This window comes from Candidatus Omnitrophota bacterium (assembly GCA_028716565.1).
Lineage (GTDB): Bacteria > Omnitrophota > Gorgyraeia > Pluralincolimonadales > Pluralincolimonadaceae > Pluralincolimonas.
On the sequence record JAQUPL010000001.1, the window covers coordinates 344,013 to 459,355 of the forward strand.

112 protein-coding genes and 1 tRNA gene (2 of these 113 cut by a window edge) are annotated in these 115,343 nt (G+C 51.1%); 2 read left to right on the top strand and 111 right to left on the bottom strand.

The annotated features are described in order from the left end of the window. From amrB to def, 58 genes are all read right to left on the bottom strand, one after another. Positions 1-1,043, bottom strand: the 5' portion of a protein-coding gene (amrB, locus tag PHO67_01810) for an AmmeMemoRadiSam system protein B (protein MDD5545882.1). Its footprint begins 388 nt before the window's first position; 1,043 of the gene's 1,431 nt are visible here — the first part of the coding sequence; it begins with the start codon at positions 1,041-1,043; the stop codon falls past the left edge of the window. 35 nt (positions 1,044-1,078) lie between these two features. Continuing rightward, positions 1,079-1,154, bottom strand: a tRNA-Ala gene (locus PHO67_01815). 69 nt (positions 1,155-1,223) lie between these two features. Further along, positions 1,224-1,688: a pyridoxamine 5'-phosphate oxidase family protein gene (locus PHO67_01820; protein MDD5545883.1), complete on the bottom strand. Its 465-nt coding sequence runs from the start codon at positions 1,686-1,688 to the stop codon at positions 1,224-1,226. Further along, on the bottom strand, positions 1,666-2,508 hold the full coding sequence (locus tag PHO67_01825) for a tetratricopeptide repeat protein (protein ID MDD5545884.1): 843 nt from the start codon (positions 2,506-2,508) through the stop codon (positions 1,666-1,668). The genes PHO67_01820 and PHO67_01825 overlap by 23 nt, the downstream gene beginning before the upstream one ends. Positions 2,509-2,512: 4 nt before the next feature. Then, positions 2,513-2,830, bottom strand: a complete 318-nt coding sequence (locus PHO67_01830; GenBank protein MDD5545885.1) for a divalent-cation tolerance protein CutA — start codon at positions 2,828-2,830, stop codon at positions 2,513-2,515. A 5-nt stretch (positions 2,831-2,835) separates the two neighbouring features. Beyond that, on the bottom strand, positions 2,836-3,033 hold the full coding sequence (locus PHO67_01835; protein MDD5545886.1) for a winged helix-turn-helix domain-containing protein: 198 nt from the start codon (positions 3,031-3,033) through the stop codon (positions 2,836-2,838). A 250-nt stretch (positions 3,034-3,283) separates the two neighbouring features. Then, positions 3,284-4,072: an energy transducer TonB gene (locus tag PHO67_01840; protein ID MDD5545887.1), complete on the bottom strand. Its 789-nt coding sequence runs from the start codon at positions 4,070-4,072 to the stop codon at positions 3,284-3,286. Beyond that, a complete protein-coding gene (locus tag PHO67_01845) occupies positions 4,018-4,425 on the bottom strand; it encodes a biopolymer transporter ExbD (protein ID MDD5545888.1) in 408 nt (135 codons plus the stop codon). The genes PHO67_01840 and PHO67_01845 overlap by 55 nt, the downstream gene beginning before the upstream one ends. Beyond that, positions 4,426-5,049, bottom strand: coding sequence for a MotA/TolQ/ExbB proton channel family protein (locus PHO67_01850; GenBank protein MDD5545889.1), 624 nt, complete (start codon positions 5,047-5,049; stop codon positions 4,426-4,428). It abuts the gene before it with no gap. A gap of 1 nt (position 5,050) precedes the next feature. Beyond that, complete coding sequence (locus tag PHO67_01855) at positions 5,051-7,534, bottom strand: tetratricopeptide repeat protein (protein ID MDD5545890.1); 2,484 nt, start codon at positions 7,532-7,534, stop codon at positions 5,051-5,053. Between the two features lie 34 nt (positions 7,535-7,568). Then, on the bottom strand, positions 7,569-10,361 hold the full coding sequence (gene uvrA, locus PHO67_01860; protein ID MDD5545891.1) for an excinuclease ABC subunit UvrA: 2,793 nt from the start codon (positions 10,359-10,361) through the stop codon (positions 7,569-7,571). A 70-nt stretch (positions 10,362-10,431) separates the two neighbouring features. Continuing rightward, positions 10,432-10,659 (bottom strand): hypothetical protein, encoded by a 228-nt coding sequence (locus PHO67_01865; GenBank protein MDD5545892.1) that lies wholly within the window; start codon positions 10,657-10,659, stop codon positions 10,432-10,434. A gap of 100 nt (positions 10,660-10,759) precedes the next feature. Then, on the bottom strand, positions 10,760-11,569 hold the full coding sequence (locus PHO67_01870; GenBank protein MDD5545893.1) for an aspartate dehydrogenase: 810 nt from the start codon (positions 11,567-11,569) through the stop codon (positions 10,760-10,762). A 7-nt stretch (positions 11,570-11,576) separates the two neighbouring features. Continuing rightward, positions 11,577-12,551 (bottom strand): quinolinate synthase NadA, encoded by a 975-nt coding sequence (gene nadA / locus PHO67_01875; GenBank protein ID MDD5545894.1) that lies wholly within the window; start codon positions 12,549-12,551, stop codon positions 11,577-11,579. Between the two features lie 4 nt (positions 12,552-12,555). Beyond that, on the bottom strand, positions 12,556-12,909 hold the full coding sequence (locus PHO67_01880) for an aspartate 1-decarboxylase (GenBank protein MDD5545895.1): 354 nt from the start codon (positions 12,907-12,909) through the stop codon (positions 12,556-12,558). Further along, positions 12,910-13,752, bottom strand: a complete 843-nt coding sequence (panC, locus tag PHO67_01885) for a pantoate--beta-alanine ligase (protein MDD5545896.1) — start codon at positions 13,750-13,752, stop codon at positions 12,910-12,912. Next, positions 13,727-14,176, bottom strand: a complete 450-nt coding sequence (gene folK, locus PHO67_01890) for a 2-amino-4-hydroxy-6-hydroxymethyldihydropteridine diphosphokinase (GenBank protein MDD5545897.1) — start codon at positions 14,174-14,176, stop codon at positions 13,727-13,729. Before folK ends, panC begins: the two co-directional genes overlap by 26 nt. 2 nt (positions 14,177-14,178) lie before the next feature. After that, positions 14,179-15,348 (bottom strand): LL-diaminopimelate aminotransferase, encoded by a 1,170-nt coding sequence (locus tag PHO67_01895; protein ID MDD5545898.1) that lies wholly within the window; start codon positions 15,346-15,348, stop codon positions 14,179-14,181. Then, positions 15,345-16,076, bottom strand: coding sequence for a 4-hydroxy-tetrahydrodipicolinate reductase (gene dapB / locus PHO67_01900; protein ID MDD5545899.1), 732 nt, complete (start codon positions 16,074-16,076; stop codon positions 15,345-15,347). The genes PHO67_01895 and dapB overlap by 4 nt, the downstream gene beginning before the upstream one ends. A gap of 4 nt (positions 16,077-16,080) precedes the next feature. Continuing rightward, the gene (gene dapA, locus PHO67_01905; protein ID MDD5545900.1) at positions 16,081-16,950 is read right to left on the bottom strand and encodes a 4-hydroxy-tetrahydrodipicolinate synthase; all 870 of its coding nucleotides are present in this window, start codon (positions 16,948-16,950) and stop codon (positions 16,081-16,083) included. A 16-nt stretch (positions 16,951-16,966) separates the two neighbouring features. Next, entirely contained in the window at positions 16,967-17,785 is an 819-nt protein-coding gene (gene dapF / locus PHO67_01910; protein ID MDD5545901.1) for a diaminopimelate epimerase, read from the bottom strand. 13 nt (positions 17,786-17,798) lie between these two features. Beyond that, positions 17,799-19,058 carry a diaminopimelate decarboxylase gene (lysA, locus tag PHO67_01915; protein MDD5545902.1) on the bottom strand — a complete coding sequence of 420 codons (1,260 nt, stop codon included), beginning with the start codon at positions 19,056-19,058 and terminating at the stop codon, positions 17,799-17,801. Then, on the bottom strand, positions 19,058-20,377 hold the full coding sequence (gene argH / locus PHO67_01920) for an argininosuccinate lyase (protein MDD5545903.1): 1,320 nt from the start codon (positions 20,375-20,377) through the stop codon (positions 19,058-19,060). The genes lysA and argH overlap by 1 nt, the downstream gene beginning before the upstream one ends. Next, the gene (locus tag PHO67_01925; GenBank protein ID MDD5545904.1) at positions 20,374-21,558 is read right to left on the bottom strand and encodes an argininosuccinate synthase; all 1,185 of its coding nucleotides are present in this window, start codon (positions 21,556-21,558) and stop codon (positions 20,374-20,376) included. Before PHO67_01925 ends, argH begins: the two co-directional genes overlap by 4 nt. A 7-nt stretch (positions 21,559-21,565) precedes the next feature. After that, positions 21,566-22,486: an ornithine carbamoyltransferase gene (gene argF / locus PHO67_01930; protein ID MDD5545905.1), complete on the bottom strand. Its 921-nt coding sequence runs from the start codon at positions 22,484-22,486 to the stop codon at positions 21,566-21,568. After that, positions 22,476-23,672, bottom strand: coding sequence for an aspartate aminotransferase family protein (locus PHO67_01935; GenBank protein ID MDD5545906.1), 1,197 nt, complete (start codon positions 23,670-23,672; stop codon positions 22,476-22,478). Before PHO67_01935 ends, argF begins: the two co-directional genes overlap by 11 nt. Continuing rightward, entirely contained in the window at positions 23,669-24,526 is an 858-nt protein-coding gene (gene argB / locus PHO67_01940) for an acetylglutamate kinase (GenBank protein ID MDD5545907.1), read from the bottom strand. The genes PHO67_01935 and argB overlap by 4 nt, the downstream gene beginning before the upstream one ends. Next, entirely contained in the window at positions 24,510-25,715 is a 1,206-nt protein-coding gene (argJ, locus tag PHO67_01945) for a bifunctional glutamate N-acetyltransferase/amino-acid acetyltransferase ArgJ (protein ID MDD5545908.1), read from the bottom strand. Before argJ ends, argB begins: the two co-directional genes overlap by 17 nt. Then, positions 25,706-26,734, bottom strand: a complete 1,029-nt coding sequence (gene argC / locus PHO67_01950; protein MDD5545909.1) for an N-acetyl-gamma-glutamyl-phosphate reductase — start codon at positions 26,732-26,734, stop codon at positions 25,706-25,708. Before argC ends, argJ begins: the two co-directional genes overlap by 10 nt. Before the next feature lie 175 nt (positions 26,735-26,909). Beyond that, the gene (rpsI, locus tag PHO67_01955) at positions 26,910-27,305 is read right to left on the bottom strand and encodes a 30S ribosomal protein S9 (protein ID MDD5545910.1); all 396 of its coding nucleotides are present in this window, start codon (positions 27,303-27,305) and stop codon (positions 26,910-26,912) included. 12 nt (positions 27,306-27,317) lie between these two features. After that, positions 27,318-27,737 (bottom strand): 50S ribosomal protein L13, encoded by a 420-nt coding sequence (gene rplM, locus PHO67_01960; GenBank protein MDD5545911.1) that lies wholly within the window; start codon positions 27,735-27,737, stop codon positions 27,318-27,320. A 75-nt stretch (positions 27,738-27,812) separates the two neighbouring features. Further along, positions 27,813-29,369, bottom strand: a complete 1,557-nt coding sequence (locus PHO67_01965; GenBank protein ID MDD5545912.1) for a sodium-dependent transporter — start codon at positions 29,367-29,369, stop codon at positions 27,813-27,815. After that, a complete protein-coding gene (gene truA / locus PHO67_01970; GenBank protein ID MDD5545913.1) occupies positions 29,369-30,103 on the bottom strand; it encodes a tRNA pseudouridine(38-40) synthase TruA in 735 nt (244 codons plus the stop codon). Before truA ends, PHO67_01965 begins: the two co-directional genes overlap by 1 nt. Next, on the bottom strand, positions 30,079-31,110 hold the full coding sequence (locus tag PHO67_01975) for an aspartate-semialdehyde dehydrogenase (protein ID MDD5545914.1): 1,032 nt from the start codon (positions 31,108-31,110) through the stop codon (positions 30,079-30,081). The genes truA and PHO67_01975 overlap by 25 nt, the downstream gene beginning before the upstream one ends. Before the next feature lie 11 nt (positions 31,111-31,121). Further along, positions 31,122-32,177, bottom strand: a complete 1,056-nt coding sequence (locus PHO67_01980; GenBank protein MDD5545915.1) for a 3-isopropylmalate dehydrogenase — start codon at positions 32,175-32,177, stop codon at positions 31,122-31,124. Continuing rightward, positions 32,174-32,662, bottom strand: coding sequence for a 3-isopropylmalate dehydratase small subunit (locus PHO67_01985; GenBank protein ID MDD5545916.1), 489 nt, complete (start codon positions 32,660-32,662; stop codon positions 32,174-32,176). Before PHO67_01985 ends, PHO67_01980 begins: the two co-directional genes overlap by 4 nt. Then, the gene (leuC, locus tag PHO67_01990) at positions 32,659-33,930 is read right to left on the bottom strand and encodes a 3-isopropylmalate dehydratase large subunit (protein ID MDD5545917.1); all 1,272 of its coding nucleotides are present in this window, start codon (positions 33,928-33,930) and stop codon (positions 32,659-32,661) included. Before leuC ends, PHO67_01985 begins: the two co-directional genes overlap by 4 nt. Beyond that, on the bottom strand, positions 33,931-34,380 hold the full coding sequence (locus PHO67_01995) for an N-acetyltransferase (protein ID MDD5545918.1): 450 nt from the start codon (positions 34,378-34,380) through the stop codon (positions 33,931-33,933). Position 34,381: 1 nt separating this feature from the next. Beyond that, positions 34,382-35,197: a thiazole synthase gene (locus tag PHO67_02000; GenBank protein ID MDD5545919.1), complete on the bottom strand. Its 816-nt coding sequence runs from the start codon at positions 35,195-35,197 to the stop codon at positions 34,382-34,384. Continuing rightward, positions 35,166-35,849, bottom strand: coding sequence for an endonuclease III (locus PHO67_02005; GenBank protein MDD5545920.1), 684 nt, complete (start codon positions 35,847-35,849; stop codon positions 35,166-35,168). The genes PHO67_02000 and PHO67_02005 overlap by 32 nt, the downstream gene beginning before the upstream one ends. Beyond that, on the bottom strand, positions 35,850-37,076 hold the full coding sequence (gene glgC / locus PHO67_02010) for a glucose-1-phosphate adenylyltransferase (GenBank protein MDD5545921.1): 1,227 nt from the start codon (positions 37,074-37,076) through the stop codon (positions 35,850-35,852). 1 nt (position 37,077) lies between these two features. Next, a complete protein-coding gene (locus tag PHO67_02015) occupies positions 37,078-37,713 on the bottom strand; it encodes a MarC family protein (GenBank protein ID MDD5545922.1) in 636 nt (211 codons plus the stop codon). Between the two features lie 123 nt (positions 37,714-37,836). Further along, positions 37,837-38,454, bottom strand: coding sequence for a cohesin domain-containing protein (locus PHO67_02020; protein ID MDD5545923.1), 618 nt, complete (start codon positions 38,452-38,454; stop codon positions 37,837-37,839). A gap of 17 nt (positions 38,455-38,471) precedes the next feature. Beyond that, on the bottom strand, positions 38,472-42,446 hold the full coding sequence (locus PHO67_02025) for a S8 family serine peptidase (GenBank protein ID MDD5545924.1): 3,975 nt from the start codon (positions 42,444-42,446) through the stop codon (positions 38,472-38,474). A 127-nt stretch (positions 42,447-42,573) separates the two neighbouring features. Further along, complete coding sequence (locus tag PHO67_02030; protein MDD5545925.1) at positions 42,574-43,554, bottom strand: ATP-binding cassette domain-containing protein; 981 nt, start codon at positions 43,552-43,554, stop codon at positions 42,574-42,576. A 1-nt stretch (position 43,555) separates the two neighbouring features. Beyond that, the gene (locus PHO67_02035; GenBank protein ID MDD5545926.1) at positions 43,556-44,353 is read right to left on the bottom strand and encodes an ABC transporter ATP-binding protein; all 798 of its coding nucleotides are present in this window, start codon (positions 44,351-44,353) and stop codon (positions 43,556-43,558) included. Further along, positions 44,350-45,162: an ABC transporter permease gene (locus PHO67_02040; GenBank protein ID MDD5545927.1), complete on the bottom strand. Its 813-nt coding sequence runs from the start codon at positions 45,160-45,162 to the stop codon at positions 44,350-44,352. The genes PHO67_02035 and PHO67_02040 overlap by 4 nt, the downstream gene beginning before the upstream one ends. Then, entirely contained in the window at positions 45,159-46,139 is a 981-nt protein-coding gene (locus tag PHO67_02045) for an ABC transporter permease (protein MDD5545928.1), read from the bottom strand. Before PHO67_02045 ends, PHO67_02040 begins: the two co-directional genes overlap by 4 nt. Continuing rightward, the gene (locus PHO67_02050; protein MDD5545929.1) at positions 46,133-47,719 is read right to left on the bottom strand and encodes a peptide-binding protein; all 1,587 of its coding nucleotides are present in this window, start codon (positions 47,717-47,719) and stop codon (positions 46,133-46,135) included. Before PHO67_02050 ends, PHO67_02045 begins: the two co-directional genes overlap by 7 nt. 15 nt (positions 47,720-47,734) lie before the next feature. Further along, the gene (secG, locus tag PHO67_02055; GenBank protein MDD5545930.1) at positions 47,735-48,094 is read right to left on the bottom strand and encodes a preprotein translocase subunit SecG; all 360 of its coding nucleotides are present in this window, start codon (positions 48,092-48,094) and stop codon (positions 47,735-47,737) included. Between the two features lie 96 nt (positions 48,095-48,190). Further along, complete coding sequence (tpiA, locus tag PHO67_02060; protein MDD5545931.1) at positions 48,191-48,949, bottom strand: triose-phosphate isomerase; 759 nt, start codon at positions 48,947-48,949, stop codon at positions 48,191-48,193. 113 nt (positions 48,950-49,062) lie between these two features. After that, positions 49,063-50,274 carry a phosphoglycerate kinase gene (locus PHO67_02065; GenBank protein MDD5545932.1) on the bottom strand — a complete coding sequence of 404 codons (1,212 nt, stop codon included), beginning with the start codon at positions 50,272-50,274 and terminating at the stop codon, positions 49,063-49,065. Between the two features lie 3 nt (positions 50,275-50,277). Then, the gene (gap, locus tag PHO67_02070) at positions 50,278-51,330 is read right to left on the bottom strand and encodes a type I glyceraldehyde-3-phosphate dehydrogenase (GenBank protein MDD5545933.1); all 1,053 of its coding nucleotides are present in this window, start codon (positions 51,328-51,330) and stop codon (positions 50,278-50,280) included. A gap of 28 nt (positions 51,331-51,358) precedes the next feature. Next, positions 51,359-52,354 carry a galactose-1-phosphate uridylyltransferase gene (galT, locus tag PHO67_02075; GenBank protein MDD5545934.1) on the bottom strand — a complete coding sequence of 332 codons (996 nt, stop codon included), beginning with the start codon at positions 52,352-52,354 and terminating at the stop codon, positions 51,359-51,361. A 3-nt stretch (positions 52,355-52,357) separates the two neighbouring features. Further along, positions 52,358-53,389, bottom strand: a complete 1,032-nt coding sequence (locus tag PHO67_02080; protein ID MDD5545935.1) for a galactose-1-phosphate uridylyltransferase — start codon at positions 53,387-53,389, stop codon at positions 52,358-52,360. Beyond that, positions 53,390-54,709 carry a CBS domain-containing protein gene (locus PHO67_02085; GenBank protein ID MDD5545936.1) on the bottom strand — a complete coding sequence of 440 codons (1,320 nt, stop codon included), beginning with the start codon at positions 54,707-54,709 and terminating at the stop codon, positions 53,390-53,392. A gap of 55 nt (positions 54,710-54,764) precedes the next feature. Continuing rightward, positions 54,765-55,700 (bottom strand): methionyl-tRNA formyltransferase, encoded by a 936-nt coding sequence (gene fmt, locus PHO67_02090; GenBank protein MDD5545937.1) that lies wholly within the window; start codon positions 55,698-55,700, stop codon positions 54,765-54,767. Continuing rightward, positions 55,697-56,191: a peptide deformylase gene (def, locus tag PHO67_02095; GenBank protein ID MDD5545938.1), complete on the bottom strand. Its 495-nt coding sequence runs from the start codon at positions 56,189-56,191 to the stop codon at positions 55,697-55,699. The genes fmt and def overlap by 4 nt, the downstream gene beginning before the upstream one ends. Positions 56,192-56,288: 97 nt before the next feature. Here def and PHO67_02100 point away from each other — a divergent pair, with 97 nt between their 5' ends. Next, positions 56,289-56,894: a tetratricopeptide repeat protein gene (locus PHO67_02100; protein MDD5545939.1), complete on the top strand. Its 606-nt coding sequence runs from the start codon at positions 56,289-56,291 to the stop codon at positions 56,892-56,894. Between the two features lie 3 nt (positions 56,895-56,897). Here the strand turns inward: PHO67_02100 and priA are convergent, their stop codons facing one another. The 18 genes from priA to PHO67_02190 form a co-directional block, all read right to left on the bottom strand. Continuing rightward, positions 56,898-58,982, bottom strand: a complete 2,085-nt coding sequence (priA, locus tag PHO67_02105) for a primosomal protein N' (GenBank protein ID MDD5545940.1) — start codon at positions 58,980-58,982, stop codon at positions 56,898-56,900. Then, the gene (locus PHO67_02110; protein ID MDD5545941.1) at positions 58,934-59,686 is read right to left on the bottom strand and encodes a uracil-DNA glycosylase; all 753 of its coding nucleotides are present in this window, start codon (positions 59,684-59,686) and stop codon (positions 58,934-58,936) included. The genes priA and PHO67_02110 overlap by 49 nt, the downstream gene beginning before the upstream one ends. A 42-nt stretch (positions 59,687-59,728) precedes the next feature. Continuing rightward, positions 59,729-60,877 carry a glycosyltransferase gene (locus PHO67_02115; GenBank protein MDD5545942.1) on the bottom strand — a complete coding sequence of 383 codons (1,149 nt, stop codon included), beginning with the start codon at positions 60,875-60,877 and terminating at the stop codon, positions 59,729-59,731. Beyond that, on the bottom strand, positions 60,874-61,452 hold the full coding sequence (locus PHO67_02120; GenBank protein MDD5545943.1) for an HAD family hydrolase: 579 nt from the start codon (positions 61,450-61,452) through the stop codon (positions 60,874-60,876). Before PHO67_02120 ends, PHO67_02115 begins: the two co-directional genes overlap by 4 nt. After that, positions 61,433-62,215: a glycosyltransferase family 2 protein gene (locus PHO67_02125; GenBank protein ID MDD5545944.1), complete on the bottom strand. Its 783-nt coding sequence runs from the start codon at positions 62,213-62,215 to the stop codon at positions 61,433-61,435. Before PHO67_02125 ends, PHO67_02120 begins: the two co-directional genes overlap by 20 nt. A gap of 3 nt (positions 62,216-62,218) precedes the next feature. Continuing rightward, positions 62,219-63,247 (bottom strand): glycosyltransferase family 2 protein, encoded by a 1,029-nt coding sequence (locus tag PHO67_02130; GenBank protein MDD5545945.1) that lies wholly within the window; start codon positions 63,245-63,247, stop codon positions 62,219-62,221. Beyond that, complete coding sequence (locus PHO67_02135; GenBank protein ID MDD5545946.1) at positions 63,238-64,074, bottom strand: glycosyltransferase; 837 nt, start codon at positions 64,072-64,074, stop codon at positions 63,238-63,240. Before PHO67_02135 ends, PHO67_02130 begins: the two co-directional genes overlap by 10 nt. Beyond that, positions 64,071-65,156: a glycosyltransferase family 9 protein gene (locus PHO67_02140; protein ID MDD5545947.1), complete on the bottom strand. Its 1,086-nt coding sequence runs from the start codon at positions 65,154-65,156 to the stop codon at positions 64,071-64,073. The genes PHO67_02135 and PHO67_02140 overlap by 4 nt, the downstream gene beginning before the upstream one ends. Then, positions 65,141-66,151, bottom strand: a complete 1,011-nt coding sequence (locus PHO67_02145) for a glycosyltransferase family 9 protein (protein MDD5545948.1) — start codon at positions 66,149-66,151, stop codon at positions 65,141-65,143. Before PHO67_02145 ends, PHO67_02140 begins: the two co-directional genes overlap by 16 nt. A gap of 7 nt (positions 66,152-66,158) precedes the next feature. Next, a complete protein-coding gene (locus PHO67_02150; GenBank protein ID MDD5545949.1) occupies positions 66,159-67,622 on the bottom strand; it encodes an O-antigen ligase family protein in 1,464 nt (487 codons plus the stop codon). Further along, the gene (locus PHO67_02155) at positions 67,619-69,409 is read right to left on the bottom strand and encodes a hypothetical protein (GenBank protein MDD5545950.1); all 1,791 of its coding nucleotides are present in this window, start codon (positions 69,407-69,409) and stop codon (positions 67,619-67,621) included. The genes PHO67_02150 and PHO67_02155 overlap by 4 nt, the downstream gene beginning before the upstream one ends. A 2-nt stretch (positions 69,410-69,411) precedes the next feature. After that, on the bottom strand, positions 69,412-70,377 hold the full coding sequence (locus PHO67_02160; GenBank protein MDD5545951.1) for a GDP-mannose 4,6-dehydratase: 966 nt from the start codon (positions 70,375-70,377) through the stop codon (positions 69,412-69,414). Between the two features lie 61 nt (positions 70,378-70,438). Beyond that, on the bottom strand, positions 70,439-71,617 hold the full coding sequence (locus PHO67_02165; protein ID MDD5545952.1) for a glycosyltransferase family 4 protein: 1,179 nt from the start codon (positions 71,615-71,617) through the stop codon (positions 70,439-70,441). Next, positions 71,614-71,964, bottom strand: coding sequence for a hypothetical protein (locus tag PHO67_02170; protein ID MDD5545953.1), 351 nt, complete (start codon positions 71,962-71,964; stop codon positions 71,614-71,616). The genes PHO67_02165 and PHO67_02170 overlap by 4 nt, the downstream gene beginning before the upstream one ends. Continuing rightward, positions 71,961-72,491 carry a DUF4330 domain-containing protein gene (locus tag PHO67_02175; protein ID MDD5545954.1) on the bottom strand — a complete coding sequence of 177 codons (531 nt, stop codon included), beginning with the start codon at positions 72,489-72,491 and terminating at the stop codon, positions 71,961-71,963. The genes PHO67_02170 and PHO67_02175 overlap by 4 nt, the downstream gene beginning before the upstream one ends. 28 nt (positions 72,492-72,519) lie before the next feature. Continuing rightward, positions 72,520-74,394 (bottom strand): ElyC/SanA/YdcF family protein, encoded by a 1,875-nt coding sequence (locus tag PHO67_02180; protein ID MDD5545955.1) that lies wholly within the window; start codon positions 74,392-74,394, stop codon positions 72,520-72,522. Next, positions 74,391-75,215, bottom strand: coding sequence for a class I SAM-dependent methyltransferase (locus tag PHO67_02185; protein MDD5545956.1), 825 nt, complete (start codon positions 75,213-75,215; stop codon positions 74,391-74,393). Before PHO67_02185 ends, PHO67_02180 begins: the two co-directional genes overlap by 4 nt. Before the next feature lie 2 nt (positions 75,216-75,217). After that, positions 75,218-76,717 carry a radical SAM protein gene (locus PHO67_02190; protein ID MDD5545957.1) on the bottom strand — a complete coding sequence of 500 codons (1,500 nt, stop codon included), beginning with the start codon at positions 76,715-76,717 and terminating at the stop codon, positions 75,218-75,220. Between the two features lie 96 nt (positions 76,718-76,813). Between PHO67_02190 and PHO67_02195 the strand changes: the two genes are divergently transcribed. After that, the gene (locus PHO67_02195; GenBank protein MDD5545958.1) at positions 76,814-77,944 is read left to right on the top strand and encodes a glycosyltransferase family 4 protein; all 1,131 of its coding nucleotides are present in this window, start codon (positions 76,814-76,816) and stop codon (positions 77,942-77,944) included. On the opposite strand, the gene PHO67_02200 is transcribed toward PHO67_02195, so the two are convergent. The 35 genes in view from PHO67_02200 to PHO67_02370 are tightly spaced (at most 19 nt apart) and all read right to left on the bottom strand, a layout consistent with a single transcriptional unit that may run on beyond the window. Continuing rightward, a complete protein-coding gene (locus PHO67_02200) occupies positions 77,941-78,654 on the bottom strand; it encodes a hypothetical protein (GenBank protein MDD5545959.1) in 714 nt (237 codons plus the stop codon). The genes PHO67_02195 and PHO67_02200 overlap by 4 nt on opposite strands. Next, positions 78,651-80,552 (bottom strand): asparagine synthase (glutamine-hydrolyzing), encoded by a 1,902-nt coding sequence (gene asnB, locus PHO67_02205; protein ID MDD5545960.1) that lies wholly within the window; start codon positions 80,550-80,552, stop codon positions 78,651-78,653. Before asnB ends, PHO67_02200 begins: the two co-directional genes overlap by 4 nt. Beyond that, positions 80,552-81,643 carry a glycosyltransferase family 4 protein gene (locus PHO67_02210; protein MDD5545961.1) on the bottom strand — a complete coding sequence of 364 codons (1,092 nt, stop codon included), beginning with the start codon at positions 81,641-81,643 and terminating at the stop codon, positions 80,552-80,554. The genes asnB and PHO67_02210 overlap by 1 nt, the downstream gene beginning before the upstream one ends. A gap of 1 nt (position 81,644) precedes the next feature. Beyond that, entirely contained in the window at positions 81,645-82,841 is a 1,197-nt protein-coding gene (locus PHO67_02215; protein ID MDD5545962.1) for a glycosyltransferase, read from the bottom strand. Then, positions 82,838-84,265 carry a glycosyltransferase family 39 protein gene (locus PHO67_02220; protein ID MDD5545963.1) on the bottom strand — a complete coding sequence of 476 codons (1,428 nt, stop codon included), beginning with the start codon at positions 84,263-84,265 and terminating at the stop codon, positions 82,838-82,840. Before PHO67_02220 ends, PHO67_02215 begins: the two co-directional genes overlap by 4 nt. Further along, the gene (locus tag PHO67_02225; GenBank protein ID MDD5545964.1) at positions 84,262-85,218 is read right to left on the bottom strand and encodes a methyltransferase domain-containing protein; all 957 of its coding nucleotides are present in this window, start codon (positions 85,216-85,218) and stop codon (positions 84,262-84,264) included. Before PHO67_02225 ends, PHO67_02220 begins: the two co-directional genes overlap by 4 nt. Continuing rightward, entirely contained in the window at positions 85,219-86,511 is a 1,293-nt protein-coding gene (locus PHO67_02230) for a glycosyltransferase family 39 protein (GenBank protein ID MDD5545965.1), read from the bottom strand. It abuts the gene before it with no gap. Continuing rightward, positions 86,508-87,899, bottom strand: coding sequence for a radical SAM protein (locus PHO67_02235; GenBank protein MDD5545966.1), 1,392 nt, complete (start codon positions 87,897-87,899; stop codon positions 86,508-86,510). Before PHO67_02235 ends, PHO67_02230 begins: the two co-directional genes overlap by 4 nt. Before the next feature lie 4 nt (positions 87,900-87,903). Beyond that, positions 87,904-89,361 carry a radical SAM protein gene (locus tag PHO67_02240; GenBank protein MDD5545967.1) on the bottom strand — a complete coding sequence of 486 codons (1,458 nt, stop codon included), beginning with the start codon at positions 89,359-89,361 and terminating at the stop codon, positions 87,904-87,906. Further along, complete coding sequence (locus PHO67_02245; protein ID MDD5545968.1) at positions 89,358-90,059, bottom strand: class I SAM-dependent methyltransferase; 702 nt, start codon at positions 90,057-90,059, stop codon at positions 89,358-89,360. Before PHO67_02245 ends, PHO67_02240 begins: the two co-directional genes overlap by 4 nt. Further along, positions 90,060-90,755 (bottom strand): glycosyltransferase family 2 protein, encoded by a 696-nt coding sequence (locus PHO67_02250; protein ID MDD5545969.1) that lies wholly within the window; start codon positions 90,753-90,755, stop codon positions 90,060-90,062. Between the two features lies 1 nt (position 90,756). Continuing rightward, on the bottom strand, positions 90,757-91,932 hold the full coding sequence (locus PHO67_02255; protein ID MDD5545970.1) for a glycosyltransferase family 4 protein: 1,176 nt from the start codon (positions 91,930-91,932) through the stop codon (positions 90,757-90,759). Beyond that, on the bottom strand, positions 91,932-92,864 hold the full coding sequence (locus PHO67_02260) for a GDP-mannose 4,6-dehydratase (GenBank protein MDD5545971.1): 933 nt from the start codon (positions 92,862-92,864) through the stop codon (positions 91,932-91,934). The genes PHO67_02255 and PHO67_02260 overlap by 1 nt, the downstream gene beginning before the upstream one ends. Then, on the bottom strand, positions 92,861-93,829 hold the full coding sequence (locus PHO67_02265; GenBank protein ID MDD5545972.1) for a glycosyltransferase: 969 nt from the start codon (positions 93,827-93,829) through the stop codon (positions 92,861-92,863). The genes PHO67_02260 and PHO67_02265 overlap by 4 nt, the downstream gene beginning before the upstream one ends. 1 nt (position 93,830) lies before the next feature. Further along, positions 93,831-94,754: an SDR family oxidoreductase gene (locus PHO67_02270; protein MDD5545973.1), complete on the bottom strand. Its 924-nt coding sequence runs from the start codon at positions 94,752-94,754 to the stop codon at positions 93,831-93,833. Further along, the gene (locus PHO67_02275) at positions 94,741-96,468 is read right to left on the bottom strand and encodes a hypothetical protein (GenBank protein MDD5545974.1); all 1,728 of its coding nucleotides are present in this window, start codon (positions 96,466-96,468) and stop codon (positions 94,741-94,743) included. Before PHO67_02275 ends, PHO67_02270 begins: the two co-directional genes overlap by 14 nt. A gap of 6 nt (positions 96,469-96,474) precedes the next feature. Then, a complete protein-coding gene (locus PHO67_02280; GenBank protein MDD5545975.1) occupies positions 96,475-97,116 on the bottom strand; it encodes an HAD family hydrolase in 642 nt (213 codons plus the stop codon). Further along, positions 97,109-97,774, bottom strand: coding sequence for a cyclase family protein (locus PHO67_02285; protein ID MDD5545976.1), 666 nt, complete (start codon positions 97,772-97,774; stop codon positions 97,109-97,111). Before PHO67_02285 ends, PHO67_02280 begins: the two co-directional genes overlap by 8 nt. After that, on the bottom strand, positions 97,771-98,688 hold the full coding sequence (locus PHO67_02290; GenBank protein ID MDD5545977.1) for an NAD(P)-dependent oxidoreductase: 918 nt from the start codon (positions 98,686-98,688) through the stop codon (positions 97,771-97,773). Before PHO67_02290 ends, PHO67_02285 begins: the two co-directional genes overlap by 4 nt. Further along, positions 98,685-99,608 carry a phosphoglycerate dehydrogenase gene (locus tag PHO67_02295; GenBank protein MDD5545978.1) on the bottom strand — a complete coding sequence of 308 codons (924 nt, stop codon included), beginning with the start codon at positions 99,606-99,608 and terminating at the stop codon, positions 98,685-98,687. The genes PHO67_02290 and PHO67_02295 overlap by 4 nt, the downstream gene beginning before the upstream one ends. A gap of 10 nt (positions 99,609-99,618) precedes the next feature. Further along, positions 99,619-101,112 carry a radical SAM protein gene (locus PHO67_02300; GenBank protein ID MDD5545979.1) on the bottom strand — a complete coding sequence of 498 codons (1,494 nt, stop codon included), beginning with the start codon at positions 101,110-101,112 and terminating at the stop codon, positions 99,619-99,621. Further along, positions 101,109-101,924: a hypothetical protein gene (locus PHO67_02305; GenBank protein ID MDD5545980.1), complete on the bottom strand. Its 816-nt coding sequence runs from the start codon at positions 101,922-101,924 to the stop codon at positions 101,109-101,111. Before PHO67_02305 ends, PHO67_02300 begins: the two co-directional genes overlap by 4 nt. A 10-nt stretch (positions 101,925-101,934) precedes the next feature. Then, entirely contained in the window at positions 101,935-102,552 is a 618-nt protein-coding gene (locus PHO67_02310) for a DapH/DapD/GlmU-related protein (protein MDD5545981.1), read from the bottom strand. Further along, positions 102,549-103,541: a class I SAM-dependent methyltransferase gene (locus PHO67_02315; GenBank protein MDD5545982.1), complete on the bottom strand. Its 993-nt coding sequence runs from the start codon at positions 103,539-103,541 to the stop codon at positions 102,549-102,551. The genes PHO67_02310 and PHO67_02315 overlap by 4 nt, the downstream gene beginning before the upstream one ends. A gap of 10 nt (positions 103,542-103,551) precedes the next feature. Continuing rightward, positions 103,552-104,319: a 3-deoxy-manno-octulosonate cytidylyltransferase gene (gene kdsB / locus PHO67_02320; protein MDD5545983.1), complete on the bottom strand. Its 768-nt coding sequence runs from the start codon at positions 104,317-104,319 to the stop codon at positions 103,552-103,554. A 14-nt stretch (positions 104,320-104,333) separates the two neighbouring features. Beyond that, positions 104,334-105,089, bottom strand: coding sequence for an aldolase/citrate lyase family protein (locus PHO67_02325; protein MDD5545984.1), 756 nt, complete (start codon positions 105,087-105,089; stop codon positions 104,334-104,336). Beyond that, entirely contained in the window at positions 105,082-106,908 is a 1,827-nt protein-coding gene (locus PHO67_02330) for an ABC transporter ATP-binding protein (GenBank protein MDD5545985.1), read from the bottom strand. The genes PHO67_02325 and PHO67_02330 overlap by 8 nt, the downstream gene beginning before the upstream one ends. 19 nt (positions 106,909-106,927) lie before the next feature. Further along, positions 106,928-108,790, bottom strand: coding sequence for a hypothetical protein (locus PHO67_02335; protein ID MDD5545986.1), 1,863 nt, complete (start codon positions 108,788-108,790; stop codon positions 106,928-106,930). Next, positions 108,787-110,118 (bottom strand): amidase, encoded by a 1,332-nt coding sequence (locus PHO67_02340; protein MDD5545987.1) that lies wholly within the window; start codon positions 110,116-110,118, stop codon positions 108,787-108,789. Before PHO67_02340 ends, PHO67_02335 begins: the two co-directional genes overlap by 4 nt. Positions 110,119-110,135: 17 nt before the next feature. Then, positions 110,136-111,287 (bottom strand): N-acetyl sugar amidotransferase, encoded by a 1,152-nt coding sequence (locus PHO67_02345; protein MDD5545988.1) that lies wholly within the window; start codon positions 111,285-111,287, stop codon positions 110,136-110,138. 6 nt (positions 111,288-111,293) lie between these two features. Continuing rightward, the gene (locus PHO67_02350; GenBank protein MDD5545989.1) at positions 111,294-111,851 is read right to left on the bottom strand and encodes a GNAT family protein; all 558 of its coding nucleotides are present in this window, start codon (positions 111,849-111,851) and stop codon (positions 111,294-111,296) included. Then, positions 111,848-113,170 carry a DegT/DnrJ/EryC1/StrS family aminotransferase gene (locus PHO67_02355; GenBank protein ID MDD5545990.1) on the bottom strand — a complete coding sequence of 441 codons (1,323 nt, stop codon included), beginning with the start codon at positions 113,168-113,170 and terminating at the stop codon, positions 111,848-111,850. Before PHO67_02355 ends, PHO67_02350 begins: the two co-directional genes overlap by 4 nt. Next, positions 113,167-114,300 (bottom strand): hypothetical protein, encoded by a 1,134-nt coding sequence (locus tag PHO67_02360; protein MDD5545991.1) that lies wholly within the window; start codon positions 114,298-114,300, stop codon positions 113,167-113,169. The genes PHO67_02355 and PHO67_02360 overlap by 4 nt, the downstream gene beginning before the upstream one ends. A gap of 7 nt (positions 114,301-114,307) precedes the next feature. Next, positions 114,308-115,270 (bottom strand): Gfo/Idh/MocA family oxidoreductase, encoded by a 963-nt coding sequence (locus PHO67_02365; GenBank protein MDD5545992.1) that lies wholly within the window; start codon positions 115,268-115,270, stop codon positions 114,308-114,310. Between the two features lies 1 nt (position 115,271). After that, positions 115,272-115,343, bottom strand: the final stretch of a protein-coding gene (locus tag PHO67_02370; protein MDD5545993.1) for a hypothetical protein. The gene runs 702 nt beyond the window's last position; only the last 72 of its 774 coding nucleotides appear in the window; its start codon lies beyond the right edge, outside the window; the stop codon is at positions 115,272-115,274.

A 115,343-nucleotide genomic window follows, 5' to 3' on the forward strand; every position in this document is an offset into this window, starting at 1 on the left:
AGCTCACCCTTCTTGTGTAAAGTCACGAACGCCCCTTCCTGGGCGAGCAGGCCGGGATCGGTCTCTTTGAATTCCGGTATCTTGCCGTTCCTGACGGATGACTCGACGGTCTTCCGCGCTATATCCAGTAGTTCTTTCTTTTGCCCGGAGTTCAACATGCCTCCCTCCTCTTTATATTTATAAATGACCGCGCTGGCGTAACCGACTACCCGGCTTTTGTCCCCGGCCGTATCGCCGGAATTGGCGTATTTAAGGATCTGGACCTTATCTGCGCCGAGGGCCTTGCCCGCGATCATAGCGGTTACTACCGGACCTGAGCCGCAAAGTTCGCACTCGCGGGCCGATGCCGATTCGGCGAAACGGGCCGCGTCAAAATTGAGCAGTTCGGATAATGTGACCCGGTCCTTAGCTATAGCGTCGTCATATTTGAGGTAATGCGAAAGGTCTGTGCTCGCCACTATAAGGACCTTCCTGCCTCTCTCCTTTATCACCTTAACAAGGCCTCTTGCGAGCTTGTTGCACGTGGCATAATCGGGCCGCCCCATCAACAGGACAACTATCTTGAAATCTTTCAACGACATCTGGAGGAACGGGATCTCAACCTCGGCCGAATGTTCTTCCTCGAATGCCCGGGGATTTTTGCGCAATGTATCTTTTTCAACCCTGGCCAATCTCCCGGTAAATTCAAGGTCTATAGGGAGATCGCCAAGCGGCGTACGGTAAAGGTCCTTCTCGAGATAGGCTACGCCGTCGAAGAGGGTAAAGTGGCTTATCCCTATTATCACGACGGTGTCATATTTTCTTCCGGATATGGCCTTATAGCCGTAAGCGGCGACCGGGCCGGAATATATATAACCGGCGTGGGGCGAAATGAGGGCTATTATATCGCCGTTGACGGCCTCGGGTTTTGCATCATTAAGATATTTATTGATCTGGCCTGCGAGCAATACCGATTCGGCGGGATAGAACGAGCCGGCGACCACCGGCTTCTGGATGTCCGCATCCTTAGAGAAGACCGGCGAGGAGAGTGACAATAAGGCCACTAAGAAAAAGAGTTTTTTTCGCATAGCCTTTCAAATGGTGGAGCTGGGGGGGATCGAACCCCCGACCTCTTGAGTGCGATTCAAGCGCTCTCCCAGCTGAGCTACAGCCCCGATGCCGACAAAAAATGACCCGGCCAGAATGGATATTATAACAAATTAAGGGGAATTAGTATAGGCAATCTATAATTTTTCCCTTTTCAGTTCTCCGCTTGACCTGATCTCGACCACTTCGCTTATTTTTACCTTGAAAACGACCACCTTGTTCGGGAAAGCCGCTTCGAAATTCGTATGGCCCTCCCCCCGCAGGACGCCCTCGACTATACGCCTGGATGAAAGGCTTAGCCCTTTTTTCTGGAATTCGTCCACGAACTTATCGTATGATGCGCCGGTCGAGAGTATTTCCACCGGCCCGTTTATCTGGTAACCTGTCAGGCTGTCCCTGTCGGTAACGGCAAGCGATACCTTCGGGTTCACCACGAGATTCTGGAATGTCCTTCCGATGACATAATCTATCATGTATATATGGTCATTCTCGACCTTCAGGAAAAGTTTCGGGGCGACGTTCGGGTTCCCCTCCAGGTCGCAGGTGGCAACGGCGATGAAGTCGTCGTCCTTTAATATCTCATTTATTTTCTTTGCTATCATCGGCTTTCTTCTTTTCGGCCTCGAGCGTTCGTATGGTCACCTCGGCGTCTTTGGCTATCTCTTTGTCCTGTGAAATATCCAGCTCGATGGCTTTTTTATAAGCCGTGATGGCCTCGTCGATGCGCTTGAGGTCCTCGAGCGCGACCCCTTTATTTATATACGCCTTGGCGTAATCCGGCTTCAGCTCGATGGCCTTATTCAGGTCCGGGAGTGCAAGGTCGCACTGGTTCTTGTAGACACGTGCCATTCCCCTGTTGAAATACAGGACGTACGAAGTGGGATCGGCCGCAATAGCCTTATCGAAATCCGCTATGGCCTTGTTGAACTGCCCCTTATATTCGAGAAGGACCCCGCGGTTCTGGTACGCCTCGGTGTATTCGGGGCTGACGTCTATCGACTCGGAGAAATTGGATATCGCCTTGTCGAGGTTGCCCTGCGACATATAAGCGATCCCCTTGCTTATGAAAGCATACCCGTAATTAGGGTTCTCTTTTATGGCCTTGTTATACATCGCAATGGCTTCGTCCCATTTTTTCTGCGTAGCCAATTTTTTGCCCTGGAAGACGAGTATGGCCGTCTCCCTCTTCGCTTTTTGTTTCAAAACGTCATCGATGGCGTGCATCTCCAGCCTGGCATAGGGATATACCGAATCGTCGCCCAGTGATTTTTGGAATTCCGCCCTGGCTTCTTCAAGATTTCCCTGAGACGCCAGCTCAATTCCCTTGAAATAAGCGTCGCCGGCGGCCGAACCGGCGCGGCAAAGAGAAGGAAAAACCGCAAATACGGCGATCAACATTGCCAAAAAGGTCTTTTTTGTCATGTATTTATCTCCTGGTCGATTCTTCTATCCAGCGCATATAACCCGTGCTTCCTTTTGTAAGAGGCAGGGCCGTTATCTCCGGGCATTCGTATGAATGCAAACTCTTCACGGCCTTCTCGACCCGGGAAAAGAGGTTCTCCCTGGTCTTCGCTATTAAAAGGTATTCCTCAGACGCCTCTATCCTGCCCTTCCATGCATATATCGACCTGATAGAGGGTACAATATTGACGCACGCGGCCAATTTTTTCTCCACAAGGGCACGCGCGATCAGCCCGGCTTCTTTTTTTGAGCCGGCAGTGACCAGGATAGCTATCTTCTTCAACCCGCTTACCTGCGAAGAAAGATCTTGTAGTCCTTCTCGCCCTCAAGGACCACGTGCCCTTCCCTGGCGAGCCAACCCAGGCTCATAAGAATGACATCGCGCGGTTTATCTATCCCCGCGCATAACTGGGAGAGGCTCACCTCGCCGTGCTCGTCAAGGTAATGCCATATCTCACCGGCCGTGATTCCAATTTCGGTTATCATCCCTTTACCTCCTTTTCTTGATTCGCAATCTGTTTCTTGTTATAACTTCCGCATCTCGGGCATACCGATATATCCGAATGCCTGCTGTCTATATAAAAAAATGTGCAAACTGAGCAGTGCCACACGTTCCTGTCCGAGGCTGAACGGTTAGGCAGGGTTTTCACCCTTTCGAAAAAAGCCCAATAAATGATAAGGACCCCTACGCAGACGGTTAAATACAATGCCGCCGCCCACGACAACTCGATAGTTATCATCTCGTCTCAGCTTTATTGAGCGAAAAATTCAATCTTACGGTCCCCCATTGCTCTTCCTTGGGGCCCGCGGCCTTAAGCGGCGCGAACTGCCATTCCTTTAGATATCGCATGGCGATTATATCCACCGTCGGATGGCCGGACGAAGACAACCTCTCTACCGCCCCGACCCTGCCTTCCGGAGATACCAGGAATTTCAATTTTACAGAAAATTTGTTCCCAAGCCTGTCGAGATCAACACCCAAGCTCTCGTCCCACCGGAGGTTGGTTGGAAGCTCCGGTTTGTAAATGACCTCCCTGAACCTCGCCGGCCCCTCTATCTCCGACGGGTAGGTCTTGTACGCGACCTTTATCTCGTCAAAGGGTTTTTCAGGGACCTGTTTCGCGTATAACGCCGCGCCGGCCGGAGACTTTTCTTCCATCTCCTTGAGCACATCGAGATCGGAGACGCTCTCCAGTCTCCCGCTCCCGCCCGGAATCGCACTATCCCCGGCCATCAACGGGCTGACCGCGAGGTCCCGCAACCGCACGATGCCTGTGTCAGCGGCGTCCCGGGCCTGGCCCGGCGCCGGAAAGACCGGCCCCTCTTCCAGGATAGAACCTATAAAAGAAACGGCCGATCCCGGCCTGTTCATCGGGGCAGGCGCCGAAACGGATATCCTTACCGAAGAAAGCCAAAATAAATGCAAAGCCAGCGAGGCGGCAAGCGCCAGCGCGAAGATATGCCTGCCTGTTATCTCACCTGTGTCGTAGCTATGTTGACCTGCCGTATTCCCGCTTTCCTGCATATATCCCAGACCTCCACTACGCGATCCAGCGAAGTGCCCTTATCGGCCTTTATCAGGATCGAATCTTTTTTGGGCAGCGCCTCTATCCTTGAGGCGAGTTCCTGGGGCGAGACCGCGTCGCTCCCCAGGTATAATACCTTTTCCCTGGTAATAGTTATGACCTCGGCCCTCGGCCCGGCCGTCTCGGAGGTAACCGCATTCGGCAGGCTTACCTTGATACCCGCCTGGGTCTGCGCCGAATAGCTCCATGTCAGGAGGAAAAACACAAGAAGAAGCAATACGCAATTGGCGAGCGGCACCGCCTCGATGAACCGGCTGTCTATGGCTTTCAACCGCGAGAAATTGAACCTCATCTATTCCGCCTTCTTTTCGGAGAGTATGTTAACGAGGTCAGTCGCGCCTATCTCCATCTCGCGTATTATATAATTTATCCTGTTTACAAAATAATTATACGCCGTGACCGCCGGAATAGCAATAAGTAAACCCGCGACCATGGCTATGAGCGCCTGCCATATTCCCCCGGATATGTCCGCCGGCGTAACAGGGCTTAAAGCCGCGGCCTTGACCTGTATCTTCTGGAATATCTCCGCCAGCCCTATGGCGGTCCCCAGAAAACCCAGCAACGGGCTTATCTGCGCGATGGTGCCGAGCACGCCGATATTCTTCTCAAGCTTAGGTATCTCGTGGAGTGCTGCGTCTTCTATCGCCTCCTTGACCTCCTGCCTCGTCCTGTCGTATTTCAGTATGCCGGCCTTAAGGACCCTGGGGAGAGGGCCCGGGGACTTGTCGCACATCTCGATCGCCTCATCGGCGCGGTTCCTCTTGAGAGAATAGGAGATCTCTCCCATGAATTTTCTCGTATTTATCTTTATCCTCTGCACATAGATGAACCTCTCGATGAAAACGGCGAAAGCGATGACCGAACACAGGAGGATCGGCACCATCATCGGGCCGCCCCTTATTATCCATTCCATCATATTATTTTACCTCCCCGGTTTTTTCTGGGACGTTATTTTCCATCCAGTCAAGCCTTTCCCTTGCGTATTTCGCCTCTTGCAGCTTAGTGCCGGAAAGCTCCTCATAGATCTTCCTCGCGTCTTTCCACCTGCCCTTGTTCTCGAAGAGCGTGGCGGCCCGCAGCCCGGCCCTGCCGGACCATTTCGTCAACTCAGGATAAAGATATTTGACTTTAAGGAATTCGGCGATGGCCTGGTCCGCGTCACCCGCCTCCTCGTAGCACTCCCCGATCAAAAATTGGGTCTCGGCATTGAAATTACTCTGCGCCTCGGTTATAGCGAGGCGGTACCTTTCTATCGCCGCGTTATACAATTTCCTTTGCTTGAAGATATCCCCTATCTTCTTGTCCGCGACCTTCTCGAACTGGGTCCCGGGATATTTTTCGGTTATGCCCTTAAGCTCTTTTACGGCGTCATCGGCGCGCCCGCTCTCGGCGAGGATATCCCCCACCTTTATCGTGCTCTCCATCGCCGCCTTTGAGGAAGGATACGCCTCTATTATGTGCTCGAATTTCCGCGTAGCCCCTTCGACGTCGCCGGTCTTATAAAGTATGAGGGCGAGCCAATATTCCGCCTCGGCCGATGAGCCGCCCGGAGGCGACTTGGCGGCCAGGGCGTCAAAATACGCCTTAGCCTTGGTGAATTGGCCCTTATTGTAATAATATTGCCCCTCCCACATCCTGACATCGTCGCTTATATCTGAGTTGGGGTATTTCGCAAGGTAGTCGTCGAATTGAGACAGCGCGTCCTTCTCCTTGCCCCACTGGTAATAACACCAGCCTATCTCGTAAAAACTGAGCCGGGCGTGATCGGAAGCGGGATTCTCTTTGATGATCTTGCTGAACGCCGATATCGCCTCCCCGTATTTCGCCATGTTAAAGAGGCAATTCGCCTGCTGGAAGAGGACCTCGGTTATGTCCTGGCCTTTCGGATATGCCGCGATAAATTTCTGGAAAGCCTCGTTCGCGGATTTGAAATCCCCGTTCCGGAAATACGAAAGGCCGAGATGCTGGAATGCGTCTTCCCTGAGCCTCGAATTGGGAAAGTTGCCAAGCAGGCTCTGGAAAGCCAGGACCGCGCCGTCATAATCGCCGGCCCGGAACATCGTTATCCCAAGCTGGTACTGGGCGTAATCGCAGATGAGGGAATCCCTGTAATCCTTCAGTATCTCGTCGTAAGACCGCTTCGCCTTCTCGTAATCTTTAAGGTCAAGGGCCGTGTCGCCTATGAGGGATATCGCGCTGGCCTTCAGGTTCCTGTCACGGGACAGCTTCACGACCTCCTCGAAATCCTGGACCGCCTTCTGCGGGTCTTTGAGCCGCAGGAGCGTCCAACCGAGGTTATAATAGAATTGCGGCAGGAGCGCCGAGGCCGGGAACTTCAACAGGGCCTCTTCGTAGATTTCCTTTGCCTCCGCATACTTCTCGAGGTTATAAAGGCAGTCCCCTTTCCACAAATAAGCGTCGCCCAACACCGCGGAATTCTGGAATTTCATTATCAGCTCGTCATAACTTGCCGCGGCATTTGGATAATCCTTCATGGAAGTGTAACATTGCCCCGTGCCGAATATGGCCGAGTCGGTCAACGGGCTCTCCGGATAACTGCCGCGGAAGGCCAAAAAAGCACCTAGCGCGGACTTATAGTCCGACGCCTTGAAATACGCCCAGGCTTTTCCGTATAACGCGAAAGGAGCCCATGCGGCCGAGGGGGTTATCTCAAGGGCCTTGGCGTAGTCTTTCGCCGAGGCCGCGTAGTCCTTCAATGAGTAATCGATCTCTCCCAAAAGATAATACGCCTCCGGTAATTTCTTCGAGACGGGGAATTCTTTCAAAAAATCCTCAAGCTGTTTCTTTGCGTCAACGGTCTTTCCGCCCATGAAGACTGACTCCGCTATCTTATATTTCGCGTCGGCGGCAAGGCTGTTGTTGGGGAATTTTTTTAAAAAGGCGCCGAAAGACTCGACCGCGGTTTCGTATTGTTTCAGGTTGTAATAGCACCATCCTTTCGAATAATAGGCGAACGGAATGTATTTGGATGCGGGGAACGAATCTATCACTTTCTGGTATTGGCCAAGGGCCTGCTTGAAATCCCTGCTCCGGAAATAGACCTCGGCGGACCAGTATGCCGCCTCGTCGTAAAAGCGTTGCGCCGAAGCGGATGAGGCCACCAGGTCGAACTCGTTGAGCGCCTGCGCGTTCTTGCCCAGCATAAGGTATGACCTGCCGAGGACGAGATGCGCCTCATCCCTGTATCCGCTTTGCGGATAATTGGCAAGGAATCGCTCCATCTGCTCCATGGAGATGTCGTAAAACTGGTCCTCAAAAGCCTTTTGGGCAAGGACGAAATCGTCCTTCGCAGGATCTGTCCGCCCCGCATCGGCCGGGAAGGCGGCAGGCGACATAACCGTCAGGAATATAAGGGAATAAAGAAAGGATTTGATCCGCATGGCAACCTTAATATAACAGAAAGAAACTGTTTCTTCAACCTTTTTGGGACAATAACTTACCCAGGTAACTGCCCGTATACGACTTCCTGTTCTTCGCGACATCTTCGGGGCTGCCCGCGGCGACAACTTCCCCTCCTTCATCGCCGCCCTCAGGGCCGAGATCAATTATATAATCAGAGGTCTTGACCACATCAAGGTTATGCTCTATGACCAAGACCGTATTTCCCTGGTCTGTAAGGGCATGCAGCACTTTTAGAAGTTTATCGACATCTGCGAAATGCAGGCCGGTCGTGGGCTCATCCAGGATATATAGAGTCCTTCCTGTGGAGCGTTTAGAGAGCTCAGTAGCGAGCTTCACCCTCTGCGCCTCGCCTCCTGAGAGCGTCGTCGCGGACTGCCCAAGCTCCACATAGCCCAGGCCTACATCGTTTAGGACCTGCAGCTTCTCCCTTATCCTCGGGATATTCGCGAATAACGGCAGGGCGTCCTCGACCGTCATTTTAAGGACGTCGTTTATTGAATGCCCTTTGTAAAGGACCTCGAGAGTCTGCTGGTTGAACCTCGCTCCCTTGCATACCTCGCATGTGACATAGACATCCGGCAGGAAATGCATCTCGACTTTTATCACACCGTCGCCCTGGCAGGCCTCGCACCTGCCGCCCTTGACGTTAAAACTGAACCTGCCCGGCCTGTAGCCCCTTATCTTCGCCTCAGGCAATCTGCTGAAGAGGTCGCGGATCGGGGAGAACATTCCCGTATAAGTCGCGGGGTTCGAACGCGGCGTACGGCCGATAGGCGACTGGTCGATGACTATGACCTTGTCTATATTTTCGGCCCCTGTTATCCTGTCGAAATCCCCGGGTTTCTCTTTAGCCCTGTAAAACTTTTGCGCGAGCGACCTGTAGAGTATCTCGTCTATCAGGGTGGATTTGCCTGAGCCGGACACCCCGGTGACGCATACGAACACCCCGAGCGGGATAGTGACGTCTATATCCTTCAGGTTATGTTCGCGCGCTCCTTTTATCTCAAGGGATTTCCTTCCCTTGAGATCCCTCCTGGCAAGCTTCGGCTCGATCTTAAGTTCCTTTTTCAGGTATTTCGCGGTAAGGGAATCCTTGCATTTCATGAACTCTTCGAGCGGCCCGGCGCAGACGACCTTTCCGCCGTGCTTCCCCGCGCCCGGCCCGAGGTCGACGATGTAATCGGCGCTCCTTATGGTCGCCTCATCATGCTCCACGACTATAAGGGTGTTGCCTAAGTCCCTTAGAGCCTTGAGGCTTTCGAGTAATTTTGTGTTATCGCGTTGGTGGAGGCCTATAGACGGCTCATCGAGGACATAGACGACGCCGACCAGGCCTGAGCCAATCTGCGTAGCGAGCCGTATCCGCTGGGATTCGCCGCCCGAGAGCGTTCCGCTGGCCCTGTCCAGGGTAAGGTAATCAAGCCCGACGTCGGCCATGAACTTGAGCCTCGAGAGGATCTCCTTCAGCGACTGGCGGGCTATCATCGCCTCTTTTTCGCTGAGGTCGAGGCCCGTGAAGAACCCCCTCGCCTCTTTTACCGACAACGCGGTCACTTCATTTATCGGTTTGCCGCCGATCTTGAACGCGAGCGATTCCGGCCTGAGCCTCGCGCCGGCGCATTTGGGGCACGGCAGGACAGACATATATTTATTTATCTCTTCCTTCAGGAATCCGGATTCTGTCTCGCGGAAGAGCCTCTCGAGCTGAGGGATGACTCCCTCGAACTTCCTGCCCCATACCTCGATATCCGCTCCATAAAGTATTATCTTCCGGATCTCCTTATTTAATTTGTCGAAAGGCGTGTCGAGATCGAAATGGTAACGGTCCGCGACCTCCCTTAAAACACCGCGGTAATACAACAGGTAGCCCCGACCGCCGCGCTTCCAGGCCTCGATCGATTCCATGACAGGCTTGGATCTATCGGGTATCACGAGGTCTGCGTCTATCTCGAGTTTCGTGCCGAGGCCGTTGCAGACCGGGCAGGCCCCGTACGGGGAATTGAACGAGAATGATCGCGGTGACGGCTCCTCATAGCTTATACCGCAATCGACGCACGCGTAGAGCTCGCTCATGAACCGGTCCTTCCTGCCGTCGTTGACTATTAGTACGCCGCTTCCTGCCTTGAGCGCCGTCTCTATCGAATCTGCGAGCCTCCTTTTGGAGTCGGGCTTGACCTCCAGCCTGTCGACGACGATCTCGATCGAATGTTTCTTATCCTTGTCTAACTTTATCTCATTCTCCAGCTCCGCGATCCTGCCGTCGACCCTTACGCGGGTATAACCGTCCTTTTTTATCTCCTTAAAAAGTTCCTTATATTCCCCTTTCCTCCCCGCTATCTTCGGCGCCAGTATGCTGATCTGCGTCCCGGCAGGCATCTTCAGGACCTGGTCGACTATCTCCTGTGACGACTGCCTCGCTATCTTCTTCCCGCAGTTATAACAGTAAGCCGTGCCTATGCGCGCGAACAGGACCCTTAAATAATCGTATATCTCAGTGGTGGTGCCTACGGTGGAACGGGGATTTGAGCCGGCGGTCTTCTGCTCTATCGATATCGCGGGAGACATCCCCTCGATGTTGTCGCAATCCGGTTTTTGCAATTGTTCCAGGAATTGCCGGGCATACGCAGACAGGCTGTCGATATACCTCCTCTGTCCTTCGGCATAGATGGTATCGAAGGCGAGCGAGGATTTACCGGAGCCCGAGAGCCCGGTAAATACTATGAGCTTGTTCCTGGGTAATTTCAGGGAGACATTCTTGAGGTTGTGGACCCTCGCCCCCTGTATATGTATATATCCTTTATCCATATCCATCCCAAATAGAGAGGCGGAGCAGTAGACTGCTCCGCCGTCTAATACGATCCGTAATTAAAGAAGCTTACCTACCGCCTCTCTTCATCTTCGCCTTAGATACATCACCCTGTTTGTCGATGAAGTAGAGATAACCCTTCTCTCTCTTGACTTTGAGTTTGACGACCTTCTTGGGCGCGCCGCCTTTTTTGCCGCCTCTCGCCATCTTCGCCATCGAGACATCACCCTGTTTGTCAAGGTAGTAGAGGTAACCCTTCTGTCTCTTGATGCCTGCTTTAGCTACTTTCTGAGCCATGTGCTCACCTCCCTTCTTAAATGAACCCATGGTTTATGCCGTATATGAGCATAAACCATATGGCCGAATTTAATCCCGCCTCAGGCGGGATTTATTCCATTTATGTCCCTATCTTGACCTTCCCCAGGATACCGTCCAGCGTAGCCATGGCCGAAAGGACCGCCATGTAACTGGTCTTCGGGTTGCCCGGCGAAGGGACGTTCTCTGTCCTGGCGGTAAGCCTTCCGAACGCGCCTTCTGCCTCTATCTCGTGTATGTTCCTTTTTATCGACGGGGAAGCGATTATCTTGACCCTCGTCTTGCCCGGGCCGATGCCGCACAGGCTTAATGTCGCCGCGACGTTTATGTTCGCGGGAAAACCTTCCATCGCCTTGAACGCGTCGCCCTCAAAAAGCACCTTATCCGTCTTTATCTTCCCCAGGTCTATATTATGTTTGACCACATACGGAGCGCCCCTGAACCCCTCGGGCGGCTTCCTGGTGGTAAGCGTGACCTTTTTTATCCCGGATAACTTCGAGGCCTTGAGCCCGTCAAGCCCGCATATTGCACCGCTCGGTAAATATATATGCGATTTTTTCTTTTCCGCGAGCTTGAAGAGCGCCTTATAACTTTTAAGCAGGCCGCCGGTGCTCATCACCATGACATCCCTTCCGGCTTTTACCGACCGGCTCGCTATATCGCCCGAAATTTTGGCGGAGGCAGCCTCGATGACGAGGTCCACGGAACTTATCAAACCCTGTACCGATGCGACCCTGGGCCTTGCTTTCAACCCGGCGGAAAGGCTTTTTGCCTTCTTATAATCCGCATCAGAAAGAACGGTGACTCTCGCCCTGCCTCTTAATTTGCCGTCAATATGCGCGGCTATCCTCGAACCGATCGTGCCGCAGCCTATTATGCCGACTTTTACCATGGTTATTTCAATATCCCGCCGCCGCCGAGAGCGGCTTCTCGCCGGATACCCCAAGCATCCTGTCAAGCGACTGCTTCGCCTTCGCCTTGACATCCTCCGGCACCTCGACTTTATAGACCATATTCTCCAGGGAATGCGCGAGCCAGCCGAGCGTGGTGAGTTTCATGCTCGGGCAGATAAGGTGCGAGGTCGCGAGGAAGAACTCCTTGCCCGGGTTCTCCTTCTTCAGCCGGTAGAGCATCCCCGATTCGGTGCCTATGATAAATCTCTTCGACTTGGACCCTTTTATATATTTGAACATCCCGCCGGTCGAGCATATGTGGTCGGCCAGGGCCAGGACATCGGGTTCGCATTCCGGGTGGGCTATAAATTCCGCGTCAGGGTAATTCTTCCTCACTTCCAATATATCTTCTTCCTGGACCCTTATATGCGTCGGGCAGAATCCCTTCCAAAGGATTATCTCCTTGTCCCGCACCTGGCTCTGGACATACTGGCCCAGGTTCCTGTCCGGGATGAATATTACGCGTTTAAACTCTTTAAGGGATTTGACTATCTCTATCGCGTTCGAGGAGGTGCAGCAGATATCGCTCTCGGCCTTTACCCGCGCCGAGGAATTTACGTAGCAGACTACAGCCGCGTCGGGATATTGCGCCTTCAGGGCGCGGACCTTCTCGGCCGTTATCATATCGGCCATCGGGCATCCCGCCTCGATGACCGGAAGGAGCACTGTCTTGTCGGGATTGAGTATAGCGGCGGTCTCGGCCATGAACGTGACGCCGCAGAAGACTATGACCTTGGCGTCTGTCCTGACCGCTGCCTGGCTGAGCGCCAGCGAATCTCCCGTGATATCGGCCAGCTCCTGGACCTCGTCGCGCTGGTAATTATGCGCGATTATGACGGCGTTGCGCAGTTTCTTTAGCTGGAGGATCTTATCTTTTAGTTGTTCGTTATAAGTAGCTTCTGGGTTAGAGGGGTTCTCGATCACTTTAGGCTTTCTTTATCCTGTTCTTGGCGTCGACAAATACTATTTTAGGTTTGATCTTGCGGACTTCCGATTCGTCCGCCTGGCAATATGATATTATTATGACGGTGTCTCCCTTGTGCGCCCAGCGCGCGGCAGCCCCGTTCATGCAGATCGTACCGCTTCCGGTTTTTCCGGCTAGTGTGTAGGTCTCGACGCGCGAACCGTTGTTCAGGTTGACTATCTGGACGCGTTCGCCGGGGAGCATATCCGCGGCCTTCAGTAGTTTCCCGTCTATAGTGATGGAGCCGGTGTACTTAAGATTCGCCTCGGTCACGGTCGCGCCGTGTATCTTCGACTTTAACATCGTCCTTAACATTTACGTTTTTACCTCTATGTTGTCTATCAACCGTGTTGAGCCTATCCACACTGCCACTACTACCAGGACCTTGCCCTTGATCTTTTTCACGTCTTTCAGGTCATCCGGGTTTACTATCGAAATGTAATCGATCTTGTCCCCGGCAGCCGAAATCATCTTCCTTATCTCGGACTTTATCTTCGCGGCATCCCTACTGCCTGATTTTATCAAATCCCCCGCCAGTTGTAAAGCACGATATACCGTCGGGGCGGCCCTCCTCCCGTCGGGAGAAAGGTAGGCGTTGCGCGATGACATCGCCAATCCGTCCCTTTCCCTGACCGTAGGCATGACTTTTATCCTTATCCCCATATTCAGGTCTTCGGCCATCTGCTTTACCACGATAGCCTGCTGCGCGTCCTTCTGTCCGAAGTAAGCCGTATCCGGCCTGACGATATTAAAAAGCTTTGCGACGATTGTAGCCACCCCGCGGAAATGCGCAGGCCTGGACTTCCCGCAGAGATTCCCTGTAAGCCCCTCGACATTCACATACGTCGAATATCCCTTCGGGTACATCGCCTTCACCGCCGGATAAAAGATATGATCTACACCTTCTTTTTTACAAAGAGCTGCGTCTTTCCGCAGATCGCGGGGATATTCCTTATAATCCTCGTTCGGCCCGAACTGCGCCGGGTTCACGAAGATGCTCACTACGACCGTCTTATTCTCTTTGCGGGCGCGCCTGATAAGCGAAAGGTGCCCCTCGTGGAGAAAGCCCATCGTAGGGACGAAACCGACGGGCCTGCCTTTCTGTCTGTCGCGTTTGAGTTCTTTATTCAGTTTATTTATCGAGCGGATTATTTTCATGTTCACTTTCGCTGAACTTAGAGGCCACGTCAGGAGCTATCTCTGCAAGCGGCTCTAACATAAAACGCCTCAAATGAAGCTGAGGGTGGGGTATCACAAGGTCCGGCTCATTCATTACGATATCACCGTACAGGAGAATATCCAGGTCGATCTCCCTGGGGCCCCATTTTACTCTTGACGGCGTCCTTCCTACCTTCTTTTCCGTCAGTTTAAGGAGCGCGAGCAACTCGTGAGGCGTAAGATGTGTTTGGATCTCCGCGGCGCCGTCGAGGAACTTATCCTGCGGCGGGCCGCCGACAGGATCGGTCTCGTATAGCTTTGAGACCTTTATCACCTCAACCATCCTTGAATCCCTGAGCTCTTCTATCGCTTTTCCTATATTCCCGCGCCTATCGCCCAGGTTAGAGCCAAGCGCGATGAACACCCTTACTTTAGGAATTTCTTTATCCTCTGGACCGCGGTCTTTATCCTGTCCTTGGAAACGGTGAGGGCCATCCTTATATAACCTTCCCCGTACCTGCCGAACCCGTTGCCGGGCGTAACGATGATATCGGCCTTCTCGAGCAAAGCCTTTGCCAGCGAGGAGGAGTTATAGCCCGGAAGGTTCTTTGCCCAGACATAGAACGACGCCTTCGGCTTGGGAACTTTCCAGCCCAGGGAATTCAGGCCGTTCACCAGCGCGTCGCGGCGTTCCTTGTATGTCTTATTGGCTCTCGCTACCGGTCCCTGCGGTCCTTCGAGCGCGGCGATCCCGGCCAGTTGCACCGCCTGGAATATTCCCGAATCGATGTTCGATTTCACCTTCGCGAGCCCCTGGATGGCTTTCTTGTTCCCGCAAGCCCATCCTATCCTCCAGCCCGTCATATTGTATGTCTTCGAGAGCGAGTGGAATTCGACTGCCCTGTCCTTGGCGCCGACCATCTGGAGAATGCTCATCGGGCGGTATTTGTCGTAACAGACCTCCGAATACGCCGCGTCTGAACAGATGAGGATATTGTTCCTGTGCGCGAAATCTAGAGCTTTCTTGTAGAATTCTTCGTCAGCGACCGCGCCGGTCGGGTTATTCGGATAATTGACGAACATCATCTTAGCCTTATTCGATACGGACGGGTCTATCCTATCCAAGTCCGGCAGGAAATCGTTCTCTGCCAGTAACGGCATAAGGTAAGGCATGCCGCCTGCAAATATCGTCCCGTTCTTGTAAGGCGGGTAGCACGGGTCAGGCACAAGCACGTAGTCGCCCGGATTTATGAAAGCGAGCGGCATATGAGCTATCCCCTCTTTCGAGCCGATAAGCGGCAACACCTCGGCATCAGGGTCAAGTTCGACCTTGAACCTCTTCTTATACCATTTCGCTATCGCATGCCTGAGCTGCGGCATCCCTGAATCCAGCGCATAATGGTGGTTATCCGGCTCGAGCGAGGCCTCGTGAAGTGCTTTTATTATATGGCCGGGCGTCGGCAGGTCAGGGTCACCGATGCCCAGATCGATTATATCCCTGCCCTTGGCTTTCGCCTGCCTCTTCGCCTTGTCTATCTCCGCGAAAAGATACGGTGGAAGTTTTGCTAATCTTTCGGAAAATTCAAACTCGCTCATTTGATGTCTCCTAATACATCCTGCATGTCGTATAATCCCGGTTTTTTTCCGGCGATGAATTTCGCGGCGGCCAAAGCGCCCTTAGCTAATATATCGCGAGTCTTAGCGCTGTGCGAAAGCTCGATCGTGTCATAAGGGCTTTCGAACGTTACTTTGTGGTCGCCGACTATTTCGCCCTCGCGTATCGACTTTATGTCCGAGACCTCGCGGTTGGACGCCTCCTTGACTATCTGGGCAAGTTTCTTCGCAGTCCCTGACGGCGCGTCCTTCTTGTGTATATGGTGCGCCTCGACAATCGTCACGCCGTAATCCTTCGATAATTTCGCCGCGGCGTCCCTAACCAGACGGAAGAGAATGTTCACGCCTATCGACATATTCGGCGAGAAGACGACGGGTATCTTCTTGGCGGCTTCCCTGATCTTATTTACCTGCTCATCGGTAAATCCCGTAGTGCCGATAACAAGAGCCTTTTTATATTTTACGGCGGCGGCAAGATGCTCCATCGTAGCTTCGGGAACGGTAAAATCCATCAGGACATCGGCGGCCTTTATATCATCGAGCTGGTCCGAGACCTCGCCGTACGCGAACTTCGAGCCGACAGACGGGTGCCCTTTCGCTTCTAGCCCGAGGATGACCCTCATCCCGCTCTCTTTCGGGGCCAACCCGGCGATCCTTGCGCCCATCTTTCCTGCGTACCCGCAAACAGCGACTTTTATCAATTCGGTCATTATTTTACAAGCCGTATTTTTTCAGAGCCTCGGCGAGTTTCGCGAGGTTCTCTTCCGACATATGGCACAACGGCAGGCGGAGTTCCGGCTCTATCATACCCATCAGTTCCATCGCCGTCTTTACCGGTATCGGATTCGTCTCGATGAACATGGCTTTCACAAGCGGCAACAACTTATAATGAAGTTCCTGGGCCTTTTTTATGTCACCCTTCTTGAAGGAAGCCACCAGGTCGGCCACATCCCGCGGCACGATATTTGCCACGACCGATATTACGCCCACCCCGCCGATAGCTAGGATAGGCAGCGTAAGCGCGTCGTCGCCTGAGATTATCGCGAAGTTAGGCCCGCAGAGGTAACGTATCTTCGAGATCTGCTCGAGGTTCCCGCTCGATTCCTTCACACCCACTATATTCTTTATCTGCGCCAGTTTCTGGAACGTCTCCGGCTCGATATTTACCGCTGTGCGCGACTGGATATTGTAAGGGATGATCGGTATCTTTACCGAATCCGCGACCGCCTTGTAATGCATATAGAGCCCGCGCTGTGTCGGCTTGTTGTAATAAGGCGACAATAACAGCGCCGCGTCCGCGCCTGCCTTTTCGGCATACTTCGTCAGCTCGATCGCCTCAGCCGTGCAATTCGATCCCGTCCCTGCGATTATAGCGATCCTTTTCTTCGCCGCCTCTATCACCACCTCTATCACGCGGTTGTGCTCCTCGTGCGTCAACGTCGCGGACTCGCCGGTCGTCCCGCACGGCACTATGCCCGAGGTCCCGTTCTTTATATGGAACTCTACAAGCTCGCGTAATTTTGCTTCGTCAACTTTCCCGTTCTTGAAGGGTGTCACAAGCGCAACTATCGAACCTTCGAACATCCTTACTCCCTCCTAATTATTTGTAAAGATACTTGCCTAAAAATACTTCCCGTGCGCCGCCTTCCAGATAGACGTCGGTAAAATCATCACCGCTCCTCTTGAAATATATTTTAAGACTGTCCCCGCCTTTTGTAAGGCAGGTAACAGGGCTCTTAAAATTCTTCACAACCGCCGATATGATCGCGGAGGCCGTGACGCCGGTCCCGCAGGCGAGCGTCTCGCCCTCAACACCGCGCTCGTATGTACGCACTTTAATAGGTCCGTTCCTTCCACCGACTTCAACAAAATCCACGTTCGTGCCTCGCGGCGCAAAAGTGCAATGGTAACGCACCTCTTTGCCTGTTGTCTTTACGTTATGGCCCTCAAGATGGTCCACGAAAATGACCGCGTGCGGCACACCGGTGTTCACAAAATTAACGTTATACCCGCCGTCGCTTAAAGCGAGGTTGATATCGAGTTTCAAGCCGCTGGGATCCGACATCTTCAGTTTTACTATCGCGCCCTTGACCTCGGCTTCGATCACTCCGGCGAGCGTCTCGAAATCCATCCTCTTTCCGGCTATCTTGTTTCCTACAGCGAATAACGCCGCGCAGCGCGCGCCGTTGCCGCACATCTCGGCCTCGCTGCCGTCGGAATTTATTATGCGCATCCTGAAATCGGCCTTTTTCGAGCGCTCGAGAGCGATAAGCCCGTCGCCTCCGGCCCCGTAATTCCTGTCGCAGATCTCCCTGGCGAAGGAATACAGTTTCGCGCCGGGTATAAGCGCTTTGCGGTTATCGATGACGACAAAGTCGTTTCCGCTGGCGACCATCTTGACGAATGCTATATTTTTCATGGATAGGTTTGGCTCACTTAAGTTCTTTGGGGATATTCTCGCCTTTTACGAGGTCTTCGTATTTTTCCCTCTCTCGCACCACGTAGAACCTTCCGCGCAGGACCATCACCTCGGCGACGCGCGGCCTCGAGTTGTAATTGCTGGACATGGTAAACCCATAAGCGCCCGCTCCCATCACGGCTATCAATTCGCCGGGCTGGAACTCGGGCAGCCTCCTGTCCCTGGCCAGGACATCCCCGCTCTCGCAGATCGGGCCTACAACATCGGCCAGTATCTTCCTGCGCGCCGGCCGCCTTATCACCGGGATGATCTCATGATAGGCGTCATAGAGCGACGGGCGGATAAGGTCGTTCATCGCCGCGTCGGATATGATGAAATTCTTTGAGCGGGTCTTCTTGACATACGTCACTTTCGCTACCAGTATACCGCTGTTGCCGGCGATAAACCTGCCCGGCTCGAGTATGAGCCGGACGTTTATCCTGCGTATAAGCGATACCACGGACTTAGCGAAACGCGCGGCGGTCTGCGGCTTTTCCTTGTTGTAGATTATCCCGAGACCGCCTCCTATATTAAGCCAGTCGACCCTCGCGCCTTTCCTCCTAATATTCCCGATCAATGTGCCGGTCTTGTTTATTGCCTTGCGGAACGGCTCGGCCTCGGTTATCTGCGAGCCGATGTGTATGTGTATCCCGCGCAGGCGGACGTTCGGGTATTTCGAGGCCTTCAGGAACGTTCCCTCGACGGTCGTGAAATCCAGGCCGAACTTGTTCTCAGCTTTCCCAGTCGTGATGAATTTGTGCGTATGCGGGTCGATATCCGGGTTGGCGCGCAGGGTGCAGTCCACCACTCTGCCGAGCCTCTTGGCGGTCTTGTTTATCTGCGCCAATTCAGGCAGAGATTCGATATTAAAGAATAATATGCCCGACCTTATCGCGTCCTCTATTTCGCGTGCGGTCTTGCCGACGCTCGCGTAGACGATCTTCTTCGGGTCGCATCCGACCTTCAGCGCCTTGTACAACTCGCCTCCGGATACGACATCGAGCCCTGCGCCGGCTTTTACAAGCGCCATGACGACAGCGAGGTTCGAGTTCGCCTTCATCGAAAAGCAGATGAGCGGATTAAGCTCCGAGAAAGCGTCGCGCAGTTTCCTGTAATGGTCTATGAGCGTCTTGTGGCTGTAGAGATAGAAAGGCGTCCCTACGGCGGCGGCTATGCCGCCTATCCCCACATCCTCACAGAAGAGCTCATCGCCCTTATATTTGAATTCGTGCATTATCTTCCTTTTTTCCTTGATGCAACCGACACCTTCGGGTCCAATAATTTAAAGGCGTCCTTCTCGAATTTATCCGAAAACTTCTTGAGTTCTTTAAGAGCGAGACCGGATATCCTCTCTTTCTTTTCGAGAGTCGCCGTTACTAATTTGCCGATCACCGAATGCGCCTGTCTCGAATCCAGCCCCTTAGCGACCAGGTACTCGGCCAGGTCTGTCGCGTAAAGCGACTCGTCCAAAAGCGCCCTGTCAATATTCGCCTTGTTTACTTTTATGCCTTTCATCAGCTCGGCATAAATAGACAGCACCTTCGATATCTTCTCGACCGAATCGAAGAGCGGCTGCTTGTCCCACTGCATATCCCTGTTATATGTCAAAGGCAACCCCTTCATCATCGTCAGGACCGAGAATAAATTCCCGTATATACTGCCGGAGATGCCCCTGGCCAGCTCGAGGAAATCCGGGTTGACCTTTTGCGGCATTATGCTAGAGCCGGTGCAGAACTGCTGGTCTATCTCGACGAACCCAAACTCAGGCGTAGCCCAGAGTATGAGGTCCGAAGCGAGCCTCGAGAGGTGCATCGATACCAGCGATATAGCCTCAAGAAGTTCGGCGACAAAATCCCTGTCGGATACCGCGTCCATCGTGTTTTCGCAGAGCGACGCAAAACCCAGCTCTTTGGCGACATATTTCCTGTCGATCTTAAGCGAAGTCCCGGCCAACGCGCATGCGCCAAGCGGCATGAAGTCCGCCGCATGATAGGCGTAATGGAGCTTCCTCTTGTCCCTTGCCAGCATCCATACATATGCCTCAATGTGGTCGGACAAAAGCACCGGCTGCGCGTGCTGCGTATGCGTCAGGCCCGGCACTATCACGTCCTTGTTCTTCTTCGCGAAACCGAGCAAGGATTCCTGCAAACTCGAAACCAAGCCGTATAATTCCTGGGCCTTATCCTTGCAATACATCCTCGTATCCAACGCGACCTGGTCGTTCCTCGACCGTGCGGTATGCAGCTTGAGCGCCGGCTTGCCTATCTTCTTCTCCAGGGCATTCTGGATATTTGTATGGATATCCTCAGCCGTAAAGTCGTATACGAACCTGCCCGCATCGATCTCTTTAGATATCGCGGTAAGCCCTTTTACTATCGCGGCGGCGTCTTTCTTCGGGATTATCCCGCATTTCCCGAGCATCTTCGCGTGGGCGATAGAGCCGAGGACGTCGTACTCTGCCAGCCTGTAGTCAAAATACATGCTGCACGAAAAATCCTCGAACTCAGGGTCCTGCGACTTCTTGAACCTTCCGCCCCAAAGTTTCTTTTTCATTTTTTATGCGATCCTTTATAAGGCAATCCCCATATCTGGACGAAACCTTTCGCCAGCGACTGGTCGAACTTATCGCCCTGCTCGTATGTCGCCAGCTCTTTCTTGTAAAGCGAGTCCGGAGATTTCCTGCCGACGACTATACAATGGCCTTTATGCAGTTTCACCTTCACCGTGCCGTTGACAGACTTCTGCGTCTCGTCGACGAATTTATCGAGCGCCTCCTTGAGCGGCGTATACCAGAGCCCGAAATAAGTAAGCTCCGCGTATTTGAGCGCGACAGTTTCCTTGAAATGCAGCGTCTCCCTGTCAAGGACAAGGGCTTCGAGCGCCTTATGCGCGTTAAAAAGCGTCCATGCCGCAGGCGCCTCGTATATCTCCCTCGACTTTATGCCGACGAGCCTGTTCTCGATCATATCGCTCCTGCCTACGCCGGCGTCGCCGGCCATCTTCGACAGTTTCAATATCAGGCCTACGCCGTCCATGCCATTTCCGTTGAGCTTGACAGGCAAACCGCCCTTGAATTCTATCTCCGCATAGACGGGCTCCGCCGCCGCCTTATCTACTCCCTTTGTAAGTTGATATATATCTTCGTCAGGCGCGTAATAAGGATCTTCCAGCTTCCCACTTTCAATCGATATTCCCCATAGATTAAGATCAATCGAGTACGGCTTTTTCTTGGTCGTATCAATGGGAATATTATTCTTCTTTGCATATTCTATCTCTTCGGCCCTTGTCTTTAACTCCCACTCCCTGACAGGCGCCAGTATTTTCAAATTAGGATCAAGCGATCCTATCGTGACCTCAAACCTTACCTGGTCATTGCCTTTACCCGTACAGCCGTGCGCGACATATGCGGCCTTCTCTTTATGGGCCGTCTCTACGAGTCCCTTGGCGATTATCGGCCTCGACAGCGCCGTCGCAAGCAGGTATCCGCCTTCGTATACCGCCCCGGCTTTAAGCGACTTGAATACGAAGTCCTTCACGAACTCCTTCTTCAGGTCCTCGACAACGACCTTTACGGCGCCGGTAGCCAATGCCCTCTTCTTATAGACCTCAAAGTCAGACTCCTGGCCTACGTCAGCCATATAAGCGATGACGTCGTAACCCTTCTTCGACAGCCACTTTATTATGACCGAAGTATCGAGTCCGCCTGAATACGCAAGCACTACTTTCTTGTTCATATCATCCTCACTTTAAAAGTAAAAGTAATATCGCCTTTTCGACATGCAGTCTATTCTCCGCCTGATCAAATACAACCGAATGCGGGCTCTCCAGAGACTCGTCAGAGATCTCCTCGCCCCTGTGCGCGGGCAGACAGTGCATGATAATATAATCTTTCTTAGCCTTCGAACAAAGTTTCTCATTTATCTGAAAACCCTTAAATGCCTTTAACCTCTCCGCCTTTTCCTTCTCCTGTCCCATACTAGTCCAGACATCCGTATATATCACGTCTGCTCCGGCAACCGCCATCTCCGGGTCGGTGCAGATAACGACCTTCGAGCCAGTGACTCCGGCGAAATCCTCGGCTATCTTCACAACCTCTTTGTCCGCCTCGTAACCCTTTGGTGTAGCCACGGCGATATCCGCACCTACCCGGGCCGCGGCCATAAGAAGCGAGTTGCAGACGTTATTGCCGTCGCCTACGAACGCTATCTTTACTCCCTTCACCCTGCTTTTCTTCTCCTTGACCGTAAAAATGTCAGCGAGAGCCTGGCACGGGTGCGAGAAATCCGAAAGTCCGTTTATGACCGGGACCGTCGAATATTCCGCCAGTTCGATTATGTCGCCGTGCTTAAATGTCCTGGCCACTATGCCGTCAAGGTATCTCGAGAGCGTCCGCGCGACATCCTTTATGGCTTCCCTTTCGCCGAGCTTTACTTCATCGGGCGCGAGAAATATTGCGGTTCCGCCTAACTGGGCCATCGCGGCCGCAAAAGATACCTTCGTCCTTAAAGAGGGCTTCTGGAATACCAACCCCAGGGTCTTCCCCTTCAGCGGCTCGTCTTTGGATATCTTTCCCTCGCCCTTCAATTTAGCGGCCAGGGCGAATATCTCCTCGATATCCGAGATCGAAAGGTCCTTTATCGTTATCAGGTCTTTAGCCTTCAACTGTTACTCCCTTCATGACTTCCTGCAGTATCGCGACAGCCCCGTCTATATCCGCGTTCTTGACCACCAGCGGCGGCATTATCCTCAATACCTTCTTCTGCGTGCAATTTATGAGAAGGCCCTTCTCGACGCATTTGTCTATTATCTGCTTCCCTTCTATCTCAAGCTCGACCGCCTGCATCAGGCCTTTGCCCCTTACTACCTTTACGAACGGGAAATCCTTCTTTAAAAGCGAAAGCCTGTTATGGAGATACCTGCCCCTCCTTACGGCCTTCTCAACAAGGTTGCCTTCCTCTATCGCCTCGAATACCGCGAGCGCGGCTGCGCACGCGAGCGGGCTGCCTCCGAATGTCGAGGCATGCGTCCCGGGCTGCAGCACATCGGAGATCTCTCTCTTGGCGACCATCGCGCCTATCGGGAACCCGCCGCCGAGCGACTTGGCCAGCGTCATGATATCGGGCGTCACATTGTAATGCTGGTAGCAGAACATCTTCCCTGTCCTGGCTATCCCGGTCTGGACCTCGTCGAATACGAGGAGTATCTTCTTCTCTTCGCAGACTTTCTTCAATCCCGCGATGAACTCTTCGGACGCGACGTTTATCCCGCCCTCGCCCTGTATCGGCTCGAGCATTATCGCCGCGGTCTTGTCGGTTATCTTCGACTTGACCGATTCCAGGTCGTTGAACTTCGCGTATACGAAACCGCCGGGCAGCGGCGCGAACCCCTCCTGGTATTTCGGCTGCGCCGTCGCCGTTATCGCCGCCAGCGTCCTGCCGTGGAAGGATTCCTCCATAGTTATTATCTCATATTTTCCCGACGGATACCCTACTTTTCTCGCCAGTTTGATGGCGCCTTCTACCGCCTCGGCGCCGCTGTTACAGAAGAATACCTTACCGTCGAATGAATTTTCAATTATCTTCTTCGCCAGTTTCCCCTGCAGTTCGTTGTAATAGTTGTTCGGCACGTGGATTATCTTCCCAACCTGCTCCTTTATCGCCTTGACCACCTTCGGGTGGCAATGGCCGAGCCCTGACACGGCCCATCCCGGGAAAAAATCCAGGAACTCTTTGCCCTCTATGTCATATGCCTTTATGCCTTTGCCTTTTACCATCACAAGCGGTGACTTGGCGTAAGTCGGCATCACGTATTCGTAATACAGTTGCACAACTTCTTCTGTCTTCGTCATTTTATTATCTCCGTTCCTATTCCTTTGTCGGTAAATACCTCAAGTAATATCGCGTGGCTCAGTCTACCGTCGATAATATGCGTCTTGTTCACGCCTTTCTTCAGCGCGTCGACCACTGCCTTTACCTTGGGGATCATCCCGCCCCGTATCACTCCCCTTTCGATCAATTCTTCGGCTTCCTTCCTTTTTAATGTCGGGATAAGGGTATTCTCGTCCGACTCATCCCTCAATATCCCGTTGGTATCGGTTATCAAAACAAATTTTTCCGCCTTAAGCGCCGCGGCTATGTCGCAGGCCGCGAGGTCGGCGTTGATGTTATAGGCCTTCCCGTCTTTGCCGGCAGCTACCGGGGTTATGACCGGTATAGCCCCGGCCTTGAGCGCGTCCTTTATAGGCTTTGTGTTTACCGATACGATCTTGCCCAGGAAGCCCATATACTTGCCCTTATGCTTTAATGTCACGGCCTTTATTATCTTGTCCTTTTTGCCGGAGAGCGCCTTGACCTTTCCGCCAAGCTCCTCTATATGTTTCGCTATCTCCTTGTTCGTCGCCTCGAGCGTATCGTCGACTATCTTCATCGTCTTCGAGTCGGTGACCCTGAACCCGTCTACGAATTTCGCGACTATTCCGGCTTCCTTCATCTTTTCGGTGATCCTCGGCCCGCCGCCGTGTATGATGACCGGCTTTATCCCGACCAGGCTCATGAAGATTATGTCCTGGAAGATGCCGGAGATGACTTCCCTGTTTTCCATCATGCTGCCGCCGGCCTTTATGACGACCGTCTTGCCCCTGAACTTCCTTATGTAAGGCAGCGCCTCTATGAGGACGTCGGCCTTTTTAATTATATCTTGCATTTATTTTAATATACCCTTCCGTAAGGTCGCATGTCCACGCCGTCGCCGAATGCTTTCCCGAGTTAAGGTCGACCGTTATCGCCGCTTCTTTCTTCTTAAGCGACTTCTGCGCCTTCGGCCTTAATCCGAAATTGGCGTTCCCGCCGCTGACTATCTTTATGCCGTTCAGGTAAATATCCAGCTTCGACTCGTTAAGTTTCACTCCCGAGGCCCCGGCCGATGAAGCGATCCTCCCGGTATTCGGGTCCTCGCCTGCGATAGCCGTCTTGACCAGGTTCGAATTGGCTATCTCTTTCGCCATCTTCTTCGCGTCGGCCTTGCTCTTCGCTCCCTTGACCTGCACCTCTATGAATTTGCTCGCGCCTTCCCCGTCCTTGGCTATCTCCTTGGCCAGATAGACCATGACGTATTTCAGCGCTTCACAGAATATTTTATGGCCCTTGCTACCGTTCTTTATCTTCGCGTTCGCGGCGAGTCCGTTAGCCATTATAAAAACGGCGTCGTTCGTGCTCATATCGCCGTCGACCGTCACCATATTCAATGAATCCTCTACCGCGTCTTTCAAGGAACTCTTTAATGCTTTAACATCTATATCCGCGTCTGTCGTGATGAAGCAGAGCAAAGTCGCCATGTTCGGGCATATCATTCCCGAACCTTTGGCTATCCCGCCTATCTTCACGGTCTTGCCGCCTATCTTCACGGCGACCGCTATCCTCTTCGGGATGAGGTCGGTCGTCATTATCGCCTTGGCTGCGGAAAGCTCGCCCTCCTTGCACAGGCCTTTCACCAGGGCCGGCACAGACGCCTCGATCTTTTCTACCGCGAGCGGTTTTCCGATTATCCCGGTCGACGCGACGAGCACATCCTGCGCGCCTATCCAGGTATTCGCCGAAACCGCCTCAGCCATCCGGACCGCCCACTTCATCCCGTTCTTCCCGTTAAGGCAGTTGGCGTTCCCGCTGTTAGCTATTATAGCCTGCGCCCGGCCGTCCTTTAAATTCCCGGCGGAAAGTATTACCGGCGCGGCCTTTACCGTATTCTTCGTGAATACGCCTGCCGCGCGGGCCGGGACATTTGAATAAATTAAGGCCAGGTCGAGCTTCTTCTTTTTTATCCCGCTTTTCACGCCCGAGGCGAGAAACCCCTCGGGAGCGGTGACAGACCCTTTTACGATCTTCATCAGATCAATCCTGCCGTTTCATCAAATCCCATCATCAAATTCATGTTCTGGACCGCCTGCGACGCGGCGCCTTTCCAGAGGTTATCTATAGCCGTGACAACGATCGCCCTCTTCCCCGTCACCTTTATGCCGATATCGCAAAAGTTCGTGCTGTATACATTCTTCGTCTCGGGGAATACGCCCTCATCCAGTATCCTCACAAACGGCGCGTCCTTATAGAACCGCTTATAAAGCGCCAGCAGGTCGGCAGTACCCGTCTCTTCCTTCAGCGTGAAATATATCGTCGAGAGTATCCCCTTGTTCATCGGCACGAGATGCGGCGTGAAAGTGACCCCTATCTTTGAGCCGGCCGTGCCCGAAAGCTCCTGGTCTATCTCCGGCATATGCTGGTGCTGGTTTATCTTGTATGCCTTGAAGTTCTCGTTTAATTCCGCGAAATTAAGCGCCAGGGAGGCCGTCCTTCCCGCTCCTGTAACGCCGGATTTCGCGTCGATGATGATCTGGTCCGTATCAACGAAGCCCTTGCTGACCAGCGGCGCGCATCCGAGTATCGAGCCGGTCGGGTAACATCCCGGGTTCGCTATGAATTTCGATCTCGCAATCTCTTTCTTGTACAGTTCCGGCAAACCGTATACCGCATCCTTAAGCAGCGCCGCGCTCGTGTGTTTCGCTCCGTACCATTTCTCATATACGCCTGCGTCTTTTAGCCTGTAGTCCGCGCTCAGGTCGACGACCTTCTTTCCTGCCTTCAAAAAATCAGGGACGAAGAGCATCGAAACCTTATGCGGAAGAGCCAAAAATATCAGGTCTGCCGCCTTCAATATGGCCGGAACGTCGACATTGCCGCATACAAGGTCAAGCCGGCCTTTGAATAGCGGGAATATCTCCGATATCTTCTCGGCCTTCTCAACCTTGCCGCTTACCGAAGTTATCGCTACCTCCGGATGGACCAGCAGTATCTTTATCAGCTCGCAGCCGGCATAACCGGTCGCGCCGACCACCGCTACATTAAGTTTTTCTTTTGACATTTTTATGCCCTTTCGTAAATTGATGCTTTCGCACATACTCAAGCATCAACCCTGCGCAAATCACTATATTTAAACTATGTATAAGTGCACGGATTGATTATAAAATAAAAACGCCTATTCCGTCAAGCAGTTTCCCGTCGGAATAGGCGTAATTTTGCCTTATGTAAATAAGGTGCTAACGTTTAGTCCACTGGAAATGGCTGCGGGCTCCTTTTTGTCCGTACTTTTTACGTTCCTTCATGCGCGGATCGCGGGTCAAAAGGCCTTTGCCGCGGAGAACGGAACGGTAAGTAGAATCCGCCTTGAGCAAGGCGCGGGCTATGCCCAGACGCACAGCGCCTGCCTGGCTTGCCACGCCGCCGCCTGCAACATTCACAAAAATGTCGTATTTTGCCGCGGTCTGTGTCACTTCAAGCGGTTCTTTAAGGATCCCCCTAAGCGTCTCCCTCGGAAAATAATCATCGAGAGTCCTTTTGTTGACGACGAACTGGCCTGAGCCGGATTTTAATATGACCCTGGCCGTAGACTCTTTCCTTCTTCCTGTACCTAGAAATAATGCCTGCGCTTGCATTTCGCTCCTGTATTATACCTTTAAAAGTTCGGGTTTCTGGGCCGCCATGTTATGTTCTTTGCCCGCGAATACTTTCAATTTGCCCAACGCGCTCTTTCCGACCTTGTTCTTCGGCAGCATGCCTTTTACCGCGTGGGTAATGACGTATTCCGGCTTCCTCACCAGCAGGTCCCCCAACATCTCGGACCTCCTCCCGTTCGGATAACCTGAATACCAGTCATATTCTTTTGCGCTCAATTTATTCCCGGTCACTTTTATCTTTGCGGCGTTCACAACGACTACGCCGTCTCCGGTATTTAGGTCCCTGCGGTACGTGGGCTTATTTTTGCCCGAAAGTACGCGCGCGACCGCCACGGCGACCCTTCCCAGGATCTTGCCGTCGGCATCGACTAAAAACCATTTTTCGGCTGTTTTGACTTCCTTTTTTACCATCTTAGGCCTTCCTTGGCTTGGTTAACATCAAGAAGTAAAAATTATAACATAATACGAGGGAATGTCAAGGGAAAATTAATCCAATCCGCCCTTCTTTCTGCGCCACGCGATCTTTACCGCTATCGCGAGACCTGCCAGCACAGCCGCTAGCATAAGCCTAGTCCCAAGGACATAGGGCTTATTCTCAGGGCTTACGTTCTTCATAAGCAGCATATCCATACCGGATTGCACGAAATACCAGCCGAGGATGATCAGCAAAAATACCGGGGTCACGTATCTCATTATAAATTTGTATATTCGCGGGATGCGCAGTTCGGCGCCGTGATGCATCTCCTCCCACGCCTTATCTATGCCGAATACCCATGTGAACAGGATCGTCTCGATAGTCGCGAACAGGACAAGGCAGAAAGTACCTCCCCAGAAGTCGAGCTCGTCCAGGACTCCCCTGCTTAAGAAGAATATAGCCGGCTGGCAGAGTACGAAAGCTACCGCTCCTAATATCGTTACGGCCTTCTTCCTTGTCAGGTTGAATTCATCCTCCATGAACGCAACTGTCGGCTGGGCAAGCGATACCGACGAAGTGATTCCGCCCAGAAATAGCATCAGGAACCAGATGAAACCGAAGAATGCGCCGAATGAGACTTTCTGGAATATTAAAGGCATCGTCACGAACCCGAGATTAAAAGAGCCGCTCTTCGCCACATCCTGCGCGCCTATCGGGCCGAAGAAAACGAACGCCGCGGTGATCACTATGCTTCCCCCGAGGATGACCTCGGCGAACTCGTTCGTGCTCACTGCGGTCAATCCCGACAGAGTAACATCATTGGTCTTCTTTAAGTAGCTCGCATAGGTAAGGATAACGCCTATGCCGACGCTCAACGTGAAGAATATCTGTCCGGCGGCCTCGAGCCAAACCTTAGGGTCCTTGAGAGCCGAAAAATTGGGGTTCCATAGGAAACCCATGCCGTTAAACGAACTCCAGGCAGGCGTAGCCGGGTTCGGCGCGCCTAAGCTTATTACCCTCACCGCGAGCAGGACGCCGCACATGAGCAGCGCAGGCATCGCCCATTTGCAGACTTTTTCTATCCCTCCCTTTATTCCGTAATAGATTACCGTAATGTTTAAGAAGAAAGTTATCACAAAAAATATGTAAGATGTCTTAAGGGAATCGAAGAACTGGTTCTTCTCCAGGCCCTGGTAAGCGCCGAGAAAGGATTGCATTTGCGCCTGCCCCTCGGCGCCCGCGTATTTCCCTGTGAGGGCAAAATAACTGTAGGCGAGGGTCCACGACTCGATGTAGGTGTAATATATCAATATGACTAGCGGGCCGAATATCCCTATTATGCCGAAATATTTGATGAAACGGTTCTTCTTGAGCAACGAATGGAATATGCCGGGCGCCGTGCCGTGCTCGAACCCTCCGCCGTAACGGCCGAGCGACCACTCTATCCACATCAGCGGTATGCCTAATAACAGGAGCGCCACGAAATACGGTATCATGAAAGCGCCGCCGCCGTTGCTGGCCGCTTTTACCGGGAACCTGAGGAAATTCCCCAGGCCGACCGCAGAGCCTGCGACAGCCATAATTATCCCTAATTTCGATCCCCACGCCTGCCTGGCCTTGCCCGCCATCAGTATTTGACCTCCATAAGGCACAACCCCTTTGCCGGGGCTGTCTCGCCGGCAAGTTTCCTATCCTTTGCTTTAAGGATACGGGCCATGCTCCCCGGCGGAAGCCTTCCGCGGCCGATATCTATCAACGTCCCGGCGATATTCCTTACCATATTGTACAAAAATCCGTCTGCCTCGACATCAATAACTATCGCTTCTCCCTTCTTTTTTATATCGAGCTTATTTATCGTGCGGACCGAGGAGCGTTCAACCCTGTCCGCGGCCTGGAACGATTTAAAATCATGTTTTCCCGCGAGAGTCTTAGCTTCTTTTTTCATCAATGCGACATTAAGCTTATAAGGAAGGTATACGGTAAAATTCCCGGAGATCGCGGACCGGGATGAGCCGTTCATTATCGTGTAGCGGTATAGTTTAGACTTCGCGTCGAACCTTGAATTGAATTCAGGCGGGACTTCTTTTGCTTCCTTTATCGCTATATCCTTGGGCAGGACGCTGTTGAGCGCCCTCTGCAGCTTGCAGGGCGGGATCTTCGACCCGGTCTTAAAATTCGCGAACAGGCTTAACGCGTGGACGCCGGAGTCGGTCCTCCCGCAAGAGATAAGCCGCGCCTTACGGCCTGTTATCCGTTTAAGCGCGGCTTCTATGGTATCCTGTATACTTTTAGCGTTCTTTTGCGACTGCCAACCGGCGTAATCCGTGCCGTCGTATTCTATTTTGAGTAGGATATTACGCATTCGGCGATCTGGACCGCGTTTGTAGCGGCGCCCTTGCGCAGGTTATCAGCGACGACCCACAGCCACAGCCCGTTCCTTACGAAATAATCGGAGCGGATGCGGCCTACAAAGGTCTCATCCCTTCCCTCCGCATCCTTGGGCATGGGATAAAGGCCCTTTTTTGGGTCATCCTCGACAATGATCCCCGGAGAACTCGAAAGGAGAGCCCTGACCTTATCCGGGCTTATCGGTTTTCCGGTTTCTATATATATGGACTCGGAATGGCCGGTCCTTACCGGGACCCTCACGGTGGTCGCGGAGATCTTTATCCTGCCGGCATGCATTATTTTATGGGTCTCGTTGACCAGCTTCCACTCCTCGTTGGTGTAATCGCATTCGGCAAAACTGCCTATGTGCGGAAAGACGTTATAAGCTAACTGCTGCGGCATCGAACGCTCCACGTCCACGTGGATATTCTCATATCCTGCCGAAGAGATCGCTGCTGCCTCCGCTTTGAGCTGTTCAACGGCACTCTTGCCTGCGCCTGATGACGCTTGCAAAGTAGTGACGATTATCCTCTTTATCCCGACTTTTTTATGGATCGGGTTAAGCGCTACGACCATCTGGATAGTCGAGCAGTTCGGGTTCGCGATTATTCCCTTGTGCTTTTTGACGTCGGCGGCGTTCACTTCCGGGACGACGAGCGGGACTTTCGGGTCCATGCGAAAATCAGCGCCGTTATCTATGACGACGCATCCCCTCTTTACCGCCTCCGAAGCATATGTGACTGCCGCGCCCTTTTCGCCTTCGGTGCCGGCAAAAAGCGCTATATCCATCCCGTCAAATGCCTCGGGCGAGATCGCCTGGACGGAATATTTCTCCCCGTCAACATTTATTTCCCTGGCGCTTCGCGCCAAGACCCGAAGGTCTCCTACCGGGAAATTCCGCTGGCGCAACACGCGCAGCATCTCTATCCCTACGACACCTACTCCAACGACGACTACATTATATTTATTTTTTCTTTTCATTCCTTTGACCCTTATATCATTCCGGCGACCATATCGCCGACTTCGCTCGTCGAATAACCCATTTTACCGGCCGCGAGCGACTTAAATTTCGTGTTCACGACCTTTATGACCGCGTCCTCTATCGCCTTTCCGGCTTTCTCCTCGCCGAGGTTTTCGAGCATCATCCCGCCGGCGCAGATAGCGGCCAGGGGGTTGATCACATTCTGGCCCGTGTACTTCGGGGCCGAGCCGCCTATCGGTTCGAACATCGATACGCCTTTCGGGTTGATGTTCCCGCCGGCCGCAATACCCATTCCGCCCTGTATCATAGCGCCGAGATCGGTTATGATATCGCCGAAGAGGTTGTCTGTCACTATGACGTCGAACCATTCCGGATTCTTGACGAACCACATCGTAGTCGCGTCGACATGCGCGTAATCTGTCTTGACCCCGGGAAACTCTTTCGCGACCTCGTTGAACGTCCTCTGCCACAGATCCCAAGCGTAAGTCAGGACGTTCGTCTTGCCGCAAAGCGTGAGTTTATTTTTCTTGTTGCGCTTCTTGCATAACTCGAAAGCGTAACGGATACAGCGCTCGACGCCCTTGCGGGTGTTATAAGAGATCTGTATAGCCACCTCTTCGTCAGACCCTTTCTTCTGGAACTCGCCCATCCCCTTGTAGAGGCCTTCCGAATTCTCGCGCACGACGACAAAATCTATATCTTCAGGTTTCTTATCCTTGAGCGGGCAGTATGCCGAGTTATAGAGTTTTACCGGGCGGAGGTTTATATACTGGTCGAGCGAAAACCGCAATTTAAGCAGGACCTGCTGTTCGAGGATGCCTGGTTTTACATCAGGATGCCCGACAGCGCCGAGATAGATCCCGTTATATTTTTTGAGCTCCTCGATGTCCTTTTCATCGACGGTCTTTCCCGTCCTTAAGTAGCGCTCGCCGCTGAAATCGAATATCTTCGACTCATATTTGAAGCCGAACTTATCGCTCGCGGCTTTTAAGACCTTAAGACCTTCATTTATTACTTCCGGCCCTGTCCCGTCTCCGGGTATGACCGCTATCCTGTAATTACTCATTTTTTCTTGACCACCCATTTCATGAGCCCGCCCGCTTCGATAAGCTCCTGCATGAACGCGGGCATGGGCTTTGCCTGGTACTTCTTGTTTTTTGTGAGGTTCCTTATAAACCCTGTCGAGGCGTCGGCTTCCACTTCGTCGCCTTCTTCTATTGATTTTGCTGCCTCCGGGCACTCGAATATCGGGAGGCCTATGTTTATGCTGTTCCTGTAGAATATCCTCGCGAAGCTGTCCGCGATGACGCATGAGATACCGCATCCTTTTATCGCGAGCGGCGCGTGCTCGCGGCTCGAACCGCAGCCGAAGTTCTTACCGCCGACGATTATATCTCCGGAAGAGATCTTCTTCGAAAATCCCGGGATTATACCGTCCATGCAATTCTCACCGAGCACCTTCGGGTCAACCGAAACAAGGCACTTCGCCGGGATTATCTCATCGGTGTTTATGTCGTTCCCGAATTTCCAGGCCTTCCCTTTGAGTATCATATTACTTCCTCCGGATGCGCGATCCTGCCTTTTATCGCGCTAGCCGCTGCTACAGCCGGGTTCGAGAGATAGACCTCTGATTTCAAGTGCCCCATTCTCCCTACGAAGTTGCGGTTCGTCGTCGCGATAGAGCGCTCGCCCGCGGCCAATATCCCCATATGGCCGCCTAAACACGGCCCGCATGTGGGAGTGGAAACAGCGCATCCCGATCTCACGAATATCTCGAGCAATCCCTCGTCCATCGCCTGTAAATATACCGCCTGCGTCGCCGGGAAGATTATGCATCGCACGTCTTTATGGACCTTCTTTCCCTTCAAGACCTTCGCGGCCATCCTCAAGTCACTGATGCGGCCGTTCGTGCACGAGCCGATTACCGACTGGTCGATCCTGACGTTCTTGACCTGGCTTACAGGCTTCGCGTTAGACGGCAACGGCGGCAAGGATACCATCGGCTCGAGTTTCGAGGCATCATATTCCTTTACCTCGCTATATTGCGCGTCCTTATCGCTCTTGTATATTTTCCATTTCTTCTTGGATTTCCGGGTAGTTTCTTTCACGTATTTCAATGTAGTTTCATCGGCCGCGATGATGCCGTTCTTGCCGCCGGCCTCGATGGCCATATTGCACATCGCGAAACGGTCGTCCATCGGGAGGCGCTCGATCGCGGCGCCTGTGAATTCCATCGCCCTATACAAAGCGCCGTCTACGCCGATATCGCCGATCGTATAGAGTATGAGGTCCTTGCCTCCTACCCATTTGTTGAGTTTTCCGCTGTAGATAAATTTTATCGATTCCGGCACCTTGAACCAGATCCTGCCCCTTATGAATACTGCGGCGAGGTCTGTCGAGCCGACGCCTGTCGAGAACGCGCCGACAGCGCCGTAGGTGCAGGTATGCGAATCCGCGCCGATTATGAGGTCGCCGGGAACAGTCAAGCCCTCTTCCGGGAGGAGCGCATGCTCGATCCCCATACAACCGATCTCATAATAATATTTGATGCTGTGTTTATTCGCGAACTCCCTTAAAACTTTAAGCTGCTCGGCGGACTTAATATCCTTTGCCGGAGAGAAGTGGTCCGGGACAAGCGCTATCTTCTTATTATCGAAGACCTTGCCCGCGCCGGCCTTCTCAAACTCCGATATCGCTATAGGCGCGGTGATGTCGTTGCCGAGGCAGAGGTCGACCTTGCAGTCGATCAAATCGCCGGGCGATATCGACTTCTTGTCCGCATGCGCCATCAATATCTTTTCTGTTATCGTGTATCCCATTTACAACTCCTTGATATACGCTATTTCATCGCACTTCGCGAACTTCGCGCAGATGCTGCAATCTGTCCATATCTTCTGCGGCAGCTTCTTCTTCTCGGTCGGCATAAATCCGAATCTCTTGAAGAAATCGGATTTCTGCGTAAGCACGAAGACGCTCTTTATCCCCATATCCTGCGCTTCTTTCAGGCATGACTTCACCAGCCCGGTACCGACCCCTGATTTCACGTGTCCGGCATCGACCGCCAAAGACCTTATCTCTGCCAATTTATTCGAGAAAATATGCAGCGCGCCGCAACCTATCAGGGCGCTGCCCTTCTCATATACCCAGAAATCCCTTATGTTCTCGGCTATCTCGCTCTCGGCGCGTGGAAGCATCATGTTCTTGCCGGCATAATAGCCGATAAGCTCATGTATACGCGCTACGTCTTTTACCTGCGCCTTCCTTACCATATTATTTTATTATCCCTGTAATCGGGCTCGACGGCGAAGCATATTGCTTCATCGCTATCCTTCCCGACAAATATGCTAACCTCCCCGCTTCGGTCGCCAGTCTCATCGCGCGGGCCATCCCAACAGGGTCTTTTGCCCCTGCGATGCCGGTATTCATAAGCACGCCGTCGACACCTAATTCCATAGCTACCGCCACATCCGAGGCCGTGCCTACTCCGGCGTCGACTATCACCGGCACTTTGACCGCTTCCTGGATGAATGTTATGTTAATTGGGTTCAATATCCCCATACCCGAACCGATCGGAGAAGCCAGGGGCATGACGCACGCCGCGCCCGCGTCCGCGAGCTTCTTCGCCATGATAGGGTCGTCGTTCGTGTACGGCATGACGGTGAAACCTTCTTTGACGAGGACTTTAGTCGCCGCGAGCAGCGCTTCCGTGTCCGGAAAGAGCGTCTTTTCATCACCTATGACCTCGAGTTTCACCAGCTCGGACAGGCCCATACCTCGGGCAATGCGCGCTATCCTTATAGCGTCCTCCGCCGTGTAGCAGCCTGCCGTGTTAGGCAATATAGTATATTTATTTCTGTCGATATAGTCAAGCATGCCCCTTTCCTGTTTACCTCCTGAAAGGGGTAGAGTTTCTTTCTTCGCGCCGGCATCGCCCAGGTCAAGCCGCCTTATCGCGACGGTGACTATTTCGGCGCCGGATGCCTCAAGCGCTTTTTTCATTACATCGAAATTAGCGTACTTGCCGGTGCCGACGAGCAGCCGAGACTTAAACTCCCTATTTCCTATTATTAACGCCTTCTCTTCCATGCTTTTCTCCGTAATATTTACACATCTGCTTAAGGTTGCACACCGGGCATTTCGGGTCCCGCGCCGTGCATACCTGCCTGCCGTGCATTATCAGGTGCACGTGGAATTCCTTTATCGCGTCCGCTGGTGTTTCCGCGGTCAGGTATTCCTGCGCCTTCTCCGGCGTCATCTTTCCGCCTATAAGCCCGAGGCGCTTTGTCACCCTGAATATATGCGTATCTACCGGCATAACCGGCTTATTAAACCCGAAGAGCAGGACTATCGCGGCCGTCTTCGGCCCCACGCCCTTTATTGACCTTAAGAATCCGTATCCTGCCTCTATATCAAGCCGGCCCAAAAAATCCAGCTCCAGCGAGCCCCGCTGCATAAATATCACGTCTAAGGCATATTTGATGCGGGACGCCTTGATATTTGAAAGCCCGGCGATCTTTATCTCGCGCCTTATGGCCGGGACGTCAGCCTTCCTTAATCTCTCCCAGCTCCTGAAACGCTTTTTGAGGTTGTCGAACGCCCGAAAGGAAGTTACATCAGAGGTGTTCTGCGAGAGGATCGTCTTGACGAGCAGGCCTACCGCGTCTTTCTCTCTCCTGAACCTGAGCCTTCCGAAACGGCGGCGCAAAAGCCTGATCACAGCCGGTATATCGCGCCGCATCTATCTTTCTATGACCGTGCTCTTGGCTACAACGACCAACCCGGACTCGGTCACCGTAAATCTCTTCTTATCTTCCCCGAGATCGTATCCGATCTCTGTCCCCTGCGGGACTTTAACATCTTTATCTATTATCGCGCGCCTTATCCTGGCGTTGCGGCCGATATCCACGCCTTCCATCACTATCGAATCGGTGACGCTGGCGTAGCTGTTTACCCTCACGTTCGGCGAGAGTATAGAGCGGTCGACCTTGCCGCCGGATATTATGCATCCGTTCGAGACCATCGAATCTATCGCCACGCCGATGCGCGCGCCGTCGTCGCCTCCGGCGAAAACGAACTTGGCCGGCGGGTATTTCTCCATATAGGTGCGGATCGGCCATTCCTTGTCATAAAGGTTGAAGATCGGCGTCACGCCGACAAGGTCCATATTCGCCTCGTAATAAGCGTCGAGCGTCCCTATATCGCGCCAGTATTGCGCCTCTTTCTTGTTCTCGTCCTTAAAATTATAAGCAAAGACCTTCTCCTTCCTCGCGACCATCCCGGGGAGGATATTCTTGCCAAAATCGTGTTTGCTCGCCGGGTCGTGCGAGTCCGCGTTAAGCACCTCTTTTAGCACATCTGTCTTGAAGACGTATATGCCCATCGACGCGTAGATATGGGCCGGGTCGCCGGGGATCGTCTTAGGGGTCTTCGGCTTCTCCTCGAAACCGAGTATCCTCTCGTTGCGGTCGACTTCGAGCACCCCGAAATGCTGCGAATCCTTCTTATCTATCTCGACTACCGCGACGGTGCAGTCAGCGCTTTTCGCTATATGATAGTCGATCATCTCCGCATAATTCATCTTATAGATATGGTCGCCGGCGAGTATCAGTACATATTCCGGCTTCTCGGTCTCGATGAAATAAAGGTTCTGGTATATCGAATCGGCCGTGCCCATGTACCACGTATCGCCGGTCCTCATCTGCGCAGGAACGATATCTATATATTCGCCGAGTTCGGCGTCGAATATGTTCCAGCCGAGACGCAAATGCCTTATGAGCGAATTGCATTTATACTGCAAGAGGACGTGGATCTGGCGTATTCCCGAGTTTATGCAGTTCGAGAGAGTGACGTCGATGATCCTGTATATCCCGCCGAATGGGACGGCCGGTTTGGTCCTGTCCCTCGTCAGGGGGATGAGCCTCTCGCCCTTCCCTCCCGCCATTATGAATGCTATTACGTTCTTCATATTATTTTTTCGCCGCCGGGTTGAAAAAGACCGATACGACGATCTCCAGTATCCCCATCCTTATCATCATTACCGCTATCGCCGCGAGGAAGATATCCGACACCTTCGCGAGCGCCCTGGAACCGCCTTTGCCGAGGACCTTTATAAAATAATCGGCTTTCCAGAGGACAAGCCACATTATAAGCATATTCAGTATTATTGAAACTACCGTCGGTACCAAACCGTAGGCCTCCCTCATGACCAGCACCGTCGTGAGCACGGCCGGACCGGTTATAAGCGGAGTCCCGAGCGGGAACACGCCGACATCCGTAGTCGGATGTGCCCTTTTATCCTCTCCCGGGAGCAAAAGATGTATCGAAAGGACTAAAAGTAAAATGCCGCCGGCGATCCTGAAATCCGGAACCTGGACATTCATCAGCCGCAATAATATGTTGCCGAAGAACATGAACAGGACCGCTATTATGCTCGCCACTATTATGCTGTTTAATATCACCTTCTGGCGGTCTTTCGGCTTCATCCCCTCAGTAAGGGAAAAATAAAGCGGCAGGTTCCCGAACGAGTTTACCGCCATGAATATCGGGATAAACGTCATGATATACGGCGCTATCGGCGCCAGGGCTTTAAATATAGGACCCATGTTGATTTTCCTTTCGTGTCCCTATTATATTAAAAAGGCGGGCAAAAAGCAACCCTCCTTTTGCGATAAAAGGAGGGTTTTATTTTATTAGAATCGGCCGCAGGCGCGGCCCCTTTAACTTTTTTATTTATTCTTCTTCCTAAAAGCCATGCCGATCAAGCCGCCGGCCAACAGTAACAAACTCGCCGGTTCAGGCACAACGTTAACAGACGCCCCGCTTACCCCGCCCAATATGTTACTAGCGTCGGTATCGGTAACATAGGTATCATCCAGGCCGCCTGTTCCGGTCACAAGATAATTTATAGGGGTATTCAGGACAGGCGCCTTGGCCAGGAAAGTGACCTGCGCAAATGTGCCGTTGCCGGTTACCGTAGTAGAAAAGCTTCCCTCCCCGTAGCTTATCCTTCCCGTGCCGTTGTCTGCGGAGTTCTGGCCGTGGAAGTCCCAGTTAAATGCGCCGTGATACGGGCCGTCCAGTACGTTTGTGCCGGAAGTTATCCAGTTTCCGGAGTCCGAATCAACAACTTCCAGGTAATTCTGGTCAAACGAGAACCAGACATTCAGGAAAGTCATCTGTTGCGAAGAAGGGTTAGAGACGCCCATATTGACCGTAAACTGGCTGCCTGCGCTTATATCCTGCGCGGACGGATCAAGCGAAAGATAAACGGCGGCCTTTGCTGTTGGGGCAAGGAATAAGGCCAAGATAAGAGCTGTTATCATTGTCAATAGTTTGATGCGCATGCGCATGTTCTCCTTTTTTACTGTGCTCCTGATATACCGTAGTTGGACTTCAGTATAGAGAAATCGGTCCCGTCTATCTGGTTATTGCCGTTAAAGTCTGCCCTTGTGTCCCATTTGGCGTCGCCGGGCTTGGTGCCGTAGGCGGCGCGCAATATGGCGAAGTCCACGCCGGAAACGACGTTGTTGTTGTCGCAGTCTCCGCCCAAAAGATTAAAATTGATATTGGGAGTAACCCGTCCTTGCTGGACAATAACATCAGCTTGCTTGGCTTTGAGGAAAATAGAGCCCTTGGCAGTCAGATCATAGGTACCGGGTTTAATATCATTAAGGGTGTAGCTGCCATCTGTGGCGGTCAATAACTGGTACGTCGCCAGGAGATTCGTTTGACCCGGATTTCTTAATTCAAAAGTGATGACGTCTGAATGATTATTACGCGATTGTAAAGCGACTTTTCCGGAAATTCCTCCCCGCGCAATTGGATAACAGGCCGTATGTTGAGCGTTACGGCCTACCATAGGCCAGTCCGCCTTGGATTCGTCGTATGGCGCGGGAAGATCCCAGACGTAGACATTAGTGCCGATCGTGCCAAGATATCTTCCGTGAGCTATTATTTCCACATCACCGTCTTTATCAAGGTCCGCTATTACCGGAACTGAAAAATAATCAACGTCGGTCTGCTTAGGATATCCGGCGGCGAAAGTCCCGTCGTGATTAAAGACGTATAGATAAGAACGGCTGAAATAACTATCGTATGCAGCCGTTATTACTTCGTTGTTTCCGTCACCGTCCACATCAGCCACCGCTGCTCCCGAAAGCCAGGCAGGGTTATTAAATCCGAATGTCCTGGGCCAACCCGGCACATTCGAACCATCGCCGCGCCAGGCATAAATAGTATCGTTACTTCCAAGCAATATTATCTCGGGCATCTTATCGTTGTCTAAGTCGCCGAGGCAGGGCATCTTGCAGATATTGGTCCCGATATTTTTGGACACCAACACGGCGCCTGCGCCATTAAATACAAAAAGTCCCGTTCGCGAACTTACGATCACTTCTAATTTTCCATCGCCGTTTATATCGCCAAGCACAGGTTGATATAATGTGCCGTCGATATCAATCGGCCAACCGGCGACAGGCGTCCCGTCATGATGCCAGGCATAAATACTTCCGTAGACCTCCGTTCCGTAAGTTGTACTCTCCGCGGCAACTATTTCAACATTACCATCACCGTCAATATCTCCTACCGCGACAGCCGTAGCATTTTGGTTATTACTTAAACTCACCGGCCAGCCGGTTACCTTTGTGCCGTCATGATGCCAGGCGTGCACTTTCCAATTTTCCCCCCCGATTAAGATCTCTAAATCTCCGTCGCCGTCTATATCGGCGGCAACGGGCGCATCGGAAATATAGTTGATCTCATATCCGTAACCGGCCCATCCTTTAGGCCAATTGCCCGCGAACAATGTGCCGTCATGATGTAAGACAAAAAGTTTTTCATCTTGATTAGCAACGTTAGTACCAATGATTATTTCTAGATCTCCGTCGCCGTCTAAATCCGCCAAAGCAGGGGTCAAAGCCTGCTGGCCTATGTAAACCGGCCATCCCGGTAATAGCGTTCCGTCATAACGCCAGATATAAATATTTCCTTCATATGAACCCGTTACTACTTCCAGCTTCCCGTCATTATCGACATCGCCCGCGACAATACTGGCATTATAACTTGCTCCGCCGTACATGGTCTTCTGAGGCCATCCTTTCTGATAGGAATTATCTATAGATAGATAAATCCTGCTTTCTCTCGTACTCGAATTTTTGTCATAGCTTATCAATTTTATCGTCCAGAAATCACTCGGTAGACCGCTGCAGTCCCAGGTGGCTAAGACGCCGTCTATTACCTGCCCGCCCGTAAGCGTAATCCCTGTTGCCTGCCAGTTGGCGGGATTTTGGCCTTGACCGGCCCAGATCTCATACCGATCAAAGTTGTTCCCTGCCGCGGTTCCTGTTATGGTAATGTTTTTACTAAATAACCCCTCTTCTTTCGGTCCCCTTATTCTGGCAAATAAGTAGGACTGGCTATCTGAATTAAGCGCTTTAAAAGCATTGACCCTTCCGAAACCGGTATATTTGTCCCATCCCGCGGCGCCAAGGTCATCCGCGCATATATATACTTTCTTGATCACTTCATCATTTGCTAATGACGGGTTTTGGGCTAGTATAAGAGCGACTATGCCGGTCACGTGCGGTGTGGCCATAGACGTCCCGTCATAGCTATTGTAACCGTTATTCAAAACAGAACTGTAAATATTGACTCCGGGCGCCGCTATATCGACTTCCTGCCCAAAAGTGGAGAAAGAAGCGCGCGCATCGTTATGGTCCGTGGCTGCCACCGAAAGGACATTGTCATAAGCCGCGGGATAAAGCGGGGTATCGTCACCCGAATTCCCGGCAGCTGCTACGATCACACAGTTCTTGCTAAAGGCATAATCTACGGCATCTTTCAGGATGGTTGAATATTCGTTGCCGCCTAGGCTTAAATTAATCACGTCGGCACCGTTGTCTGCCGCGTAGATAATGCCATTCGCCACGTCGGAATCATAACCCCTCCCGGCATTACTCAATACCTTTACCGCCATTATCCTGCTGTTCCATGAAACGCCTGCTATCCCTGTCGCGTTATTTGTGGCTGCCGAAGCTATACCCGAGACATGCGAACCGTGCCCGTTGTCATCCTTGGGGTCCTTATCCGCATTATAGAAATCCCAGCCTTTAACGTCATCGATAAGGCCATTACCGTCGTCATCTACGCCGTTATCCGGAATCTCATCCGGGTTGCTCCAGATATTTCCGGCCAGGTCCTGATGGGTATAATCCACGCCTGTATCGACTACGGCGACCACCACATTGCTTCCCGTAGATATATCCCATGCTTCAGGCGCATCGATATCGGCATCCGGAGTCCCGGATGTTTGGCCCGTATTATTTAACGACCACTGAACCCCAAAAGAAACATCGTTAGGATATGTATTACAGGTCTTAATTACATAATTCGGCTCGGCGTATTCTACGTTGGGGTCCTGCCTATACATCGCGATTGCTTTAAACACATTGGTTTCTTTACCGATCTTTAACTTATATATATTATTCAGATCAGGCAATAAGGCCGTCCGTATGTGCGCTTTGGCTTTCTTCAATGCCTTAGGCCTGCCCTTAAAGATCTTATCCATCGATGTTACCTTTAATTTCTTATGCAAGGTATCTATAGAAGGAAGACCTGTAACGGCTATCTTATCCGAAGAGATTGTACGCCGTATCGCAAGGCCCTTCTTGAATTTAACGATCAGTTCATCCGGTGCAAAGTCGATCGTTTTACGGCCGTAGTCATCAACTATAAAGTGGCCTGCGGGATATTCCTGCAGGCCGGGATTATGGCCGGTCGCTTGCGCAGTAGCCGCTATGTTACCGGCAAAGTCGCTTGATATATTGGCGGATGCTATATTTCCGATAACCTGGTTATCGGCAGAGGCCGGGTCCGCTTCTATACCCTTCCCATCAGCAGAGGATGAGACATTGCGGACTAAGATATTATTATTGGCGCTTATTAAAGATATGCCCGAAGCGGTGGCGCTTTTACAGGTAAGGCCTTCTACCCTGACATAATTGGCGCCGTCTAATTTGACCGCGGGGCCTTCCGCGCTTACTATAACTTCCCCGTTGGCGTGAAAGACGATATATTGTTCAGCGGTACCTGAATTGGTTATTGTTACGGTTTCATTATATGTGCCGGGCTGGATCTCGGCCGTATCTCCGGCCTTGAGGGTATCGGCTGCCTTTTGGATGGTTTCCCAGGCGCCGGAAGGAGTATTATCCGTCCCCGGGTTGGAGTCATTTCCGTCGGGCCGGACATAAAAAATACCGGCGAACGCCGGCATGGTGGTGGCGTATAATAATATTATTACAACGATAGCCCGTAAAACCCGTGGGCAATTAATAAACACAGACCTCTTCCTTTGCTCCCCCACCTCACCCGAATGTATTAGGGAATAGTCTACTTTCGAATGTGAAATTTGTCAATATAACTGTTTTGTTATTTTATAGGATTTTTTTGCGGTATTTTCTAATTAACTATATCCTTAATAAAGCACGCGCCCTTGGAGGGCAGGCGACGAAATGCCCCGGCTTAACCTCATCTAGGGTAGGCTCTTCTACCTTGCACCGGGGTTCGGCGTACGGGCAGCGGGGATGGAATTTGCAGCCGGCGGGCGGGCATAAAGGAGACGGAAGTTCCCCTTTTACTATCATCTTTTTCTTCTTGCGCTCCGGCCCTATAGAGATCGCCGAGAATAGCGCCTCGGTGTAAGGATGTACCGGGAACGAGTAAAGCTCATCGGTAGAGGCGTATTCAAAGGCCTTGCCCAGGTACATTACCAGGACCGAATCGGATATTGATTCTATGACCCTCAGGTCGTGCGAGATCAAGAGATATGATAGGCCCAATTCCTTCTGGAGACCCGTCAGTAATTTCAATATCTGCGCCTGTATCGAGAGGTCGAGTGATGAAACCGGCTCGTCGCAGACAATAAGTTTGGGACCTGTCGCGAGCGCCCGCGCTATACCTATCCTCTGGCGCTCCCCGCCGCTGAACTGGTGGGGATAACGTTTCGCGTGGTCGGCCCGCAATCCGACCTTCGAAAGCAGTTCCAGGACTTTTGAGCGGCGCGCTTTGGCATCGCCGATTCCGTGGACCAGTAGCGGCTCGCTTAAGATCTCGCCAATTTTCATCCTCGGGTTCAACGAATTATACGGGTCCTGGAAGACGACTTGCAATCTTTTCCTTAACGGCCGCATCCTGTCCTGCGAGAAGCCGGTTATCTCCTGCCCATCGAATGATATCTTCCCGGCTGTAGGGCTAAGGAGATTAAGTATTATCCTGGCCAGCGTCGTCTTTCCGCAGCCCGATTCACCAACCAAGCCGAGCGTCTTCCTTGCTTCGACATCGAATGATATCCCGTCGACGGCCTTGACCTCGCCTACGATATGGCGGGCAAATCCCCTAGCGACCGGGAAATATTTTTTTACGTCTTTGACAGAAAGGATAGGCTGCACTCTATCTCCTGCTCATCTTCGGGATGCAATCTATTAGTTTCTTCGTGTAAGGATGCGACGGCTTCTTGTATATCATGTCGGTATCGCCGTATTCGACGATCTTCCCCTCCTGCATTACCGCGGTCTTCTCCGCGACCTGCGCGACTATCGAAAGGTCGTGTGTTATCAGGAGGACCGTGAGTTTAAGATCCTCCCGTAATTTTTCAAGGAGTTCGAGGATCTGCGCCTGGATAGTCACGTCGAGCGCGGTCGTCGGTTCGTCGGCGATCAAAAGTTTCGGCCTGCATGATATCGCCATTGCTATCATCACCCTCTGCTTCATACCGCCTGATAGCTGGTGCGGATAAGAGAACATTACCTCCTTCGGCGATGGCATCCCGACATCTTTTAGCAGGCCGACGGCGGTATCGAATGCCTCGTTCTCCTTCGATCTCTGGTGGAGCCGTATCGTCTCGATAAGCTGGTCGCCTATGGTAAAGACCGGGTTAAGGGACGTCGCCGGGTCCTGGAATACATAGGAGACCTTCGCCCCTCTTATGATCCTGAGCTGTTCTTCCGATAATTTAAATATCTCGCGGCCGTCGAATAATATCTCGCCCTTCTTTATCTCTGCCGATTCCGGCAGGAGCCTCGTCACGGAAAGCGCGGTCACGGATTTTCCGGAACCTGATTCCCCGACGAGGCCGAGGATCTCGCCTTCATAGACTTTCAGGTCCGCGCCCCTGACCGCCTCGATAGTCTTCCCGCCCTGCCTGAAATTGACATATAGATTCTTTATCTCTAAGAGCGGCTCGTTCATTGTCCTTTTCTATGAGGGTTGAAATGTTCACGCAACCCCTCCCCTAAAAGGTTATAGCCCAATACGGTGACTAATATGGCGAATCCGGGAAAGACGGTTATCCACCAGGCAATGCCCAGGGTCGATTTCGCCTCAGTGAGGATATTTCCCCAGCTCGGTGTTGGCGGCTGGACGCCGAGGCCGAGGAAACTCAACCCCGATTCTATAAGGATCGCCCCCGCTACACCTAACACGACGTTGACTAAAACAGGGCCCATGCCGTTAGGGATCAGATGGCGAACTATGATACGAAAGTCGCTGGCTCCCGTAGCGCGGGCCGCTTCGACGAATTCCCGTTCTTTCAAACTCAAAATTTCGGCCCTTATCAACCGGGCCGCACCCATCCAACCGGTCAATCCTATAACAACCATAATGCTGAAAATGCTCGGACCCATTATTGCGATCACTGTCAGTATCAAAAAAAGCGTGGGGAAACATAACATAACATCGATAAATCTTGAGACCACGCTATCTATCCAGCCGCCGTAATAACCTGCGAGTGAACCCAGTATCAACCCTATTATTACGGCTATCCCGACTGCGACAAAACCCACAGAGAGCGATATCCGCCCTCCGTAGGCCATACGCGCGAAGAGGTCGCGGCCGAGGGAGTCAGTCCCCATCGGGTGTTCGTGTGAAGGTGGCAAGAGTGCCTTCTCGAGATCTATCCCGTTCGGGTCATAGCGGCTCACCTGAGGAGCGAATATCGCGAGGAACCCCATTACGCAGACTATGATGATGCCTGCCGCGGTAAGTTTGTTTATCCTCATCGCTTCTCCCCCACGCGGATACGCGGGTCGACGCAGGCGTACATCACGTCGGCCAGGAGGTTACCGAGTAGAGTAAGGATAGCGCCCACGAAGAGTATCCCCATTATCACCGGGTAATCGCGCGCCATGACCGAATCGAAGAAGAGTTTTCCCATCCCCGGGATGGCGTAGATAGATTCGAATATGACGCTGCCACCTATCAACCCCGGAACCGAAAGCCCGATAATCGTCACTATCGGCAGGAGGGCATTCTTGAGCGCGTGTTTGTAAATTACCTCTTTCTCGGAAAGCCCCTTCGCCCGCGCCGTCCTTATGAAATCCTTATGCATGACCTCGAGCATGCTGGTCCGCATATAACGGGATATGCCGGCTAGGCCGCCGAAGGCCGAGACGAAGACAGGCAGGATAAGATGGCGCGAAACGTCCGCTATCTTCTGGAAGAAATTAAGCTCCTCGAAGTCGAAGGATTTTATGCCGGAGATCGGCAGCCATCCGAGTTGGACGCCGAATAAGCTCATCGCCAGGAGCGCCAGCCAGAAGGTAGGTGTCGCGAAACCGATAAAAACAAATACTGTCGAACTCTTATCGAAAAGGGAATTTTCTTTTACCGCACTCATTATACCGATCGGCACGGCGATCAGAAATATCAGGAACAGCGACAATAGTTCTATTGTTATCGTGATGGGTATGCGTTCACCGATCTTGATGAGTACCGGCCTTTCGTCGGTAAAGGATTTTCCGAAATCGAATACGGCAAGCCTCTTTATCCATTGCAAGTATTGGACGTGTACGGGTTTGTCGAGGCCGTAGAGCCTGTCGAGCTTCTCCCGCGCCTCGAGCGTTATCTTCGGCGACATCTCGGCCTGAAGGCGGGTAGGTTTTCCAGGCGAGAGGTGTATTAGGAAAAAAGTGATTACCGTTATACCGAACAGGACCGGTATTAAGCCGACAAGCCGCCTTAAAATGTAGTTTACCATCTGGTATATCTCTGCTCTTCTTTAGGTACGTACCATTTTATGAAATTATAACCGATACCCAATGGCGCCGGAGCTATCCCCTTGAATCTCGCGTGGACCATAGGCAAGGCGTCAGGCACGAATAAAAATATGCAGGGATGGTCGTCGAATATCAACCGGTGTATCTTATTATATATCTCTTTTCTCTTCTCTTCGTCAAACTCGCGGCGGCCTGCCTCGAGAAGGGCGTCGACTTCCTTGTTCTCGTACCCGATAAAGTTGAACTCACCCGGCCTCTGCTTGGAAGAATGCCAGATATCATAGCAATCCGGGTCGCGTGAAAGATTCCATCCCATGATGACCGCGTTAAATCTATGTTTGTCTATGAACTCTGACAAAAAGGTAGCCCACTCTATTATCCTTATCTCAACATCTATCCCTATCTCCTTTAATCTCCTCTGGATTATCTCGGCGCAGATCTGGCGCGTATCGTTCCCCATATTCGTTAATATGATGAATTTAAACTTATCGCCGTCCTTATCGAGCCAGCCGTCACTGTCGTGGTCCTCCCAGCCCGCTTCTTTTAACAACTCTTTGGCTTTCTTGGGGTTATACGGGACGGATTTCACATCCACATTATATGCCCACGACTCGGGCGGGAACGGCCCGGTCGAGACCCTGCCTAATCCTAAAAGCACACCTTTTATTATCTCATCTTTATCGATTGCGTAATCGAGCGCGAGCCTGACGCGGCAGTCCGCGAAAAGCGGGTCCTTCATATTAAAACCAAGGTAAGTATAACCGAACGAGGGATATTTGTATTTCCTGTAATATTTTTTGAAGAACGGCGTGTCTGTCTGGCGCGTGTACTGTAGCGGGGTCAGACCGACCTCATCTACGCCCTGCGTCTGCAATTCGAGGAAAGTGGTCGCCTGGTCAGGGATTATCCTGTAGATATACCTGTTTATATAAGGGCGGCCTTCGTAGTAATCCGGGTTCGAGACGAGGACTATCTTCTCGCCTGTTTTCCATTCTTTGAATTTATAGGAACCCGTTCCTATGGGATTGCGGGAGAATTTCGTATTGCTCAAGTCTTCCTTCTCGAGGATATGTTTGGGCATTATCCACATCCCCCAGCTGGATAATCCGGGAGAGAACGGTTCTTTATAAGTCACCTTTACGGTATGGTCGTCGAGGACCTCAAGGGATTTAATCCGCTCAAAATCCCCGCTGTACGGGGTCTTTACGTTTGGGTCTATTAGCTTTTGGTAGGTGAATTCCACGTCGCGGGCGGTAAATGGCTGGCCATCATGCCATCTCACGTTCTTGCGCAGGTGGAAGATGATGACGAGGCCGCCTTCCTTTATTTCCCACCTCTCGGCGAGCTCGCCTTCGAGATTAAGGTCCTTGTCGTAGCGCACTAGACCGTTAAAGACAAGACCGCATATCTCGGCTGAGGCAGAATCCGACGCGAGTATAGGGACAAGAGTGGAAGCGTCACCGATAGAGGCGGTGATGATGGCGTCGCCGTAATCGGCCGCCAAAACTGTCCCCTGTGCCAGCAAAAAAAATACCGCAAGAAGCGGTATTTTTTTTAACATATATCTCCCCCTGTTTTACTTATTAGGAGCCTGTTGTCCGGTCGTGCCGGCCGGAGGCAGGTTCGTCTGGGGCGCCTCGCCCGCTGCCTTAGCCGGGGCCTTCTTTTCTTCCTTCGTGACTTCCCTCTCGACTATTGAGCCGGACCTTTCGGTGCTCATCAGCGCCAGGGTCATAGAGGTCACCAGGAAGAGAACAGCGCAAGCGGCAGTCGCCTTCGTAAGGAAAGACGACGCCTTGGTCCCCAGCATAGACTGGAGGCCGCCGCTCCCGCCGAACGTCTCGGATATCCCGCCGCCCTTACCCGCCTGTAGCAGTATGACCATTATCAGGACTAAACACGCGATCACATGCAAAGTTATCAAGAACGCGAACATCTTATTTCTACTCCTTTTTAAATGAGGCCATGGTTTACATCGCTTGCGCGATGTAAACCATTAGGCCGAATTAAATCCCCCACAGGGGAACTAAATTCATTTTTTACCTTGTCTTACTATTTCGGCGAAGTCCTTTACCTTAAGGCTCGCCCCTCCGACCAGCGCCCCGTCGATATCAGGCCCGGCCATAATACTCTTTGTGTTATCGGGTTTTACGCTCCCGCCGTATTGTATCCTCACTTTTGAGGAGACATCCTCGCCGTAAGCTTTCTTGAGCAGCTCGCGGATATATTTATGGACTTCCTGCGCCTGTTCCGGCGTAGCGGTCCTTCCGGTCCCGATCGCCCAGACAGGTTCATAGGCAATGACTATTTTGGCGACATCCTCTTTAGGGAGGCCTGCTAACCCGCCTTCTACATGGTTCTTTACCACATCAAAAGTCTTTCCGGAATCACGCTCTTCGAGGCGCTCGCCCACGCACATTATCGGCGTAAGGCCGTGCTTTAAAGCGGCTTTAACCTTCTTGTTAACCGTCTCATTAGTCTCGTGGAAATACGTCCTGCGCTCAGAATGCCCGATTATGCAGAATTTACAGCCGAGGTCAGTGAGCATCTTAGGAGCTACTTCACCGGTGTAGGCGCCTTCCTCTTCCCAGTAGATATCCTGCGCGCCGTATCCGATGTTCGAGCCATTGAGCGCTTCTGCGACTTTAGATATCGAGGTAAAAGGCGGACAGACCACCACCTCTACCGCGGTCTCGTCTTTTAATTCATTCTTAAGACCGTTGACGAGCTCAAGCGCCTCGCCTGAGGTCTTGTACATCTTCCAGTTGCCTGCGATTATAGGTTTTCTCATTATATCCTTTCAACCAATAACCTTTATGAGGGCGGGTCCTGCCTGCCGAGCACCTCGTCCCTTTTGCTTCGTGCAAAAGGGCCAAGGGCTCCGTCGGCAGTCACCCGCTGACATTACTTATCAGTTAAAGCTTTAATACCCGGTAAAACCTTTCCTTCCAGGTACTCGAGGGAAGCTCCCCCGCCCGTGGATATATGCGTCATCTTGTCTTCAAGCTTGAACTTCGCTATCGCGGCAGCCGTATCGCCGCCGCCGATTATCGATATCACCTTGCTCCCGCCGCAGCATGAACATCCTCCGGAAAGGCAGGCGATATATTTCGCGACCTCTTCGGTTCCCTTGGAGAATTTATCCATCTCGAATACGCCGAGCGGGCCGTTCCATACGATGGTCCTGGCGCTCTTTAAGACGTTCTTAAACACCTCTACGGTCTTAGGACCCACATCCAATCCCATCCATCCGTCAGGGATCTGGTCGCCTACGACTTTGGTGTTCGCGTTCGCGTCGAATTTATCGGCGATGATATTATCGACCGGCAGGACGATATTGACTTTCTTCTGTTTGGCTTTCTCGAGAAGCAATTTCGCGATATCTATCTTGTCCTTCTCGACCTTAGAGGCGCCTATCGATTTGCCCTGCGCCGCATAAAAAGTATAAGCCATCCCGCCGCCGATGAGTATTGAATCTGCCTTGTCCAGGAGGTTCTCGATGACGCCTATCTTGTCCGAGACCTTCGCGCCGCCGAGTATCGTCACAAACGGCTTGGCCGGGTTCATGACCTTATCTTCGAGATATTCGATCTCTTTTTCAAGAAGGAAACCCGCAGCCGACTTCAGGTATTTCGTCACGCCCTCTGTCGATGCGTGCGCGCGGTGCGCGGTCCCGAAAGCGTCATTTACGAATACGTCTCCGAGGCTCGCGAGCTCTTTAGCGAAATTCGCGTCGTTGGCTTCTTCCTCTGCGTGGAAACGCAGGTTCTCGAGGAGGATGCACTCGCCCGGTTTCATGGCATCTGCCATCGCCTTGACGTCGGGCCCGACGCAGTCTTTCGCCATCTTCACCGGCTTGCCTAGCAATTGGCTAAGCTTCGCGGCGCACGGGGCGAGGCTGTACTTAGCTATGACCTTGCCGTCCGGCCTGCCGAGATGGCTCATCAGGATAAGTTTTGCCCCTTTGTCGAGCGCGTATTTTATCGTCGGCAAAGTCGCCCTTATCCTCGTGTCATCGGTTATATTGAGCTTGTCGTCTAGCGGGACATTAAAGTCGACGCGCATCAATACGCGCTTCCCTTTAAGGTCCAGGTCTTTTATTGTCAGCTTGTTCATATTTTAAAGGCCTTTCTTCACGATATATTCGCAGAGGTCTACGACCCTGTTCGAATATCCCCATTCGTTGTCATACCACGAAAGGACCTTTACGAAATCGTCTCCGATGACCTTGGTGCTCTTCGCGTCAATGATAGAGCTCAAGGAGCAATGGTTGAAATCGACCGATACGACCGGGTCTTCGGTATAGCCGAGGATCCCCTTCAACTTGCCTTCAGCAGCTTCTTTTAATACGGCATTTATCTCTTCGGCCGTAACTTTCTTGCCGAGTGTCGCGGTAAGGTCGACTACCGACACGTTGGCGCACGGCACCCTCATCGAGAAACCGTCAAGCTTGCCTTTAAGTTCCGGAATGACCAGCGAAAGGGCCTTCGCTGCGCCGGTCGACGTCGGTATCATCGATAACGCGGCCGCGCGAGACCTGCGCAGGTCTGAATGCGCCTGGTCCTGGAGTTTCTGGTCATTGGTATAAGCGTGTATCGTTGTCATCAGGCCTTTGACTATCCCGTATTTGTCGTTCAATACTTTTGCCAGCGGGGCGAGGCAATTCGTCGTGCACGAAGCGTTCGAAATGACATTATGGTTCTTCGGGTCGTATTTGTCCTCGTTCACGCCCATGACTATAGTTATGTCCTCGTCCTGGGCAGGAGCGGAAATAATGACTTTTTTCGCGCCGCCTTTGGTGATGTGGTTCTCGGCTCCCTTGACTTCCTTGCCCTTCTTATTGACGCCGTCCTTCTTGATCGTGAAAAGGCCGGTCGATTCTATGACGATCTCCACGCCGAGGTCTTTCCAGGGAAGTTCCGAAGGGTCTCTCTTTGCAAGGACTTTGATTATTTTTCCGTCGACAGATATCGTATCCTCGGACGCGGCCTTTACTTCACCGGGGAACCTGCCGTGGACAGAATCATATTTTAAGAGATATGCGTTGGTTTTCGCGTCGGTTATATCGTTTACCGCGACCAGTTCAAGGTCTTTGCTCTTTTTTTCGAGTATTGCCCTGGCTACAAGACGGCCTATCCTTCCGAAACCGTTGATACCAACTTTCACAGCCATTTCAACTTCCTCCTTTTTCTTTTGTTTTTTACAGGGATACTTCCCTTAAAGCCCAGGCGGCTACCTCGGGCGGGGTCTGGTTCAGGTAGAAACCCGTGCCCCACTCGAATCCAGCCGTCCTTCCCAACCTGGGCATGACTTCGATATGCCAGTGGTAATCCGCTCTTTCGCGGGAATCTATGGGAGAAGTATGTATTATAAAATTATATGAGGGATCTTTCAAGGCCAATTTCATGCGCACGAGCGTCTCCTTTAGTATCCGCGCGAGGTCTGTGATCTCTTCTTTCTGGATGTAGCTGAACTCGGCGCTGTGGAGCTTCGGGAATATGGAAAATTCGAACGGGAACCTCGATACGAAAGGCGCGAACGCGATGAAGCCCTTGTTCTCGGCTATGACCCGCTCCCTGTCTTCGAGTTCCTGGTTCACCATATCGCAGAATACGCATCTCTCCCTATACTCATAATATCTCTCCGCCCAACGGATCTCCTCGACCACGCGCTTCGGGATGATGGGCAGCGCGATCAGTTGCGAATGGGGGTGTTCCAGCGACGCGCCGGCCGATACCCCGTAATTCTTGAATATCAGGATATACTTGAACCTCTTGTCACCTTTTAGGTCGAGACACCTGTTACGGCACGCCCATATTACCTTCTCTATATCACTGTCCAGCATATCGGCGAGTTCCTTGTTATGGTCGGGATTCTCGATGATGACCTCGTGCGCGCCGATGCCGTTCATCATGTCATACATCCCGATGCCGATCCTGTCGAGGTTGCCCTCTACCCTCAAGGCGGGGAATTTATTCGGGATGACGCGCACCTGCCAGCCCGGCGCGTTAGGTTTGCTGCCTTCACGGGCCGCGTAGATCTCCGGCGGGGTCATGCTCTCGTTTCCGGGACAGAACGGGCAGACGCCGCCCCTCTTGACATGGGTCTCGACCTCGTAGTCGGAGGGGTTCTTGACCTTGTCAATCTCTATTATAACCCACCTGCCTGTTATCGGGTCCCTGCGTAATTCAGCCATTTGTCATTCTATCCCGCTTAGGTATTTGGCCGCGTCTTCAGGCGGGGTGGGGTTAATATAGAACCCGCTGCCCCACTCGAAACCTGCGACCCTTGTAAGCCTCGGCATTATCTCGAGGTGCCAGTGGAAATCGTCGTCTATCGTCCTCCAGTATCCGGCCTTGGGTACGCGGAACGGCGCGGTATGGAGTATTATATTATACGCCGGATCGACGAGAGCTTTCTTCAATTTCGTGAGCACGAGCTTGAGCGTCCTCGCCAAATCCGCCCTCTTGTCGACAGAAAGATGCGCGAAATCCGCGCTGTGTTTCTTAGGAAGGATCCACGTTTCGAACGGGAACCTCGACGCGAAAGGCGCGAACGCAACGAAACCGTCCACGTCGGCCACGATCCGCTTTCCGGTGTCCAACTCCTGCTTTATGACATCACAGAATATACAGCGTTCCTTGTATTCAAAGTACTGGCGCGCGCCGACCAGTTCATCCTTAAGGCGTATCGGGTTTACGGGCATTGCTATCAGCTGCGAATGGGCGTGCCTTATCCTTCCAGAGCCCGCCGCGAGGCCGTAATTTTTAAAGAGGAGGGCGTATTTCAAACGCGGGTCCCTGCCGAGGTCGGTGATGCGCTCTATGTACGCGGTTATTGAATCGGTAATCTGCTGCTCGGGCAGGTCTGCCATATTGTAGATGTGCTGCGGGGTCTCGACGATTATCTCGTGGGCGCCGATGCCGTTTACCACGTCATACATTCCCCTCCCGTGCCTTTCGACCTTGCCTTCCACCTTAAGGACCGGCGAGACTGAGGGAACGACCCTGACTTTCCATCCGGGCGTACACGGTTTTGTGCCGGGGTTGCGGATCGCAAAGATCTCCGGCTGAGGCGTCTGGTCTTCCTTCCCCTCGCAGAACGGGCAGGGAGGTTCGGCCATCTTCTCCTCGGATACGGAATGAGGCACAAAATCGGTGGGCCGGCGCGCCCTTTCGGTCGCAACTATCACCCACCTTCCGATTATAGGGTCTTTTCTGAATTCAGGCATCTATTCGCGCTTTCCGTTTTCCATCATAAGCTTTATCAGGTCATGCAGCGATATTACGCCCTGCACGGCGTTGTTCTCGTCCTGTATGACCAGGAACTCCGCGCCAGCAGCTTTCATCTTCTCCAGCGCGTCCTTAAGCGGTACGCCCGATTTCACGACTATCGCGGGCCGCTTCAGGAAGCTGTTTACCGGCATCTCGAGCCCCTTCATGACCGTATCTGACGTGACGACGGCCTGGAGGTTCTTGAGCGAGTTGACCCTGTTGCGTATATATGTATAAAATTCCGAAGATAGAGTCCTATTGAAACTTATGAACATCGGGAAATACGGCTTCTTGTCTATGAAATTAAGGTGGCTCTGGAGCGCGCACTGCCCGATCTGCCTGTCTATCGAAAGGAAATACCTCAAAGAGCTGTCCGGCATTATGTCGTCGAGTTCTTCCGGAACCGCGGCCATGTAAGTTATCTCGAGGACTTCATCCATCGAGACGTTCAGGCCCGGCCAATTTTTCGAAATGTAATAGCCCAGCTCGTCGTCCTGGTCCTTATACAGGTGAACGTATTTTTCCAGAGTATCGATCGCGTCGGCCAGGAATATCCCGAGCGCCACGTTCTTGTTATATACCATTCCCGCGGCAACGAGTGCCCCGTCATCCGACTGGCCCGGCCCGATCTTATGCCTTATATAAAGGTATCTTATCTTGTCAGGCGCGACCTTCTGGAGGTCAGCTTCGGCGATGATAAGGCCCGCTCTTTTGAACGCCTCTATCGAACCGGCGTGTTCACGGTGGGCGAGCAATTCACCGTCGAGATTCATCTTATCCATCACATCGAGATTTATCGGATAACACTTGCCATAACCGATCGTTATCCCAAATTTCTCTTCTGCCGCCGCACGCGGGCCAGGATCATCCCTGAGGCCGCCGATATATATGCCCCTGAGGACGTCATGGGCGTTCACTTCGATATCCTTGAGGTCAGGTACGCCGATGAACGGTTCGCCTTTGCCGTTAACGAGGCGCGTCCTCGGTTTCCCCTTGATAGTATCCTCAACGAACCCGGTGATGTCGTCTATGAGCATCTGGCGCCTGGTCTTGACCTTGTTCGGGTCGAACTTAAGCGCGCGGACGATATCGTCGATGGTCGTGTTGACGTAAAAGCTCTTCTGGAAGGCTCCCGCGCCGTTGTGGGACCTTCCTTCGAGTGACTGGATGAAAAGCAGTTCCGCTATCTCATCGGTAGTGTTTAGCTCTTCGGTCTCTTTGAGATGTTGGAAATCACGTCGTATTAATTCGCTGGGCGCAACTTTGTTGTTTATCATAGAAATTTTTGGAAATTCAAAGGAATATTATATCATATGCGGGAGGGAATTCAAGTCAATTAACGAAGCTGTCGCCGACTGAAACCTTGTTCCCGAGAACGTAATCCTTGGCCTTCATACGTTTGCCGCCCTCGGGCTGCAGCTCTTTTATCCTGAGGAAGCCGCTGCCGCAAGCTACGGTTATTCCGCCGCTGTCGAGCGCGGCTATCCTGCCGGGCGACTGGCCTTTTTGCGCCGGCAGGTCCGAGGGCTCTGTGGCCCATATCTTTATTATCCTGCCGTTAAGGCTGGAAAACGCCCCGGGCCAGCCGTAAAAAGCCCTGACCTTATTATGAACCTCGGAAGCCGGCTTATCCCAGACTATCCTGCCGTCCTCTTTCTTCAACTTAGGGGTGAGACTGGCTTCGGATTCATCCTGTTTTATAAATTGCGCTTTCCGCTCCTCTATGGAATCCACCGCCCTGACAAGCAGGTTAGCGCCAAGATTCGAGAGTTTTTCGGAGAGCGTCTCGGCATTATCGGAATCGAGGATATCCGCGTCTTTTTGCGTTATTATCTCGCCGGCATCCATCTTTCCGCTCAACTTGAAAACGGTGACGCCGGTCTTCTCTTCGCCGTTCAATATCGCCCAGTTTATCGGCGAGGCTCCCCTGTATTTCGGGAGCAGGGAAGCGTGGAGGCCTATTGAATAAATCTTCGGCAAAGAGAGTATCTCGCCCGGGAGTATCTTCCCATACGCGATGACGACGAAGAGGTCCGCCTTGTATTTTTTGAGTTCGTCCAGGGCGCGGGCGGAAGAGATGTCGTCTATCGAGGTAACGGGTATGTCCAGGGAATCCGCTTTTATCTTTACGAGAGACGGGGCCGGTTTCAGGTTCCTGCCCTTCGGCCTGTCAGGTTTGGTGACAACGGCCGCGATATCGTGGAATTTGCTCAATTTCACGAGGCTCGGGACCGCGAATCCGGACGTGCCGAAGAAGACTATCGTCATTTGAGCTCTTTTTTGAGTTTGCGTTTCGCCATGAAACGCTTGACAGGGCTGAGCCTGTCGATGAAGAGAATGCCGTCCAGGTGGTCTATCTCATGCTGGCATATCCTGGCTAAAAGGCCTCTCGCCTCAAAACAGACGGGCTTTCCCTTTATATCAACCCCTTCGACCCGGACATAGGTGCTGCGGCTGACCGGCCCGTTTATCCCGGGCAGGCTCAGGCAGCCCTCCTCTTTTTTCTCGCTTCCGCGCTTTTTTACTATGACAGGGTTAATGAGCGCGTCGGCCCGCCACTCATCGCAAGACGGGTTGAAGACGATGATCCTTTTAGATACCCCTACCTGCGTGGCCGCGAGACCCACCCCTTCGGAGAGCTTCATCGTCTCGATCATATCCTCGATAAGGCTCCTCTCGCGCTCGGTCACGGTTTTGACCGGCTGGGCCTTCTTCTTGAGGACAGGATCCGGATATTTGCGTACTTGTAAGATGGACATGGCACTATTCTACTATAAACCCACGAAAAAACCAAATCCAAAAAAAAGTTGACCTCTCCGCCCCGATGCTCTATAATCAGGTAAAAGGAGCACAAGCATGGACGAAGCGGATTTAGCTAATCTTCCGAAACAGGTAAGCGATTATTATCAAAAAGGCCTTGAGGCCGTCAAAAGAGAAAATTTCGGTTACGCTATAGAGCTCTTCAGTTCCGCGCTCGCCTTAAAACAGGATTTCGCGGAGGCGCGCTTCTACCTCTGGCTCTCCCTTTGGGAGCAGCAAAGGCATCATCCGAATATAATTAAATTGGTCACCGGAAAAATATTCGGGTTTATCAGTATGATGGGCGGGATGTCGCTCCAAAAAGCGGGCAAGACGTGGGAGGCGATCTATCAGTTCGAGAAGGCAATGAAGGCGGACCCGGGAAATTCCGCGATCCTGAACGCTATAGCCGATTGCTTCCTGAGCGAGGGGCAGACCTTAAACGCCATAAAGATATTGGAAGGCGTCCCGATGATAAATAACAAAGATTCCAAGACACTTAAGAAACTGGCGGGGCTTTACAAGGGCATGGAGAATTATGAAAAGGCGCGCGCTTTCTATAAGGCGGCCCTTCAGGCCAACCCAGGCGATATGGACGCCGAACACGGCATAAAAGAGCTCGACGCCATAAAGACCCTCATCAAGGGCTCGTTCGACCAGTAGACATCACAATCCCATCGGGTCTACATCTACCGTAATAATCAGGCCCGACTTCCCTTTCAGGTTATCCAGGGCTTTGTCTATAAATCCGCAGATCACCGCAGGGTCTTGCCCTTTAAGCAGCAGGTTCCACCTGAATTGCCCTTTTATCTTCGATATGAATTCCGGCGCCGGCCCTACCATCTCCACCGGCTTTCCCTTAGCTTCGCTAAGGACTTCGCCGGCGATGAAAAGGTTCAGGACAGCCCCGAGGTCCTGCGCGGCCTTTATCACCCTCTCTTCCTTCTTTCCCCTCAGCTTTATCTCGACGATATGCGTGAACGGAGGATAATTCAGCTCTTTGCGAAATTTTATCTCCTCGTTGAAAAATCCGACATAATCGTGCTCGATGCTCTTTTCTATCGCGTAATGGTTGGGAGAGAATGTCTGGACGATCACCCTGCCGGGTTCTGATCCTCTGCCCGCGCGGCCCGCGACCTGCGTCAGGAGGTTGAATGTCCTCTCGCCGGCCCTGAAATCCGGCAGGTTGAGAGCCGTATCCGCCGAGACGACCCCGACTAGCGTCACCCGCGGGAAGTCGTGGCCCTTGGCTATCATCTGGGTCCCTACAAGAATATCTATTTTATGTTTCTTGAATTCCGAGAGTATCTGGCGGTGGGAGCCCCTCTTTACCGTCGCGTCGGTATCCATCCTGGCTATCCTGGCGGCAGGAAAAAGCCTGGCCGCCTCGCTCTCGATCTTTTGCGTGCCGATGCCGAAATACCTGATATCCCCGCTCTTGCATTTGGGGCATTTTTCCGGCGGGCCGGCCTGATAGTTACAGTAATGGCAATTAAGCTTCTTTGTGTCGAAATGATATGTCATCGAGACGTTGCAGTATTTGCAGGTCACCACATAGCCGCACTTCTTGCAGTTTATGAAGGTCGAGAAACCCCTCCTGTTCATAAAGAGCATCACCTGGCCGTGCCTGTTCAGGACCTGAGATATGGCGTGCTCAAGCGCGCGGGAGAATATCTTCGGCTCCCTGGAATCGATAAGCTCCTGGCGCATGTCTATTATATCGACCTTCGGCAGGGCCCTCTTCTCTATGCGCTCGGTAATCTTCAGTAATTTGTATTCGCCTGACGCCGCCTTCTGGAAACTTTCAAGGGACGGGGTGGCGCTGCCAAGGATGACCGCGGCGCCCGCGGACCTGGCGCGTTCTATCGCGACGTCCCTGGCGTTATATCTCGGCGCATCGTCCTGTTTATAGGACGTCTCGTGTTCTTCATCTATCACTATCAGGCCGAGGTTTTTGACCGGCGCGAATATGGCTGATCGCGCGCCCACCGCGATCTTCGCGGTCCCTTCCTTAAGTTTTTTCCATTCTAAAAATCTTTCGCTCCCAAGAAGCCTGCTGTGCAGGACCGCCACGATACTCCCGAACCTCGACTTGAAACGTTCGACCGCCTGGGGCGTAAGTGAGATCTCCGGCACCAATACTATTGCGGACCTCCCTAATCTGAGCGCCGATTCGATCGACTGCATATAGACCTCGGTCTTGCCGCTGCCTGTGATGCCGTGCAGAAGGTAGACGTCGTTTTTGCCTTTCGATATGGATTCCCTGATGGATCTCAGAGCGGCGTCCTGCTCGTGCGTGGGCTTGAAATTCCCGGTGGGCTCGTATTCCTCTTCGACCAAGGGATGGCGGGGCTTTGTCTTTATCTTCCCTTTCTTCAGCGGGCCGGGAAGCGCGGCCTCTATAGCCTCTCCCCACGACGAGTGGTAATAACCGGCGATCCACTTCGTAAGCGCCAGAAGCTCGGCGCTGATCACCGAGCTCTCCTCGTCTATTACCGAGAGGATCTCCTTTATACCTTCCAAACGGGGCTTATCGACAAGATCTGTGACATAACCTACGATCCGCCTCGGGCCGAAAGGGACCCAAACACGCTTGCCGATCTCCACTTTTTCTTTCAGGGAGGCGGGAACCCTGTAGTGGAACGGCTTCCTGACGGGAAGGCCCACCGCTACTTCAACGAACTCTTTTGCCTGCGGATTCGTCAATCCTGCTCCGAAAGGATCTTCATTATCTTCTTTAGGTCCTGCCATACTTCTTTCTTGGCGGAAGGATTCCTTAAAAGGTATGCGGGATGATAAGTGGGGATAAGCGTGACGCCGTTAAATTCGAACTCTTTACCCCTGATCTTTGTTATGAAGACCTCGGTGCCCAGGAGCGCCTCAGTGGCATGTTTCCCGAGGCAGCAGATGACCTTAGGCGAGATTATCCCGACTTGCCTGAGAAGGTAATCCTTGCATGCGGCAACTTCTTCCGGCAGGGGCGCCCTGTTGTTAGGAGGCCGGCATTTTATGACGTTGCAGATATAGACGTCTTGGCGCCTGAGGCCCATCGCCTCTATCATCTTCGTTAAAAGCTGGCCTGCGCGGCCGACAAACGGGACCCCCTGAATATCTTCATCTCCGCCCGGCGCCTCTCCTACAAATACCAGCCGGGCTTCGGGATCCCCGTCTGAAAATACGTAATTCTTCTTGGTCTTATAAAGCGGGCAGCGCCGGCATGAGAATACTTCTCTTTTTACCGGATCGAGTAACCCGGATTTCTTAGAATTCGATGCGGCGTTTCTCGGCCGGGCAGGCGTGATGATATCGGCGGTACCTGCGGCTTTTTCGGCCTCTATATAGGACCTCAGGTCCCGGGCGATGCCGGCAAGTTCTTCACGAGTTTTGCTGGCGATGCCGGCAAGTTCTTCACGAGCTTTGCTGGCGATGCCGGCAAGTTCTTTCTTATTTGTCATAGCCGATGGTCAGTTCTTTACGAGTGTTGACATCGCCGATGGTCAGTTCTTTACGAGTGTTGACCATTTCTTCTCGATAGTCTCCAGCACAAGCAGGACTATATCGCTCGCTGAGGACGGCTTGCCCAGTTGTTTCGCCTTCGCCCTCATCGTATCGAGGGTATCTTTTGACCTGTAAAGGGCCTCAAGCTTGTCAAGGGTCTCTCCGATGGTCTTGACTCCTACGCCCACCCCGTGCTTTTCCAGGAACATAAGGTTGCTCTCTTCCTGTCCCGGGATATAGGTATTGACTATGACAGGCACGCCCTTGACCATTGCCTCGGAAATGCTCAGGCCGCCGGGTTTGGATATCATTACGTCGGAGGCATCCATCAATTCGTTCACGTTATCCACAAAACCGTAAGGTTTGATAAATACTTTTGATTTTTTAGCGATATTCTCTATTTCCTTAAGAAGCCCTTCGTTGTTGCCGCATACTACGATGAGCTGGAACGGCTCTGATGTCCCGGCGATAGTCTCGACCATCTCCGGTATCGGGCCGACGCCGAGCCCGCCCCCGATTATGAGGACGGTAAATAACCCCTCTTTCAGGCCGAGCTTCTTGATCGCCTCGCCTCGCTCCAGCTTCTTCGTGAATTTCTCCTGGACCGGGATGCCGAGCACCCTTATCTTTTCGGCCTGTATGCCTTTGCTCACAAGCTCGTTCTTGGTGTATTCGGCCGCAGCGACATAGATGTCCACCTGGGACGATATCCAGAAATCATGCACGCCGTAATCCGTGACGCACGTGATGAGTTTGCCGTCATAGAGTTTCGACATTTTAAGGTTGGATACTATGTCCGTCGCCAGGAAATGCGTAGCGACTATACAATCCGGCTTCTCTTTCCTTATGAAGGAGTAGAGTTTATGCCCGTTTACGAAATTCATCATGCGCCTTACTGTCCTTATAAGCGGCCGCAGCGGCTTGAAATCGGTAAAATAGAACGAGAATGTCCAGAGGAAAGGCGCCTTCGAGACCATGAAGTTATATCCCCAGACATAGGTAAACCTGAACAGCCGGTTCGCGTATTCCAGGGAATCTACTACCCTGACATCGTGGCCTGTGTTGGCCTTATCGAAGGCGTCTTTTATCGCCAGGGCGGCGCTCTTGTGCCCGGCCCCGGCCTGGGCATGGATGATGAATACCTTCATATATTTCTCCTATCATTCTTTAATATGAATTCCGCGGCTTCCAAAAGGTCCCGTTTAATAAAGTCCGGCTTTGCCTCCCAGCCGTCATCCTTCCTCGACCTTACCTTACCGGACAACACCAAAAGGGTCCTGCATCCTATCGCCTTCCCGGCCTGGACATCCCTGATATTGTCGCCTACAAAAAAAGTCTTCTTGAAATCTATCGGGCCCCTCTTCAGCGCCTTCTTAAAAAGGCCCGCCTTGGGTTTCCGGCAGCCGCAGTTATCCTCGGTCCGGTGCGGGCAGTAATAGGCCCCTGTTATTTTCCCACCGGCCTTTTCCGCTTCCCTCGCCATGTTAACAGTTATACGTTTAAGGTCCCGTATCGAGAAATACTTTTTTGCGATCCCCGCCTGGTTGGAGATTATGTATATCGAATACCCGGCGTCCGTAAGCATCTTTATGGCGCGTTTCGCTCCCGGCAGGAACTTGAAATCCTTCCACTTGGTCACATATTGGAATTTCAGATGTTCTGGGTCCTTGTTTATGACCCCGTCCCTGTCGAGGAATATTACTTTATTTTGCTTTTTGGCCACGAGCCAGCTCCCTGTATTTGGCGTAACTTAACAACTGGTAAAGACCGCCGTTCACCGCCACCATCAGGCCGATGACGCCGTCGCGATACCCTTTGTTGCCGACATAACTCCTGAAGAACCTGTCCAGGGTGCGCCACAAAGCCGTCTGCAGAGGCATCTTCTTCCCCGTAGAAAACCACTTCTCCGCTTCTTTTGAAGTCTGGCCGTTCAGCGAATCGATAAGTTCCGCGAAATTCTCGTAGGAATAATGTATTATATCGCCGTTGAGCCGGCCGCACTTTCCGTCGTAGAAGACGCGCGGGTGCACGGCCGCCTCTTCGTATTTAAACCTTCCCTTCCTGAAGAACCTGTCCTTATGCGCCGGATACCAGCCGCCCCATTTCACCCAGTGATCGCCGATATAATTGCGCATCGGCACGGCAAAAACAACATACTCGTTAAGCTTCTTATCCGCGTCCTCTTTGACTACGCGGGCGATCTCTTCCTTCAATTCGGGGCTTACGATCTCGTCGGCATCCAGGCTGAAGACCCATCCGTTCTTCGCCTGGGAGTAGGCATAATTCCTGTGGACGCCTTCTATGTCCATCTTCCTCTCAAATATCCTGTCCGTGTAGCGGCGGGCGATCTCGACTGTCCTGTCCGTGCTCATATCGTCCACGATCACGATATCGTCGGCCCATGCAACGCTCTCGAGGCAGGATGCGATCCTCTTCTCCTCATTCTTTACTATTACGACCACCGAAACCGGTATCTTCTGCTCCATAGTTTAAATTTCCCTTATCTCCGCGCCGCGGAAGAACCGGTAACCCGCGAGCGCGCCGCGCAGCACGGGGTCTCCGGTATATATCCTGTCGAACCTCTTTTTCCTTATAATGATATTCCAAAATGATTTCAACTTAAAGAAGTTTTTAGGGGAATCGTTCATAAGGTCAAGATGTTTTGGGAGGGAGCTGAGGTCGACGCCTTTTCCCGCGAAGAGCCAGACCCTGTTATGTCCGACTAGTTCCTCTCTTATCTCCTGCGCGGCCTTTTCCATGGAAACGGCTTCTCTCTCCGTCACGATAAAGGCGACGCGAAGTATCCTGCCCCATCGCTTCTCGAATATCCGCGCGCTCCTGTCGAACGTATCATCCTTGTCTTTTAGGAATTTCCCGGACTTGCCCTCCTCGTGGTACACGTAGCATCCGTTCGCCATTACGCATTTAAACCCCGCGGCCTGCGCCCTGCGGCTGTAATCCGTATCTTCGAAATAGGCGTAACCGAATTTGTCGTCGAGAAATCCGATCTTTTCTATCACTTCCCGCTTAATGAGCATGCAGAAGCCGACACAGGCGTTCATCTCGATCCATTCCCCGGAGTGTTCCACGAATCCCCTCGAAAATTCCTCCAGCGTGGTGTCTTTTCCGAAACGCAGCCCGAAGTTATTGGAAGAAGGGTTGACCATGCCTACCGACGGGTCGCTCCCGGCCACCCTTATCATCTCATCCAGCCAGCCTTCGGTCGCTATTATATCATTGTTAAGCAGGCAAACGTACGGGGCGCGGGATCTCTCCATCCCCTTGTTCATGCCCCGCGGAAAACCTTCATTGAGGCGGTTAAAGATCACCTCCACGCGGACGTTCGGCCCGTCCTTGATCTCTGACAGGAACTCGCGGATCCCTTTTTCTGTCGACCCGTTATCGACAACTATCAGGCGCGAAGCGACGCCGGTGCAGCGCATCAACGATTCCACGCACCGTTTCAGGATAGCGAGGTTGTTCCAGCTTAAAAGTACAAGGTCGCACCTTATTTCCATCCGCACGCCTCCAGCATTTTCTTCAGGCTGGCTTCATAGGTATACTGGCCCACCGCAAGCGCCCGGCCCACCCCGGCGATCTTTGCCCTATCTTCGTCATGGGAAAGATAATATTCCGTCTTCCTCAATAATTCCCCGGCGCTGCCGTATGTCACGAGGTTCTTTCCGTCCTCGAATAGTTCGTTAAAGCCGCTGTCATCCCTCAACCTGTTCGTAATGAGCAGCGCTCCGCACGAAAGCACTTCGAACATCCTCATGTTTATATCATCATTGATCGAATAATTGAACCCTATCTTCGCGCTGCTGTAGATGTTAGACATGAAGCGCGAATCCGCCCTGCCGATATAACTCTCCGGGTATCCCCGCGCGAGGAGCTTAAGGAGCTCTCCTCTTAAACTCTTTTTGCCTTCCGTCCCGACAAAAGCGATGTCGAGGTTGCGGTCGATCTTCAGGTCTTTATGTATCTCCGGGTCGCAGGCGATGTGGACCCACTCGGCGTCGATACCGGCATCTCTTTTCAGTTTTTTCACCCCGGACTTTTGTGCGCAAAAAACAAAACCGTAATGGCCGGCCTGTTCTTTTATCTTCCTGTACGGCTTCTCGAGATGGGTGTCTATTGCGTAAAAGGCGGAAGGCTTGAGGTGGCCCGGTATGTCGTATTTATAATCGCCATGGTCGATGCGCAGGTAAAGGTCGTATCCGGCCGGGATATTGCTGTTGCTCGTCCAGAAATGGTCGAATTCTATGCTCATTTTCGCCGCGGCGCGCTCAAAATAACGCCCTATCGTGTCTTCTCTCTCCTTGTTAAAGATCAGCGCGAGTTTCATCTGGCCGCCAATGCCTCCGTTGCCGCCTTAAAAACGGCTTCGGCACTTATTCCCGAAATGCACTTCCTGTCGCCGCACTCTTTCATCCTGAAATCCCTGTAACAGGGGCGGCATGCGATATCCTCTTTGACGACTTTATGCCTCGCTGAGGGCGGGTACTGCCCGTACACATTCTCATCGACCGGCCCGAATATCCCCACCGTCCTCGCGCCGGCAGCCACGGCAAGATGCAAAGGACCTCCGTCATTGGCGATGACAAGGTCACACAAGGCCATCAGCGCCGCAGATTGCAGGAGCGTTGTCTTGCCGCAAGCCATCACAGCCGGATTCCTCATGGCTTTCGCCGTCTTTTCGCATATTCCGGCCTCGGCCTCGCTCCCCATTATGATCACCTTCGCGCCCCGTTCTTCTATAAGGCGGTCCGCTACTCCGGCAAAACCCTCGCTTCGCCAATGTTTTATCGCCGCTTCCCTGCCCCAGCTCGCGCCTCCTGCCGGTGCGATACCGACAAGCAACTCTCTTTCTTTAATCCCGTTTGTTCTGAGGAAACCGCGCGCCCACTCTTTATCTCCCTGCGAAAGGTATAGGCTTATCCCTTTTTGCGCCGGCTCAACTCCCATAAACCGCAAAAGCCCCAGATAATATTCTATTACATGCTTATCGTGATAACCGTCTATAGTTATCTTCCTGGTCAGGCAGCTGCCCCTGTTCTTGTAATCGAATCCTATCCTTTCCTTTATACCCGAGAGAAAACATAGGAACCAATATTCCCTGCTCAGCGAAAGGTCTATGGCCGCATCAAATTTTTTCTCCCTTATATCTTTCGCCAAGGCAAAGAATCTTTTGAAATATCCGGCCTTCGATCGCTTCCAGAGCGCCCTCAGTTCGTCTTTTTCGTAGACGAAGACCCATTTTATCTTCGGGTTAGCCCTCAGCAAGGGCTCTGTGCGGCGGTTACAGAGGAAGCCTATCCCGGAGCCTTCGGTCCGCGCGCTTAGCGCCTCAATGAGAGGCGTCGTAAAAAGCACGTCTCCTATGCCGAAAGGATTGATGATAAGTATATTTTTTAGGGCTTTTTGCATAATTTCCCGCTCACCGCTTCAAATACGTTGTCAACCGTGATATCTGTGACCTTTCGTCTCCCGACGACGATATGCCCCGCTGCGGCGGGACTTTGCCCCTGGCCGTAAGGCCCCCACCTTTTTGATGACCCGCCCGAGCGCGCCTCTCCAAAAAGGGCGATCACCGGCGTTCCCATCGCAGAGGCAATATGCACCGGCCCCGAATCGCACGATATCAGGAGAGCCGACCTTTTTAAAAGGGCGCCGGATTCCTTGAGCGCCAGCTTTCCGGTAAGGTCGGTGACTTCATTACGCATCTTCGATTTTACTTCGGCGGCGGCGCTGCGCTCATCTTCTCCGCCGACCAAAACGGCTTTTATCCGGAACGCGTCGATCATCTTATCGCAGACTTGGGCGAATCTTTCGGCCGGCCATAATTTTTCCGGGTTGCTTGTGCCCGGATGGACGGCTGCGAAACCGCCTCCGGTGATGCCGTTCCGCGCTAATATTTCCGCCGCGGCGCGTTCATCCGTCTCTGCCAAAGGAAAACAGAGTTTTTTGCTTAAGATCACGGCACCTGCGGCCTTCGCAAGGTCGAGGTTATATTCGACCTCGTGTTTCTCGCAAAGGTATTTTTTGTCTTCGATCGAACGCGTAAGCAGGAACCCGAGTTTCCTGTCGTAACCTACCCTTACGGGTATCCCTGCGAGAAAGGCGGCGACATTAAAAAACTTGCTCGGATTGAAGATGACGACCATATCGAACCCCGACACCCTCAGGAAGCGGATAAATCTCAAGCGCTTTGCAAACGAATCGAGATCGGGAACGGGATCGAGCTTGACGATGGAATCGAAGCAGGGATTCCCCTCGACCACAGGCGAAGAAGAAGGTTTTACCAGGAGCGTAATTTTGGCGCCGGGGAAACTCTCTCGTACCGAGCCGAACGCCGGGGTAGTAAGCAACAACTCTCCAATCCTGTCCGTCCTGACGAGAAGTATCCTGCGGGGCTTTAACAAATTGGACCTACTCAGGCTGAACCCTTGCGACCGCGAGTCCGCACATCGACCAAAAAAGGACCGCCAGCGGAAGGGAATAGAGGTTGGTATCGACGAAACTATTGACGAGGGTAGCTATTATACATGCGACCGCACCTATTGCGGCAGCTTTCAAGAACTTATCGGAAGTACCCGTAAATTTTGAGATGCCCCGGATAAAAACACTCACGCAGAACCACAAAAAGACCAGAAGGCCTATTATCCCTGTCTCGGCGGCTATCTGGAGGAAACAATTATGGGCATAAACGATCCATTCATAACTAGCGGGTTTATATTTCTCGAATACGCTCATGAATGTATTTAACCCATGGCCGAATAAAGGCCTGTCTAAAAACATCTTCCAGCCTGTCTTCCATATTAAAAATCTGTCCATCGAAGAGAGGTCGCTCCCTAATTTAGATAAGGAGCCCAACTGGGCCTTGATATCCGGAGGCGCGATCAACGCAGTTAATGAGACCAGTAAAGCCACTATTATGAGCGCGGCAACGAGACGTTTCCAGCCGGTAAAGATAAGAAGAAATAAAAACCCGGCAACGAATCCCAGCCATGCGCCTCTCGCGAAAGTAAGCAGCAAACAGGCCGCAAGGACCAGGGATATCACTAAAAGCCCGATTTTTTTCTTCCAATTCATCACGCTAAAGGCAATGAGCGCAAGCGGCAAAGGCAACATTGTCGCTACATAAGTGCCGAAATCATTCGGGGCTTTGAACGCCGCGGTTATTTTCATGTCAGCGAACATGGGGAACTTCCGGAAAAGGTCATAGCCGGCCAATCTCTGGTATATGCCGTCTATTCCGGAAAAAAAGGCGGCGATTAAAAAAGAAGAAACAAGATTAAAGACCCTCCTCGGCGTGTTAATTACATCCGCCATTATCAGGAATATCAGAAGATATTCCATGGTCTTGAAGAGGAACGCTTCGGCGCTCATCCCAAGCCGCTGGCTTGTGAAGGCAGAGGTTATCAGGCTTACGGCCATAAAGGATAAGGTTGATGCCTTAAGGCTGAACCCATGATTTGACCTTGCGACCGCCAGGGCTACTATAAAAAAAAGTATGTTCAGGAATATGGCAAATAGGGTTATCGGGAGGAAGACCCCGGTCACGAACAGGTCTCCTTCAATATCAAAATGGTGAGAGATGACCGCCAGGGAGATCATGATCGATGAATATACGAGGAGGACCGCCAGGATACCCACAGGAACGAGGATCTTCAATACATCGTAAGTCGATGCGGGGGGGACAAATGATTTCATCTTCCCTAGCGTCCATTCCCATGCTTTGAGGCCGTTTTTATAAAGCCAGATCATTATCGACAATGTGGCAAAGACCTCGACCACGCTCTTGGAGGTGGGAATGAAGAAGACGAGGGTATAAAGCATATACTCGACGACCTTGTCGCAGGCCGCATAGAGTCTTTGCCTGTCGGCACTCATCTCAGGTATATCCCGCTTACTTGATGGTACTGCGCTCCGCTCTCCCTGCAGATCGCCTCTATATCCTCTTTTGTCTTGTTATCCGCTGAAGGTATGGCGATGATCACCTCGTCTATCGAGTGTACCTCAACCAACCGCGGGATATCGGACCTTACTCCTAATACCGAGACTCCCTGGATCCTCCTGCCCTGCTTCGACGGATCGTCGTCTACAAATCCCACCGGCCAGTAATTAAAGGCCTTGTTCTTGCGCACCTCGCGAAGGAAGGCATCGCCGGTATCCCCCGCTCCGAAGATCAATATCTTCTTCCCTTTCGCGTCCAGCGAAACGAATATCTGCTCCTTGAAGAGCCTGAAGGCGACCCTTACCGCGGACATGAGGATCAGCAGGATCATTGCGTCCAGCAGGAATATCATCCTTGAGAAACCCTCGAACCTGAACGCTACCACAAGCGCAGTAGCCGAAACCACGGTTCCCAGTATAACGCCTTTGACTATATTCAATATCTCGTTGAGCCCTATATATCTCCAGATATTCCCGTAAACGCCGGTGATCGAAAAAGCAAGCAGGTTTACCACTATCATTATCGGGAGTGATTTCGCTATCAGTTTAAAATTAAAGGGATCTATTACGCCGTCATAGCGGATTATATAACTGGAAAAATAAGCGATACAGATCAGACAGAGGTCGCATACTACCTCGAAAATGACCCTCTTATATTTTATCAGGGCGTCGATAAGCTCGGACTGGTTCTTGTAATATGAAACGCTGCGAGGCAATGTAGCGGCGGTTGCATCCTCTTCCCTGCGGGTCATCTTATTGAGGAACACGCCTAGCGAGAAGACTACTATGAGGAGCAGCGTCACTACCGTAATGCTTACATATGCCTTCATATACAAAGAAGCGTAGGCCGCAAGCCCGAAGAGGAGCGATATTAAATACAGGACCGTGACCGCTTTCCTTTCGTGCCAACCGAGAAAAACCATCCTGTGGGAGGTGTGGTCTTTCCCTCCCTTTGCTACCGACCTCCCGTCTATCGTCCTGGTCACCGTGACGAAGATCGTATCGAAGATCGGGACCGCGAGCGCCAATACGGGTATAAGCAAGACGAGAAATAGGTGCGAGGCTTCTTTCCATGTCCCCATGACCGTGATCGAGGCTAGGGTAAAACCCAGGAACATCGCGCCGCAATCTCCCATAAATATCTTAGCCGGATAGAAATTATGCGGCAGGAAGCCAAGGGCCGCGCCACTCAGTATAAGCGCGAACATGGCCATTTCATGATTATTGAGCGCCAGAGCGCAGGCGAAAACAGTGAGCGAAGCGATCGCGGCAACTCCTGACGATAAGCCATCCATATTATCGAGCAGGTTAAAGGAATTGGTTATTCCGACGATCCACAGTATAGTCAACGGTATGGCCAACGCCGAAGGTATTATATTTATCGAGACCCCCGAAATGACGGTCAGGGAAGCGCAAACTATCTGCCCGACAAGCTTGGACTGAGGGGTCAACCCCTTTAGGTCATCCGCTACTCCGAGCAAAAATATGGAGGTGCCTCCGATAAGAAGCCCAAACCCTCCCTTTAGGTCCCTGAGATAAACCAGATAGGTTAATATGAACGCGGCATATATCGCCACTCCGCCCATAATCGGTATGACGTTCTTGTGCCACCTGTCCTCTTTTGGCCTGGCCACAATACCCGCGCGGCCGGCAATCGCTTTTACCAGCGGTGTAAGGAGGAAACTGATCAAAAATGCCGTCAAAAACAAGTACAAGAATTTCAAGTCTAAGCCTTTTCCTTTGTATACATAACAACGTCTTCGATGATAGTCTTTAGATCCGCGGTGGGCTTGAACCCTATCAGGTCGCGTATCTTCGTCGTGTCAGGTACCCTCCTCTCCATGTCCTCGAAGCCCTCCTCATAGGCCTTTTCGTAAGGTATGCGGACTACCTTTGAGCGGCTGCCTGTTATCTCTATGACCTTTTGGGCAAGCCCTTCGATCGTGATCTCTTCCTGGCTCCCGATATTGAAGACCTGCCCGTAGGCTTTTTGGTTTTCAATGACTTTCGGAAGGGCATTCACAACGTCTTTTACGTGCAGGAAACACCTTGATTGTTTCCCGGAACCGTAAACGGTTATATCCCTATTCTCGAGAGCCTGTTTCACGAACCTCGGGACTACCATACCGTATGCCCCCGACTGGCGGGGCCCTACGGTATTAAAAAGCCTGACGATCGTGGCCGGGACGTTCTTCTCTTTCCAATATACGTAGGCAAGCATCTCGTCCACCGCCTTGGCGGTCGAATAGCTCCATCTCGATTTAAGGGGCGAACCGAGTATCCTGTCCTGGTCCTCCTTCAGCGGCCCCTGCGTATTCTTACCGTAAATCTCGGACGTGGACGTAATGAGGACCTTTTTATGATAGCGATACGCCATCTCCAGGACGGTCTCGCTTCCTTTGATATTCGTCGTAAGGGATTCGAGGGGATGATTTACGATAAGCTCGACCCCGACTGCGGCCGCGAGATGGAATATGGCGTCGCAGCGTTCGGCCAGCTTGTCCACGAGGGATTGATTAAGGATCGTCCCCACAACAAGCTGGAAAGAGGGATTGCTCTCGAGATGTTTCACGTTTTCTATCTTCCCGGTAGAAAGATCGTCAAGGACGGTCACCTTGTGTCCCTCTCCTACCAGCTTGTCCGACAGATGGGAGCCGATAAAACCGGCCCCTCCCGTGATCAGGTAATTCACGAATTTATCTCCTTTTGTAAGACTCTATTATAAGTTATCTGATACGATTTTGCAATATGCCTCAATCCCTTTGGCGAAGCGCCTCTTCGTAAAGGGCTTTCATATCCTTCACAAGGCGCTCTTTGGAATATTTCTGCAGGACTTTCCGGCGGCCGTTCCTGCCGAATTCGTCCCGTTTTTCAGGATCCACGGCCAGCTCAAGGAGGCGTTTTGCGAAACCCGCGGCATCTCCCGAAGCGACGAGACAGCCATTTATCCCGTCATCCACTACATCCTTCACGCCGCCCACATCGGTCGATACGACAGGCCTGCCGGCAGCGAGCGCCTCTATCAAAGCTACGGGAGTGCCTTCATTAAACGATGTCAGGGCGATGATATCCAGGTCCGCATATACATCGGCCATCTCCTCTTTCCATCCGTGAAAGACGATCTTCTCGCGGATCCCTGACTTCTCCGCATATCCTTCAAGCCCTGCTCTCTCTTCCCCGTCACCGATCACGATGCACTTTATATCCCGTCCGCCTGCCTTATCAAATAATTTCTTGCAGGCATCCAAAAACATCCTGTGGTTCTTGACCGGAACGAGCCTTCCGATTATCCCTATCAGGACGCAGTCATTGCCGATACCCAGCTCATTCCTGAGCTTCCCTTCCCTCGACCCGATCGAAGATAACACATCCAACTCCAGGCCTAAGGGCACTACTTTTACTTTTTCATCGCCGGTTATCTTATATTTTTTAATTATCTCTTTTTTCTGCGTCTCGCTGACTACCACTATATATTTGGAAAAAAAAGCCAGGGATCTCTCTATGAAAAGAAAGACACCGGCAGAGAAACTATTGAAATAACTCTCAAATATATGCCCGTGGAAAGTGTGTATCCTGACCGGGATCCCCGCCAAAATTGCCGCGGCCCTTCCCAATGCACCGGCCTTGGCTGTATGGGTATGCACTATATCCGGCCTCTCCCGCCGCATGATCAAGTACATCTTCCATAGCGCTATGAGATCGTTTACCGGATCGATCCTTCGCCCCAATTCCGGGATGATAAGCGGTTCTACGCCTTTTCCCCTGGCCAAATAGCCCATATCCTTTTCATCGATACCGACCCTGCCCGTAACCAGGATAGACCTGTAATATTCGTCATTTAAGGCTTGCGTCAAGAGGATGGTGTGAATGGCCGGGCCGCCTACATTCAGGCGGGCGATGATCCTGAGGACCTTCAGTTTTTTTGGGGTCATTTAAAAATTTTACTTAAAATAAAACTGTTCTTCTTGATCTCCTGCCAGCCGGTTTCGCAGGAAAATCCGCCCAGGCATAAAATTAAGACTGCGCTTTTTATTATCATATCAAGTAAACTCATTTCCTTGTGAAGCGCTAAATCCAAAAAAATATTCACCATGACCGCCGTAAATATAAAAATAGACGCCGATCTGACCGCTTTATTGAAAAAGCCTTGTTTGATCCTTGATAACAAGACCGCTGTTTTGCTGTTTTTTATTAAATCCCCGATGATCGACCGCGATTCACCGTAGAAACCGGACAGCCACGCCGCGACCTTGCTTTCCTCTGTCACTCTTTGGTTCATTTATTCCCTTTTTTCTCCGCTAAGTGCGCATTGTCAAAATCTATTATCACGCCCTGGAAATTATAACTATCAGTACTTAATACTACACTATTACCTATTTTCACGGCGTAATTGTTAAAAAATAAAACCCCTCTCTCTTCCGTGCAATTTACATCAAATAAACACACGACATCCCTGCCGCTCGGGTTCGGGACTAAAAAATAATCGTTGTTCCTCAGGTTGAACTGGTTTATAGTGATGATCTCCGAAGGTACGTTGCTGATGATCTTCTTTAAGACCCCTATCGTATTGCCTTCGTTATCCTTGACTATATCCCCTTCGCGGAAAAAACCCGCTAATTCGGGCATGACACTGGCGCATTTGATCTTTATAGAGATTTTTTTATAATCTTTAACAGCCCATTTATGCGTCAATGCCTTATTCCCTAAATAAAATACCGGCGTAAGGCCCAGCAAGAACAGGATCACCAGAAAATCAATAAGGTTGATCCTGCCGAATATTTTCCCTTTCTCATCGATAAACTTCATTTTCCTTCTCCTTTGTTTGGCATCCTGTTTAAATATAACCGTTCAACCAATAATAAAAGATGGCCAGATATTCACGGAATATGCCCTCTATCTGCGCAAAGCTGATCTGCTTCCAACTCCCCCCGGCATAAAAATCATCCGTCCTGTGCTTATAAAATGAATTTTTTTTCACCGGGGTATAGGCCACTTCCAGCCCCTTGCCGGTCTTTTTAAATACAAGCGAGACCCGCCGCATATGATACGGGGAGCTTACCACGAGGATCTTGTTCCATCCCTTATTTTTCAATATCTCCTCTGAAAATACGACATTTTGATAAGTGCTCATCGCCTTGTCTTCCAGGATGATCGCATCTTCGGGCACTCCCAGTGAAACGGCGATGACTTTCATCATGACAGGCTCTTTGAAAATATACATATATCCCGAAGAAAAAATGATATTCTTAGCGAAACCAGCCTTATATAGCTCGACCGCGTATTCGGTCCTTTCCAGGTAACCTTGGCCTACCTTCCCCGATTCGCCTACGCCCCCGGCAAATACCACAATTGCGTCAGCCTTGCGCGGAACATCGGTTATCTTGAGCGGCCCCGCCAAAAACCAGACAAGCGGGGTGTAAAAGATGATGAGGTAAATAAACGCTACGGCTACGGCGAGGCGCGCCAGGCGCTTTTGCGCCTTCCGGTAAAAGGCGAGCAGGTTCTCTTTCCAGCCGGCCTCGTTCCGGGCCATCTTTTCTTCAACGGCTCCCTCTATAAGCCGGCTCATCTCCTCGATCCGGTTCTTCCAGCTGTTCTTTTGGGCATAGGCGACCCGCTTCTCTATCATACTGCTGTCATCTTCGCCCAAGGCCTTATCGATACAGGCGCTGAACTCTTCCTTATTTTCCGCTATATAAATTATGTTCCCGTATGTTTTTTTCACATGCCTGAGCTCGGGCAGGCCCGTAGAAACGACGCTTTTGCCCAACGCCAGATACTCGTTCAGCTTTGCCGGATAGATGCATTCGGTGAACTCGTTTATGAGATACGGTATGACCGCCACATCAAAATTATTCACGTAATTCGGCAACTCGTCGTGGGATTTCTGCCCCAGGAAATATATGTTTTTCAGCCGCGCAAGCTCCCCGACGTCCATCTGCAAAGGCCCTACAAACACAAAGGAATATTCAGGGTGCGACTCGGCCAGGTATTTGATCAACTCCTTGTCCAGCCACTTCCTCACCCCGCCCGAAAAGCCGATCACCGGCCTCCTGATGCCCTTCATGTCTACGGGCAAATCAGCCGCGCCCGTCTTACCCCTGTCGAATTTATCTATATTTACGGTGAACGGGAATTTATAGACCATTTCGTTAAACTGCGAGCAGTACGAGTAAAGCTTGTCCGCCGTAACGAATACCAGGTCGCTCATCCCAATGACCTTTTTCTCGTATTGCTCTACTTTTTTCGCCGTAGATGAGACCAGCTTAAGGTTATCAAGGCAGTAGTATATTAGTAATTTCCTGTCGATCCCGTTGATAAGGTCAAGGGTAAGGGCGGTGGGCAGAAAAACCCAGATTATGGGGTTTGTGAAATTTAGCGCCTTCATCCATTTTTTCAGGACGGATAAGATCATTATCCTGTTGATCCATCGGGCAGGCCTGAAATACGGGAAAGGCACGACCAGCGGCGAAAGGATATAGAGATTCGCGGATTCCTTTCTCACTCCTTTTACTCCCCTGAACCAGTTCTTGAACCTCTTTTTTATGCGCGAGATGTCCCTCACTCCCGGCATCCGCACCCCGGTGTTCTCTATGAAAAACACCTTATTGCCGTTCTTGGCCAAAGTCAGCATTATCTCTTGATGCCCCTGCCAGATGAAATCCCAGTCTATGCTGGATATGCAGATAATATTTTCGTTTTTGATCATTTGCTCTTATGCCCCCAGCAAACCCAACCGGCCGTATCCTTCATTCTCGAAATTTTTGTCCCTGTAAACCCGGCTTCCTCCAAAAGGCCCAGTAATTCAGACCTGCCAAACCTATGCTCGATGGGCGCGCCGAATCTATCGTAAAGGTCGCCCCTCAACGAGAATGGCCCCTTTCCAAAATTAAAAGGGACATTCTCGGCTATCTTTTCCGTTGTTTTAAACATTCCCAATATTTTTGAAGGGACGGTAAAAAATAAATAAATGACCGGCGAAAGCGCATAACACAATAAATAAAGGACCCTCTTGGGAACCCTTGTCGTGAGCATCCTTAGAAGGTTGATCAATTTGATGGCCATATATTTAAAAAAATTCTCGGAATGGTCTTCATAGAGATACAGGAAAATAGGCGCGTCTTTCTTTAAAATCCGCGCGATCTCGGCCAAGCCTTTCTTAGGTTCCGGGGTATGGTGCAAAACGCCGAATGAATAGGCGAAATCGAATATCCCGCCGTTTAAAGGGATCTCTAAAGCGGAACCCTTGATAATCTCAACATTATTAAGCCCGGCTGTGATCTTTTTTTCCGTAAATACCCCGTCCGAAATATCCATGCTGACTATCCGGACAGAGGGATTGTCCCTTGCCATGATGAAACTGTCAAAACCGCAGCCTGAGCCCACATCTATGCCGATCTCCCCCCTTACTATCGGCTCATCTATTACGTCCTGCATCCTGTCAAAATGCCATTTTTCTACCGGCTTTAAGACATTCGGCCTTGTCCATAGAAACCCGTAAGTCCTCCCCGTTATTCCGGACTTATCCATCTTTAGGCGGTAAGGTAGGGTTCCAGTAATTTTGTCACAGGACCCAGATCCCTGCTATCATAATACCGGTCAACCATTTCGTTTATATCTTTCTTGTTTACTTTCTCTTCCAGGGCCAGGAAAGAGATATACATTGCCAAACGGTTAATAAAAGAAACGTCGTTGTCCCTCCCGTCGATATTTACTTTATAATATTGCACGCCTTCGGGCGGTTTATAAAAATCATCTGTATCGGCTTCTGTGATGAACCCGCGCTCCAGGGCCATATTGGTTATTTCTGTCTTTGGAAAATATTTTAAAGAAAACAGGTTAAGGTAGAACGGCTGGGGCAGCTCCAGGATAAGCTTGATGCTTTCAAGCGAATCTTCGAATGTTTCGAACGGGTTATCGAAAATGAAGTCGTATTTCACATTTATGCCGTATTCCTTGAATACTTCCGCCTGTTTCAGGACTTTTTCATTCGGGTAAAACCTTTTGAAGATATCCCTCCTTATCCTCTCGGACCCCGATTGTACTCCGAGCCAGACCCCGTTCAGCATTGCTCCCTTCAACGCTTTTGCCGTCTCCCTTGAGCATGTCCCGGGATAGAAAAAACAGTAAAAAGGCAGGGCAACCTCTTTCAGATACTTGCCGCAAAATTCCTCCAACCATGCCTTGTCCGGGATAAAGACTTCATCCAGGAAATCTATCCTTTCTATTTTCGGGAATCTCGCCTTGATCTCGGACAGTTCCGACAGCACGTGGCTGACGCTCCTGTGCCTCGTCTTAGACCAGTCCCGGTGATAGACCTTGTTTGCCATGTATTCATTGGAGCAATATGTGCATTTATAGGGGCAACCCCTGCTGGCCATGATGCCGTACCGGACATTATTCACAAAAGGCTCTCCCGGGATCAAACTGCCGTCTTCGATGGAATATACGGTCTCATCATTAAAAACCGGTACGGGATTGTTGTTTAGGTCCTTAACCAGAGGCCGCACGCCATTTTTTACCGTAGCCCCGGCTTTATTGACCCATAAATTCTGCAAATGGTCGATCGGCCGGCCGTTGAACAAGCTGTCAACGACCTCGGATATGGTTTCGTCTCCCTCGCCGATACATAACGCATCGCAATATTGTATGGTATGCTCGGGGTTAAGGGATGCCTGCCAGCCCCCTATTATAATGGTAAAATCGCCGAGGCCGCGGATCTTGCTATATATTTTCTTATAAAGCTCAAAGTTCGATGATACCAGGCTGAATGCTATTACATCGGGTTTATAATCTACGACGAAATCCGCAAAGATCTGTAATTCAGTATCTGTCAATTCATTCGGTTCGTGTAAAAACGACTTTTTCAGGTACTCTTGTCCTCTCTGGTTCCTTATGGGGAATTTCTTGATAAAGACCATCCGGGCATCGTAACCTTTATGGTAGACGATCGAATGCAACAGCCTTATATTCAAGGCCTCATCGTTAAACAGCGAGGCGAACAGGACGCGGAATTGTTTTTTATCTTTCATATCCATCTTCGACGTATATGTTCCGTTTTATCTACTTTTGTGATAAAATGTTTCCATTAACAGAATAAATTAACAAGACTTAGACTAGGTATACTGATGAAGATATTATTTATTGCAGAGCCTTTGACCTCACATACCCAAAAGTGGCTGCGTTTTTTGGGCGAAGCGGGACATCAAATTTATGTGTTATCTTATCATAACAGGTATGCCAATACAATTAAAAATGTCTCTGAAATAGCCCATTTTGAGCCCGTCAATAAGAACCCTTTCATTTTCTTAAAATACCTCCTCGAACTTAAAAAGATCGCAAAAAGAATAAAGCCGGATGCGCTGACATGCCACTATGCCCTTGGAACGCCAGGCTTATTAGCGGCGCTCTCCAGTTTCCATCCCCAAATGATAACTATTTTGGGGGGCATAGACATATACGGCCATAGATCTACGAATTGGCTAAGATATTTAATACATAATAAACTAATGGCGAAATTTATCTTCAAAACAAGCGATATGATAATCGTCGGCTGTAAAGACCACAAACAACATTTGCTTGAAAACGGCGTACCCGGCGAAAAAATAGTCGTTATCATGGGCGATATCGGCTTAGGCGTTGACTTAAAGATGTTCAATAACAGGTACGATACCACACAGATAAAAAGAGACCTGGATCTAACGGGTAAATTCGTGGTTTTTTGCCCCAGAAGGCTGGTTGCCTATACCAATGTGGAGCTGCTGGTAAAGTCGATCCCGTTATTAAAGGACAAAATACCCAATATCGTTTTAATGTTGCATACTTATGTCGCAGACGCCAAATATCTGGACTATATCAAAGAGCTTACCCGTAAGACCGGGATTGAAAACAATGTGGTCTTCACGGAAGAAAGGGCTTATGAAGAAATGCCCCTTCTTTATTGCGCCTCGGATTGTACCGTATCTATCTCCTCTTTCGACGGCACGCCCTCAAGCATAGCAGAATCGATGGCCTGCAGAATCCCGGTAATAGCCTATGATATCACTTCTATCCGCGAATGGATAAAAGACGGCCAAAGCGGGATACTCATCAAAAAACTGGATCCGGAAGAGCTATCTAATGCCATTCTCAAGATCTATTCCGATAAAAAGGAGACGGAAAAAATCATTGAAAATGCGGCAAACTTTGTAGAGAAAAATCTGGACATGGAAAAATGCAAAAAAACTCTCCTGGATATATACCAAAAGATAAAGGCCTAATCCTCGGCAACCGGTTTTTTCATGAAATACATAAATCTCCTAAGCGGAGATTGGATCGCGCCCCTGCTTAGCCTCCATTTCTGAAAGTTTATAGAATCCAAATTTTTGAAAAATTTTTCATAGTTACCGGGGATATCTCTTTTAATGCCGCTGACGGCTTTCCAGTCTCCCCCGGATAAGTCTGAAATGCCGGCTATCTGGCCTTTTTTGTTCACGAAATAGACGCCGTTATAGACGTCAAAAACGGCCCACGTACCCCTTAAGTTCACGAACGACAAAGGTTTCCTCCCCTCCCCCGTTTCTGAATATACGTCATAAAAGAAGGAATTGACGTTTGCGTAGTTACAGAGGGTGGTAAAAACGTCCTGGAACTGGTCGTCGACCGCGTATCCCCTTATAATGATATGCCAGACATGATCGTCTATTATGGGTAATTCCTTCGGATTGTCCTTTAAGTTTGCGCGTGTCCATTCAAATATCTTCATCGCCTTATCTTCGTCGCTTTTGGCGCCCGAGACTATCTTCTTCGCCAGGACCCCATAATTATAATGCCTGTCAAAGAAATCCAGTAATTTAAGATATAAAGGCAGCTTGACGGCATGGACTTTATAATTTACTCCCTGCAGGGTCGTGACCTCCAGGTTAAGGAGGAGCGCCGTTACGGCCAAAGCGGCGATACAGCCCAGCAACCCGTATCTGTATTTTTTCATATCGCGGTATCCATGAATTTTTTATGCCACAATTCGAGCATCAAGATCGCCCATAACTGGAATGCGTAATCTTTTTTCCCGGAGGTATGGTCTTCGACCATCCTCTTTATCGCGCCGGGTTTAAAATACCCCCTTTTAAGAGAGGGCGCGGAAAGCACCGTGTCGCATAAGAAACCCTTGAGTTCCCCCCTGAACCATTGCCCGACCGGCATTCCGAACCCCATCTTTCTCCTGCGGATATTCTCTTCCGGAAGCAGCCCTTTGACGGCCTTTCGCAGGATGTATTTCTTTGTGCCCCGCCTGATCTTAAAATCGGAAGGCAGCTTTGCGGCAAACTCGATGAGTTTATGGTCGAGGAACGGAGACCTCGCTTCGAGGGAGTTAGCCATACTGGCTATATCAACCTTGACCAGCAGGTCATCGGGCAGGTACGTCGAGGTATCGGCCAAAAGAAGGCGGTCCAGCAGATCCGGTTTGCCGGGGCGATTTAAGTAAGGTTCCAGGATAGCTAAAGGACCGGATGAACGGGTCTCTTTTAAAAACTCGTCCGAATACAACTCATCCGGGCGGACCTCCCCCAGGATACCGGCCCACCTTAGGTACCTCTCTCCCGCCGGCAGCCCCGCGCTGCCTAAAAATCTCTTTAACCGCCTGAGCGTATCTTTTTGATTGACAGAATCGGGAAGGATGCCCGCTAACCCGCTTATCATGTTTCTTAAGTATATGGGTAATTTTTGCAGGTTTTCCGAGATCAGCATTGCCTGGTATCTCTCGTACCCTCCGAATGCCTCGTCGCCGCCGTCGCCGTTCAAGGCTACCGTCACGAATCGCCTTGTCTCCCGGCAGACGTAATAAGTAGGTATACAGGAGGAGTCGGCATAAGGTTCCCCGTACCTTTCTACCAACAAAGGAAGGATCTCAAGCGCGTTCGGTTTCACGATAAACTCGTGATGTTCCGTCGCGAATTTTCCCGCGACCATCCTTGCGTATTTAAGCTCGTTGTAATCGGATTCCTCAAAACCTATTGAAAAAGTCTTTACTTTAGCGCCGGATACCTGGCTCATCAGGCCTACTACCGCGCTTGAGTCGATTCCTCCGCTTAAGAAAGCCCCCAAAGGCACATCGCTGTATAACCTGATTTTTACCGCTTCTTTGAGCAATCTTAAGACTTCCTCCGAGGCTTCTTCTTCCGAAATATTTATTTTGCCGGAATAATCAACCTGCCAGTACCGTTCCAGGCGGATATTTCCGTCTTTCAATGTCAAGGTATGCGCCGCCGGAAGCTTAAAGACGCCGTTATAGATCGTGAACGGGGCCGGCACATAACCGAAATTCATATAATAATCAACCGCCTTGAGATTTATACTTTTATTGATTAAGCCGCTTGCCAAAATTGATGAAAATTCAGACGCAAAACAAAAAATATTCCCCGATCGGCAATAGAGAAGCGGCTTTTTCCCTACCCTGTCTCTCCCCAAAAAAAGGTTTTTCTTTTTTTCATCCCATACCGCAAATGCAAACATGCCGCGGAGATGCCTTACGCACTCCTCTCCGTAAGTTTCGTAAAGATGTACCATGACCTCGGTGTCTGAATCAGACTTGAATATATGCCCTCTCATTTTCAGTTCATCTTTTAGATCTTTGTAATTATATATCTCTCCGTTAAAGACCAGCTGGACCGACCCGTCCTCATTGCTCATTGGCTGGTGGCCTGCCTGGGACAGATCAATGATGCTTAGTCTCCTATGGCCCAGGGCTACGGAAGGAATCCCGTTGTTCAGATAAATACCCCCGTCATCCGGGCCCCTGTGCCTCAATTCCCTGCACATATCCTTTATCGTCTTTTCTCCCGCAATACCGCTCCCTATATGATCGACGATCCCGCAAACACCGCACATTATATTTGACCCTGCCTGTTTTTCTTATAAGCTTCTTTTAAAACAGCTATAAATTTAGGCGCATTTACCTTAACCGAGTATCTTTCTTCCACCGTCTTTTTCGCTTCAATCCCCATTCTCTTCCTAAGCCCGGAGTCTTCGATCAATAGGGTGAGTTTTTTTAGCCATTGATCTTCGTCAGAAGCCAAGAAACCGTTAACCCCGTCCGCTATTATCTCCTTGTTCATGCCCACCGGAGAGCATACAGAAGGTATTGCCATGCTCATGTACAGGATAGCCTTGAACCCGCATTTTCCTCTTGTCCATTCGTTATCCGGCATGGGCATTATCCCTATATCAAACGTCCTCAATTGGCCTAATTCTTCTTCAAGCGACCATGGCACGCAGATCACGCCCGGAATTTTACCGTTATCGAGATCCCCTCCGACTATCTTAAATTCGATATTGGGAAAGCGCTCCGATAACTTCGCAAATACGCCCGTCATCGGTTTTAAGAAATCCATCGTTGTGACGCTGCCTATCCAGCCAACGACCACTTTTTCCCGGATGTCCCCGGCGGCCGGATAATACTTATCCAGATCGACGGGAGTAGGTATCACGGAAACACACCGGTTATGGCGCAGCGCAAATTCGGCCAGATAGTCGTTTCCTGCTATCACGTAGTCGCTAAGTTCCACTATCTTGGCTATTTTCTGCGGTTTTTTGTATTTTTCTATAAAATTATTCTGAGGGCTGGTAAAAGGCAGGAATATTGCGTCATCAAAATCGAATATTACCGGTTTTCTGACAAAACTCACAACCGATTCGAAGAAACAGCTGCCGAGCGGAAAAGCCTCTCTGTGTACAAAAACGACGTCATACCCCGATAACTGAAATATGTCCAGAAAACGCGAGGCGACCCCTAATAAAAAAAAGAATACCTTTTTAAAATAGTTCCCCTTTTCATATAAAACCTTAAAGGCGGCGCTACTCCAAAAAGGGTGAAGAGCGGCAGATATGCCTTCCTTTTCTAAATAAGGGAGGTATTGCTCTATCCTATACCTGTTGCTTGCGCCCTCGTGCGGATACGGGACCCAGAATAATACTTTCATCTCAGGTCAGCCTTCGGTAGATCATGCTGTATTTATCGATCCCCTGCTCAAGCGAAAAATATTCTTTCGCGGAGGAGACACACTTCTTCCTGAGGCCTTCACTTACAGGTAATAATCCCGATGCCTTCACTGCGGCTTCTTCGATCCCTCCGGGGCCTGAAAGATCGGCGACCACGCCTACGTTTTCCCTGTTTATCACCTCTTCCGTATCGCCGATGCCGGAATTGATCACTACCGGCAGGCCGCAGGATAAGCTTTCGGCAAATTTTATGGGGGAGCAGCCCGCCGAGGAGAGCCGGCGCTTATAGAACATTATTGACAGGGCCGAGGAGGATAAGGCAAGCGGAATATCCTTGCGGGATAGACCGGTTACCGCAAAATCATGCCTGTCTATGCCGTGTCCCAAAATAACGCCCTCGACCTCCCCGGCCGCGGAATTCGTGACCAGCCAGAAATAGGCGCCGCGGATCTTTTCCTTTAAGGCCTTAAAAAAAAGCGCCATCCCATCCAGGTCGTAAAACGTCCCGGTGCTTCCTAAATATATTAAAACGGGCCTGTTCATTGCGTCACCGGGCAGGATATCCCCCCGCGGTTTCGGACCAAAGAACCCGGTATCAACGCAGCACGGGATGACCGTGATCGCGGCCCCGGGGAAATCCTTCTTCAGGGACCTCTCCGCCGACCCGGCCAGGACGACTATCTCATCGCTTCCTTTTATAAGCATCCTCTCTATCTTCTTGAATAACGCATAGACCGGGCTGCCTTTCTCCCAGGCACCTGCGTCGACTTTTTCGTCCGGCCAAAAACCCCTCATGTCAAATATTAATCTTTTCCCGGCCACCCGCTTAAGAAAGAGCCCTATCAGCGCAGGGATATATCCCCTTGCGTGCACGGCCCCGACATCGCCCTTTCGTATACTTGATAACGCCGAACAAGAACCCTTTATAATGTCATAAACAGTGGCCGGGATCGCGGGTGACCTGTGGTATTTTAACGGTCCCCAGGTTATGCCGTTCTTTTCCAGCTCCGCCTTGACCTCCTCCCGGCCCTTCCCTGCGCCCATTCTTTCCTTCTTCTCGAAACTGATGACGGAGATGCCGAATCCCCTGTTTGACAATCCCTTGAGATACGGCAAGACCTGAGATTGGGCTACCGGGTCCATCAGGCCGTCATAAGTGATATACAGGATCTTCTTCATGAACCCCGGTTATCTGCCCGTTGTCTTGTAAGGGCGTACGCCGCAAATATAAAAGCGACGGGTATGAACATGTCTTTATGCCGGAAAGCCGTCCCGATATTGCTTTCGAAAAGAGCGGCAGGCAGGATAAGCACCAAGAGTAAAGCCGTGAGCGTAAGCGAGGTATACTTATCCTTCTTCAGGAAAAGCAACCATCCCGTTACGGTAAACGGGGCCATTAAATACCAATAAATGACCTGCGGATAAAAAGGCAGGAAGCTCAGGCTCCAGTTCCCGAACGGGAACGGTGCAAAGAAAAAATACAAGATCGCTTTTAGGATAGTCGCAAGGTATCCGAAAGAAAAGACATCTCCGGGCGACAGCTTACCCTGCTGGTAGACCAGATCCGAGTATATCCTGTAATTTGTCTGAGAAGGATGGTATGCCCCGCCCGAAACTACCTGGGCAAGGTTAATTCGGGCAATGAAATTAGCGGTATTTACGATCTTTGAGGTTATTGTCGTCCTATCCGCAAATACAAACGCTAAGATAAAATATACGGCGAAGATCAAAGATACCCTTAGGATAGTGCTTTTCCCTACCTTAAGCGCTTTTAGAAGGGCGAATACAGAAACCACGCCCAATCCTGCCAACAATGATATTGATAACTTAGTCCTGAAGAGGTTCGATAGATATATAAAAAGCAGGGCCCAGAATATATATTTAAACTTCTTTTCCGTGATCAGCTTGACAAGGAATAATAAATAAGCCAAAAGCAAAAAATTACTGACGCTGTCGCGCAAGCCGGTGACAGACCAGTAGAAAATAGACGGGAAGAACGCAAAAATTACGGCGGCGATACGCGAGGGCTTCTCCTCTCCAAAGAGCCGGCGGGAGATCAAATACACAAGAATAATGCTTAAGCAGCAAATAAGGCTGTTGGTCATTTTAGCCGCGACCGGCGCATAACCGAGCCACGCATAAAAAACGCCCAACCCAAAAACATTACTGTCGAATTGGTATCCCCCGAGGTCGGGCAGCCGGTTGTCATGGAAGTACCGCGTCTTATCAAGCATCCTGTCCAAGAACGGGTCCCTGGCCCTGGCAAGGTTTTCTTCCGCGGGATTATCCTTCAACAAATGAGAGATATAAAAGGCGTTAACATTGTAGACTGCGGCGTCAGGCTGGGTATCTCCTCCCCAGAAAGGAGGCTCGAGGCCTACATTATAATTGACCAGGCACATTGCCGCCCTGAGGATAAAACTTATGATGAAAAGTTTTATCAGGAAACTTGAGGATTCTTTTTTAAAAAATAGTTTTATTGCGAGCAGGGACGCCAAAAAAAGGGACAGGACGAATAAACCGGCGGTATAGAACGTCAAAATAAAGCCGAGGACGATCCCCAGTAAAATATATGAGAATACCGCTATTTTATTCAAGATCATTTGCCCTTTGCTTTATAGAGCGAGATTATTTCCGCATCCGTCACGGTTTTATCGCTTTTTCTCCCGAGAAAATAAAACCCTCCCGCCGCGTCGCCGGAAGATGCCTTTTTTACGAGGTAAAAATCTAAGTATTTGATCCAAAAGAACGCGAAAATAGATAACGTACTTAATATCTTCTTGATGAACGGGGAATCGGTAAAACTCATGAAAAAATACCTGAGGCTCCACGCCAAGGCGCTGGCAGGCCCGCCGGCTACGCCCCTTTTTATCTCCTCGAAATTCCTGAAAAGCCTCCTGTGCCCCAAATCAGTGAACCTCGTAAAATCATACCTGCCCATATGGACTTGCTGCATAAAAGGGACTTCGCTATACACAAGCCCTTTCGGTCTCAAGATGCGGTATATCTCGCTTACGCATCTGTGAGGGTCCGTGACATGTTCGAGCACGGCCTGCGCAATTATCCCGTCAAGGGAAGAATCGGCGAACGGCAGGTTGTGCGCGTCGCAAATTATTTGCGTCCGCGGGCCGAAAGAAACGTCGCTCTCGATGAGCATTATTTTGTCATTTTTGGCGATCTCCGCCAGGCCCGAGCCCAAAACTCCTCCCCCGATGACCAATATCGCGGGCCTCGCCGCGGAATTACATGCCTCCTTGATGAATTTTTTGAAATTCCTTTTGCTGTAAATATTGAGAGTAAGCTCCGGGGTGACCCTGCTCCATATCTTCCTCAGGAACCCTTTATTAAAGCCGCTTAATTCGATGGTAGTCGAAGATCTGCCCAGAAAATCCTTTATCCTGAATAAACTTTTGTCCTCATTTATCAGTACCGGGATGCCGTCGACCACCGGGTATTTCCTGTGGCACTTATTACAAGTAAAGTCCCCTTCGCCGAATGACAGGTCCCCCAAACAGCCCGGGCAAGCCAATTTATCCCTCAACTCTTCATTTAACATCTACCAAAGCCCTATCTTTTGGAATATGGACCTGAAGAACACTTTTGTTTCATATGAGGCCGCATAAAAACATACGTTCAACATAAAGTAACCGCTTATCAATAGGCCGGGAAAAATCTTATTCCTGGACCTGCGGATAAAATGGAAAATGCCTGCGGCGCCGATCATGATAATATACGGTTCAATAGGCAGGCGGAACCTCGGCGAACCGTAGAACACCAAAGAAACGCAAAAAGAATAGATAATAGGCAGATAGACAGGAGCCAACTCCCAGGACCTTTTGGAATTAACAAATATGCCTAAGATGAAAAACGGCATAATGAACGCATACATGTAATTATACACGCCGTTACCCAGGATCTCCCAATCGAAGACGCTCCAGAAATAAACGGTCTTTAATACCTCCAGTTTTAGGACACGCAGCGGGTTGTTTTTTATATATTTTAGCGCCTCTTTTGCCAGGAAATCGCTTTGCGCAGCCTCGGATCCTAATGACCTGGACTTTTCCACGACTTCATCACTGGCGATAAAGCCGTATAATTTCCCCTCTCTGGGCACATATGAGCTATAAAGCCCTATTCCCATCGTGGTGGAAATGGGGATAAAACGATGGGTCACTTTCCAGTTCCTGACGGTCCAGGGAGCTATCGGCAGTATAAAAAAAGTCAGCAGGATGGCCGCACTTATAATATACTTTTTGACGCTGCGGGCATGGGAGAGAAAGATCTTTCCCATCACCAGAAGGATAAAAAAGGGAAGCAGGACTATAACAGAGCGCGTGAGCGAAGCTATCCCCAACGCGGCCCCGCAAAAGGCCAAATTCCCATAACCGCCGTTCTGGATAAACCTTAAAAGGAAGAATATGATCGAGATAAGCAAAAAGGTATAGAGGAGCTCAGTTATCATAAGCCCGGTGGTCCTGATAAATGCCGGGTAAAAACAACAGATCAACGCGCCCAAAACGGCTGTTTTGGCGTCGAATAATCGCCTTGCTGTCATAAAAATTATTACGCATGTCAACGCGCCTATGATCGCCTGGATAACTTTAACGGCCGCGTAGTTATTGCCGAATATATGATATAGCGACGCCAGGAAAAAAGGATAAAACGGCTCTTTGAAAGTAGTAGGCTTCCCGTCCACGCTGAATCCCTTGCCCTCGAGGATGTTCCCGGCAAGGCCGTTGTAATAAAGGGAATCCGGCGTAAGGACCTGTCCTTCGGAAAGGGCTGCATAGAGCCGCGGCAGCAGAGCCACGGCAAAGATCGCCAGGGCGATCAATATTGTTCTTTTCATTTCATGATAACCCAATGGAAGAACCTCTTCAGGAGGAACTTGAAATGCCGCGGAGACTTGATCGCCAATATGTTCTTTATCATTATTCCCGGCCGCATATAAAATCTTAAGAAAGCTTCACGTTGCAAAGATTTGACCTGTTTTTGGTTCAAGCCGTCTCCCGCGTACGGGGCGCTCATAAAATAAAACCTGTCCCAGTCAACACCGCCCAATTTCCCCTCTGAAGCCAACTCCTTATAACTGGCCGTGCCGGGAAAAGGCAGGTACGTAAAATAATTCGCCCTGATCAAACCCAGATCAAGCGAAAAACGGATCGTTTTCCTGATGTCCTCTTCTTTCTCGCCCGGGAAGCCAACGATAAAAAATCCCGCCACATCTATCTTAAACCGGCGGATCATGTCTATCCCCTTCCGTATCTTATCGGTGGTGGTCCCTTTCTTCATTAAGGCAAGTACCCTGTCTGAGCCTGATTCTATCCCTAATGAAATAAGGTAAAGGCCGCTTTTTTTCATCAGCACAAGCATTTCTTCGTCCAGGCAGTCTATGCGGACCCCGTTCGGGGTCGCCCAGCTTATACCCAAGTGCAAATCGGCGAGTTTCCGCAGCAATTCCTTTGCGTAGGCCCTGTCAAAAGTAAAGTTATCGTCTATAATATGGAACTCACGTATGCCATGCCTATCATACAGATACTTGATCTGCCCTAGGATGAAATCTACGCTGTGCTTCCGTATCTTCTTCCCCCCTATTATGTTACCCGCGCAAAACGTGCAGGAGAAAGGGCAACCGCGGGTGACTATTATAGGCGCTATGGGGAACTTCCTGAAAACGGCGCCGTGCTGGCATTCGGGATATTCCTCGGGCCGGATAAGGTCCCATGCCGGCATTCCCAAGCTGTCCAGGTCTTCGACGAATATCTGGGGATTTATGCGCACACGGCCGTTCTCCCTCCACCCTAACCCGGGGATATCCGAAAGGTCCCGGGGTCCTTTTTTCCCAAGCCTGTCGAGCAGAATAGGCAGGCCTTTTTCGGCTTCCCCGACGAAGATGAAGTCCAAAGGAGCGCCGAAATACTTAATGCTCTCTTCGGGGGCGGCAGAAGGATGCGGCCCGCCCAGGACAGTTATCAAGCCCGGCTCCAGGTTTTTGCATCCTTCCAGGGCCTCCTTGACGAATTTCAGGTCGAACGTATAGCACTGGAAACCGACGACATCGGGCTTTGCCTCTTTGACCATACGGATCAAGGCATCCGCCTTCATGCCTTTTTTAATGCAATCAAGTATCGTCACATTATGCCCTGCCTTCCTGCACGACTCGGCCAAATAGCCCAGGCCCAGGGAAGGCTGGATATGATCGCTGAGGTTATAAGGTTTTACCAGTAAGATGTTCATCTGTTTATGTCCACAGGTAATTCCAATGGGATTTCACGAACATGACTAAAGATTCCTTGATGCGTATATAGGCATTCCTGGGAACGGAAAGGAACGGTATAGAGATGATCCTAGTGAAGCCGTTGATAGGCATCCTCTTGATCACGGGGTGCAAAAACGCCGGCATCCTGGTGAGAAAAGGGATCAATACTTGCAACCTCAAGGCCTCTTTCTCGTCTATATCCCTGATAAGCGACCCCTGTTTATACCCTCCCTCGCCGTTACAGATCTTTTCGTATTCGCCTTCCTTTATGAACCCGCGTTCAGCGCAGAAATCCGCCAACTCTGTTTTCGGGAACGGATAAAAAATCGACACGATGGTCCCGTCAGGTTTTATCTTCCTGTTCAACTCGTAAGTCTCCCACATCTGTTCGGTCGTCTCCGTCGGGAAACCCACTATGTTCAATGTGCAGAACTTGATCCCTGCCTCTTTCAGGACCTTGGCCGTATCAATAATATCGTCGTTGCTCATGTTCCTTTTTAATAATTTATACCTTACGTCCTCGCTCCCCGACTCCAGGCCGATATCCACATAGATACACCCCGCCTCCTTCAGGAGCAGCATAATGTCTTTCTTGACATTCTTTGGGTGCACCAGGACCTTAAAAGGCAAGTTTATCTCCTTCTTATACCTGCCGGCAAAGTCCCTGATCCAAGCGTCGTTTATCGTAAATACATCGTCGTAAAAGAAGACCTCCTTGATGCGGTACCTGGACTTGAAATATTTAAGCTCCTCTATCACCCTTCCGACGCTCCTGCGGCGGGTATAGGAATGGCCCGGCTGGTTCAACAGTTTCCTGTAGTAAGAATTAAAACAATACGTGCATTGGTACGGGCATCCCCTGCCGGTCATGACATAAAGCCTGTCCGAAAAACATCCGTACCTCCTGAACATATCCTTGTCCGGGAAAGGCAGGGAGTCCAGGTCCTGCATCAGGGGCCTGGACGGGTTCCGGACGATCTCCCCGTCCTTCTTGAACCAGATGTTCTTTATCGAGTGATCGATCTTCCCATTTTGCATGCTATTCGCCAATTCTACCAGGGCCTCTTCGCCTTCGCCGACGCAAATCATGTCTATATCCGGGTTTTTTATGACGAACTCGGGCAGAATGGTGGGATGGAGGCCTCCCACAATGATAGGCACGGCCATTTCTTTTTTCAGCAGGGAAGCCATTTTGGAGACCCAAGGGTATAAATTGGTCAAACAAGAGAACGCTATGAGGTCGGGTTTATACGCCTTCGCCTTTTTTATCATTTTACCGGAAACGTCGAAATACCTTTCAATGATATTAAATTTATACTCCACGTCACCCGAACCGGGGTCGAAGAGCAGCTCGGTGTCGTGCCCCGCCCTCTTCAGGGAGCTAGAAAGATATTCGATCCCCATCCATTCCGCGTTCCTGTGGAAAAATAAGACCTTCATCCCCTCTTCCTGCATATCAATATGATAGATAGGCCTATAGGAGGCCCTATCAGGTTCTCGAAAAAATCCAGCAACGGAGTCAAGAAATTAAACATGCTCAACAGCCTGGTGGAGATCTTTTCTTTTTTCAAGACCTTCCCGTTGAAAAACCACCCGATCAGTCCGAAAAAATTAAAATACATCTTTTTGTCGATGGTAAAACCGCATTTTTCTATCATTTCCGATACCTCTGACAGGCTGTACCTCCTGTAGTGACCTGCCGCCCTGTCAAGGCTGCAGTATAAAGATTGGAAGGCGGGTACCAACAAGATAAGGGTGCCCTCTTTGTTTAATATAGAGTTGAAATTATTCAAAACCGCCTCGTCATCCTTTATGTGTTCGAGGGTATTGACGCAAACGACCGTATCCAGGTTATTTCCCGAAAGCTTTGTTATCGACGGGTCGGTTAAGTCGTATCTTAGGAATTTTACGTTCGGATTATCCGAAAACCTGCTCCTGCATTCATCCAGCATGTCGGAGTCATTGTCTACTGCCAGCACCAGCTGTTTGCCCGACATGTAAGAAGTCAGGTTCCCGGTCCCGCATCCCGCCTCCAGGATCCTCTCTCCGAGGTATGGCTCGATCTTTTTGTAAAACCAGGACTTCAAACGCTCGAGCCTTGACATGAAAGTAAGCGTATCAAAAACGACTTTGGGCATTTATTTCCCTACCCTGTATTTTACGAGCACGTATAATGCCTTTAAGCCATCCCGCCATGAGATCTTTTTGCCTTCCTGGTAATCTCTCGGAACATAGGAAATAGGGACCTCGTATATTTTTACCCCTTTTCTCAACAATTTTGCGGTTATTTCAGGCTCTATTTCGAACCCCCTGGCAGATAAGTCTATTCCGTCCAATATCTCTTTTTTGATGACCTTATAACAAGTCTCCATATCTGTAAGCCTTGCCCCGTAAAGAAGCATCACCATAAAATTAAGAAATTTATTTCCTATAAAATGCGTCAGATAAAATACCTTTTTGCAATGGAAAAGGTCTTTTCTGTTCAGGAACCTCGAACCATATACAACATCCGCTTTGCCTTCTTTGATGGGTTTCACGAGCTCCGGATAATCCCCCGGATCATATTCTAAGTCCGCATCCTGGAAGATTATTATGTCGCCGGACGCATTTTTGAGGCCTGTACGGATAGCCGCGCCCTTTCCGCGGTTTTTATCATGAGAATATACCTTCACCCCTTTAAGGGATAGGCTTTCCAGGATCTTCATGGTATCGTCCTTAGAAAAATCATCGACGATGATTATCTCGTCGACGACATCGCTATCCGTGACTTTTTTCAAGATCTCTTTTATTGTCCTTGCTTCGTTATAAACAGGGATAATGACGGATACCTTCATTTCAATCCATGCCTCCGCGGTATATCGATTCTATTTCCGGGATAAGTTTCCCGGAGGAATATCTCTCCGTGAACCGGTTGATCGCTGCCTCAGCGAATCTCTTCCTCATTTGCGGATCCCCGGCAAGCTTAAGTATGGCATCAGCCAATGCCTCAGGGTCTTTAGGAGCGACCAAAAAACCTGTTTTGCCTTCAACTACCAGTTCACTTACTCCCCCCACATCGGCGGCTACTACAGGTTTGCCGTAAGCCATACCTTCAAGCAGGACCAATGGCGCGCCCTCTGTCAGGGAAGAAAGCACAAGTATATCGATGCGGCACATGATATCGGATATATCCTTAAACGCGCCGGTCAACTCTGTATTTGCGGCCAGGCCGTTTATTTCGATGAGGCTGATTAGCTCGTTTTTCAGATAGCCCTGGCCCGCGATAATGAATTTGATATTACTGCGTCGTTTATTTATCAACTCCGCGGCCTTTAAAAAAAATACGTGCCCCTTTTCCGGGGTAAGCCTGCCGACGATGCCTACGCTTACATCCCCCTTCCCCTCAACGGGCACTATTGCATTCTTTCCGGGAGAAGGGAGCATGGTCGGTACGACGTATAGCTTGTCCGTAACCGCGGCGCCGAGGCCTACCATGTGCCGTTTCATAGATTCCGAGAGGGCTATTATAGCATCACATCGCCTCCAGAAAAACCTCATAACCGACAACTGGGAAGGCGAAAGCCAATCCCCGATAAGGGACGTTTCGGTGTAGATTATCCTTTTTACGCCGGCCATCCTGCCGGCAAGGACAGCCATCTTGGTCTGGTTCTGGTATAGATGGACGACATCCGGCCTTTTTTTCGCAAAGGCGGCAAATAATTTTAAAGCCGCCAGGCATTCGTTAGCCAGCCGCCTTAACCTGTCGACGGCATCGCCGCTTTTCCTGAAAACGCCGGCCTCTTCCGCGGGCCCGCCGACTTTTTTCCTCGGACCGTCCCCGGTGACGGCCCGGTTATATAGCCTATGGACCTTTATCCCTTTTCCGGCCAACCTGTCCGCTATCGGGCCGTCGTCGAAGAAACAATAGACTCTTACCGAGTGCCCGTTGCCGGCCAACCCTGACGCCAGAAATTCAACCTGCCTCTCCCCGCCGCCGTAATTCAGCGCGGGAGTCACTATAGCTATATCCATCACGGCGTATTAAGGTACATATCCATAAGGGATGTGCTTATCGGGATCTCCGGTTTCCATCCCGTCAATGCCTTGATCTTGGTAATATCCGCTGTCTGCGCCGGTATGTCTTTCTTCATGACCTTGTCTTTTCGCTGCTCGACCGAAAATTTCCTCCCGCAAAGGCCGGAAAGTATCTTTACGATCTCCCGCACCGAATGCGGTTTTCCGCTGCCTACGTTAAATATCTCTCCCGCGACCGGTTTTTTGCATGCCATAAGCATCCAATAAGCCCTGACCGCGTCCCTAACATCTATAAAATCCCTGCTCGTATGAAGGTTTCCTATCAGCAACCTGCCTTTCCTGCTCCCCTGCAGACCCATATCCTTGATCTGGTTGATGATCGAACCGCAAACCAGTTGTGATGTCTGGCCCGGCCCTATCAGGTTAAAAGGCCGCGCGACGACTATGTCCAAGCCGGATCCTTGATGGTATTGCAACGCCAAAAGCGTCTGAGCCGCCTTACTGAGGCCGTAAGCCGTTATAGGCGCCAAAGGGCCTGTCTCTTTCAATGGTATATTCCGTCTGCTTATCCCATATTCGCCGGAAGTGCCGATAACCAGTATCCGCGGAGATAACCCATTCTCGATCACAGCGTCAAAGATGTTCTTCGTCGCAAGTACGTTATATCTCAGCAGGTCTTCATGATCCTTGCTGAAAAGCAATGCCGACAGGTGCAAAATATAATCGGGGCGGATATCGCCTATGATCTTCGAGATCTTCCCCTTGTCGAGTAGGTCTGACTTTATGAATTTAAAATCCTCCGGACTTCCCGGGAAACACTTTTTATCTACCCCGAAGATCCTTACCGTCCCGGGCCTCATCTTGCCGGCGAAATCGACAAAATACCTTCCCGTAAAACCGCTGACTCCCGTGACTAAGATTTTTTTCATGTATTTACCTTCCTTCGGATGTGCCTGATACGCAGCCGGACCCTTGATGCCAGTTTAATGAATATTCCCCTAAGGTGCGCATAAGCGGGTGACACGAAAACATACAAAATGAAGGACGGAAATCCCGACACTTTCAATGCGGACTTGAAATTTTCCCGCGCTTTCCCCGGGTCATTCCTGCGTAAATGCCTTCTTCCTAAAATAACATGGAACCTCGACAACTCCCCTCTCCCCCTCCTGTCGATGAGGCCGTTGAGATCCGGGTAATCCGCGATAACGCCCTTAAGGGTATTTACGATATTGGTAAAAGTCCTTACGTCGTCCTTTCGGAATGTGGCGGCGTGGTCCCTGTACCTGACTAAAGGCCTGTCGATAAAATCAACCTCGTAAAAAGCCGCGATCCTCAGCCATCTGTCGTAGTCCTCTATCGGGACAAGCGCTGAATTGAAGAGGCCGACTTTGCTAAAACACTCTTTTCGCGCCATCACCGAAGATGTTGGAATGAAATTTTGCGCAAACAGGTATTTGAAGACTTTTCCCCTGTGCGGGGGCCTGAATTGAAAAGTCCTCAAGTTCCCGGGGCCGTAATCGTTAAAAGAACCGTCTTTTAACATGTATTCATCGGCATACACAAGGCCCAACGACCCCTTCTTCTCAAAAAGATCGACCTGCATTCCCAGCTTATCGGGCAACCACGCGTCATCCTGGTCCAAAAATGCCACATACTCCCCCTCCGCGGCTAAAACTCCCGCGTTCCTGGCATTTGCCGGGCCCCCGTTCTTTTGGGATATATAGGTGATCCTGGAACGAAATCCGGAAAGGGCATTTTCCGTGGAATCCGTCGAGCCGTCATTCACGACGATCAATTCGTAATCTTTATAAGACTGCCCCAGCACGCTATTGACGGCGGCAGCTATGAACCTTTCGCAGTTATATGCGGGTATAACGACGCTTACCTTTGGCATATCATCCTTGGGCTGATTTCTTCATTAATTCCAGCCCTTCTTTTACGGTCAAAAGCTTTATCTTCAGTTCTCTTTCGATCTTGGCGGTGTTATAGCTCGTGTTGCTCGGACGAGGCGCCAAATCTTTGAATGCGGCGCTTGAAACGGAGCTGATGAGGGCGCGGTTTAACCCAAAGATATCCGCCACAAGAAGGGCAAACTCATACCGGTTCAAGATATCTTTCCCGGCTATATGATAAAGCCCCTCCTTGCCCGATCTTATAAGGGCCCATATTATCTCGGCGCAACTGGTATTTAACAACGGATTTTCAAAGACATCGTTCACCATCTTCACCCCTTCGCCGCGGCCAAGCTTCTGGATCAACCAGGTAACGGGATTAGACCGCTCATTTTTGTTATTCCAGCCATACATCAGTATCGGCCTGACGATGAGGTGCTTCAAGCCGCTCTCCCTGACGATCTTTTCCCCTTCCAGTTTCATCTCGCCGTATTTGTTGATGGGCGAGGGCTTATCGTCCTCCGAATAGGGGGCGGACTTGCCGTCAAAAACCGCGTTTGTGGATATGAAGGCCATCTCCGAGCCGTATTCCCTGCATAATTCCGTAATGACCTGCGTGCCGAATACGTTTGAATTCCGGGCAACATCGTAATTTCGCTCGCAATAATCTACGCTTGCGGCGCCGGCCGTGTGTATGACGACCTGGGGCCTTGCCTTGTCAAAGAGACTGCGCATTTCGTCCTTTTTGCAGATATCGGCCTTATGGTAGGCGACATTTGCCCCGTCTTGCATGTTATAGGCGCCGATATAGGCGGCACCTATCTTGGCATCCCCGCCGGTCTCGATAAGCGCTTTTCCCAGCAATCCCGTGCCGCCGGTGATCAATATCCTGTTTTTTCCCATTATCCTTCCCTTAACCCGTACCATGCGTAACATGCTTTAAGAAGACTAAATAATCCGGCGGGGAGAAAAATTCCTTAATATTAAATTCGGGGTACTCCTTAGTCCCAAGCGCGGCAACAAGCTTCTCCTTGAAATCGTCCGCAAAAGAAACCTCTAAATAGTCCCTTATAAAATACTCGAGCCCCAAAGAAATACCCTCGGGGATGTAATACAGCGTTTTAACGCCCAGTGAGAGGGCTTCAAACACTACCGTTGACGCGGAGGTGACCAGCAAAAAACAATCCTCCAGCAGTCCACTCATGTCTTTTCCGGTAAATTCGCAATTTTCATATCCGGAGAACTCTTTGGCAAGTAAGACTGAGCCCCATGAATACGGGTGGGGCTTGATAAGGAACTTATATCCGTTGAATTCACCGCTAGCCAGGCACGCGAGGACCTGCCTTTGTAAAGATACTGTTACCTCGGGGAAAATAGGAAGGGCAACGACGATATTATTCGTCTTCCTCCCGTTACGGTCCTTGCCGCGAAGAAAGAGGTGCTGAAGCCGGGTAGCGCCGGCCTCCTCCACCCGGCAGGCCCTATAGCGATCTTTTAAAAAATCGAGCCACTTCTTCCCGGCAGCCAGTATCACCTCCGGCAGGGGCGCATCCTTCTCGAAAACCGAAACGTGGTAATCCAGCCAATTGACCGGAATCGTCATATGCTGGTAGGCGATCTTCTTTACCTTCTCACCGAAAGCAAGGTTGAGCATCTTCTCCCACGGCTGGTTCTCGAACGGATATATCATAGAAGTCCCCGGAGCCAGCTTTTTTGCAAGGTTCCTGTAACAGTAATAATAGAAAAGGTACGCCTGGAAGCCGTTCGTCTCGTTCTCGTTCTTTTCTTCGTTCTTCAGGAGAAAATCCAGCAATTCCTTGTCTTTGATACCGCTGTCTTCGGAGGGCCCGCAGTCAATAGACATCCTGGTAAAGAATACGCGCAAAAAGTCTGCCAATCTTAAATATGGCAGGAGAAGCGCGATATCCTTAAAATTTTTTTTCAATTCAATCGCGTGTTTACGCTCTACAAAAAGCGGCGTTACCCTGAAGACACCACGGCCGTTCTTTCTTAAAAAACTTTCCAACCCCCCGAAGTATGGGTCATTGTACTCCGGAAGCCGCGAGAAGACCCTGTCGTCGATAAAGCTGTGCAGCAAGGTATCGCCGGCTTTAGGCCCGGCGGAAGTAAAGAACAACCTGAAAAATAGCCAATGGAAAAATATGTCAAAGAACGCCCGGGCGCCCTTGATCTTTTTCAGGGCCGTCTTTAGATAGTCCGGAGCCACCGGCCCGCAGACCTCTGTATTCGGAAGCCGGAGCCGCTTAAGATTCGCCAAAAGCCGGATGTCGTCCGCCAAAAATACATGGCTGCCTTTGGAAGCCGCATAGGATCCTATGAGCTTGATATATACATATTGGTGGAACATGGCCATCTGGGAAGTCGACTTAGATGCCACCCTGCTCGAATACCACAGTACCCTGTCCTTTTGGAGCGTCGAGACCTTTCCTATATAGTCGATGTAATTATCCCTGACCAGAGAGACAATCCGTTCTATCCCCTTGCCCACAAATACCCTTTTCTGCCTGCCGAGGACGGCCTCGGCCGGGCAAGATCCTTTATCGACGCCCAGGTAAGACCAGGACAAGCCTTTTAATTTTTCTATATTACGTCTATCTTCCGGAAAGACAATGTATACCATTAAATATTATAAGGATCCCAGGATAGAAGACAATCCGGACAGGTCGTTTATCTTCAGGCAATCTACCGCCGCGAAAATACCGGTATTGCCGTTTATCCGCGCGATGAACCTGACGCCGTTATCTTTTGCCGCCGAATAATCGCTCATCGCGTCGCCGACGTACACCGCCTCGCCGGGCGATAACCGGTTTCCGCTTAAGATATCTTTTACGATGGCCGATTTCGATTTGGGCGCGCCGTAAATACCCGCAAAATACCGGGCCATCTTCCTCTTCTGCGCTATCTCTTCGATCTCCTCCTGCGGGGTAGCGGACGCGATAAAGCATTTGTATCCGGCGCTGTAAGCTTCAAGGAATTCCCTGCCGCCTTTGACATAAGGGGCGTTTACGACTTCTTCGAGGACAAGGCCGGAGAAACGCTCGCAGAGTTCCTTGAACCTGCGTTCCGTAAGCTCCTTCTTAAGGAGCGTCTTGTAAAAATATTTTATCTTATCGAACCTTGATACGCCGGTATGCCTCACATGATAATCGACGACCTGCTTGACGATCTCAGGGCCTTCATCCTCAAACAGCCTGGCGAACGCGTTTGTCTTTATATCGACCGATTCAACGAGGACGCCGTCGAAGTCGAATACTATCGCCTTAATCACTAAAACCTCCTATGATAGTGCATGGCGCGCTGTCTGCTCCCTCAACCCTAAGCGGCGAGACCGTCGCTTCGGACAGGCCCTTTAGGTCGCACGATAAGTCCATATCTTCTATTATAAGGACGGGGTTGTTCTCGCCCTCCGGGTCCAGGAATGCCTTGTGGGCCTGCCTGCCGATAGGACGGGCGCAGAACGGGGAAACGGATATCCAGTCGATCCCCACGGCCCTTATGTTAGGCAGCTTCTTCCTTATATACATCCCCACGTCAGGGTGTATCCCCGGGTTCTCCTTGCAGTACAATTCCTTGTCCCTGTGCCTTGTCCAGCCGGACTTCAAAAGCAGGATGTCCTTCGACCCGTCTATCTTCTCCAGCCACTTGCCGGCGCTCAAAAGCTCCGAAGGGGCCAGCGTGACGTCAATGGCCTGGGGAGCCCTGAAGACCCAAAATTCGGGCGGATAATCCGCGGCCTTCTTCCCGGCCTCAAAAAAATGATTGGGCGCATCTACGTGGGTACCCCAATGGCTTCCCATCGAAAACCGGTAGATGTTAGCCGAGCCGCCCCCTGAGATAGAACCTGTCTTGGCCATATCGAGGGAGTGTCCGCCGCCGTACGCGGGCAATTTATCCGTTAAGAGATGGGATAAAAACCTGTATATCATTTTCCGGCTTTCTTTTTAGCTGCTTTTACGGCATGATCCGCGCGCGGGCTGAATTGCTTGTGCATTTCATAAATGCTGTCCAGGATCCCCTGGCTCAGGTCGAGATAAGTCTTGCTCGCCAGCCTCTTGCCTATCCTGGGCTTAAACGAATAAGGCGTTATCTCGTAGTGGCCGCTCTCCCTCGGGGACAGGAATTCGATATCTATCTTGTTATCGAACATCTCGCGTATCATGACGAGGAGGTCTTTTATCCTCATCTGCTGGTTCCCGGTGAGGATCACGTGCTGGTTGGAGAACTCCTTCGCGAGTATTTCAACACTTCCTTTGGAGGCGTCGAATACGTGTATATATTCCCTTAATTCTTCCCCGTCGCCGTACCGCCTTATCTTGCCTTCGGTCAGGGCCTCTCTTATTATCCTGTGGATGAAATTGCCTTTATCCGACCGCGGGCCGTAAAGGGACCCGTAACGCAGGATCGTATAGGGAAGGCCGTACACTTCGTGGTAGTCCTCGATCAAGAACTCGCATGCCTGTTTAGCGCTCCTGTAGAACGAACCGGCCTTGCTGTAGACGTAAAGGGAGCTGGCAAATACGAACCTTTTGATGCCGGCTTTCCTTGCGGCTTCCAGCAGCACGGAATTGCCGAGTATATTGGCCTTCACGGTATCGATAGGCCGCTTGCTCGCTTCCTCTATGTCCGCAATTCCGGCAAAATTATAGACGACCTCGCACCCCTTCATGCTCTTTGACACCAATTCCTCGTCCAGCACGTCGCCTACGATCATCTTTTGCCCCTTCTTGAGATATTGTGAGCGGACAAGGTCATAAACTATGACATCGTGCCCGGCATCGGTCAGGGCGTCCGCCACATGACTGCCGAGGAATCCCGAACCGCCAAAGACTATGACTTTCATTTAACGTCCTCCAGTCCTTTTAACAGATTCTTCACCGCTTCCACCTCCATCTGTATCCTTGCCTCCCTGGCATAAGAACCGATGTGCGGCGTAAGTATGACATTTTCCATCTCTTTTAAAGGCCCCTGGTAGGGCTCCTGCTCAAAGACATCCATTGCCGCCCCTGACAGGCTGCCGTCTTTCAAGGCGCGGCATAAGGCCGCTTCGTCGACCATTCCTCCGCGCGACACATTGACGACCCACGCAAGTTTCTTCATCTTCTTAAGCTCGTTCTCCCCCAGCAGGTATCCTTCTTTTGTCTTGGAGACGTGTATCAGAACTATATCGGACGTACTTAATAATTCGTCGAGCCCGGTCTTTTTGGCGCCTGCGGCCGGCTGCCCGGCGGCATCCTTTATGTCATAATATGACAATTCGCATTTAAACGGGCCCAATAACTCCGCCACTTTCCTTCCTATGCGGCCAAAACCGATTATGCCGACCCGTTTCCCGCTCAGGAGGCTTCCCATCCTTTTTTTCCATTTCCCGCCGCGGATCTCCCTGTCCATCTGGGACGTCCTTCTCAACAGGCTTAACAATAATCCCACGGTAAGCTCAGCCACGGCGAGCGTCGGGGCGTCGGGCGTATTAAAGACGCGTATGCCTAACTCCGCGGCTGCCTTCAGGTCCACATTATCCATCCCGGCTCCGCAGCGTGATATGACTTTAAGGCCGGGAAGGCGGGCCAAGTTATCCCTGTCGAGCGGCTCGGTCCCGGCGACGATGCCTACCGCACCCGAAGCGAGCTTGGCTATCTCGTCTTTTGCCAGGCTCCTGCCGTTCGTGTTCAGGCCGGCCTCATAACCTGCCTCTTTGAGCAGGTCAAGCGGCGCGCGGTCAAATTCCCCAAAACTCGATGTCGAAATAAATATTTTTTTCATGGGCTCCTCGTTAGAAATACTTCTTTTGGTATTCTTCGCTCAATTTCTTGAATATCGCTTCGCTTCCCGGTTCAAGATTCTCAACTTTTTCGATATCAGGCCACATCGCTTCCGGGAACTTCACATAGAGACAGAATGTCTTGAGGAGCTGGTTGAGGCGCTCCTTTGTAATATTCTTGTTCTTTATGACACTATTCTGCAGGAGCGAGGCATTCGTGACAGAGCGGTCGATAAGGCCGTCCTTTACGCAAAGGTCATATAATCTCGTCCCGGTATAGGGATAGAATATGAAAACGCTCACCGTATCCGACCTTACCTTCCTGTTCAATCTTATGGTGTCAAAGATGAGTTCGCGCGTCTCATAGGGGAACCCTATGATATTGTTGACGCTCAGGGGGACGCCCACTTTATTGATGGTCTCGGTGGCCCTGATAAATTGATCGTTGGTAAAGTTCTTCCTTATTATCTTTCTCCTGAATTCCTCGTTGCCGTGTTCGAGCCCGACGGTGATACGGTCGCAGCCGCAATCCTTAAGCAGCCGCACCTTATCTTCGCTTATCGTCTCCACCCGCGACTGGCACCAGAAAGGAAGGCCGACCTCGTCCCTTATCCTCGACATCAACTTCACTAATACATCATCTCGGAGCGTCAGGAAAGTGTCGCTGTTAAAATAAAGGTACTCGAGACGGTATTTTTCCGCCATCTCTTTCATCTCTTCGATTATCTTCCCGGGGTCCTTCTTCCTGAAATAGCATCCGCCGTTCTGCTCCCGGTACCAGTTCCGGTAAGCGGGCGAGGCACAAAAACTGCAGTCATAAGGGCATCCCCTGTCAAAGTCTACAGGCAGCATCCTGTACATCTTTCCCTGCATGGGGCTGTGCAGCCTCTTTGGGTCAAAAAGCGAATAGTCGGGGGTAGGCAGCTTGTCCAGGTCGACCAGCGGCCTGACCTTGTTCTTGACGACCTCGCTGCCGCGCCTAAAGCATAAGTTTTGGACGTCCGAGTGATCCAGGCCGTTTTGCATCCTTTCGCATAATTCCACCAAAGCGCCTTCGCCTTCGCCGAGGCAGATGGAATCTATCTCCTTATTCTCAAACGCCTTCTCCTTGAGGTAAGAGATATAAATGCCGCCGAAGATGGTCGGCGGCCTGTCCTTACCCAACGATCCTATCAGCCTTAAAGCTAGCGGCATCGTGTCTTCCACGACCGTAACGCCTATCAGGTCGGGCTTGAATTCAGCGACCTTTTTTTTGAAATCTTCGGTAACATCCGTTTTTTTGATGGATATCCCGTAATCCTGGGCGTCATAGCTCCTTACCTGCAGGTACGACTTCCGGATCTCGTCCGGGTTCTCCATGTCGGTGCAGTAATATGTGGTATCGAACAACCCGACTTCAAAACCCTTCTGCTTAAGGCAAGCCGTGAGCAGCCCTATGGACGGGGGAAGCAGGTTCTTCATCATCATGTTCGGATATACCAACAGCGCTTTTATGTTATTCTTCATTTTCCAGGCTTCCGATCCGGGGATCCCTTGGCGGTAAACGCTTCTTTAATTACCTTGTAAATCTGTCCGTGTCCTAATCCGGTGTAATGGACGCCGTCGTAGGAAAGTTTTTCGGGCCTATAAGCGGCCCCCTCAAAAGGATAGAGATATTCGATCCTGCCGCTCATCCCGCAGATTCCGGCTAAAAATCTGTTAGAATCTTTCAGTTTTGTAAAAAACTCTTTCGGCCGATTCCTTTTGATCTTTATTCCCTGGCTTACTTCTAACGTGCCCATGAGTATCGCGTTTCCCGAATGGCGTTCGATGCAATCCGCTATCTCCTTCTTGAACCTCTCCCGGTTAAAATCTATGGAGTAGAGATCCTTGATTTCGCCGTTCGATAGCAGGTATTTGCTTAATCTTTCAACCCGGAACCGCGCTTTTTTAAAATAGACGGCCTTTTGGTCCAGTATATCGTTTATTATTTCAATCTTTTTCGGAGTAAAGTCGACGAGCCCGATCTCGGTGATCAAATGCTTAAAATAGAGTTTGTTCGACTCCAGGAAATTTACCAGCGTCAAAAAGACCGTGCATTCCTTGGGACGGACCACAAGCATTACTGACATCTTCTTGTCCTTAAAATAACGGAACATCCTCATGCTCCAGCTGTCATTGATAGATTTGATGTTGGAGCTCCTTGAATCGGAAAATATCAATACGTCTATCGCGCCTTTTTTCGGAAGGTTGCAGCATTTGAATACAAAGTCCCTGTTCGGGTTATCCCTGCCCGGCCCGAATTTCAGTCCTGCCTGTTTTTTCCCGCTTCTCGCCATTTCCGGTATCTCAGCCCCTGCAATCCGCCTTTATTACCTTTGCGGGAACCCCGCAAGCCAGGGCCCCCGGCGGTATATCGCGGTTCACGACTGCGCCGGCGCCTATGACGGCTCCTTTACCTATCGTCACATTGCGCAGCACGACCGCATTTGCGCCTATCCAGACATCATCCTCCACGACTATCCTGCCTCCGGTATGGCCTTGTTTGTTGATAGGGATATCCTTGCGTCCGTATATGTGGTTGCTCGCGCGAATGACGACATTCGGCCCGATCGCCACGTTGTCGCCCAGGATTATTTCGCCGTCGTTTGCGGCCCCTATTATCACGTTGCTGTTCATGTTGACCCCGTTGCCGATCTTGATGGTCCCGTTATCATTGGCATAAAGGCAGCAGTTGTGCATTATATTCACGCGATCGCCCATAGTGATGCCTTTCGGGTTCGTGACCCTGCAGCCGTATGAGATAATGAAGGAACGGCACCGGAGGAATTGCGGCGACCAGTATAAGCGCCGCGCCAATATCCCTATCCTTCCCGGAAGATAAGCGATAAACAACCTCTCGAACCACTCCCTGCACTCGGCGACCACCGTTCCTGCGGCGCGTTTCATGTTTCCTATCAAGCTCATGACAAGGGCCCTTTCTTCCTGGCTATTATCCGCATATGGGAACTGAGATCGTTACTTGCGATCCAATCCTGCAACCCTTCCTTGCACACGTCAGTGCCGGAACGCGCTACCATCTCCCATAGCCTGCCGGCTTTTACGCCTTCATCCTTTATCATCCCTTCGACTATATCCCAGTCAAGCTTGCCCGGCGTCGAGACCTCTTCCGCCTCGAAACCGATCCTCTCCATCAAATATCTCAATGAATGGGGATTAAAGAAATTAAGGTGGTGGGGCGGCGAAATACTCTTTGACTTTTCCCATAACAGCAGTATGTCAAAGCCCATCCCGTTCAAGGTGGTCGCGAACAGCCGTCCGCCCGGCTTCAAGAGCGAGTGGGCCTTCTTGAAAAAGGAAAACGGGTCATGCAGGTGCTCGGCCAGTTCAAAAATGCTGAGCACATCGAATGAGCCGTCCAGGCCGGTTATATCTTCCATGCATGCGCATTCCACCTCAAGGCCGTTCTTTTTGCAGATATCGGCCATTTCCAATGACGGCTCTACCGCAATATACTTGTTCCCGGAGGCAATATCCCTCAATTCTTCAAGGAAGATCCCGAACCCGGCCCCTATGTCCCCTATGACAAGCTCCCCGCTTTTACCGAGCATCTTGGCCAGATATTCCGCCCTCGGCCTGAATATCTTTTCCCTCCTGGCCGCGGCTACCGGCTTAAAGAACTCGTTTACCCAATAACTCGTCGAAGGCGAGTTTGAGTAAAATTCCTTCAATTTATTGAACGGCGGCCTCGGATTCACGAACAGGGTTGAACATTTCTTGCATGACACATACTTAAAACCCGCCTTTTCAAACTCGAAGGTGTGCTCTGCGCCGCCGCAGGACGGGCACCCGGCCGCGGCAAACGAAGCCGGGTCAAAGAATTCCCGCGCGTCTTTTTCGACCAACTCGAGATACTTATTGAATGTACTGCGTTTTCTTATATCGTTTTCTTTCATGGTATCCCGCCTAACGGTATCCCTTCATCAAACGGTCCTTAAGCATCAGGTTCTCGACCTTGCGGAGGTCTTCTTCGGTATCCACGCTGTATGTGTCGTATTTCGTCCGGACCATCTTTACCTTATAGCCGTGCTCCAGGACCCTGAGCATGTCTACGGATTCCACGACCTCAAGCGGCGTCATCTTCAGCTTATTGAACTTGATGAGGAAATCCCTCCTGAAAGGGATTATGCAGACCTGCTTATACATCGGGACCTCCTTTGCGCCTTTCTTCCAGGACGGGATAGGCTCACGCGAAAAATACAGGGCCGAACCTTCCAGGTCCGTCACTACTTTTACCGCATTGGGGTCTCCCTGCTCTTCCTGCGATTTCAGGGGCGCCATAAGGTTGACTATCTGGACGTCCTTATCCTTCAACATCGGCCTTATCGATTCCTGGATCATCTCGGGATAGATCATGGGCTCATCGCCCTGTATCATGACCACTATGTCCAGCCTCTTTCCGGTCTTCTTCTCTATCTTCAGCATCGCTTCAGCTGCCCTGTCGGATGCGCGCTCGTGCGTATCTTTGGTCATGACCGCATTCATGCCGTTTTTTTCGCAATACTCCTTTATCTCCTCATCGCATGTGGCGATATATACGTCCTTAAGGGACTTCGCCAGCTTACTCCTTAGGTATACATGGCCCACCATCGGGATGCCGCAGATCCCGGCCATCGGTTTCCCCGGAAAGCGCGATGATGCCATGCGGGCCGGGATGATGCCTGCGATATTGATACTATGTTTTTTGTTCACCTCAGCTCTCCTGTCACTTCAAGGCATTTCCTGCCGAGATACAGGGAATCCAGCCCTACCGCCAGGAATTTATAACCTTTTTGCTTCAATTCCTTTGCCCTTTTTATATCCGGCTCTACCACATGGAATCCCATCGGCTTCTTCATCTTCCTGCAGACATCCTCATAACGCTTGATCGCTTTTTTGACTTCGGGCCTGTCAAATCGACCGGGATACCCAAGCGAACCGGATAGGTCATACGGCCCTATTATCGAGCCGTCGATCCCGTCAACGGCAAGGATCTCCTCCAGGTTATCAACGCTTTCTATGTGTTCTACTTGGGCTATGATTATGCTTTTCTCTCGCAGCCATTTCTTGTAACGCTCGAACCCAAAACCGTACCCCTGGGCCCTTGCCAGTCCTACGCCCCTTGTCCCTTTCGGCGGATAATTCACCGCCTTTACCGCCGCCTCGGCGTCAAACCTCGTATTTACCATCGGGACTACCACGCCGTGGGCGCCCGCGTCCATCACTCTTTTTATAAGGCATGGGTCATTTTCCCCTACCCGGACAAGAGGGACGACCCCGGACAACTCAATGGTCCGGATCAATTCCTGCGCCTCAGGCAAAGTCATGGCGGAGTGCTCCATATCCACAACAAGCCAGTCGAAGCCCGCCCTTGCCATTATCTCGGCGACGGCGGTATCCCCGATAGTAATCCAGGAACCTACGCTGTATTCATTCCTTCCCAATTTCTTTTTCAGGTCAACCATTATCGCCTCCCTCTGATTTTTGCCTCGCTATCCTTTTGAATGCCTCGGATCCTTTGGAGAGGTCCGAAAAAGTCCCTTCATCGACGATTTTCCCGCCGTCAATGACATAAATATGGTCGGCGTGCTCAAGCGTATGCAGCCGGTGCGTAACTATGATGACCGTCATCTTCCTTCCGAGGTTTTTCAGCGCATTATATACCTTCTCCTCGGTATTGCCGTCCAGCGCCGATGTGGCCTCGTCGAGGACCAGTATCTCCGGGTCCCTGTAGAGCGCCCTCGCGATGCCTATCCGCTGCTTTTGGCCTCCCGATATCCGCACACCTTTTTCGCCGACATGGGTATCGACCCCTGCGGGCAATTCTTTCACAAAATCTTCGAGCTGGGAGACCCTGATGACCTGCCGCAGCTTCTCAGCATCGACCTTTTCAGCGGGGACCCCGAATGCGATATTGGACGAGATACTCTCATCGGTAAGGAATATATTCTGGGGGATATACCCTATCGACCGGCGGTATTGCAGCATATTGCCCTTGTCAAGCGCCTGGTCCCGGTAAAAGATTTTGCCCTGGTCCGCGCCCAACAGGCCTACAATTATATCTACCAGGGTGCTCTTTCCCGCGCCTGTCTCGCCTGCAATAGCTACCGTGCTGCCCAGTGGGATGGAAATATTCAGGCCTTTAAAGATGGGCTGGGCCGCGGCCTTGTAGCGGAACGTGACATCATCCAGCCGCAAGGTCCTGGCTCCCGGCCCGGCACGCAGGGCCCTGCTACCGGCAGGCGCTGCCTCCAAATCTTCGATCTCATCCTTGAGTATTTCATGCACTATATTCAAACTGTTGAAACCGTATTGGAGATAGCTGATGCTTGAATATATCTTGGTAAATGACGGAAGGAGCCTTAACGCTGCCACCGCGAGGACAACTAACACCGGTATTACCTCTGCGGGCGTCCTATGCATGTACGAACTGGCCAATATCATGGAAAGTATAAAAGCGAACAATATGAGTTCGAATATGTAACGCGGCAACCCCGAAAGGACCGAGAACTTCACGAACCCGTCCGCATATTTCCTGGTCACGTCATAATATTTTGATATGAAAAACTGCTGGGCGTTATAAAGTTTTATTTCCTTGATCGCGCCTAAAGATTCTAAAGCCACCTTGAACATCTTTCCGTTGAATAACTCCCGCTGGCTCGCATACCCATTTATGCGCTTTTTGAAAAAAATGTTCACCCATATGGCAACGATACCCACTACGGAAACAAGTATTACCATCAACAGCGGATACAGGGCTAATAAGAACAGGGATATGCCTATGATTATTATGCTCTCCGAGACCACCGAGACGACCGGGTTCAGGAAATAATATACGACGTTCGAGACCTCGGTGGAGACGTTCTTAAAGAGTGCGGCTGAATTGCTGTCGAGATAAAATGCGTAAGGTTTGGTCAAATATGCCCTTAAGGTCTCACTGCTAAGGCGGGAATATATGACTCCCATTACCTTCTGCTGATAGTAGAGCATTGCAGCCGAGTAAAGCGACTTAAATAAGAATATCAGGAATGCTGCGGCGACCAGGATGGTAAGGAAAGACACTTCGTCCTTCGCGCCTGACATGACATAAAGGTCCGACAGTATCTTTGAAGAGTGTATCTTCTCCGGCGCAAGGAAGAGCCCCAGCACAGGGATCAGGATCCCTATGCTGAATATCTCCGATACCGATAATACGCACGCGCCGAGAGACAAGCCTAAAAGCTTCAGCTTCTCGCCCTTGGTCAGCATCCCCCTTATCTTAGTCAACGATCCTGTCTTTGGCATATCCCCTCTGCGTTAAATATTAATTGCGTAGGTATTCGATTATCCTGCTGCCGGCATTCCCGTCGAGTTTCCCCATGTATTTGGCCGCGTGTTTCCCGAGGAAATCCTCCAGGAACCGGTTAAGATCTTCAGGGTCATCCAGGTTTTTCATTATGATATCCATCAGCTCTTTCCCGGTTGACACCCTTAACACCTCTTCTCCGTTGATCCCGTTTAGCGGCGGGAGCAGGGTTTCGGGGTTGAAATAAGGCTCGAGGAAGACTGTCGGCACGCCCGCCGCCTGCGCTTCATAAAAACAGCTGGTTACGTTGGAGACAACCAGGTCCATGTCGTACACGACCCTGGAGAAAGGCGTGTCTTCAATATATACGAACTTCGATGTATCCACCTTGAAAAAATCAAAAAGATATTCAAAATACTTTTTTTCATAACCCGGATGGGGCTTGAAATAGACCTTCACATTACGGGAATTGAGCTCGCCGAATATAGAGAAGATCTCCTCGTAATACTTTTCCTGGTATGCGAACCGGTCCAAGTGGCTGTAAAAACCGTCCTCAAAGCTCAGGAACATTACGTTCCTGATCGAACTTACGTGCTTGACCTTGTCGGGGGTATAAATATCCAAAGACGGGTTTCCCAGCGCAACGTACCGGCTCGTGCCCGTGCCCTGCGAACGGTAGTAACCGGTAAAGAATTCTCCGGAACAGATGACCAGGTCGGACCTGCCCCTGTCGCATACTTTTTGGGCGTGGTTGCTCCCCTGGATACCGTGGTCTACCCATACTGACATGATGCCTGCCGACCTGCATGCGGCAATGACCGCCTGGAATTGTTCGTCGATCTCTTCAAATATTATCATCTTCGAGATACCGAACTGCCTTACCGCTTTTCTCACCTTTCCCGCATACTCCATCAAACCGGGTATCACGCTGCGCACCAGGTCCTTGACCGCGGGGTAATATAAGAAACGGTAGTCTATGCCGTTGAATACAAAAAAGCCGTCGAGATATGCTCCTGCCCCTTCAACCAGGTATTTATTTTCGATCGACTCCAGAAATCTTCTTTCATCTTTATCAAGATTATATGAAACATCGTCGAACTGGAGAAAACGCGGATTCAGGAAACGGCGCGGGTTTAATACGTTCGAGCCGGACCCGCTAACTATGAACTTATCCGTCATGTGTTCCAGGATGCTGTTTATATTAAAATAGGAAAAGAAATATATGTTACCGCGTGACCCGGTTAGCGCGCTAATGAGCGCGCTAACTTCTATCAACATGCCTTTTACGGCATCCTTTAGGCCGCGTACCAGAGTCTTACGGCTGCCTGCCTGCTTAAAAGATACGCATAGGGACGGGATGTGAGTGGCCGGGACGATCGGGACGCATTCGCGTTCCAACTGCCTGCACACCTGCTCGACAAGGCGCACTTTATTAAAGAACCTTCCCTTGTCATCGCCGCGAAGATAGAAACTGTTACTTGAAACAGAAAGGTCAAAGTAGACCTTTTGCGCTTCCGGCCAGCGCCTTATCGCTTTCCGGACGGCTTCACCGTACTTCAGCAAGACCGTTAACATGTATTTCCGTGAAAATGTGATCCTTGCCATATCCCCGTAAGATATCCCCCCGTAGACGGAATGGTCTGTTCCGTCCCTCCGATACCAATCAAGCGCGAAATGGTCCGTGGCCGAATGGAGCGACTTATAATCAGCCGGGGTGAACAGGTCTTCGATAAAATAAAAAATATGCTTCCCGCCTTCTCTCTTCAGGCGCAGGTAGGCCAGGTAGTTGAAGCAGACCGTCACGTCGCTGCCCTCACGATATGCTGCGGACCCTTTGAAGGAATCTAGGGTGCGGTCATTTTCGACAAGGAACAAGTTCATCCGGCTGCGCGCCCGTCTTTATTGGCAAGGAAATATTTTGCGATATGGAGCATCTTATAATCATCATATTTTTTCGCCGCGACCTGCAAGCCGAAAGGCAATCCGTTCGGGCCCGTAAATGCCGGTATGTTCAAGACAGGGTAACCGAGGAATGTCCAGATCAGGCAGGTATCCGGCTTTTCCCTCTCGTCGATAAGGGGAGGCTCTCCGGAAGTGGACAGTGTCAACACCGCATCGTATCCCGCCAGTTCCTTCCCTATCCTTGCGCCGATCCGGACTTGCTCTCCTAACGCATCGGCATATTCGGCGCCTGTGATCCGGTTGCCCCGCTCTATTATCTCATACATCAATTCACTGATAAGCGTGTGCTGTTTAAACTCATCCTTGAAATAATAGGACAGTGTCTTGTCGTAGATCGTCGAGTGGATGTCATGTATCTTATTAAAATCTGCGGAGGGCTTGATCTTGACAAGCTCGACCTGCCCCTTCCCCTTCAGGCCGCGGATATACGAATCGAACGCATCCATCGCGTATTTTTCGAACTTATTAAAGACATGTATCCCGCCGGAAATGAAACCGACTTTGATCTTCCTGGAAAGTCTTATTGGGGAATTCCGGTCAAGGGTCGCGTTGACGAAAGGATAATTGCTCCCCCTCACCCTGATGACGTCAAAAAGCAGCTTGACGTCATCGACGGTCCTGGCCAGCAATCCGACCGTATCCAATGAATCCGTCGTCTTGAGCATGGCCGTCCTCGGGACCGTCCCGAACGTCGGCTTAAAACCGTATACCCCGCAATAGCTCGCCGGCCTTATTATCGAACCCGCGGTCTGGGTGCCTAAAGCTAACGGCACCATATACGAAGCGACGGCCGCAGCCGAACCGCTCGATGAAGTGCCGGGGGAATAACGGGGATCGTGCGGGTTAACCGTCTTATTCTTAGGCAGGTAATGGACTGCGAACTCTGCGCTGACGGTCTTGCCCAGGACCAGCCCGTCCTGCATCCGGATAGAATGGACTACCCTTGCGTCGTTGCCGGGCGTAAAACCCTTCCATAAGGGGCTCCCCATAGCGGTAGGCATATCGCTGGTATTGAATATATCCTTCACTCCTACCGGGACCCCGGCCAATGACCCTAATTCCTTCTTCTTGTCAAGGCGCTTCGCATGCCTTATTGCCGATTCCGGGTCTATATATTCCCAGGCCTTGACTACAGGGTCTTTTTCCGAGACCGCTTCCAGACAGTCGCGGCAGGCCTCTTCGACGCTTACTTTTTTACTCTTGATTTTCTTGATCAGCTCTGTCGCAGAAAGAAGGTTTAATTTCATATTTTTACCTTTTCGTATCACGGGAGCAGCTTCGCCTTTTTGTCGCGCTTATCTTTCAGTATCTTCTCAAACTCCTTTTCGCTGTAACCCGTAATTTTAAGGTAGTAATCGAGCGATTTCGAGGGCCTTTGGGCGTCATGTTTCTTCGCCAGCTCAAAACCTTCCTCCCGCGTCAATAGCCCGGTGCGGACGTCGATCGAGGCGTGGTCGGTGCCCCTGCCGAATCCCCTCTTGATGAATTTGGAATAATCGTGCATCCCTGCCATCCTGCATTCGGCGCTTTTGTATCCCTTGTAAGTCCCCTCGATCTTATCTTCGCGCCAGCCGAAATTGTCGCGGACGAACTCTGTCTGTCTTTCGTCGTCCCAGAACATGTAGTCCCCAAGGTAGATACCTACGATGCCCGCCTTCTCGACCTCTTCTTTCGAAGGAAGGACATACCCGAGGACATCGCTTAAGGATATGTTTTTGTCTACCACCTCTTCCGCGTAGTATCTTGCCGATATCTTGGTGAAATAATCGCGGTCATACGGGATGGGATCGAAATACGTAGCGCGGCCGTGATTCTCCCCGCCCGGCTCGCCCCATATCAGCAGCTTTATTTTGTATTTCACCGCTATCTGCAAAGGGAACGCCCCCACGCCGGCATGGCAATGCCAGCACGTGTCCCCTATAAGCTGCAGGGATTTCTTCGCCAGTTTATTGACCGCCGACCTTTTGGGCGTGAACATGATGTGGTCCACATCAAATCTCTCTAGCGCGTTCTCGAGGTTATATTTGCCGGTCTCGCTGTACCAGTTATGGTTGAAGGTGACAGCCAAAGGGTTCAATTTGTATACCTGCGTCACAACATACAGCTGGAAGGTGCTGTCCTTTCCGCCGCTTATAGGGACGATACAGTCGTAATTGCTCCCGTCCTTTGAACGGTATTTCTCAAGGATCTTCCTCAGCTTCGCCTCCCTCTCCTTCCAGTTTATGTGTATCTTCTGTTCGGAAGAACGGCAGGGCTGGCAGATACCCATTTCGTCGAATGCCAGGCCTTCGGCCGTCTCCGGCATGCAGCAGCGGACACAGTATCTTATCTTCCCGTGAAAGAGCGGTTTGCCGTATCCGGCCTTTTTGGCCAACCGTTCGTAACGCGTCTGCTTAACGCGCTTTTTATCGCCCATTTCCCGTCACCTCGCCTTCTTTCTTCTCATATACTCATCGCGCAATATGCCGTATTCTATGATATCCTGGTAGGCGCCGTCCTTTAAGAACGCCTGGCGCCTGCGGCCTTCCTTTTTCATCCCCATGTGGGCGGCCAGTCCTTGCATCGCGATATTTTTCTCGTTGGTCCCGCAGTAGACCCTGTGCAAATTAAGCGCCAGGAAAGCGTGCCGCAATAACAGGCCCGACGCTTCCTTGGCTATTCCCCTGCCCCAATACTTCTTCTCCCCGATGATTATGGCAAATTCCCCATTTCTCGCTATCCAGTCGATCCCGTGCAATGCAATATTCCCGATATGCCGGTCGTTCTTTTTGGACACTATCGCGAGCACAAGGTCAGAGCCGCTGTTATTCACCCTGTCTACGTAACTTTCCGCCTTGGCGGCCGAGTTCGGGAAGCGCCCATGGGCGTTGTTGCGGCATACTTCCCGGTCGTTAAGCCACTGAGGATAATTGCCTTTAACATCACCCTTCTCAATAGCTCTGAGATAGATCTGTTTTCCTTCCAAAAATACGGATCTCATGCGCTACTCCTTCTTTTTAGTTCGGAACGGTTCTCCCAGACTTTTTCGAAGGCTCTCACGACATCATCCAGGTCATTCTTCTTCATCCCGGCATGCATCAGGTCGTTTATAAAAAGTTCCGACCCGTACATCCGCTCTGCGACAGGACAGGACCCTTTCGAATAATCGGCCTTCCCTTTATAGAACTTCCTGCCAAACGGCAGGCCGGACCTGCCGTAGGCGATCCTCTTTTGGTACATCGGCTGCATATATAAGGGCCTGACGTATCCGCCCCATATGCGGACGCCAAGGTCTTCGGACTTTTCGGTAGGCGCAAGCTCGGCGCGGACCGCGTCGAGGAACAAGTCCCGCCCTACGCCTGCGGCCTCTTTATCGAATTTGAACGGTTGTATATAATACGCGTGCTCGCAATGCGGCCTCTTGGGCGGGACGACTATCGCCGGTACGGCGCCCAGTTTTGATTCCAGGTACCGGCAATTATTCTGCCGGATCCCCAGCAGGCCCTTAAGCTTTTTCAACTGGCATATGCTTACCGCCGCTTCAAGCTCGGTCATCCTGAAATTGTAGCCTATCATGTTCACGAGGTTTTTTTGTTTTTTGTCTCCTACGACCGCTTCGGCGTGGTTACGGATAAGCCGCACCCGGTCGGCCAATTCATCGTTGTCCGTGACTACTATACCGCCTTCCCCACACTGGATATGCTTATGACAATTCAAGGAGAATACGCCGATATCGGCCAGGGTCCCTGCGTACTTTCTTTTGTATCTTGCTCCGGGTGCCTGGGCGGCATCCTCTATTACTGCCAGCTTATGGCGCCGGGCTATCGCATTTATCCTGTCCGCGTCATAGGGTTGGCCGAATATATCGACAACTATTATAGCCCTGGTCCTGGACGTTATGCGCTCTTCCACCGATACCGGGTCGAGGCAAAAGTAATCTTCCTCTATATCGGCAAAGACCGGGACGCCCTGGAAAATAACGGCCGCCGTGGCCGAGGCTGACATGGTATAGGGTGAAACTATTACCTCGTCCCCAAGGCTTATCCCCGCTGCGCCTGCCGCGCAATAAAGTCCCGACGTACAGGAATTGACCGCAACAGCGTGCTTCACGCCGAAGTATTTTGCCCATTCACCTTCAAGCCGGCGCACCCCGGGACCGCCGAAAAAATACTTCTCATCCCATGATCCCAGGAATTCCGAAAGTACCCCGGAATCTATGACTCCGCAAAGCGCCTTCTTCTCTTCCTTTCCTACTGTCCTATAAAAAGGAAAAAGCCTCTTGCGGACCGGCTTTCCGCCGTAAATCGCCAATCTGCTCATCTTCGCCCCTTCCTGGTTAATTCCGCCTTCGCGATCCCGCAAAATGTCTTGAAAAAATTCTCCCGCGGCATCTCATAGCGTTTCTGGGCAAGCCGGGCCTTCCTGACGAATTTTTCGTCGGTCAACAGGCTGCGAACCAGGCCCGGGAACTGGGAATACGCGTTCGCCGAAGGGCAGTATCCTGCCATCTTCAAAAAAGGTATGCCCGGGATATCAACGCCCGGCAGGAAAGATGAGACAAGCCTTCCTCTCATCATCGCCTCGAACAGGGGCGTCGTATTCATGCCCCAGACATAGTCTGAGCTTGCTATCAGTTCGCTGGCATTATATTTTTTCTTCACCATCCTGACGTTGATATTCCCGGCCAGCTTCTCTTTGGCTATACGGCCGTAACGCCTGTAAATATCCTCTTTCTCGCCGTTAGGGTGGAACTTTACGATCAGGTTCAGGCTCTTGCCGTATCCGGCGGAAACCTTTGACAGCTCGCCCGCTACCCGTTCAAAGATCTTAAATTGGTTGTATTCTACCGGCGGTTCGGTCGGCTCGGCAAGATATAATATTGTCTTTGTGCCCGGATCCAGCGACAACTGCCTTAGCATACGCTTTCTAATATTGCCAAGGCCTCTCAAAGGGGCTGTTGCCGATGAAAAATACGGGTTCCCTGTGCGGACTATCCTTGCCCGATTGCCGAAATATTTGCGGCATAAACCTTCCGCTATGCCGTCGACCACGCAGATCCAGTCGGGGACGCAGGTCTCGCCGGTCTTAGAATAAATGAACCTCTTTTCGAAATTTGTCCACCAATCTATGAAAGATACGACCGGAACCCCGCAGGCCTTTCCGGCCTTTATATAATCCCTCTCGAGGTCATCGTTTATGCTCGTGCCGGTCACGATCAGGTCCGGCCTTTCGGCCCGGACAAAATCACATATGTACGGATAACCGCTCTGCGCCTGCCTGCGCACGTCTGGTCCGGTGCCCGCTTCTACGGCCAGGGGAAATCCCGGCCCCCGGGCCGCTACGCAGACATTTGCGCCGAGCTTTTTCAACGGCCGGTACAAGAGCAGCACCGCCTGCGATGCGCCGGGGTCGCGGATAGCCATTATTATCTTTTTCCCATTTAAATCCATATGTTTCTTACGGCCTTCTTGCCTTGCGCCAGATCTCCGACGCCAGCCTGATTATTTCCATTTCATTCTTCAAGGGCCCGTGGTCTATAGACTGCGCGCGGAAGGCCTTCACGATACCGGAGACGGAATTTTTCATTGCCTTCGAGATCGTTGAAGGATAACGACGGGCAGGTGCCAACTCCTGAAAATCCGGATACACACATGATCTCCTTACCTTAAAGATATCGACCTCGCCCTGATCGCCTATTCTCACACGCGCCTTTTTGTAAAACAGGTCCAGCTCAAGATAAGGGTAGTCTTTCCCGTCTACCCAGCTGAAGAATACCGGTTTCCCGTCCTTCGTTTTTAAAAGGATTGAAGCGCCAAAATCGTCTTTGTAAAGCTTGACTATTGACGCGATCAGCGAAAAATCCGGCTTGTGCCCGAACAATAAAAGTAGGTCGACAAGGTGAACCGCATTTTGCAGGAAACCGCCGTAATAGACCGCCCGGCCGGCTTGGAAACCTCCGAACTCACCCCCGATTATGCGTCCTTTAACCCTGTTTATCGATTCATCCCAGCGACGGAGGTAATTTACGGCGATATAAGCGCCTTTCTTTTTAGCTAAATCGGCGAGTTCCGCGGTCTGGGAGATCTTGTAAGTAAGCGGTTTTTCCGCCAGGATATACCTGACCCCCGAATTCTCCAGGATCCATTTTATTATATTATAGTGGGCCGATGTCGTGGCGCAGACGCTGACGACGTCAAGGCGCTCCTTCCTGAACATTTCCCTGTAATCCCTGTATGGGATAACCCCCGGATAAACGCGGGCCATTTCACGCGCCCGGTCGAATATGATATCGCTGCAGGAGACCAGCCTCGCAGACGGCTCATTAAAGTACGATTTGGCGTGCGTATTATAATGCGGCCCTTTTGGGTTGTCCCATTTAAACGCTATATTCCCGCAACCAATTATCCCTGCTCTGACCATGTTATTTTATACCTGTCCTGTTTATGGAACGGCCTTTTAAAGGCTCCAATATCCCGGGCTCATCATCAAGCAA

Bases quoted from the DNA above. Each gene is read 5' to 3' on its own strand.
- PHO67_02005 (MDD5545920.1), bottom strand. From the start codon at position 35,849: ATGCGGCGCGATATACCGGCTGTGATCAGGCTTTTGCGCCGCCGTTTC.
- PHO67_02175 (MDD5545954.1), bottom strand. From the start codon at position 72,491: ATGAAGTTTATCGATGAGAAAGGGAAAATATTCGGCAGGATCAACCTT.
- PHO67_01985 (MDD5545916.1), bottom strand. From the start codon at position 32,662: ATGATACTCAAAGGGAAGGCCTGGAAATTCGGGAACGACATAAACACC.
- lysA (MDD5545902.1), bottom strand. From the start codon at position 19,058: ATGCACGAATTCAAATATAAGGGCGATGAGCTCTTCTGTGAGGATGTG.
- PHO67_02315 (MDD5545982.1), bottom strand. From the start codon at position 103,541: ATGAAAGAAAACGATATAAGAAAACGCAGTACATTCAATAAGTATCTC.
- PHO67_02185 (MDD5545956.1), bottom strand. From the start codon at position 75,215: ATGGATAAGTCCGGAATAACGGGGAGGACTTACGGGTTTCTATGGACA.
- priA (MDD5545940.1), bottom strand. From the start codon at position 58,982: ATGGCAGGACCTAAAGAAGATAATGAAGATCCTTTCGGAGCAGGATTG.
- rpsI (MDD5545910.1), bottom strand. From the start codon at position 27,305: ATGCAAGCGCAGGCATTATTTCTAGGTACAGGAAGAAGGAAAGAGTCT.
- PHO67_02340 (MDD5545987.1), bottom strand. From the start codon at position 110,118: ATGAAATTAAACCTTCTTTCTGCGACAGAGCTGATCAAGAAAATCAAG.
- PHO67_01835 (MDD5545886.1), bottom strand. From the start codon at position 3,033: ATGATAACCGAAATTGGAATCACGGCCGGTGAGATATGGCATTACCTT.
- PHO67_02265 (MDD5545972.1), bottom strand. From the start codon at position 93,829: ATGCCAAAGGTAAGCGTCGTTATACCCGCATATAACTGCGAAAGGTTC.
- argC (MDD5545909.1), bottom strand. From the start codon at position 26,734: ATGTCAAAAGAAAAACTTAATGTAGCGGTGGTCGGCGCGACCGGTTAT.
- PHO67_02325 (MDD5545984.1), bottom strand. From the start codon at position 105,089: ATGGTTGACCTGAAAAAGAAATTGGGAAGGAATGAATACAGCGTAGGT.
- rplM (MDD5545911.1), bottom strand. From the start codon at position 27,737: ATGGTAAAAAAGGAAGTCAAAACAGCCGAAAAATGGTTTTTAGTCGAT.
- PHO67_01865 (MDD5545892.1), bottom strand. From the start codon at position 10,659: ATGGCTCAGAAAGTAGCTAAAGCAGGCATCAAGAGACAGAAGGGTTAC.
- panC (MDD5545896.1), bottom strand. From the start codon at position 13,752: ATGAAAATAATCCGCTCGATAAATAAACTGAATAAAGAACTCAAACGC.
- PHO67_02350 (MDD5545989.1), bottom strand. From the start codon at position 111,851: ATGAGATCCGTATTTTTGGAAGGAAAACAGATCTATCTCAGAGCTATT.
- PHO67_01850 (MDD5545889.1), bottom strand. From the start codon at position 5,049: ATGATGGAATGGATAATAAGGGGCGGCCCGATGATGGTGCCGATCCTC.
- PHO67_02235 (MDD5545966.1), bottom strand. From the start codon at position 87,899: ATGAACATCTTACTGGTAAAACCTTATAACCTCAGCGATCATATCCAG.
- PHO67_02170 (MDD5545953.1), bottom strand. From the start codon at position 71,964: ATGAACCAAAGAGTGACAGAGGAAAGCAAGGTCGCGGCGTGGCTGTCC.
- PHO67_02020 (MDD5545923.1), bottom strand. From the start codon at position 38,454: ATGCGCATCAAACTATTGACAATGATAACAGCTCTTATCTTGGCCTTA.
- leuC (MDD5545917.1), bottom strand. From the start codon at position 33,930: ATGGGATACACGATAACAGAAAAGATATTGATGGCGCATGCGGACAAG.
- PHO67_02015 (MDD5545922.1), bottom strand. From the start codon at position 37,713: ATGGGTCCTATATTTAAAGCCCTGGCGCCGATAGCGCCGTATATCATG.
- PHO67_02080 (MDD5545935.1), bottom strand. From the start codon at position 53,389: ATGCCTGAATTCAGAAAAGACCCTATAATCGGAAGGTGGGTGATAGTT.
- PHO67_02245 (MDD5545968.1), bottom strand. From the start codon at position 90,059: ATGCCCAAAGTCGTTTTTGATACGCTTACTTTCATGTCAAGGCTCGAG.
- PHO67_01895 (MDD5545898.1), bottom strand. From the start codon at position 15,348: ATGAGCGAGTTTGAATTTTCCGAAAGATTAGCAAAACTTCCACCGTAT.
- PHO67_02355 (MDD5545990.1), bottom strand. From the start codon at position 113,170: ATGAGCAGATTGGCGATTTACGGCGGAAAGCCGGTCCGCAAGAGGCTT.
- PHO67_01965 (MDD5545912.1), bottom strand. From the start codon at position 29,369: ATGGCGGGCAAGGCCAGGCAGGCGTGGGGATCGAAATTAGGGATAATT.
- tpiA (MDD5545931.1), bottom strand. From the start codon at position 48,949: ATGAGAAAACCTATAATCGCAGGCAACTGGAAGATGTACAAGACCTCA.
- PHO67_02305 (MDD5545980.1), bottom strand. From the start codon at position 101,924: ATGGCGAGAAGCGGGAAAAAACAGGCAGGACTGAAATTCGGGCCGGGC.
- PHO67_02310 (MDD5545981.1), bottom strand. From the start codon at position 102,552: ATGAGCTTGATAGGAAACATGAAACGCGCCGCAGGAACGGTGGTCGCC.
- PHO67_02345 (MDD5545988.1), bottom strand. From the start codon at position 111,287: ATGGGCGATAAAAAGCGCGTTAAGCAGACGCGTTACGAACGGTTGGCC.
- glgC (MDD5545921.1), bottom strand. From the start codon at position 37,076: ATGAAGAACGTAATAGCATTCATAATGGCGGGAGGGAAGGGCGAGAGG.
- PHO67_02045 (MDD5545928.1), bottom strand. From the start codon at position 46,139: ATGGTAAACTACATTTTAAGGCGGCTTGTCGGCTTAATACCGGTCCTG.
- PHO67_02285 (MDD5545976.1), bottom strand. From the start codon at position 97,774: ATGATATACAGGTTTTTATCCCATCTCTTAACGGATAAATTGCCCGCG.
- PHO67_02190 (MDD5545957.1), bottom strand. From the start codon at position 76,717: ATGAAAGATAAAAAACAATTCCGCGTCCTGTTCGCCTCGCTGTTTAAC.
- PHO67_02100 (MDD5545939.1), top strand. From the start codon at position 56,289: ATGGACGAAGCGGATTTAGCTAATCTTCCGAAACAGGTAAGCGATTAT.
- PHO67_01880 (MDD5545895.1), bottom strand. From the start codon at position 12,909: ATGTTAAGGACGATGTTAAAGTCGAAGATACACGGCGCGACCGTGACC.
- PHO67_02330 (MDD5545985.1), bottom strand. From the start codon at position 106,908: ATGCCAAAGACAGGATCGTTGACTAAGATAAGGGGGATGCTGACCAAG.
- PHO67_02275 (MDD5545974.1), bottom strand. From the start codon at position 96,468: ATGGTATACATTGTCTTTCCGGAAGATAGACGTAATATAGAAAAATTA.
- dapB (MDD5545899.1), bottom strand. From the start codon at position 16,076: ATGACCGAATTGATAAAAGTCGCTGTTTGCGGGTACGCAGGAAAGATG.
- PHO67_02335 (MDD5545986.1), bottom strand. From the start codon at position 108,790: ATGAACTTGTTCCTTGTCGAAAATGACCGCACCCTAGATTCCTTCAAA.
- PHO67_02040 (MDD5545927.1), bottom strand. From the start codon at position 45,162: ATGAGGATAAACAAACTTACCGCGGCAGGCATCATCATAGTCTGCGTA.
- PHO67_02115 (MDD5545942.1), bottom strand. From the start codon at position 60,877: ATGAAGGTATTCATCATCCATGCCCAGGCCGGGGCCGGGCACAAGAGC.
- PHO67_02165 (MDD5545952.1), bottom strand. From the start codon at position 71,617: ATGACCCCAAAAAAACTGAAGGTCCTCAGGATCATCGCCCGCCTGAAT.
- asnB (MDD5545960.1), bottom strand. From the start codon at position 80,552: ATGTGCGGTGTTTGCGGGATCGTCGATCATATAGGGAGCGGTATTGCG.
- PHO67_02200 (MDD5545959.1), bottom strand. From the start codon at position 78,654: ATGAAAAAATACAGATACGGGTTGCTGGGCTGTATCGCCGCTTTGGCC.
- PHO67_01870 (MDD5545893.1), bottom strand. From the start codon at position 11,569: ATGGTAAAAGTCGGCATAATAGGCTGCGGCACGATCGGTTCGAGGATA.
- PHO67_02295 (MDD5545978.1), bottom strand. From the start codon at position 99,608: ATGAAAAAAATATTTATTTCGACATCGAGTTTTGGGGAATTTGACCGC.
- gap (MDD5545933.1), bottom strand. From the start codon at position 51,330: ATGGCTGTGAAAGTTGGTATCAACGGTTTCGGAAGGATAGGCCGTCTT.
- PHO67_01925 (MDD5545904.1), bottom strand. From the start codon at position 21,558: ATGAACAAGAAAGTAGTGCTTGCGTATTCAGGCGGACTCGATACTTCG.
- PHO67_01995 (MDD5545918.1), bottom strand. From the start codon at position 34,380: ATGGTAAGGAAGGCGCAGGTAAAAGACGTAGCGCGTATACATGAGCTT.
- PHO67_02065 (MDD5545932.1), bottom strand. From the start codon at position 50,274: ATGAACAAGCTGACAATAAAAGACCTGGACCTTAAAGGGAAGCGCGTA.
- PHO67_02180 (MDD5545955.1), bottom strand. From the start codon at position 74,394: ATGATCAAAAACGAAAATATTATCTGCATATCCAGCATAGACTGGGAT.
- dapA (MDD5545900.1), bottom strand. From the start codon at position 16,950: ATGTTCGAAGGTTCGATAGTTGCGCTTGTGACACCCTTCAAGAACGGG.
- PHO67_02035 (MDD5545926.1), bottom strand. From the start codon at position 44,353: ATGAACGAGCCGCTCTTAGAGATAAAGAATCTATATGTCAATTTCAGG.
- PHO67_02240 (MDD5545967.1), bottom strand. From the start codon at position 89,361: ATGAAGGTCTTATTTTTCCACAGGAACGCGGAATGGATGGGGATCGAA.
- PHO67_02365 (MDD5545992.1), bottom strand. From the start codon at position 115,270: ATGGTCAGAGCAGGGATAATTGGTTGCGGGAATATAGCGTTTAAATGG.
- PHO67_02125 (MDD5545944.1), bottom strand. From the start codon at position 62,215: ATGGAGCAGAAGATACCGGTTTCGGTGGTCGTAATAGTAAAGAATGAG.
- PHO67_02215 (MDD5545962.1), bottom strand. From the start codon at position 82,841: ATGAAGAAGATCCTGTATATCACTTATGACGGCCTGATGGACCCGGTA.
- PHO67_02300 (MDD5545979.1), bottom strand. From the start codon at position 101,112: ATGAAGAATAACATAAAAGCGCTGTTGGTATATCCGAACATGATGATG.
- PHO67_01855 (MDD5545890.1), bottom strand. From the start codon at position 7,534: ATGCGGATCAAATCCTTTCTTTATTCCCTTATATTCCTGACGGTTATG.
- PHO67_02220 (MDD5545963.1), bottom strand. From the start codon at position 84,265: ATGATCTTGAATAAAATAGCGGTATTCTCATATATTTTACTGGGGATC.
- PHO67_02050 (MDD5545929.1), bottom strand. From the start codon at position 47,719: ATGTTAAAAAAAATACCGCTTCTTGCGGTATTTTTTTTGCTGGCACAG.
- argB (MDD5545907.1), bottom strand. From the start codon at position 24,526: ATGCAAGATATAATTAAAAAGGCCGACGTCCTCATAGAGGCGCTGCCT.
- PHO67_02150 (MDD5545949.1), bottom strand. From the start codon at position 67,622: ATGAGTGCCGACAGGCAAAGACTCTATGCGGCCTGCGACAAGGTCGTC.
- PHO67_02360 (MDD5545991.1), bottom strand. From the start codon at position 114,300: ATGGATTTAAATGGGAAAAAGATAATAATGGCTATCCGCGACCCCGGC.
- PHO67_01935 (MDD5545906.1), bottom strand. From the start codon at position 23,672: ATGACGAAGACAGAAGAAGTTGTGCAACTGTATTACGAATACGTGATG.
- argH (MDD5545903.1), bottom strand. From the start codon at position 20,377: ATGAAAAAGAAACTTTGGGGCGGAAGGTTCAAGAAGTCGCAGGACCCT.
- def (MDD5545938.1), bottom strand. From the start codon at position 56,191: ATGTCCATCTTACAAGTACGCAAATATCCGGATCCTGTCCTCAAGAAG.
- PHO67_02230 (MDD5545965.1), bottom strand. From the start codon at position 86,511: ATGAAAAGAACAATATTGATCGCCCTGGCGATCTTTGCCGTGGCTCTG.
- PHO67_02270 (MDD5545973.1), bottom strand. From the start codon at position 94,754: ATGGTACGGGTTAAGGGAAGGATAATGGGAAAAAACAGGATATTGATC.
- dapF (MDD5545901.1), bottom strand. From the start codon at position 17,785: ATGAAAAATATAGCATTCGTCAAGATGGTCGCCAGCGGAAACGACTTT.
- uvrA (MDD5545891.1), bottom strand. From the start codon at position 10,361: ATGGATAAAGGATATATACATATACAGGGGGCGAGGGTCCACAACCTC.
- PHO67_02135 (MDD5545946.1), bottom strand. From the start codon at position 64,074: ATGAAACTCGCGCTGATCTTTAACAAGGAGAGAGAAGACACGATAGGG.
- fmt (MDD5545937.1), bottom strand. From the start codon at position 55,700: ATGACGATAGTCTTCTTCGGCACGTCCGGATTCGCGGTCCCGAGCCTC.
- PHO67_02255 (MDD5545970.1), bottom strand. From the start codon at position 91,932: ATGGATATAGCTATAGTGACTCCCGCGCTGAATTACGGCGGCGGGGAG.
- secG (MDD5545930.1), bottom strand. From the start codon at position 48,094: ATGTTCGCGTTCTTGATAACTTTGCATGTGATCGCGTGTTTAGTCCTG.
- PHO67_01825 (MDD5545884.1), bottom strand. From the start codon at position 2,508: ATGACAAAAAAGACCTTTTTGGCAATGTTGATCGCCGTATTTGCGGTT.
- PHO67_02210 (MDD5545961.1), bottom strand. From the start codon at position 81,643: ATGAAAGTATTATTCTGGGTCCCGTATCCGCACGAGGGCGCAAGCAAC.
- PHO67_01820 (MDD5545883.1), bottom strand. From the start codon at position 1,688: ATGATAGCAAAGAAAATAAATGAGATATTAAAGGACGACGACTTCATC.
- PHO67_01840 (MDD5545887.1), bottom strand. From the start codon at position 4,072: ATGCAGGAAAGCGGGAATACGGCAGGTCAACATAGCTACGACACAGGT.
- galT (MDD5545934.1), bottom strand. From the start codon at position 52,354: ATGGCTGAATTACGCAGGGACCCGATAACAGGCAGGTGGGTTATAATA.
- PHO67_01845 (MDD5545888.1), bottom strand. From the start codon at position 4,425: ATGAGGTTCAATTTCTCGCGGTTGAAAGCCATAGACAGCCGGTTCATC.
- PHO67_02085 (MDD5545936.1), bottom strand. From the start codon at position 54,709: ATGATAAACAACAAAGTTGCGCCCAGCGAATTAATACGACGTGATTTC.
- truA (MDD5545913.1), bottom strand. From the start codon at position 30,103: ATGCGTAATATCCTACTCAAAATAGAATACGACGGCACGGATTACGCC.
- PHO67_01980 (MDD5545915.1), bottom strand. From the start codon at position 32,177: ATGAGTAATTACAGGATAGCGGTCATACCCGGAGACGGGACAGGGCCG.
- PHO67_02195 (MDD5545958.1), top strand. From the start codon at position 76,814: ATGAAGATATTATTTATTGCAGAGCCTTTGACCTCACATACCCAAAAG.
- PHO67_02130 (MDD5545945.1), bottom strand. From the start codon at position 63,247: ATGGAAATAAGGTGCGACCTTGTACTTTTAAGCTGGAACAACCTCGCT.
- PHO67_02250 (MDD5545969.1), bottom strand. From the start codon at position 90,755: ATGAAGGTATCCGTCATTATCCCTGTTTATAACGAAGCAAGGACAATA.
- PHO67_02000 (MDD5545919.1), bottom strand. From the start codon at position 35,197: ATGGAAGAGAAGGCGTTAATAATAGGAAATAGGGAGTTTAAGTCTCGG.
- PHO67_02290 (MDD5545977.1), bottom strand. From the start codon at position 98,688: ATGAAAGTCATAGTCTTTGGCGGTTCGGGATTCCTCGGCAGTCATGTG.
- PHO67_02140 (MDD5545947.1), bottom strand. From the start codon at position 65,156: ATGCAAAAAGCCCTAAAAAATATACTTATCATCAATCCTTTCGGCATA.
- PHO67_02225 (MDD5545964.1), bottom strand. From the start codon at position 85,218: ATGTTAAATGAAGAGTTGAGGGATAAATTGGCTTGCCCGGGCTGTTTG.
- PHO67_02110 (MDD5545941.1), bottom strand. From the start codon at position 59,686: ATGACAAATAAGAAAGAACTTGCCGGCATCGCCAGCAAAGCTCGTGAA.
- PHO67_01975 (MDD5545914.1), bottom strand. From the start codon at position 31,110: ATGAAAAGAAAAAATAAATATAATGTAGTCGTCGTTGGAGTAGGTGTC.
- PHO67_02260 (MDD5545971.1), bottom strand. From the start codon at position 92,864: ATGAAAAAAATCTTAGTCACGGGAGTCAGCGGTTTTACGGGAAGGTAT.